Raw genomic sequence first — 113,363 nt, forward strand, 5'->3', positions numbered from 1 at the left:
ATCCAGCGGTTGACCATCGAGTACGACGGCTGGTGGAGCAGCAGCGGCGTGCCCTCGGCGGCGAGGAGTTCGGCCGCGCGGCGGGTGTCGGCGGGGCTGTACGAGGAGATGCCGACGTACAGCGCCTTGCCCGCCCGTACGGCGCTCGCGAGCGCGGCCGTCGTCTCCTCCAGGGGCGTGGTGGGGTCGAAGCGGTGGGAGTAGAAGACGTCGACGTGGTCGAGGCCCATCCGGGTCAGGGACTGGTCCAGCGACGACAGCAGGTGCTTGCGGGAGCCGCCGCCGCGGCCGTACGGGCCGGGCCACATCTCGTTGCCCGCCTTGGTGGAGATCACCAGTTCGTCGCGGTACGGGCGGAGGTCGTCGGCGAGGAGGCGGCCGAAGGTCTTCTCGGCCGAGCCGTAGGGCGGGCCGTAGTTGTTGGCGAGGTCGAAGTGGGTGATGCCGTGGTCGAACGCGGCGCGCACGATCTCCCGCTGCGTGTCGTACCGGCCGCCGTCACCGAAGTTCTGCCACAGCCCGAGCGAGAGCACCGGCAGGTCGAGGCCGGACCGGCCGGAGCGCCGGTACGGGATCGTGTCGTAGCGGCCGGGGGCGGGCGCGTAGGCCATGCGGTGCTCCTGTCGGGGGTGGGGGTGGGCGTGTGGGGGCTGCCGACCGCCGATCATAGGGAACGGCGGCCGACCCCCGCCCCGCCGTCTCAGGGGGCGCGGAAGCGCAGCACCGCGCCCCGCTCGTCGTGCGCGACGACGGTCACCTCCAGCTCGTCCCCGAAGCCGACCTCGCCGCCCCCGCCGCCGAGTTGCATCACGCTGCCGCCCGCCTGGAAGGTGACGAGGTCGTCCCCGACGGCGACGGCCACGGTCAGCCCGTTCGCCGTGACGTCGGCGGTGGAGGTCACGAGGATCTCGCACGCGCCGTCCGCGCACGCGGCGGTGTCCACGCCGTCGGCCGCCCGCGGCGGCGACCCCTCCGGCGCCTCCGGCCGCTCCGGCTTCCCCCGCCCCGGCCGCTCCGGTACGGGCCCCTCCGGTACGGCGTCCGCCGCCCGCCGGTCCGCCGCGCGCACCGCCTCCGCGCCGTCCCCCGTACGCCCCGCGCGGTCCCCGTCGCCGTACGGCCCGCCGCCGCAGCCGCCGAGTGCCAGGACCAGCCCGGCGGCCACCACGGCGGCACCGGCCGCCACTCCCCCGCCCCTGACGGCGCTCCCCCTGCTGAACATGTCCACGACCCCTCTCCGCACGGCGGTCCGGTCCGGCGGCCGTCGCGTCCGCGGCGGCCTCGGAGCCAGTCCAGCGGCGCGCGCGTTGTTCGGGCACCCGGTCCCCGGCGGCGAACAACCGCCGGTGGCCCGGGACATGCCCGTACGCGCACGGCGGGCGGCCCCGGCACCCGTCCGAGGGGTGCCGGGGCCGCCCGGGTCGTACGGTGGCGCGCGTCCGGTACGTGTCCCGGCGCGCGTCCTGGTACGCGTCCTGGTGCGTGCCGCCGGTCAGCCGAGGGGGCGGCAGTAGAGCGCGTCCGGCGTACGGGCGGACCCGACGCGGCCCGTGTACGCGACACCGGCGACGTACTCGTCGTCCGCGCACTGCCCCTTGAGGTGGCCGCTCGCGAACTCCCCGCCCTTCGGGGAGTCGCCGCGGTCGTCGCCACGGTCGAACCAGACCGTACGGCCGCCTCCGCCGCCGAGCTTCCCGGGCGCGGCCTTCGCGCACAGCGCGGACGAGACGGCGGCGCCGCGGACGCTGAAGCCGTTCAGGAACGAGCCGTCGGGGCACTGGAGTTTGGTGTAACCGGAGGCCCAGTCGTTGCCGTCCGTGACGTACCGCTCGTCCTTGACGGTCTCGTGCGCGCCGCCGCCGTCCCACAGGGCTCCGGCGGTCACGTCGGAGCACAGGCCGCGGTTGCCGGTGTGGCTGAGGCCGACGATCCGCTGGTCGTCGGGGCAGGCGGCCTTGCGGGCGCCGGAGTCCCAGTCCCCGGCGTCGCGCATGCGGCGCGAGGCGACGAAGTCGGCGTGGTCGGGGCTGAGCACGGACCACTCGGTGGCCGGGTCGACGTGGCCCGTACGGCCGTCCGCGCCCACCAGCCGGTTCCACGCGCCGGAGCGCCAGTCGTCGCCGTCGTTGACGCCGATACGCTTGCCCGCCGCGTCCCAGTGGAGCAGGGCCCAGCCGTTGCCGGTGCCGTTCTCGTGCCAGCCGACGAGCGGCCAGTAAGCGAAGTCGGCGTCCGTGCGCACCAGTTGGTCCACGAAGTTCTCGAACCAGGCGCGCGGCTTCTCCTTCGTCTCCTCCCGGCCGCCGACGCCGAACTCGCTGATCCAGACGGGTGCGGTGAAGTGCTTGTCCTGCTCCCCGGAGACGAAGAACGCCTGCCGGTTCGTCACGTCGATCAGCTCGCTGGGCGACAGGTCCTGGTAGCGGGGGTCGGTCGTCTCGCCGGTGCCGGTGGCGCCACTGTGGTTCGGGCCGGTGTAGCCGTAGAAGTGCGCCGAGTAGACGAGCTTGCCGGAGTCGACGAGCGTGTGCGAGAGGTTGCGCGCGGGCTCCAGGGTGGGGCGGCCGTGCGGGAAGCCGTCCACGGGGATGCCCGTCCAGTTGATGCCCTCGACCACGATGAGCAGGTCCGGGTTGGCCTCGGTCAGGATGCGGTCGCCGACGCGCTGGGATGCGGTGAACCAGTCGTGGTTGTCGCCCAGGCCCCAGTTGGGGTCGTCCAGGATGTTGCGGCGGACCTCGTTGTAGAGGTCGGCGCCGACGACACGCTTGTTGTCCTGGTAGCGGCGGGCCATGAACAGCCAGTCGTCCTCCCACTGCCCGACGGACTGGCTGGCGTTCCAGCGCTCGTTGCCGTCGACCCCGCAGCACCAACGGGTCGTGTTGGTGTGGTTGTTGAGGATGACCGCGAGTCCGGCGTCGGTGAGGGCGCGGACGACCGCGTCGTACACCTCCAGCGGGGTCCTGCCGCGCAGCCCGGTGTTGGCGGCGACGGCGTCGTCCGCGACGGGGGCGGTGTCGCGGATCATCTCGTTGGAGAAGGGCAGCCGGACGCTGTTGATCCCGATCTCCTGGAAGCCCGCGATGATCTCGCTCATGGGCGCGCGGTCGAGGCCGATCGGGACGCGGCCCGCGTTCTCGCCCGCGTGGTGGTTGGCGTCGTCCGCCTTGTCGCCGTCGCCGTTCCAGGTGCCGCTGGCACCGTGCCAGTTGCCCGACTTCAGCTTGAACCGGTCGCCGTTCGCGTCGACGATCCACCGGCCGCGGGTGCTCAGCGGCGCCGCCCAGTCCGCGGCGGCGGCAGCGGGCTTCGTCTCGTCGGCCGCGCCGTCCCCGGGGGACGCGGCGGCCGTGCCGGGCGCGAGGCCCGCCACGAGCGCCAGCAGGAGGAGGACTGCGGTCAGCGCCGGTCTGCTGCTCACCGGTCTGCTCAGGGGTCCGCGCACGGTCACCGTCCGGTCGTCGTCGCGAGCGGTCGTCGCGAGGAGGTTGTGGTCATGACGACGTCATCGTCCTGCATGGCCGTGCCCGTGGTCCAGACCTGTGGACAACCGCACGGTGAACCCCGCGCGGCGATCCGGCACCGCCCGTACGGTCCCCCGCCCCGCTTGCCGTCCCGCTCCCCGCAACGGCCCGCGCCACGAGAGGAGTTCGCGTGCCCCGGGCTCAACCGCCGGGCGTGGCCGGGGTGTCGGGGCGGGCGTCGTACGCGGCGCGGGCGTCGTCGATGTGCCCGACGTGCGCGATGCTCCACTCCAGCAGGGGCGCGGTGGCCTCGCGGAGGGTGCGGCCCATCGGCGTCAGCTCGTAACTCACGTGCGGCGGCATGACGTTGCGTACGGTCCGGGTGAGGATGCCGTCGCGTTCCAGGCCGCGCAGGGTGACGGTGAGCATGCGCTGGCTGATCCCGTCGACGGCGCGCTTCAGTTCGGTGAAGCGGCGCGGGCCCTCGCTGAGGTGCCGCACCACCAGCAGCGACCACTTGTCACCGACGATGCCGAGCACGGCGCGGGTCCGGCACGGGTCCTCGCCCGCCGCCTCCCCCGGGCCGCCACGTGTCGCGCCCATGGTTACCTCCAGAGAACCGGGGCACCCAAATGTGCCTTATTGCCCGGGTGGCGCGGGGTGCGCCACGATGACTGTGGTTCTCGAAGAGTACCGAGGCACCGAGGGGAACCGCCAGCGCACGCCCGCGCCCCCGTGCCTCCCCCTCCCGTGGAAAGACCCGCCCATGTCCACCTTCCTGCTCGTCCACGGCGCCTGGCACAGCGGCCGGTGCTGGGAGCGGCTGGTGCCGCTGCTGGAGTCCGCCGGACACCGCGTGTACGCGCCGACGCTCACCGGCTACGGCGACACCGCGCACCTGCTGGGCCCCGACATCGGCCTGGAGACGCACGTCGCGGACGTCGTACGGCTCATCCGTGACGAGGAGCTGACCGACGTCGTACTGGTCGGCCACAGCTACGCGGGGCTCGTCGTCTCCTCCGTCGTCAACGACGTGCCCGACCGGATCGCCCGCCTCGTCTACCTCGACGCGATGGTCCCCGAGCACGGCGAGACCGCCCTCGACGTACAGCCCGTCACCCGGCACCTCGTCGACCTCGCCGCCGCCTCCGACACCCCGTGGCGCGTGCCGCCGCTACCCGAACTGCCGCCGCCCCTGGGCCTGTTCGGGGTCACCGACGCGGCGGACCGGGCGTGGCTGCGCACCCTGCTCTCCGACCAGCCGGTGCGCTGCCTCCAGGAGCCCGTACGGCTGGACGACCCCGCCGCGCGACGGGTCCCCCGTACGCACGTCCACTGCGTCGGCGCGGCGCCGGAGGGGATCGAGCGGCGGCCCGTGCCGCCCGTGCAGCCGAACGGTTCCCCCGCGCGGATACGGGAGTTGCCCACCGGGCACGACTGCATGGTCACCATGCCGAAGGAGCTGGCGGACCTGCTGCTGGCCGAACTGCCGCCGGAGGACTGACCGTTCGGCGGTCGCCGTCAGTGGCGGCGCCGGTTCAGCGGCGCCCGTTCGGCAGCGCCCGTTCAGCGGCGGCCGTTCAGCGGCGCCCGCCGAACTCCCACGCGTGCACCTCCACGGCGTCGTACCGGTCCCGGGTCAGCACGGCGCGCGCCGCCTCCGGGTCCGGGGCCCGCAGCAGCGCCGCCGTACCCAGCCAGGCGGTGCCGTCGTCGGACAACAGCGGCCCGTAGGCGATGAGTTCGTCACGGGCGGCCGGGGGCGCGAGGTCCGCGGGCTCGCCCGCGCCGAGACCGAGCACCAGGTGGCGGGGGCCGCCCTCCGGGCCGCCGGGGAAGTCCCACATCGTGCGGCCGAGCGTGTTGCGCCAGCGTCGCAGCAGCACGTCGCGGTAGACACCGGCCTGGTGGTTGGGCTCGTCGAAGGCGAACGCGCGGGCGGCGGCCACGTCGGGCAGGTCCACGACGTGCAGGCTCCCCGTGAGCGCGCCGTCGTGGGTGAAGGTGGGGCCGCGGGCGATCATCCCCGCCGCGTACCGGTCCATGTACGACCAGTGCGCCTCCAGCAGTTCCTCCCGCAGCGGGAGGGAGCCGGGCCGGTCGCGGTGGTGGCAGAGGAACTCCATGCCCCGAGCATCCCCCCGTACCGGCGGCCCCGGCCACCGGTTTCACCGCCCGCCCACGCCCGCCCCCGTCCCCTCCCCCGTCCCCACCCGGTGGTCAGCACGCGCCGGGACGCGCGTACAGCGTGACGCGGGCGCCGCGCGCCTCCGTCGTACCGCACTCCGTGAAGTGCGCGCGCAGCGTCGCGCGCTTCGCCAGCCCGCTCGCGCTCTCGTCGGGCGGCTGCCCCGCCGGGTCGCGCAGCACGACGACGCGGCGCTCGGCGAGGAGGGCCCGCCGTACGCGTTCCGGCGGGAGTTCGGTGCCGTAGAGCGTGTCGGAGGAGCGGGGCGTGGCGGCGAGGGCCAGGTCGCGCAGCCCGCCGTACGCGGGCTCGCCGGGCAGCCGCCAGGCGCGGCGCCGGTCGGGCAGGAAGAGGAGCCCGTCGCCCGGCGCGGACCGGGCGGCAACGGCGTCCGCGATCGCGCTGACGTCGTCGAGGCGGCTCTCCGGGGCGCGTACGTGCTGCCCCGCCGGGACGGCCACGGTCGCCACCGCCGCGCACGCCAGCGCGAGCGCGCCCGCGCGCACCGCGCCACGGCGGTGCCAGGCCGCCTGGAGGGCGCAGCCCAGCAGGAGGGCGAGGGCGGCGGAGGAGTGGAGGACGTAGCGCTCCAGGTAGAGCGGCTTGACCAGGGACACGACGAGCAGCAGCGCCTTCGGTACGGCCAGCAGCGGCAGCGCCACCACCGCCGTCTCACGCCCGGCCAGCGCCGCGCAGGCGCAGCCGACGGCGAGCGTCGCGGCGAAGCCCGCGTACACGGCCACCCCCGGCGCCCCGATCCAGCCCACCAGGTCCGCCTGCGCCATGCTGACCAGCACCAGCGGCGCCAGCCCCGCCGTCACGGCACCCGCCGCGACGGCCCAGCCGCGCAGCGCGGTACGGGAGGCGCGTGCCGCGAGCAGCGTCACGCCGTGTGCCACCACGGCCAGCACCGCGAACTCGTGCAGCAGGCACCCCGTCAGCGCCAGCGCCCCGTACGCCGCCCACGGCCCGGCCCGCTCCTCGCGCACGGCCCGTACGAACAGCACCGTCGCCCACACGACGGCGGCGCTCACCAGCGCGTACGAGCGGCCCTCCTGCGCGTACTGCTGTACGTGCGGCAGCAGCGGGTACGCCAGCCCGGCGGCCAACCCGGCGCCCCGGCCCGCCAGTTGGCGGCCGAGGACGGCGACCCCGGCCGCCGCGACGGCCGCGCCGAGCACCGACGGAAGCCGCAGCTGCGTCAGTCCGGCGCCGCACACCTCGAACACCCCGTGCACCAGCAGGTAGTACAGCGCGAACACCGAGTCGTGGTGCTCCACCGTCCGCAGCAGCCCGGACAGCCCGCGGTCGGCCATCTCGTACGTGACGGCCTCGTCGCGCCACAGCGTGCCCTGCCGCCGCACGCCCCACAGCCCGACGGCCAGCGCCACGGCGGCGGGGGCCAGGACCAGGACGGCGGTACGCGGGCGGGCCGGTGCGGGCGCGGCGGCGCCGCCCGTACGGGCACGTGGCACGGACGGGGGCAGCGGTGGCCGCGTCCGGGTGGACGGCTCCGGCGGCGTGTTCGGCCGGGTCTGCGTGGAGATGGCCATGACGGCTTCCTCGATCCGGGGTGTGTCGGCCCGAGGAACGGGCCGCATACGGGCAGCCGCCGTCCGGGGCCGGGGATCGCCGGGGTAGGGAGCCGCCGGGCGGACGGGGTGCTGCGGGACGTGGGACGCGGAGGTGGGTCCCGCGCCGGAGGGACGTACGGCGTACGGTCCGCGGTCTCGCGGGGGCCGCGGGCTGCGGGTCTACGGGCTGCGGGGTCTACGGGTCTGCTGGCTGAGGGGTCTACGGGTCTGCTGGCTGCTGTCGCCGGGCCGCGGCGGCGGTGCGGGTACGGGCCCGGTTCGGGCGCCCGCTCAGGTCGAGGGCGTCACCAGCCGGGTCTCGTACGCGTACACCGCGGCCTGGGTGCGGTCACGCAGTCCGAGCTTCTCCAGGACGCGGCCGACGTGCGTCTTGATCGTCGACTCCGCGACGACGAGCCGGTCCGCGATCTCCCGGTTGGACAGGCCGCGGGCGATCAGCGCGAGCACCTCGGTCTCGCGCCCGGTCAGTTCACCGATCCGGGCGCGCGGCGGCAGCGCCCGCTCCCCGTCGGCGCTCCCGGCCGCGCCCGGGGCGGGGGCGGCGTCCGGTCCGGGTGGCACCGTACGGGCGAAGGTGCCGATGAGGCGCTTGGTGACGGTCGGCGCGAGCAGCGCCTCACCGGCGGCGACGATCCGTACGCCGTCGGCCAGTTGCCGGGCGGAGGCGTCCTTGAGGAGGAAGCCGGAGGCACCGGCGCGCAGCGCGCGGTAGACGTACTCGTCCTGGTCGAAGGTGGTCAGGACCAGGACCTTCGCGCGGGCGTGGGAGGCCGCGAGGCGGCGGGTGGCCTCCAGCCCGTCGAGGCCCGGCATCCGGATGTCCATGAGGACCACGTCCGGGTCGAGGGCGGCGACCTGCTCGACGGCCTCGCGCCCGTCGGCGGCCTCGCCCGCGATCTCGATGTCCGGCTGCGCGCCGAGGAGCACGGAGAAGCCCTCACGGACCATGGCCTGGTCGTCGACGAGCAGAATCCGGATGGTCACGCCGTCTCCTCCGCCCCGGTGTCCGGTCGGGCCGCCGCCGGCTCGCGGCCGGTGCCCGGGTGCCCGTCCGCGACCCGCGCGGGCGCGGGCAGCCAGACGTCGACCGCGTAGCCGCCGTCGTCCGCCGGGCCGACCGCCAGTTCGCCGTCCAGCATCGCCACGCGTTCGCGCATGCCGGTGATGCCGTGCCCGTTGCCGATGCCGACGGGGGCGTGCCCGGCGGTGCGGGCGCCGGGGCCGTCCACGGGCCCGTTGACGATACGTACCGCCAGGCCGCCCGGCACGTAGGCGAGTTCGACGCGCGTGTCGGCGCCGGGGGCGTGGCGCAGCGCGTTGCTCAGCGCCTCCTGCACGATGCGGTACGCCGACAGCTCGACGCCCTGCGGCAGTTCGCGCGGCGCGCCGACCCGTACCAGCTCCACGGGCTGCCCGGCGTGCCGCACGTTGTCCAGCAGCGCGCCGAGGTCGTCGAGGGTGGGCTGCGGCGCCTCGGGCGCGCCGCCGTCCTCGTCGTCGGGCACGCGGATCACGCCGAGCACGCGGCGCAGTTCGGTGAGGGCGGCCACGGCGTTCTCGCGGATGGTGACGAAGGACGCGGCCAGTTCGGGCGGGGTGTGCGCGACCCGGTACGGGGCGGCCTCCGCCTGGATCGCGATGACCGACATGTGGTGCGCGACGACGTCGTGCAGCTCGCGGGCGATGGTCGTGCGCTCCTCCAGCTCGGTGCGCCGCGACTGCTCGGCGAGGGTCTCCGTACGGCTGGCGGCGGCGCTGCCACGGGCGTCCAGATACGCCCGCAGCAGCAGCACGCAGGTGAGGACGATCGCGGAACGGGCGGAGAACTCGGCGACGTTCTCCGTCATGTACAGCTCGCGGTGGGCGTTCAGCAGGATCAGGTTGCCCATGCCCAGGGTGGCCAGCCACATCACGACCGCGACGACGGGCCGGGTGCGGAGCGTCACCAGCGCCATCACGGTCAGGTGCGAGAAGAAGAGGGGCCCGGCGAACGGCCAGCCGTCGGCCCGGTCGTCGAGCACCGCCGCCGCCGGGATCACCGCGAGCGAGAGCCACCAGGCGGCCATCGGCCGGAACAGCACCAGCACCAGCGAGCCCGTGAGCGCCACGCCCAGGAAGATGCCCGCCTGCGAGGCGCCGTCGTTGCCTCCCTGCTCGACGCCGTAGACGGACCAGCTCTGCCAGAACACCAGCGCGGCGACCAGGCCGAACAGCCCGTGCGGCAGCCAGCGCAGCGCCTGCCTGCCCCGGTCCGACACGTGCGCCGGGAGGTAGTCGCGCGGCAGGGGCGGCAGTGGGGGGAGGGGCCGGGACCGCAGCGCGTCGGTGATCATCTCCCGGCGCAGGGCGGCCAGTTCCCCGGCGGTCTTCCGTACGGTGTCGTTCACCCTGGAAACGCTAGAGCCGCGGGCCCCCGGGACGCGTCCGCCTACGTACGGACATCGCCTCCTCCCCCTCAGGTACTACGGCGCCCGCCCGTACGGCACCCAGGGACTACCGCGCGGGTACGGCGAAGGCCCCGGCTCCCTCCCCGGAGGGAGGAGCCGGGGCCTTCGGGGCGCGCGTCAGGCCGCGTGGGCGCCCGGCGGGCGGTCCGCCGCCGTGCGGTGGATCGGCGTGGCCGACCCGGTCAGCGGCACGCCGGTGCCGCCGTGCCGCAGCGCGACGATCTCCGCCGTGATGGAGAGCGCCGTCTCCTCCGGCGTACGGGCGCCGAGGTCCAGGCCGATCGGCGAACGCAGCCGCGCCCGTTCCCCGTCGGTCAGTCCGGCGTCCCGCAGCCGCAGGTCCCGGTCCTCGTGCGTACGGCGCGAACCGAGCGCCCCGACGTACGCGACGGGGAGCCGGAGCGCCACCTCCAGCAGCGGTACGTCGAACTTCGCGTCGTGCGTGAGCACGCACAGCACCGTACGGGCGTCGGTCTCCGTGCCCCGCAGGTAGCGGTGCGGCCAGTCGACGACCACCTCGTCCGCCTCGGGGAAGCGGACGCGGGTGGCGAAGACGGGCCGGGCGTCGCAGACCGTGACCCGGTAGCCGAGGAACTTGCCCGCCCGCACCAGCGCCGAGGCGAAGTCGATCGCCCCGAAGACGATCATGCGGGGCGGCGGCAGCCGCGTCTCCACCAGCAGCGTCACCGGCGACTCGCAGCGCGCGACGCCCGCCGAGACGGTCACGTCGCCGGTACGGCCCGCGTCCAGCAGGGCGCGGGCGTCGGCCGCCGCCGCCTCGTCCAGCTCCGCCGTCAGGCCGAGGCCGCCCTCGTACGTGCCGTCGGGCCGTACGAGGAGCGCCCGGCCCAGCAGCCCGTCCGGCCCGGCCGTGACCCGGGCGAGGGCGGCGGCCTCGCCGCGCGCGGCGGCGGACAGCGCGGCCTCGATCACCGGCCGGTCCGGCGCGGCGGACCGCACCGGGGTGACCAGCACGTCGATGACCCCGCCGCAGGTGAGGCCGACGGCGAAGGCGTCCTCGTCGCTGTAGCCGAAGCGTTCGCGGACGGGGGTGCCGTCGCGGAGCGCCTGCTCGCACAGTTCGTAGACGGCGCCCTCGACGCAGCCCCCGGAGACCGAACCGATGGCCGTGCCCGCGCTGTCGACGGCGAGCGCCGCACCGGGGTCGCGCGGGCCGCTGCCGTCGACGGAGACGACGGTGGCGACGGCGAAGTCCCGGCCCTCGCGGGCCCACCGGTCCAGTTCACCGGCGATGTCAAGCATCGGCGGCCCCGTACCCCTCGCTGCCCGTGCCCGCCGCCAGCACCCGGTCCGGGCGGATCGGCAGGTGGCGGTGGCGTACGCCGGTGGCGTGCCAGACGGCGTTGGCGATGGCCGCCGCCGCGCCCACGATGCCGATCTCCCCGACGCCCTTGATGCCGATCGGGTCCTCCGGGTCGTGGTCCTCGACCCAGTGGGCCTCGACCACGGGCACGTCGGCGTTGGCGCTGAAGTGGTAGCCGGCGAAGTCCGCGCCGACCTGCGCGCCGGACGCCCGGTCCCGTACGGCCTCCTCGTGCAGCGCCATCGACAGGCCCCAGATCATGCCGCCGACGAGCTGGCTGCGCGCGGTCAGCGGGTTGACGATGCGGCCCGCGGCGAAGACGCCGAGCATCCGCCGTACGCGCACCTCGCCGGTCGCCGTGTCGACGGCCACCTCCGCGAACTGGGCGCCGAACGAGTGCCGTTCCTTCTCCGCCAGCGAGCCGAGCGCCTCGGTGGTGTCGGAGCGCGCGGTGACGCCCTCCGCCGGGATGTCCCCGCCCTCGGCCAGCACGTCCCGCAGGTCGCCCGCGGCCCGCGACACGGCCCACGCCCAGGAGCGGGTGCCCATGGAGCCGCCCGCGAACATCGCGGGCCCCAGGTCGCTGTCCGCGATGTGCACGCGGCACAGGCCCGGGTCGACGCCGAGGGTCTCGGCGGCGACGAGCACCATGGCCGTACGGGCGCCGGTGCCGATGTCGGTGGCGTTGATCCGCACCGTGTACGTGCCGTCGGCCTCGGCGGTCACCGACGCCGTGGACGGGCCCGCGCCCGCGTGGAACGTGGCGGCGGCCGTACCGGTGCCGAGCAGCCAGCGGCCGTCGCGGCGCACGCCGGGGCGCGGGTCGCGGTCGGCCCAGCCGAAGCGGCGGGCGCCGTCCTCGAAGCAGGCGGTGAGGTTCCGCCCGGCGAACGGCAGGCCCGAGACGGGGCCCGCGTCGGGCTCGTTGCGGGCGCGCAGCGCGATCGGGTCGATGCCGCCGCGCACGGCCAGTTCGTCCATCGCCGACTCCAGCGCGAACGCCCCTGGTGCCTCGCCCGGCGCCCGCATGAACGTCGGCGTCGGCACGTCCAGCCGCAGCAGCCGGTGGGACGTGTGGTGCGCGGGCGCGTCGTACAGCACGCGGCTCGTCGACGCGCACGGCTCCAGGAACTCCGCCACCCGCGACGTCTGCGCCTTCGCCTGGTGGTCGAGCGCCCGCAGCCGGCCCTCGGCGTCGGCGCCGAGGCGTACGCGCTGGGACGTGGGGCTGCGGTAGCCGACCATGGTGAACATCTGGCGGCGCGTCAGCGAGACCCGTACGGGGCGGCCGGTGGCGGAGGCGCCCATGATGGCGGCGATCTGGTTGGGCTTCACCATCTTGGAGCCGAAGCCGCCGCCGACGTGCTCGGCACGGACCCGTACGGACGCGGGCTCGACCTGGAACAGGTTCGCCAGCTCGCCCGCGACGAACATCGTGCTCTGGTTGGAGTCGATGACGTCCAGCCGCCCGCCGTCCCAGCGCGCCGTCGTGGCGTGCGGCTCCATCGGGCTGTGGTGCTCCTCCGGCGTGGTGTACACCTCGTCCACCACGACGTCGGACGCGGCGAGTTCGGCGTCCAGGTCGCCCTTGGCGGTGTCGGCCGGGCCGAGCATGTTGGGCGGCGGGGTGTAGAAGTCCGGGCTGTCGGCGGAGAACACCACGTCGTGCGGCTCCTCCTCGTACCGCACCACCAGTGCCTCCGCGGCCTCCCGCGCCTGCTCGGAGGTGTCCGCGACGACCAGCGCCACGGGCCAGCCGACGTGCGGCACGGTGTCCTGCTGGAACAGGCCGAGGATCGGGTCCGGGGTGCCCATGATGCTCTGGTAGTCGGTGTTGATCGCGGGCGCGTTGCCGTGGTGGATGACGGCGACCACGCCGGGCATGGCCCGTACGGCGTCCGACTCGATCGCGGTAATCCGGCCGCGGGCGATGGTGGAGCCCACGAGCCAGCCGTGGGCGACGTTCTCGAACGGCACCTCCGCGGCGTAGCGCGCGGCGCCGGTGACCTTCTCCGGGCCCTCGACGCGGGTCAGCGGGGAACGGGTGCCGCCGGGCACCGCGGTGAGCGGGCGCGGCGGGGCGGACGTACCGGCGGCGGTGGCGGCCGTGGTGGTGGTCGCGGTGGCCGTCCCGGCGGTCTCGGTGGTGGCGGTTTCGGTGGTCGGCGCGGTCATCGGGCGGCCTCCTCGGCGAGTTCGGTGAGCACCGCGACGACGAGGTTGCGTACGAGCGGCAGCTTGTACGCGTTGTCCGCCAGCGGTGCGGCGGCGGCCAGTTCGGCGTCCGCCGCCTCGGCGAACGCCTCCGCCGTGGCCGGGCCGCCGGTCAGCGCGCCCTCGGCCGTACGCGCCCGCCACGGGCGGGACGCCACGGCCCCGAACGCGAGCCGTACGTCGTGCACGACCCCGTCCCGTACGTCGAGCGCCGCCGCGACCGACCCCACGGCGAACGCGAACGACGCGCGCTCGCGCACCTTGCGGTAGCGGGACAGGGCCGCCACCGGCGCGGCGGGCAGCCGTACCCCGGTGATCAGCGCGCCGGGCGGCAGCGCCGTCTCGCGGTGCGGGGTGTCGCCCACGGGCAGGTAGAAGTCGTCCAGGGCGAGTTCGCCGGGCCCGTCCACCGTCTCGTACGTGACGACGGCGTCGAACGCGGCCAACGCCACCGCCATGTCGGACGGGTTGGTGGCCACGCAGTGCGAAGAGGCGCCGAGGATCGCGTGGTTGTGGTGCTCGCCCTCGATCGCGGGGCAACCGGAGCCGGGCGAGCGCTTGTTGCACGGCTGGCTGACGTCCGCGAAGTAGCCGCAGCGGGTGCGCTGGAGCAGGTTCCCGCCGACGGTCGCCATGTTGCGCAACTGGCCGGACGCGCCCGCCAGCACGGCCTGTGCCAGCGCCGGGTACTGCCGCCGCACGTCGAGGTGCGCGGCCAGGTCGCTGTTGGTGACGGTCGCGCCGAAGCGCAGGCCGCCGTCCACCGACTCGATGGTGTCGAGCGGCAGTTCACGTACGTCGACGAGGTGCGCGGGGCGCTCCACGCCGGTCTTCATCAGGTCGACCAGGTTGGTGCCGCCGCCGAGGAAACGCGCCTCGGGGTCGGCGTTCAGCAGCGCGACCGCGCCGGGTACGTCGGCGGCGCGCTCGTATCCGAACTCCCTCATGCCGCGGCCTCCTTGCCGTTCGCCTCGACGGGCTGTCCCTCGGCGTCCACGCCCGCGGCCCGCGCGACGGCGTCGACGATGGACACGTACGCGGCACAGCGGCACAGGTTGCCGCTCATCCGCTCCCGGATCTCGTCCGGGGTGAGCGGTGGCGGCCCCGCCTCGGGCCGTACGTCCGCGGTGGCGGCGCTGGGCCAGCCCGCCGCGTGCTCCTGGATCACGCCGAGCGCGGAGCAGACCTGCCCCGGCGTGCAGTAACCGCACTGGAAACCGTCGAGGTCGACGAACGCCTGCTGAACGGCGTTCAGTTCGCCGTCCTCGGCGACGCCCTCCACCGTGGTGACGGAACGCCCCTCGGCGGCGACGGCGAGCTGGAGGCAGGACACCGTACGGCGTCCGTCGACCAGCACCGTGCAGGCGCCGCACTGACCCTGGTCGCAGCCCTTCTTGGAGCCGGTGAGGTCGACGCGCTCGCGCAGGGCGTCGAGAAGTGTGGTGCGGTGGTCGACGGGCAACGTGTAGTCCTGGCCGTTGATGTGCAGCGTGATCACGCTGGACGTCGTTCGGGCCATGTTCAGCCTTCTTTCACCAAGGTGGCGAGCGCCGCTGTCGGACGATCCGGTCCGACCGGACCTGTCCGGGTGCCGGTGCCGTCCCGCGTGCGGCGGTGGTCCGCGGTGGCCGGCTCGACGGCGGCACACGGACGGCGCGCAGGGGAATCCACTAGGGTGGACCGCAACTGGACACCTGTCCGGTCCCCGCCGAATCTAACGGACAGTTGTCCGCTTAGCAAGGGCGACCCGTGGGTAACGGGCCTGCGGGGCGGGCGCGTACGCGTGGCGGCGTGACGCGGCGACGTGGGTACGTCGTGGCACGGCCCGGGGTCCGGACCCCGGGCCGGGGTCGACGCCGGGACGAGCACCGGCACGAGCACCGGCACCGGGCGGGAGCGAGCCGAGAGCGAGGAGGGCACATGGCGGGCGAGCAGGGCCAGCGGGACGAGCAGAACGCACCCGTGCGCCGCTCCGACGCCCGGCGCAACCGCGAACGCATCCTCGAAGTGGCCCTGGAGGAGCTGACCCGCGACGCCGAGGCGCCGCTCAGCACCATCGCGCGCAAGGCGGGCGTCGGACAGGCCACCTTCTACCGCAACTTCCCCAACCGCGACGCCCTCGTCCTGGAGATCTACCGCAACGGCATCCAGCAACTTGCCGAAGCCGCACCGGAGTTGCTCGCCACCCTGCCCCCGCACCGGGCGCTGCGGGAGTGGATGGACGGCCTCGCGCGCTTCGCCATGGCCAAGGCGGGTCTCGGTGAGGCGTTGCGCAAGGCCACCTGCCGTCCGGGCGGGCCCGCCAAACCGGCGCACGACCCGGTGGTCGAAGCCCTCGACCTGATGCTCCGCGCCAACCAGGACGCGGGCACCATCCGCCCGGAGCTGACCTCCGACGACCTCATGCTGGCGATCGCCGGGCTCTGGCAGATCGACCCCACGGGCGACTGGCAGCCCCGTACGACCCGCCTGCTCGACCTGGTCATGGACGGCCTCCGCACCCGCCCCACGGACGGGGCCCACTAGCCACCGCCTCGGTCACCGCCTCGGTCACCGGCGCGGCCACCGGCGTGGCCACCGGCGCGGCCACCGGCGTGGAGCGGTGTGCGCCGGGTTGCACCTTCCGTAGCGGCATGTGGTCGGCTGGACCACGCCCCGATCCCGCGAGGAAGGCCCCGCCCATGTCCACGTCCTTCAGGCCGCCCCGCCAGGTCAAGATCGGTGACGCGGCGGCCTTCGCGGGCAGCACGCCACGGGCGATCCGCCACTACCACGCGATCGGCCTGCTCCCCGAGCCCGAGCGGGGCGGCGACGGCCGCCGCCGCTACGGGTACGAGGACATGATCCGCCTCCTGTGGCTGCGCAGGATGGCCGACGCCGGGATCGCCCTGGACGACATCCGCGCCGCCTTCACCACGGACACCGGCACGGACACGGACGCGGCCGGTACGGACGGCGGGGAGCCGATGGCGGGCGTCCTGGAACGGCTGGAGGAGAACCTCGCCGAGCAGGAGGCGGAACTGGGGCGCCAGCGCGCCGCCGTACGGCGGATGCGCGCCGAGGGCAGCCGGATGGGCCTGCTCTCCGACTTCGTCACCGACCGTCTCACGGGCCTGCCCGAAGGCTCCCTGCGCCAGACGGACCTGGACACCCTGCTGGTCACGGAGCGGATCTTCGGCCCGCTCGGCGCGGCCGTCCAGGCCAGCCGCTTCATCGCGCTGGCCGGGCACCCCGCTCTGCGCGAGCGGTCCGACCGCGTCGACGAGGCCGAGGAGGCGCTCGACGACAGCGTCGCCGTCGACGATCCGCGGGTGGCCCGAGTGGCCGCCGAGCGGCACGCCTTCGAGAGCGCCCTGCAAGCCGTCATCGTGGAGTCCGGCCTGGACGACGAGGACGAGGCCCTCTTCGACGCCTGGGACACCCTGCACCCCGTTGCCGCCGAGGACGGCGATGACGACGAGGCCGGCTCCGGCTCCTGTCGGCGGGAGCCGGGCTCCATGAGCGTGCTCGAAGCGGTCGGCAAGATGCCGTACGACGTCTCCGCGGCCCGATGGCGCTGCGTGGAACTGTCCCTGGAGCTGTCCACCCGGGACTCCCCCACCACCTGAGGAACCCACCAGGCCGCCGGGACCCCCGTACGCGGACCCGGCTGCGTACGATCGCGCGCATGGCGCTGCGACCGGTGCAGGTGAACTTCAAGGCCCTCGATCCTCCCGCCCTCGGCCGGTTCTGGGCCGCGGCGCTCGGCTGGGACGTGGTGCGGGAGACGCGCGGCGGGACGACGTACGTGGCACCCGGCGGCGACTTCGTCTGGCCGCACCCGCTGGTCCTCGGCCTCGATCTCGTCCCCGTGACGGACGCGAAGCCGGACGCGAAGAACCGCCTCCACCTCGACCTCGCCACCGTCTCCCCCGCCCACCAGGCCGAGTTGACCGCCCGCCTGCTGGCCCTCGGCGCGACCCACGCCGACGTGGGCCAGGGCGGCGGGGCCCGGGGCGGCGGCGTGCCGTGGACGGTCCTCGCGGACCCGGAGGGCAACGAACTCTGCGTACTGGAACCCCGCGAGACGTACCGCGACACCGGGCCGGTCGCCGCCGTCGTCGTCGACTGCGCCGACCCCCGCGCCACGGCCCGGTTCTGGGGCGCGGCCGTCGACTGGCCCGTACGCGAGGTGACCGACGACCTGGCCGTCCTGCGCGCGGCCGGGGGCGGCGGCCCGTACCTGGAGTTCCTCCGTACGCCCGGCCCGCGCACCGCCCCGGACCGCGTGCACCTCGACCTGCTGCCGTACCCCGGGGACGACCCGGCCGCCGAGGTGGCGCGGCTGCGCGCGCTCGGCGCCACCGACCTCGACGTGGGCCAGGGCGACGTCCCGTGGACGTGCCTCAGCGCCCCGGACGGCCAGTCGTTCTGCGTCCTGGGCCCCCCGCACTGACCCGCCCGGTGAGCCGACTCGTTGTCTGTATGACCATGCCGCCCCCGGTCATGGCCTGAGGGCATCCGTACGGACTGGGAGAGTTGGTCACCGTGGTTCAGTTCCTACATCGCTCCTGACGGACGTGTCCGCGGTCAGCGGCGGGTCGGCGTTCAGCAGCGAGCAGGAAGCGGCCCTGTCCCGTGGCGACGTGGACGTCGTCGTCCACTCCCTCAAGGACCTTCCCACGGACACCCCGGGCGGACTCACGCTGCTTCCGCCACCGGGCCGCGAGGACGTGCGCGACGCGTTGTGCGGCTCGACCCTCGCGGGGCCGCGGAAGGGCGCGAGGGTCGGAACGGGTGCGCCCCGGCGCGTCGCGCAACTGCTCGCGGTACGCCCCGACTTGGACATCGTTCCGATCCGGGGCAATGTGCCACCGCGCCTCAGGAAGATCGAGACGGAAGGGCTGGACGCGGTCGTCCTCGCCGCTTCGGGGCTTCGCCGGCTCGGTCTGGACGACGCGATCGACGAGCTGCTGCCGCTCGACCGGTTCCCGCCGAGCCCCGGTCAGGGCGCGTTGGGGATCCAGGTCCGGACGGACGCGTCCTCGGCCCCGTTGCGCGACATCCTGTCCACGGTCGGTGACCTCGCCGTCGACGCCGAGACCAGGGCCGAACGCGCGCTCCTCGCCGAACTGCACGGCGGGTGCAGCGTGCCCGTCGGCGCGTACGGCAGGACCCTCCCGGACGGACGACTCACCCTGTTCGGTCAGGTCAGTTCGCTGGACGGCACCGAGCAGTTCTCGGGAACCCTGACCGGCCCGGCAGTAGAGCCGGAGAAGCTCGGCGCGGCCCTGGCCGCGTCGCTCGTCGACCAGGGTGCGCTCACGATCCTGGACGCCGTACGGGCGGTTCTCGCGGTCAGCTGAGCTGTCGGGCGATGTCGAGAGCCGCGTAGGTGACGCTGCCGCTCGCCCCCGCCCGCTTGAGCATCGTGAACAGCTCGACCAGGAGGCGTACGTCCCGCCGTCCGGTCTCCGGCTCCACCCGGGTCAGGGACGTGTACTCACCGGACACCGGGAACGGGAACATCGGCGCGCGGGTCACTCCACGGAGAGCGGCGAGCACGTCCGCCGTGAACTGCGCGGGCTCCACAGGAGCATGTCCGCGCCGTCCGCCTCCATGCGTAAGGCGGTGTCCACGAACTGGTCGGCGCGACCCGGGTTGATCTGGAACTCCCGGTCGGCCCCTCCCCGGGGAGTCGCCCCCATCGTGCGGCGGAACCCGTCGTACAGGCTCGACCAGAAGATGACGTGCGGCATGACGGACACTCCCTCGTGACCCGTCTCGTCCAGTGCCTGCCGCGCGCCCCCGGTCGTACCGAGCATCTCCGAACTGATGGTGCGTGAACGGTGGCGCAAGACGGGCACGTCGGAGCGCCTGCACCGCGCGCTGATGGATGCTCGCGACGACCACCTGGCAGCGTTGCTCGTGGACGTGACGCACCCGAAGGTCCAGGCCGTGTACGAGTCCTGGGGTTACCGGAAGATCGGGAGGACCAGCCGTTCCCCGACTCGCCGGTGTTCGCCGTCATGCTCCTGGACCTGCCGCTGTCGTAGCGCCGCACGCCAGAGACTCCCTCGCACGCGACCCGCGCGGCTTGCCTCTGACACCGGTGTGAGGTTCTAGCGTGCCAGGTGTCGGCGTGGCGCCGACACACAGGCGAGAGGCGGAACGTCATGCGCGCAGTCCGGTATCACGAGTACGGCGGTGTGGAGACCCTCGTGGTCGAGCAGGCGCCGGAGCCGGTCCCCGGGCCCGGGGAGGTACGGGTACGGGTGGCGGTGGCCGGGGTCAACCCCGTTGACTGGAAGGTGCGTTCCGGCGCGGTGCGCGAGATGTTGCCCGTCGAGCTGCCCGCGATTCCGGGGCGGGACGCGGTCGGTACGGTCGACGGCGTCGGGGACGGCGTACGGGGAGTGGGCGTCGGAGACCGCGTCTTCGGGTTGGGCGGCGTCACGGGCGCGACGGCGGAGTTCGCCGTGTTCTCCGCCTGGGCGCCCGCGCCCGACGCCTGGACCGACGAGGAGGCCGGTGGCGCCGCGCTCGCGGCCGTGACGGCGATGGGCGGGCTGGCGGCGCTCGGCGCGCTGGACGGCCGCACCCTGCTGGTCGAGGGCGCCGCCGGTGGCGTGGGCAGCGCGGCGGTCGAGATCGCGGTGGCCCGGGGCGCCACCGTGATCGGTACGGCGAGTGAGCGCAACCACGACTTCCTCGCGTCGCTCGGCGCCGTCCCCACCACGTACGGCACCGGGCTGGCGGAACGGGTCGCCGCCCTCGCCCCGGGCGGCGTCGACCTCGTGCTGGACACCGCCGCCTCCGGCTCCCTCCCCGACCTCGTCGCGCTCGCGGGCGGTCCGGCCCGCGTGGTGACGGTGGCCGACCACGCCAACGCGCCGGGCCTCGGCGTCACCGTGGCCAACGCGGAGAACGACCCGGCGCTCCTCGCCGAAGCGGCGGAACTCGGCCGCGAGGGCCGCTACACCCCGCGCGTCGAACGGGCCTACGCCCTGGAGCGGACGGCGGAGGCCCACGCGTACGGCGAGCGCGGCCACGTACGCGGGAAGGTCGTCATCCGCCTCTGACCGACCGCCCGGAACGGTGCGGGTCCGGTCCGGTCCGGTCCGGGGCTCAGCGTCGGACGGGGGTCGCTCCGCCCGGTGGGGTGAGGCGGGGCCACGGTCGGCCCGTACGGTCGACGACGGCGGCCCGCAGCAGCTCCAGCAGCCGGTGGCCCGGATACGTGGCGAACGTGGGGTACTTGTGCCGGTGGTGGTAGGACCAGTAGCTCACCGCGCGACATTCGGTCAGCGCGAGGAACTCCGGGTTGCGTGCGAGGAACTCGCCGTAGACCGCCCGCTGTTCGGGCCAGCGGGAGCGCGGGCCGGTGAGGCCGTGCTCGACGGCCACGAGGATGTTCAGCACGTACTCGCCCACCGGCCGCACCACGTACGGCACGACCCACGGCTCGTCGGAACGGACGATCCGCTCCAGGTGGCGTTGGCGTACGAACCCGTCGCTGTGCCGTGAGCACAGGCAGTGCAGCACCGTCTGCCGCGTCGCCGTCAACGCGCGTACGGCGTCGGCCGGTGGTTCGTCGAAGTGGAGGCGGTACGGGACGGCGAGGGGTTCCCCCGCCACGTCCACCGGGAAGGGCCACGACGGCTCGTACCGCAGCTCCGGCAGGACCGCGAGGACCGCGCGCACGTCACCGGCGAGCCGCCGGGGGAACGCCCGTACCAGCGGGTGGGGGCTGGGCGCTTCCGGTCCGGTCCTTCGCATGGCCGAAGCGTAGAGGGCAGCTTGGGTGGGGCTACGGGAGGGGGAGCCAGCCGTGGCCCAGGCGCCAGTGGTGGCCCTCGCGGAGGTGCGCGGTGAGCACGCGTTGGAGGGTGGACGTCCGCGGGAGGGTGTCGAGGACCGCGAGGCCGTCGGCGGTCGCGCGGGGCGGCGTACGGAAGACGAACTCCAGCACGTCGTCGTCGCACACCGGCCGGTCGCCGTGGAGGTGGAAGCGGCGCTGGAACGCGAGGATGTTCGCGTCCCCGCGGAGGCGCGCGGCGAGTTGCTCGTCGAGGAGCCAGGAGTGGCACGTCGCGTACGCGTACGGCTCGCCGGGGAAGTGCCGGGCGTGGAAGGGGCGGGCGGCGCGGAACGACGCGTCGCACAGGTCCGGGGAGAGCGGCCCGTCGCCGGGGATGTGCACGGCCAGCACCGGCGCCCCGTCCGCCGGGCCGCCCGTCGCGGCGGTGTCGCCGTGGGTCGCGGCCCGGTGCGCCGTCCGCTCGAACTGGAGCCGTCCCAGCCGGTGCAGCGTCCCCCGGAAGTGGCGGACGAGCCACGTCTGCCGGTCGAGTCCGCCGGTGCCGTACGCCGCCCGGTACGAGGTGAGCTTCGCGCCGAGGTCCGCGAAGGTCGCGCGCAGGACGTCGTCCGGTACGCCGCGCCGCGCCGCCTCCCGGAGGGCGTACGGGAGGGCCAGCAGGTAGAGGTGGACGTAGAAGTAGCGGCCGTACGCGCCCAGTTCGGGTGGCGCGTCCGGCCAGTCGGCGGCGGTCGGCGGGGACGCGTCGGCGTCCGCGTCCGCGAACAGGGTGCGGTGGCAGCGGAGCAGTGCCTGCCAGCGCCGGGGCGTACGGGCCGGGTCGGGGAACGTGGCGAGGACGGCGGCCCGGTCGACGTCCGGTACGGCGAGCAGGCGCGTCCGGTCGGCCAGTTCGGCGGCGGTCGGCGGGGACGGCGGGGGCGGGCCGCCGTGCGGTACGTCCTCCGCCGCCCGCGCGCCGAGCGCCGCGAGCCAGTCGCTGCGCTCCACCGTGGCGGGGTCGGTCTCGGGCACCAACTCGCCTCCAGGAACGAGGGATTCGCCCGTCGCCCGTTCGCCCGTGGCCCGCCCGCCCGTCACCGGTTCGCCGCCCGCAGCAGCGCGTGCCGGAGGCCGTCGAAGCGGGCCACGCTGTCGTCCAGGCCGCCCGGCCGTGCCCGCAGCAGCCAGCAGGCGCGCTGCTCCGCGAGCAGCGGTTCCAGCTCCCGCAGCAGCCTCCGGGCGGTCGCCGGGTCGATGTCGTCCGCCTCGCCGCGGACGGCGGCGCGCGCCCGCAGCAGCTCGACGGCGAACTCCGACAGGCCCACGGCGTGGGTGAGTTCGCGCCGCAGCACCTCGCCGTCGCCCGCCGCCGGGTCGGCGGCGGCGAGGTCGCGGCGGCAGCGGGCGAGGGTGGCGGCGGCACGGTCGAGGGCGGCCGGTTCCGGGTGGGCGGGCAGCGGCAGCGCCGGGTCGGGGCGCAGGGCGCGGGCGAGTGGGGAGCCGTTGAGGAGCGGTACGCCGAGGTCGTGGGCGATCCGGCCGAGGCGGTCGAGGACGGCGCCGGTGAGACCCGTACCGTCCAGCAGGACAAGGGAGTTGAGGACGTCCGCGAGGTCGAGTCCCCGGTTGGTGTCCAGGCACCAGCTGACCGCGCCGCCGAAGACGGCGGGCCCGAAGGCGATCGACGGCGGCTCCCACATGCCGTGGTCGCCCCAGGCGGTGAGGAGGTAGCCCTCGGAGCCCGCCTCGCGGCCGGTCTCGGCGGCGTCGACCATGTTCGCGAGGGCGTTGTCGAGGCGGCCGACGAGCGAGTTCCAGTTGCCCGCGCCGGGCGCCACCCAGAACGGCACGCCCGCCTCGCGCAGCAGCCGGGCCCGGCCGCGGAAGCCGTCGCGCAACTGCTCGACGTCGGCGCCCAGTTGCCGCCACGCGCGCAGCTCACCGCCATCGGCGGCGAGGACGTCGGCGGCGGCGTACGGCGCGTCGTACTGCCAGACGACGGGCACCGCGCCCGGCGGCACCCGGTCCATCAGCTCGGGGTGGTCGGCGAACACGTCGGCCCAGAACTCCACGGTCCAACCGTCCGCGAGCCACGGGCGCATGACCTCGGTGACGTACTCCCAGTAGACCGGTCCGGCGCCGAGCCGCGCCACGCGTTCCCGGGACCGTCCCGTACCCAGCTCGAACGGTTCGTCGGCGCCGATGTTGACGCGGCGGGCGCGCAGCTGCCCGGCGACCTCCGCGACGAGGGAGGTGGCGAACCCGGCGTTCTCCGGGGTGGGTTCGAGGGTGCTGGGCGGACGCCGCACGCCGCCGCGGTCGAAGCCGTCGGGGTTCTCGGCGCGGTGGGCGTACGCGTCGTGCGCGAGGAAGCGCTCCATGTGCCCGAACGTGTTCTGGTTGGCGACGAGTTCGATGCCGTGCGCGGCGCAGCGCGCGTCCAGCCAGCGCAGGTCGTCGGCGGTGAGCGGGGAGGCGTCGCGCCAGACGGTCTGGTGGTCGCGGAAGGCGTAGGCGTGCTCGCCGTACAGCTCCAGCTGGTTGAAGCGGGCGAGGGCGAGGACGCCGAGCCAGCGCTCCAGGGTGCGCCGGGTGGGGACGCGGTCGCGGCTGACGTCGAGGAGGAAGGCGCGTACGGCGAAGTCGGGGTGGTCGGTGATGTCGTAGCCGGTGTCCGGGAAGTCGGGGGCGGCGCGGAGCTGGTCGAGGGTCTGGAGGGCGTAGCGCAGTCCGGCGGCGTCGCGGTGGGTGACGGCGACACCGTCGGGGCCGGTGCGCAACCGGTAGCCCTGCGGCGGGAGTTGAGGATCGGCGGTGACGGTGACGGGCGCGTCGTACGGGGCGCCGCCGGGCGCGGTCGCCAGCGAGCGGGGGGCGGGGAAGGGGGTCACGGGCACGGCCTGCGGCTCCTGGGTCGGTACGGGCTCGGTGGCGGTACGGGCTCGGTGGCGGTACGGGCGGGGGCGAAGGCGTTCGCGGGTGCGGGCGGCCGTGCCGGGCGGACGGTGGCGTCCTCCCGGCACGGGCCCGTCACGGGCGGGTCGGGCCGTCCCGATCAGGGACAGCTGTCGCTCAGCTCGCAGATGTCCGCGGGGTCGGTGGACACCTTCACGTCGTCGTACCAGATGTAGCTGTCGTTCCGCGGCGCGAACTCGGTCGTGGCGCCGCCCGCGAAGCTGTCGAAGTACGCCTTGTCCACCTGGTCGTCGTTGCTGACGAAGCGCAGCCCGTCGACCTTCGCGGCGGACTCGCCGTTGTAGAACACCTCGATCTCGCCGTCCGGGTTGGCCTGCCCGTCGGTGACGGTGTTGACCTTGACGCGCTGGACGACGTTCACCCACTCGCCCTTCGGCCAGCGGATGACCTCGCCGCCGCGCTCCATCGCGACGTAGTCGCCGTACGTGTCCTGCTTGTCCATGTGGTAGTAGTACAGCGCCGCTTCGCCGTCCGCGCGGCGCCAGATGAAGCGGGAGCTGAAGCCGTTCGTGCCGTCGCAGGTCTGGCCGCCGGAGCAGGAGGCGCCGCCCGCGAGGCCGATGCCGACCTTGCCCGCGTACTGCGTGGTGCCCCAGCTGAAGTCCTCGGCGAACCTGATCCACATGGACACGTAGTACTCGCGGGAGCCGTCCAGCTCGAACGGGGCCTGCGCGCCGGAGTCCTCGGGCCCGATCTTCCCCTCGGGGTAGAGCACGCGCAGGGACTTGTCCCCGCCGTGCGCCGGGGTGGAGTCGTCGATCCGCGTCCGCTCGTCCATACCGAGCGACCAGGGCGCGGTCCAGCCGTCCTCGGTCCACTCGGGGAGGGTGTACGGGGCGCCGGCGGCCGGGCGTTCGAAGGTGTTGTCCTGGTACGACGCGGCCTGGCGGGAGGCCGCCGGATCGGCGCCGTCGGCCGGGGAGCCGGAGGCGAGCTGCGGGTACACGGCGACGGGCGCGAGCAGCGCGGCGGCGGCCGCGGCGCTGAGCAGTACGGTCCTGGACTTCACGGTGATACCTCGTTTCGTAAGGGGTGGGGGTGGGTGTCCGGTGAGTCTGGGGTGGGTGGTGCGTACGGAGGTGGCGGTACGTACGGGACGGGTGGCGCGTACGGGAGCGGTGTCCAGGGCGGCCCGGTGACCCGGCGGCGTCAGGTCAGCCAGCGCGGCAGTCCGCGCGCCACGAACGCGTCCTCCTCCCGCAGCCACGCGTAGCCGGTGTGCACACGCGCGATCTCCCCGCGCTGCCCCGGCGAGAGGTCCTCGTCCGGGTCCAGGCACCAGGTCCCGGCGAGCAGTCCCTGCCGCCGCAGCACCTCGTGCACCCCGGCGACGCACCCGGCGAAGCCGCCGCGCACGTCGTACACCGCCGCGTTCGCGTCGGTGTCGCCCGCGCGCCGGGCGAGCGCCCGGTCCCGGGCGGCCGTGTCGCCCGCGCGCGCGGCGTGCGCGTCCGCGAGGAGGCGTACGGCGGAACGGGTCCACACCGCCCAGTGGCCGAGCAGCCCGCCCACGAAGTGGCGGACGACGGGGCGGCCCGTGGCGTCGCGGACGTGGTACGGGGTGAGGAGGTCGTCGACGATGGCGTCGTCGTTGCCGGTGTAGAGGGCGACGTCGGCGCCGCGGTCGGACTCGGCGACGCCCTGGACGGCTTCGAGGGTGCGGTAGCGGTCGAAGGGGGCGATCTTCGCCGCGACCGTCGACTCCTGGTCCGCGAGCCGCCGCCAGAACGCGCGCGGCAGGTACCGGCCGCCGACCGCCTCCTGGAGGTAGAAGCCGACGACGGGCAGCACCTCGCCCACGGCGGCGGTGCGGTCGAGGAGCCCGTCGAGGTCCGTGTCCGGCAGGCCGCCCGGCGAGACGAGCATGGCGTCGTAGCCGAGGTCCCGCGCGCACTCCGCCTCCGCGACGGCCTGCCGTACGGGACCGGCGGCGCCCGCGATCCGTACGAACGGGCGGTCGCGGGTGCCCGCCGCGTCCAACTCCTCGGCGGCCAGCTCCAGTACGGGCCGGAACAGGCCGTGCTCCCGGATGGCGAACTGGGTGGTGTGGACGCCGACGGCCACGCCGCCCGCGCCCGCGTCCACGTGGTAGCGGGTGAGGGCGCGCTGACGGCGTTCGTCGAGGCGGCGCCCGGCGTCGAGGGCGAGCGGGTGCGCGGGGACGACCGTGCCGTTCCGGAGCAGGGCGGCGGTCGCGGGGTCGAGGCGCGCGGCGGACATCAGAAGCGCCCGTCACGGCGCTCGAACCGGGTGGGCTTGTCCCAGACCTCGCCGCCGTCGCGCAGCCAGCGCGCCTGGAGTTCGAGGAGCTGACCGAGCGTCACGTCCGGGTAGCCGAACAGCGCGTGGCAGCGCGACGCGTCACTGAGGAGGCTGGTCTCCGGGTCGGTGCCGGTGAACCGGGCCTCCACGTCGAGGAGTTCCGCCAGGCGGCGGGCGAGCGTACGGATGCCCGCGGCCTCGGGGCCGGTGAGGTTCAGGGTGAACGGCGTTCCCGGGGCGGCGTGTCGGACGCTGCGGAGCACGACCTCGTTGGCGTAGCGCTGCCAGACGACGTTCACGGCTCCGGCGCCCGCGTCCACCGGCTCGCCCGCGCGCAGCGTACGGGCGAGGTCCGCGAGGACGCCGTAGCGGGGCTCGCAGGCGTAGTTGAGGCGGATCAGCGCCACCGGGGTGCCGCGGGTGCGGGCGGCGTGCCGGAAGACCTGTTCGCGGCCGTGGCAGGTGACGGCGTAGTCGCCGTGCGGGCGGGGCGCGTCGGTCTCGGTGCTGCCGCCGGTGACGGGCGCGGTCATGCCGTAGACGTTGCCGGTGGAGAGGGCGACCGTACGGGCGGCGGGGTAGCGCGCGGCGACGTACGCGGGCAGCACGGTGTTGGTCATCCAGGCGTGCTCGGGGGCGTCGGACGTGCCGAACTTCGCGCCGACGAGGTGGACGACGACGGCCGCGTCCGGGAGGGCGGCGACCGCGGCGGGGTCCGCGAGGTCGGCCCGCTGGGTGCGGACGCCGCGGGCTTCGAGGCGGGCCCGCCCGGCCTCGTCGGACCAGCGGGAGACGGCGAGCACGGCGGTGTCCGTACGGCCCGCCGCGTCCAGGGCGCGGCGGGCCATGGCGGCGATGCCCGCGCCGGTCTTCCCCCCGGCGCCCAGGAGCACGACGTCGCCGGGCCAGTGGGCGGCGTCGGCGACCAACTCCGTTCCGGGGCGGGAGAGTTCGTCCTCCAGGTCCGGCACGGTGGACGGGAGCTGCTGCATGGGTGACCTCGCGAATTCAGAATTCATTCCCTTTTACGGAATGAATTCATGGGGTCGAGTGCGACGGTGATTCAGCAGGAGCCAGAAAAGCATTGGGAAAGCCTTGACGCAAGGGATTGAATCCTGCAATCTCCTCGGCATGAAATCGGCAGAGCAGCGAAATTCATTCCTTCGCGGCCCCAAATACCTGCACATCGCGGAGCGTCTGCGGCAGGAGATCTCGGACGGGATCTGGGCCGCCGGGGCGCGACTGCCCGTCGAGCGCGACCTCGCGGACACGCTCGCGGTCAGCGTGAACACGCTGCGCCGCGCCGTCGGCGAACTCGTCGCGGACGGCCTCGTCGAACGCCGCCAGGGCGCGGGCACGTTCGTGCTCCCCCCGCCGCCGCCGGATTCCCCAACGGCCCACGGACAGCGGCTGATCGGCGTTCTGGTGCCCTCGACGACCTACTACTATCCGCGCGTCGTCGACGGAATCCGACGTGTGCTGCGCGCGGCGGGCGCGGGCGTCGTCCTGGCGTCGTCCGAGTACGACACGGCCGCCGAGGAACGCGAACTCCGCGCCCTTCTCGACTCCGGCGTCGAGGGCCTGCTGCTCACGCCGAACCTGCACCTGCTCGACGACCCGCAGGCGTACGTGGACCGGCTGCGCGAACTCCCCGTACCCCACGTGCTGGTGGAGCGCCGCCCGACCGCGCCCGCGCCCGACGACGCCACGCCGTACGTCGTCACCGACCACGCGGGCGGCGTCTGCCGCGCCGTACGGCACCTGCGGACGCTGGGGCACCGGCGCTTCGGCCACCTCGGTCAACTCCGTTCCGGCACCTCGGAGATCGTCACCTGCGGCTTCCACGACGCCGCCGAGCTGCTCGGCGTCGAGGTGCCGGAGGAGGCCGTGGCCCGGCACGAGCGGTGGACGGCGGAGGACCTGGCGGAGTACGCGCGGCGGTGCGCCGCGACGGGTGTGACGGCCGTCTTCTGCCACGGCGACCGGGACGCCGCCGCGTTCGCCGTGCAGGCGCGGCGCCACGGGTTGGGCGTGCCGGGGGACGTGGCGGTGGTGGCGTACGACGACGAGGTCGCGGACGTCGGGGACGTGCCGCTGACGGCGATGTCGCCGCCGAAGGCCGAAGTGGGCGCGCGGGCGGCGGAGTTGCTGCTGCGGCGGCTGGACGAGGGGCCGGACGCGCCCGTCGAGCAGGTGCGGTTGCAGCCCCGGCTGGTGGTGCGCGCCTCCTGCGGCGCGGCCCGGGAGGGGGAGGCGGGACGGCCCTCGGCCCGGGGTGGGCCGCGCGGCGCGCGCACCGCCGGGGGCCGGCGGGTGGTCCCGGCATGAGGGCGCCCGGCAGCGGCCCCGGCAGCCGGACACCCGGCGGGGCGGGGCTCCGCGCGCGCCCGCCCCCGTACGGCCCACCGCCACGCCGACGCCGTACTCACCCAGCCCAACGACCCACCACACACGGAGACTTCATGCGCTTCCGCATCGGCGTACTCGGCGCGGGCGCCGTGGCCGCCGACCACGTACGGGCCGCCGCCGACGCCCCCGACTACGAGATCGCCGCCGTCTGCGACGTCGACCGCGCCGCCGCCGAGGCCCTCGCCGGGCCGGGCGTGCCCGTGCACACCGACCACCGCGAACTGCTCGCCGACGGCGGCCTCGACGCCGTCGTCATCACCGTGCCGCACGCGCTGCACGCGCCGATGGCCGTCGCCGCCGCGCACGCCGGGCTGCACGTGCTGGTGGAGAAGCCGATGGCGACGAGCGTGGCCGACTGCACCCGGATGATCGAGGCGAGCCGCGCGAGCGGCACGCTGCTGGCCGTCGCCCACGTCCTCCACTTCGACCCGGTCGCGCTGGCCGCGCGGCGGCTCGTGGCCTCCGGCGCGTACGGCGAACCGCTGCTCCTCACCCACCGCCGGTCGGCGCACTACGAGCCGGGGTCCCGGCCGCCGTGGTTCTTCGACCGCGCGGTGGCGGGCGGCGGCATCGTGCTGAACGTCGGTACGCACGGCCTCGACCGCATCCAGTGGCTCGGCGGGTCGGCCGTACGGCGCGTCAGCGGCCTCGTCCGCGGCCGCCCCGGCATGGAGGTGGAGACCGACGCGCTGGCCCTGGTCGAACTGGAGAACGGCGTCGGCGCGGGCATCGCCCTCACCAGCCGCGGCACGCCGTTCTTCGACGAGACGGAGGTGGTGCTGGACGCGGCGACGCTGCGCGTGTCCCGTACGGGCGGGCTGACGCTGCTCCGGGACGGGGAGTCGACACGGCTGATGGCCGTCGAACCGGCGCACCAACACGACGCGTTCCGGGCCCAGTTGGACGGTTTCGTCGCCGCCGCCCGGGGTGGCGCCCCGTACGGGGACGGCGCGTACGTGGACGGCGCGTACGGGCGGTCCGTGGTCGCCGCCGCGCTGGCGCTGTACGCGTCGGCGGACGGCGGCGAACGCGTCGAGGTCGCCGCCGACCCGGCGGTGACCCCGTGACGGGCGGGGCGGCGCGATGGGCGGGGGCGGTGACGTGACGGCCCGAGGGCCGCTGGCGCGGCGCGCGTTCAGCACCCTCGGCTGCCCGGAGGCGGGCGTCGGGGACGTCGTCCGCCTGGCGCTGGCGGGCGGCTTCGGCGGTGTCGAACTGCGGTGTGCGCCAGGCCAGTTGGTCACCCCGGAGACGGGCCCGGCGGAGGCGGCGGCACTCGCGGACCGGTTCGCGGGCGCCGGACTGGAGGTCGTCTGCCTCGCCTCGTACGTGCGGGTGGCCGACGAGGGGCCCGGCGTCGGCGCGGACCTGGAGCGCCACCTGCGGCTCGCCGCCCGGCTCCGCGCCCCCTACGTACGGGTCTTCGGCGGCGACGCCGACCACCCCCGTGGGCGGCGCGACCGGGCCGTGCGCCGACTCGCCGCCGCCGCGCCCGCCGCGGAGGCGGCCGGGGTGGGGCTCGCGCTGGAGACCCACGACGCGTTCCTGACCGGCGCCGCCGTCGCCGACGTGCTCGAAGCCGTCGGTTCACCGGCCGTCGGCGCCGTCTGGGACGCGGTCAACCCGTGGCGGGCGGGCGAACGACCCGCCGACACCGCCGAGTCGCTGCGCCCGTGGCTGCGGCACACGCAGTTCAAGGACGTCGCCTCACCCACCGACCTGCGCCCGGTGCTCCCCGGCCGGGGCGTGCTCCCGCTCGGCGAGGTCACCGCCGAGCTGCGGCGGCTTGGCTACGGGGGCTGGGTCAGCCTCGAATGGGAGCGCGCCTGGTACCCCGACGCGGCGCCGCTCGGTGACGCGCTCACCGCCTTCACGGACACGCTCGACCTCCTGGACCCGCCCGGCGCGACCGATACGCGAGGCGCGCCGCCCCGCGCGTGACCCCCGGCCCGCTCCCACCCGTACGCCCCGAACCCGCGCCCACCCCCGTACCGACGCATGCCCGTACACCACCCGATATGTCACCACACGCGCTCGACAACACGCCCCCGAACAGAGGGAGTTCCGTCATGAACACCACCCGTGCGCCCAGCAGGCGCGGCGTCCTCGCCGCGGGCCTGTGGACCGCGCTGGCCACCGGCACCGCCGGTGCGACCAGCGCGTGCGGCAGCGCGTCCGCCGCCCGCCGCGACCCGGACGGGCCGCTGACGTTCTGGTCCGCGCTGCGCGGCACCGACGCCCTGGTCGCCGCCTGGAACGCCGAACACCCCGACGACCCGGTCGAGTTCGACATGATGACCTCCGGACTGGCGGGCGGGAACGCCAAGTTGTCCAACGCCGCCCGCGCGGGCAACGCCCCCGACATCGTCTCCGTCGTGGACGCGGACCTGCCCGGCTTCGCCATCGACGGCGTCTGCGCCGACGTCACGGACCTCGTCACGCCCCGCCTGCGCGACCAGTTGGGCCCGGAGGCGTGGACGAACGCCACGTTGGACGGCCGGGTGTACGGCATACCGCTGGACCTCGGCCCGATGATGTTCGCGCACCGGGCCGACGTCCTGCGCGAGCACCGGATCGACGTGCCGGAGACCTGGGACGACTTCCGCGAGGCGGGCCGTCGGCTGAAGCGCCGGTCGGGCATCGACCTGGCGACGTTCCACCCCAACGCGTACAACGTCCTCGCCTGCCACGCGATGCAGGCGGGCGGCCGGTGGTTCGCCATCGAGGACGACTCCTGGGTGGTCGACTTCCTCGACGCGCCCACCCGGCGGGTCGCCGCGTACTGGCAGGGCCTGATCGACGAGGACCTGCTGCTGGTGGCGCCCGGCAGCAGCCAGGAGTGGCTGTCGGCACTCGCCCGGGGACGCGTCGCGGGCCATCTCGTGGGGCCCTGGGGCCTGGCGGCGCTCGCCGCGTCCGTGCCGGGCGGCGCCGGGAAGTGGCGCGTCGCACCCGTACCGCAGTGGGGCGGCGGGCGGCCCGTCGTCGGCACCGACGGGGTGTCGCTGCACGTGATCACCGAGGGCAGCAACCGGAAGGAGCGCGCCATGCGCTTCCTGGAGTGGCTGTCCACGACGCCGGAGGCGATCACCGCCCGGCTGTCCGGCGGCAGGTCGAGCCTGTTCCCGGCGGCGCGCGGCCTGGTCGAGCCCGCGTCCCGGCAGTTCGACCCGGCGTACTACGGCGGCCAGGACCTGTACGGGCTGGTCACCGAGCAGGCCCGGCTGCTGCGTACGGGCTGGGTCTGGGGCCCGCGCATGCAGGCCACCGCGACCTCGCTGCACCAGGGGCTGGCGCGGCTGCCGTACGGCACGACCGTCGCGGGGGCGCTGGAGGCGGCCGAGGCGGAGACGCTGCCGGACATGCGGAGCCTGGGCCTGTCGGTGAGGCGGTCATGAGGCCGGTCACGCGGGCCGCGCGCACCGCCCCCGCCACCGGACCCGCGCACACCGCCACCGGGCCCGCCGGAACCGCCCCGCCCCCGCGGCGGTCGCAGCGGCTGGCGACGGGCGTGCTGCTCGGCCCGTTCGTGCTGCTGCTCCTCACGGTGTTCGTCGTGCCGACGCTCTACGCCGTCTACCTCAGCTTCTTCTCCACCACCCACTCCGGCCTCGGCTTCGGCAACGCCGAGACCGTCTTCGCGGGCGCGCGCAACTACGCGGCCGTACTGTCCGACCCGAGCTTCACGCGCGGCGTCGGCGTCACCCTCCTCTACGCCCTCGTCTTCCTCCCCGCCGTCGTCGCGGGCGCGCTCGCCCTGGCGCTCCTCTTCGACTCGGGGCTGGTGCGGGCCCGCCGCCTCAGCCAGACCGTGCTGTTCGTGCCGCACGCCGTGCCCGGCATCATCGGGACCGTCATCTGGCTGTACCTCTACACACCCGGCATCTCCCCCGTCGTCGGCTTCCTCGACGACGTGGACGTACGGGTCGACTTCTTCGCGCTGCACATGCTCGTGCCGTCGCTCGTCAACATCGCGCTGTGGAGCGGCCTCGGCTACACCACGGTGATCTTCTTCGCCGCGCTGCGCGCCATCCCCCACGAACTCGTCGAGGCCGCCGCGATCGACGGCGCGGGACCCGTACGGACCGCGCTGACCATCAAGGTGCCGCTGATCCGCGCGACCCTCGCCACCGTCGTGATCTTCACGACGATCGGCGCGCTCCAGCTGTTCACCGAGCCGATGCTGCTGAGCAAGGCCACCCCGCTGATCGGCCCGCGCTTCACGCCCAACATGTACATCTTCGACGCCGCCTTCACCCGCAACAACTACGGTCTGGCGGCCGCCGCCTCCGTGCTGCTGCTGGCCGTCTGCTGCCTCCTGTCCTTCGCCGTCACGCGCGGCACCACCCGACGGAAGAAGGTGCGGCCGTGAGCGCCACCACCGGGACCCGCCGCCGCGCGGGCGTCCGCGCACCGGGCCGCGGCACCGCGCACGTCGTGGTCGGGGTCGGGGTGCTCTACGCCCTGCTCCCCCTCCTCTGGCTGCTGCTCGCCTCGACGGTGGACGCGGAGGCGCTGTTCGCCTCCCGCTTCCTCGACCTGTCGGACTTCGCGCTGCTCGACAACGTCCGCGCGCTGCTGCGGGAGGGCGACGGCGTCTATCTGAAGTGGTACGCGAACAGCCTGCTGTACGCGGTCGGCGGGGCCGCCGTCGGGGCGCTGCTCAGCACGGCGGCGGGGTACGTCTTCGACAAGTTCGAGTTCACCGGGAAGGGGCCGCTGTTCGCGCTGGTGCTGGTGTCGGTGATGGTCCCGGCGACGGTGCTGGCGCTGCCGATGTACCTGCTCGCGTCGGAACTCGGCCTGGTGAACACCGTCTGGTCGGTGCTGATCCCGGTGCTGTTCAACCCGTTCGGGGTCTACCTGGGGCGGATGTTCTCCGCCTCGTACGTGCCCGACGAGGTGCTGGAGGCGGCGCGCGTGGACGGCGCGGGCGAGCTGCGCAGCTTCTTCTCCGTGGGGCTGCGGATGCTGGCGCCGGGCTTCGTGACGGTCTTCCTCTTCCAACTCACCACCATCTGGAACAACTTCTTCCTGCCGCTGGTGATGCTCTCCGACGAGGACCTGTACCCGCTGAGCCTCGGCCTCTACAGCTGGAACGCCACCGCCAGCATCAACCCCGACTACTACCCGCTGATGGTCGTCGGGTCGCTGCTCGCGCTGCTGCCGCTGGTGGTCGCGTTCCTGCTGCTCCAACGCTACTGGCGGTCGGGGTTGACGGCGGGCAGCGTCAAATAGCCGCCGTACGGCCGGAGTCGGCGCCGTACGTACGGGCCCGCGTACGTCTTCCACGCACGCGGGCCCGTACGGTCCCTGCCCGTCCCGACCGCCCCGGTCAGCGCGCCGCGTCCGCCGCGCCCACCGACCACGAGTCGTGCGTGTTGACCTGCTCCACCGTCGCGTGCGCCAGCTCCTTGTAGCGGTGGGTGATCGCCTCCGCGCGGCCCTCCGGCAGCGGCCCGCCGTGCTCGGCGGCGCGCGCGATGATCTCCTCGGGGCCCAGCTCCCGGTTGCCGAGGACGACCGCGTTGACCTGGGGCCGCCGTATCGCGTCGTAGCGGCGCAGGGCGGCCTCCGGGCCGTCCTCGCGGGCCAGGCACCAGGCCAGCACGCGCGCGTCGATGATCGACTGCGAGCCGCCGTTCATGCCCATGGGGAACATCGGGTGCGCGGCGTCACCGAGCAGCGTGACCCGGCCGAGGCTCCAGTACGGCAGCGGGTCGCGGTCGAGCATCGGGTACTCGAAGATCGCGGACGAGTCCGCGAACAGCCGCTCCAGGTCGATCCACGGCAGGCTCCAGTCCGCCAGCCCGGCGCGCGCCTCGTCGGGCGTGATCCGCCGGTTGGTGCGGTCCAGCGCCGTACCGGAGTCGTCGTGCCGCACCTCCAGCACCCAGTTCATCAGGGCGTCGCCGCCCTCGGCCGCCGGGTCCTCGATGGGGTACGCGACGAACTTGTCGCCCGGGGTGCCGCCCGCGACGACGATCGTACGGCCGTCGAGGAGATGCGGGTTCGGCGCGACGCCGCGCCACATGTGGACGCCGTTCCAGTTGGAGGGGCCCTCGTCGGGGAAGAGGTGCGCGCGGACCGCCGAGTCGATGCCGTCGGAGCCGATGAGCAGGTCGCCGTCCTCGTGCACGGGCTCGCCGGTCGTACGGTCCAGGAAGTGCGCCCGTACGCCGTCCGCCGTCTGCTCGAAGCTCTGGAACAGGCGGCCGGTGCTCACCGCGTCCGGGCCGAGGCGCTCGCGCACGGCCGCCAGCAGCAGCATGTGCAGGTGCCCGCGGTGCACGGAGAACTGCGGCCAGTGGTAGCCCGCGTCGAGCCCGAGGGGCTCGTCCCACACCGGGGCGCCCGCCCGGTCGTAGTAGCTCAGCCGGTGCGGGGGCAGCCCGACGGCGGCCAGCTCGTCGGCGAGGCCCAGCTCGGAGAGCTCCCGTACGGCGTGCGGCAGGAGGTTGATCCCCACGCCCACGGCCTCGATGCTCCGCGCCGCCTCGCTCACCCGCGGCTCGAACCCGGCGGCGTGCAGGCTCAGGGCGCAGGTCAGCCCGGCTATGCCGCCGCCCACGATGGTGACTCTCATCGTCTCTGTCTCTGCCTTTCGTCGGCGCCACGACGCGGCCCCCGGCTCGGCACACGCCCGACGGCGCCTGCCGGGGCCCCGGTTCGGCGTGCTTCCACGTCCCGTGGCACGCCCGGCGTGGGTCGCCGGGTCAGCCGGTCGGGGCGTGACGAGTGCTCAGTACGGCCCGCCGCGCCGGAGGTTCGTGGCGACACCGAACGGCGGTGCGAGTCGGACAGGTTGCGGTGCAGGGTACTGCGTCCGGGTCCGGGCGGGATGGGGAACTGACGTCGGGGCCGTGCCGTGTGCGTGAAGTTCCGCTTCGTACGCGCCCGTTCGCGCCCGTACGGGGTGGGGGCGGAACGCGGGGGCGGGCCGCCGCCGACGGCCGGTGTCACGTTTCGGCGGGCCGCTCCGTCATGTCGGCGCAAGCACCCGACCAGCACGGAGGAATCCCCATGGACGCCCGTTTGGACATGTTCGGCAGCCCGGCCGCGAGCAAGGTCTGGAAGCACGTCGTCGCGGCGAACAACGCGCTGCGGGACTCGCCGCTGCCGCACACCACGCAGGAGCTGGTGAAGATCCGCGCCAGCCAGATCAACGGCTGCGGCTTCTGCCTCGACATGCACGTCAAGGACGCGCTGCACGCCGGGGAGACGCCGGAGCGCCTGCACATGGTCGCCGCCTGGCGCGAGGCCACCTGCTTCACCGAGGCCGAACGCGCCGCCCTGGAGGTCGCGGAGCAGGGCACCCGGATCGCCGACGGCGCGGGCGGCGTCACGGACGAGGCGTGGGCGGCCGCTGCCGCGCACCACGACGAGGAGCAACTGGCCGCGCTCGTCGCGGTGATCGCCGTCATCAACACCTTCAACCGGGGCAACGTCATGCTCCGGCAGCCCGCCGGGGACTACCAGCCGGGGCAGCGCTTCTGACGGCCCGCCCGGCGCGTACGTTCACCCGCGTCCGCGCCGGGCCCACCCCGGCGTCCACACGTCGTCGTCCGCCGACCGGCCCGGGTACGCGGCGGCGAGGTGGGCGCGGAGCGCGGCGAGGGCCGGGTGGGCGTTGTCCGCGCGCCACAGCAGCGAGTGCGGGTAGACCGGCGTCGGGCCGTGCAGCGGGACGCGCCGCAGGTCGTGCCCGGCGGGCCAGACCAGCGGGGTGCGCTCGCTGACGACGGTGGCGAGCGTCGCGGAGGCGGCGATGGTGTCGAGCAGCGGCTCGATGCCGAAGTCCGGGCCGATCGCGTCGACGGTGCAGCCGAACGTGGCGGCGAACTCGTCGTAGTACGCCGCCCATTCGGTCCCCGGAGCGTTGCCCGGCATCCAGATGCGGCGCCCGGCGAGCCGCGCGGGCGCGACCGACGCGGCGCGCGCGAACTCGTGCGACGGCCCCGTGAACAGCTGGAGTTGCTCGTCCAGGACCGGCATCGTGCAGATCTCCGGGGGGAGTTGCCGGCCGGGCATCGTCACGGCGCGGAACGTCGCGTCGATCGTGCCGGACCGTACGGCGTCGACGGCGGTGTCCGAGTCGAAGAGGGTCACCACGTCGAGCGGCACGTCCGGGTGCGCGGCGTGGAAGCCGCGCAGCAGGCCCGCCACCGAGAGGCGGCGGCCGATCACGTCGACGCGCAGCGGGCGGCTGCCCGGCCGTACGGAGGCCGCCGCCCGCTCCTCCGCCGCCAGCAGCGCGCGGGCGTGGGGCAGGAACGCCTGCCCGTCGATGGTGAGTTCGGCGCCGCGCGCCGTACGGCTGAACAGCCGCACGGCCAGCTCCCGTTCGAGCAGCGCGACCCGTTTGGAGACGGCCTGCGGGGTGATCGCCAAGATGGCGGCGGCTTCCTGGAACTGTCCCGCGTCGGCGGCGGCGACGAAGGTGCGTACGGCGGTGAGGTCCACGCCCGCCATCCTAGGGAGACAACGGATCGTTGCCTCTCCTGGTCGAAATCACTGTGTGATCCCGGTACGGGTCGCTGGAACCGAGGTCTCCGGTCAACCACCCGATGCGTGGCCGTCACCGAGCGGCGCCACCCCTCCCCGCCGCCCGTACGGCCCGGGTGGACGCGACGACGCTCGCGTCGGACGCCAAGGGCGCGTTCGGCGCGGAGCGCTGGGCGGGGAGCGGGAGTCGAGGCGTACGGCGCGGGCCTCGGCGGGGTGGCGTACGGGCCTCAGTGGTCCCAGGTGATCGTGCCGTGCTCGTCCATCACCGGGTGCGTCCGCGACGGCTCGGAGACGTCCGTGTCCGACGGGCGCGGCCCCTCGGGACCGTCCGGGCCGAGCCGCACCAGGCTCTGCGTGCGGACGATGCGGAAGCAGCGGCCCCGTACCCGCAGCGTGTCCTCCTGGTGGGCGGACCGGTAGCGCGCGGCGGCCCGCGCGTAGTCCGCGGTCTCGGCGGGGTCGTAGTGGTGGATACGCGGCCAGAACTCCTCCATCGCCGTCGCCAGGCTCCGCCGCGCGTCGTGCGGCGTGGGCTGCGGCCCCACCAGCGGCTCCCAGCTGTCCGGCTTCTCCTCCACCGCCGTGAACGTCGCGGGCAGCAGCGTCACGCCCGGGTGCGTCGCCAACGCGCGGGCGGAGTCCCGGCGTACGTCGCGGGGGTAGCGCTCGGCGGTGTAGCACAGCCGGGCCAGCGCCTTGCGCTCCAGCAGCTCCATGCCCGCCGCGGGCTGCCGGGGGTCGATGACGTGGCCGGTGACGCGGGACGGCGTACGCCGCCTCCGTGGCGCCCAGTCGGGCACGGCCGGTTCGGGGTCGGTGGGGCGCGGCGGCTCCATGCCGCCGGGGCCGAGGCGGGCGAACTCGTCGCCGCGCAGCACCCGGTAGCGCACCCCGCCCGCCGTCACCTCGTCGACCGGTTCGGTCTCCAACCGGGCCACGGCGTCGAGGAGTTCGCGGCGCGTGCCGGGCGAGTCGGCGTCGTCCTTCGCCTTGAACCAGAGGTGCGAGTTGAGGCCGTCCCGCGCGTCCTGCGGATAGCCGTCGGACATGGTGCACAGCAGCCGCCAGCCCGAACTCCCCGCCGCCTGCTGGGCGTAGCCGAAGACGGGCCCGCGCAGCACCACGTACGGGTAGCGGTGGCGCCGGTCCCACGCGTCGGCGTCCCTGACCCGCGCGACGGGGTCGTCCTCCTGCCCGGTGTGCGGGTTCGGCGGTCCCGGTGGCACTTCGTGGTCAGGCATACACGCATTGTCCGCACGGGAACGGCGCCGTGTCAGGTGGTTGCGCCGGATCGTGCGCCGCGCGGCCGTTTTCGGCCGGTCCCCGCCCCGGCTCCGTACGGCCCGGGTGGCACGCGGGCGCGCGGGACGTGCGCCGACGGCACGCGTACGGGCGCCCGGGGTGCGGAAAGGCGCGTACCGGCGCGGCGCAGCGGGCACACCCCGCGTACGACGCGAAGCGGGAGGAGCCCGAAGTGTCCCTCTACATCTGCTCGTTGATCTACGACGAGGACAGCAACGGACGGCAGCGGATACCCGACGACGACGCGTACCACGTGGTGCGCTTCCCGTACGGCACGCACGAGTCGTCCGACGTCCACAACATGCACCCGTTCACCCAGCCGGACGGGAAGACCAGCAGCTACCCGGACGCCCGCTCCGGGCTGATCTGGCCCGCGGCCGAGGGGTGGGGCGTCCTGGACGCGATGGTGCAGTGGGAGGCCGGGCCGTACACGGAGCTGCGGGACCAGTTCGTGCGGGACCCGCTGTCGCTGACGGAGTCCCCGCTGGACACGACCGCCACGGACCACCGGCGGCCGTCGCCGGGGATGCAGTGCTTCACCAAGCAGCACTCGCTGTTCGTGCACCCCTCGACCCCGCTCGCGCTGCGCGTGGCCCACAACGCGGGCCGGTCGCTGCGCCTGGTGCACGCCCAGTTCAAACTGGCCGTCCACACGGACGTGCACCAGGGGTGACGCCACGGGCGGCACGGACGGCACGGACGGCACGGGGGGCCGGGGGCCCGGGTGACCGGCCCGCCGGGCCGCCGCCGCCGCGTCCGCCGGGTGGGCGTCAGCCGTCCAGGTCGACCGCCAGCGGCTTGCCCCAACCGTCCGCGAAGAACGTCTCGGCCAGCGGCCGCCGGGCGCGTGCCGCCGTCTCGCGGTCCCGCAGGTCGTCCGGCAGCAGGTCGGCCTCGGCCAGTACGCCCACGGCGGTGACGGAGAGCGGCCGGGCGCCCGCCGGGACGCCCAGGCCGGTCCGCAGCGCCTCCGCGTCGAAGCCGCCCATCTGGTGCGCGTGCAGCCCCAACGCGTGCGCCTGCACGGAGAGTTGGGCGACGGCGAGGCCGGTGTCGTAGGCGGAGCCGTGGTGCGGCTCGCCGCCGTCCGGGAGTTCGGCGGCGACGGCCGCGATCAGCGCCGAACTGGTGCCCGCCCAGAGCTGGTTACCGGGTACGAGCGCCTCGAAGATCCGCTTGTACGTGGTGTCGCCACGGCGGCCGACGAGGAAGCGCCACGGCTGCGTGTTCCGGGCGGACGGCGCCCAACGGGCCGCCTCCAGCAGCGCGACGAGCTGCTCGTCACCCAGCTCGTGGGCGGCGTCGAACGAACGCGGGCTCCAGCGCTCGGCGAGCAGCGGGTGGACGGCCACGGACGTGTCGGCGGTACGAGGGGACATCAGGTGCCTCTTTCGGGTGCGGGTGTTCACGGTGGGGGTGCGCGCGGCGCGGGTGGCCGCGCACCGGAGTGCCGGGAGTCCGGGCCCGGGACCGGAGCCGGGCCGCGGGTGGCCGCGCGGCGACGATGACGGCGGCGGGCGCCCGCCGGGACGGCGGGCGGGGCGGGACGGCGGACGGCGTCCGGGGCGCGGTGTCAGCTTCCGGCGGGACAGGCCGTGGTGGTCACACGCACGTAGTCGACGTGGCGGCGGATCACGAGCACGGTCATACCGCCAGCAAAGCACAGCCGCCACGCGCCCGGCCAACGGCCCCGGCCCGTACCGGCAGCCACGGGGACGGCGCGCGCCCGGCCCGCGCACGGCACGTGCCCGGCGCACCCGGACGCCCCATGTGTCCTGTTTCACGCGGTTCTCCGTTGCGGGCACGGGTCCTCGCGTTGCGTGCGCTTTGCGGTCTCGTCATCGCCGTGTGCAGCCCTTGAGCGACGCTGCGGAGTCGGCAAGCATCCTCGTACCGGCACCGGAGCGCACCGCGAGGCGCCCCCGGGCCGGGGGCCCGGCCGACCACCGGGCCCGCCACCGTACGGCCGACGCGACCGGTCGACGGCACCACCCCACCCCCGAGGAGCCTTGCCATGTCCGCACCCAGGAGATCCCGTACCCGTCTGCTCGCCGCCGCGATAACCGGCGCCGTCACGCTCACCGCCGGGCTGACCGTCTCGGCCGCCCCCGCCGGAGCCGCGCCCGCCGAGGGCACGGTGCTCGGCGCGCACGCCGCCGGAGCGGTCGACGGCTCGTACGTGGTGCTGCTGCACGACACGTTCGCCAAGCCCGAGAAGCGGGACCTCGCCGCCGAGTACGGCGGCGCGCTGAACCGCGACTTCGCCTCCATCGACGGCTTCTCCACCAGGGGCCTCAGCGCGGCCGAGGCCCGGCGGCTGGCCGCCGACCCGGCCGTGGACAAGGTCGTGCAGAGCAGGACGTTCACCGTGACGGAGACCCAGACCGACCCGCCGTCGTGGGGTCTCGACCGCGTCGACCAGCCGGATCTGCCGCTGGACGGCTCGTTCACGTACCCGGACGGCGCGGGCGAGGGCGTCACCGCGTACGTCATCGACACCGGTGTCCGCATCAGCCACGAGGACTTCGGCGGTCGCGCCTCGTACGGCTTCGACGCCGTGGACGGCGACGAGGAGGCCGACGACGGGCACGGCCACGGCACGCACGTGGCGGGCACGCTGGCGGGCGCGGCGCACGGCGTGGCGAAGAAGGCGGAGGTCGTCGGCGTCCGCGTGCTGAACGACCAGGGCTCCGGCACCACCGAGCAGGTCGTGGCGGGCATCGACTGGGTGACCGAGCACCACGACGGCCCGTCCGTCGCAAACCTCAGCCTCGGCGGCGGCGCGGACGAGGCGATCGACACGGCCGTACGGGAGGCCGTCGCGTCGGGTGTCACCGTGGCCGTGGCGGCGGGCAACTCCAGCGCGGACGCGAGCGGTTACTCCCCGGCCCGGGTCGAGGAGGCGCTGACCGTGGCGGCGAGCGACGACGCCGACGCGCAGGCGTACTTCTCCAACTACGGCTCCGTCGTGGACCTCTACGCGCCGGGCGTGGACATCGTCTCCGCCTCGAACGCCGCCGACGACGCGACGACCACGTACTCCGGCACCTCCCAGGCCACCCCGCACGTCGCGGGCGCCGCGGCCGTCTACCTCACCGCGCACCCCGACGCCGCACCGGCGGACGTGGCGACCGCGCTGGGTGACGCGGCGGCGGCCGACCGGATCGGCGACCCGGGCGAGGGCACCCCGAACAAGCTGCTCCAGATCACCGAGTGAGCGGCGCGGGTCCGCTCCCCGCACCGGGGCGGACCCGCACCCCACCGGGCCGGTCGTGGCGTACGCCGCGGCCGGTCCGCGCGCGTGACCACGGCCGCCGCCCGCGTGCCGGAAAGCCCCGACGCCCGTATGGCGACACACTCCGTCCCACATCACGAGACACCGTTGTGTCGAACAGCCGCCTCGTACAAGCTTCTGGGCATGCCGCACACCCGCCTCCCCCAGCACACCGCCTTCCGGCTGGTGCTGCTCGGCGTGGACGCGCACGCGGTGTCCGACATCCACTGTCGCTGACCGCCGGGTTCCCCGGGGCGTTCCGCCCGGACCCGGACTCCGACCCAGGCACTTCCGCGTGCCGTCGGTGCGGTCCCGCACGTTCAGCCACGTTCAGCGCTCTTCGCGGCTGCCTTCCGACGGCACTTCCCGCTGTGAAAGGCGTCCCTCTCCCATGCGCGTACTCCCGCGTGACCGCAGACCCGCCCTCCCGCGCGCCGCCGCCACGGCGTCCGTCACCCTCGCCCTGCTCGGCGGCGCCGTCGCCTGCGCCGGTCCGCAGGACGACGGTTCGGGCGGCGGCGACGGCAAGCCCGCCGAGGGCGGCACCCTGACCGTCCTCAACTCCGACGCGCAGTCGGACTTCGACCCCGCCCGGCTCTACACCTCCGGCGGCGGCAACGTCCCCTCGCTCGTCTTCCGCACCCTCACCACCCGCAACCGCGCCGACGGCGCGAAGGGCACCGAGGTCGTGCCCGACCTGGCCACCGGCCTGGGCAAGCCCAGCGAGGGCGCGAAGGTGTGGACGTACGAGCTCAAGCCCGGCCTGAAGTACGAGGACGGCTCCCCGATCACCTCCGCCGACGTGAAGTACGGCGTGGAGCGCAGCTTCGCGGCCGAACTGTCCGGCGGCCCGCCGTACCTGCGGGACTGGCTCATCGGCGGCGACCGCTACGAGGGCCCGTTCGGCAAGGGGAAGAAGGAGCTGGACTCCATCGAGACCCCCGACGACCGCACGATCGTCTTCCGGCTGAAGAAGGGCGTGGGCGACTTCCCGTACGTGGCGACGCAGACGCAGTTCGCGCCCGTACCGAAGGCGAAGGACACCGGCACCGACTACGAGAAGCACCCGCTGTCGTCCGGCCCGTACCGCGTCGTGAAGAACACCAACGACGGCGAACGCCTCCAACTCGCCCGCAACAAGCACTGGTCGGCGAAGACCGACAGCGAGCGCAAGGCGTACCCGGACACCGTGGACGTACGTTCCGGGCTGGACCCGGCGGTCATCAACCAGCGCCTGTCGACGAGTTCGTCCGCCGACGCGAAGGCCGTCACCACCGACACCAACCTCGGCCCGGCCGAACTCGCGCGCGTCGGCAGCGACAAGGAGCTGAAGGAGCGCGTCGGCGTCGGCCACTTCGGCTACACCAACTACCTCGCGTTCAACCCCGACGTGAAGCCGTTCGACGACCCGGCCGTGCGCAAGGCCGTCGCGTACGCGATCGACCGCGCCAGCGTCGTCAACGCGGTCGGCGGCTCGTCGCTCGCGGAACCCGCGACGACGTTCCTGCCGAACCAGAAGGCGTTCGGGTACACCCCGTACGACCACTTCCCGGCGGGCCGCGGCGGCGACCCGGACAAGGCCAGGGAGGTGCTGGCGAAGGCGGGCCACCGGAACGGGATCACGCTGACGCTCACCCACTCCACCGAGGACGGCGAGACCGGGCCGAAGATCGCGGCGGCCGTGCAGCAGTCCCTGAAGAAGGCGGGCATCCGGGTCCGGCTGGAGGGGCTGGAGAACAACGCGTACGACGAGAAGCGCTGGGACGCGGAGGACGCCCCCGGCCTCTACCTCTCGCGCTGGGGCGCGGACTGGCCCGCCGGGTACCCGTTCCTGGCACCGATCTTCGACGGACGCCAGATAGTCGCGAACGGCGCCAACTTCAACCACGCCAAGCTCGACGACCCGGCCGTGAACAAGGAGTTCGACGACGTCCAGCAGCTCACCGACCTGGACGCGGCCGCGAAGCGGTGGGGCGCGCTGGACAGCCGGATCGGTGAACAGGCCCTGTCCGTACCGCTGTTCCACCCCGTGTACCAGCGGCTCGTCGGCAAGGACGTGAAGAACGTCGTCATCAGCGACTGGACCGGAGTCCTGGACGTGTCGCAGGTGGCGGTCAGGTAATGGCGGTACGGCAGGAGACAGCGGTGCGGGACTCGGTGACCCCGCTCGGGGCCACCGGCCCGGCGCCCGGGCCCGGGGGCGTGTGGCGGCGGCTGCGTACGCGGCCCGCCGCCCTCGCCTCCGGCGGGGTGCTGGCCGTGCTCGTGGCGGCGGCCCTCGCCGCGCCGCTGCTCACGGCGCTGGCCGGGCAGGACCCGTACGCGTACCACGGCGACCTCGTCGACTCGGCGCGCGGCGGCGCCCCGCACGGCGCGTTCGGCGGCGCGAGCGGCGCGCACTGGCTCGGCGTCGAACCGGGCACGGGGCGCGACCTGTTCGCGCTGCTGCTGCACGGCGCCCGGGTGTCGCTGCTCGTGGCCGCCGGGGCGACGCTGCTCCAGGTCGTCGTCGGGCTGGCCGTCGGCCTCACCGCGGCCCTCGGCGGCCGGTGGGCGGACCGGCTCCTCAGCCGCGTCACCGACGTGATGGTGGCGCTGCCGATGCTGGTGCTGGCCATCGCGCTGACCACCGTCGTACCCGGCGACTTCCCCCGCCCGCTGCTGCTGGTCCTGGTGATGGGTCTGCTCGGCTGGGGCGGCGTGTCCCGCGTCGTACGGGCCCGGACGATGGCCCTGCGCGGCCTCGACTTCGTCGCCGCCGCCCGCCTCGGCGGCTCCGGACGGCTACGGGTCGCCCGCCGCGAACTGCTGCCGTCGCTGGCGGCGCCGGTCCTCACGTACGCCGCGATCCTGCTGCCGTCGAACATCGTGCTGGAGGCGTCCCTGTCCTTCCTCGGCATCGGCGTGAAACCGCCGACGCCGTCCTGGGGTCAGCTGCTGTCGACGGCCACGACCTGGTACCGGGCCGATCCCGCGTACGTGCTGCTGCCGTCCGGGCTGCTCTTCGTGACCGTGCTGGCGTTCACGGTGCTCGGTGACGCCGTACGCGCCGCGCTCGACCCGCGCGAGGCGAGCCGCCTGCGGGTGGGGACGCGCGGGGAGCGCGCTGAACGGCCCCTGGAAGGCGGGGAGTCGGTGCACGTCGGCACACGACTCGCCGGGAGCGGCGCGAAGTCGGCGGACACCGGCACGCGACTCCCCCGTACCGGTGCGGAGTCGCCGGTGCCGCACGAGGAGAAGGCCCCGTGAACGCTCTGTTGTCCGGCGCGCGCTTCACCGCGAAGCGCCTGGTCGGCGCCGCGCTGGTGCTGCTGGTGCTGTCCGTCGCCCTCTACTCCCTCTTCTACCTCCTCCCCGGCGACCCCGCCCGGCTCGCCTGCGGCGAGCGCTGCGACCCGTCGCAGGTCGCGCAGGTACGCGAACGGCTGGGCCTGGACGAGCCGGTGCACGCGCAGTACGCGCACTTCCTCCAGGGCCTGTTCACCGGGCGGGACTACTCGGCGGGCACCTCCGTACGGCACTGCGCCGCGCCCTGCCTCGGCCTGTCCCACCAGAACGACCAGCCGGTCAGCACCCTCATCGTCGAGGGCTTCCCGGCGACGCTGTCGCTGGCGGTCGGCGCGATGACGCTGTGCCTGCTGCTCGGCGTCGGCACCGGGCTGCTGTCCGCGCTGCGCCGCGGCGGGATCACCGAGCGCGTACTGACCGTGCTGACCCTCGCCGGCACCGGCACCCCGGTGTTCCTGCTCGGGCTGCTCCTGCTGATGGTGGTGTGCGCGTACCTCCGCTGGCTGCCCTTCCCGTCGTACGTGCCGCTGGCCGAGGACCCCGAGCAGTGGGCCTGGAACATGCTGCTGCCCTGGCTGACCCTCGGCCTCTTCGAGAGCGCCAAGTACGCCCGCCTCACCCGCGCTTCGACCCTGGAGGTGCTGGCCGAGGACCACATCCGCACGTTCCGCGCGTACGGCGTCGGGGAACGCGCCGTCGTCGCCCGGCACGCGCTGCGCGGCGCGCTGCCCCCGGTGATCGCCCTCGGCGCGCTGGACCTCGGCACGATGCTGGGCGGGGCGATGATCACCGAGTCGCTGTTCGGGCTGCCCGGTCTGGGGCGGCTGCTCATCGGGAGCGTCCGCGACGTGGACCTGCCGGTGGTGGTCGGTGTCGTGCTGGTCATCGGCACGGCCGTCGTCGTCGCCAACGCCGTCGCGGACGTCCTGCACGCGCTCGCCGACCGAAGGGTGCTCCCCTCATGACACCGCGGACCGCACCGGGCACCGACGCACCGGGCACCGACGCGCCGGACACCGACGCCGAGCCGGGCGCCGTACCCGAGGCGGGCGCCGTACCGCCCGCGTCCGGCGCGCTCGTCCAAGTCGACGGACTGACCGTGGACTTCCCCGTCGGCGGCGGCACCGTACGGGCCGTGGACGGCCTCTCGTTCCGGCTGGAGGCGGGCGGCGCGCTCGGCATCGTCGGGGAGTCCGGCTCGGGCAAGAGCACCGTCGCGCAGGCCCTGTTGGGGCTGCACCGGGGCACGGGCGCCCGGCTCGGCGGCACCGTACGGGTCGACGGTACGGACGTGGGGGCCGCGTCCGTACGGGAGTTGCGCGCCCTGCGCGGCGCGACCGCCGCCATGGTGTTCCAGGACCCGCTGTCCTCCCTCGACCCGTACCTGGCCGTCGGCGCGCAGATCGCGGAGGTGCAGCGCGCGCACGACCCCCGGCTGTCGCGGCGCGCGGCGCGGCGACGCGCCGTGGCCGTGCTGGACCGGGTCGGCGTCCCCGACGCGGCACGGCGCGCGCGGTCCCGGCCGCACGAGTTCAGCGGCGGGCAGCGGCAGCGGGTGCTCATCGCGATGGCGCTGGCCTGCGCGCCGCGCGTGATCGTCGCGGACGAGCCGACGACGGCGCTGGACGTGACGGTGCAGGCGCAGATCCTCGACCTGCTGCACGAGGTGCGCACGGAGACCGGTACGGGCCTGCTGCTCGTCTCGCACGACCTCGGCGTCGTCGCGGGCAGCGTGGACGACATGCTGGTGATGCGGCACGGGCGCGTGGTCGAACGCGGCCCCGTCGCCCGCGTGTTGGGCGCTCCCGCCGAGCCGTACACCCGCGAGCTGCTCGCCGCCGTCCCCCGCGTGGAGACCCCGCGGAGGCGACCGCCGGACCTTCGGAAGCGGGCCGGTGCCGGAACGGGCGGGACGCGGGCGGACGGCCCGCTGCTCGAAGCCGTGGGCGTACGGCGGGAGTTCGGGCGCGGCCGGGACCGTACGGTCGCCGTGGACGACGTCTCGCTGACCGTCGCGGCGGGCGAAACGTTGGGCGTCGTGGGCGAGTCGGGCAGCGGGAAGACCACCCTCGGCCGGATGCTCGTACGCCTCCTCGCCCCGACCCGGGGCACTGTCCGCTACGACGGGCGCGCGCTCACCGGCGTACGCGGCGACGTGCAGATGGTCTTCCAGGACCCGGTCTCGTCCCTCAACCCGCGCCGCAGCGTGGGCGAGTCCGTCGCCGACCCGCTGCGCGCCGCAGGAACCCTCACGGACGCGGAAGTCACCCGGCGCGTACGGGAGTTGCTGGAGCGCGTCGGCCTCGACCCGGACGCGTACCACCGCTACCCGCACGAGTTCAGCGGCGGCCAGCGGCAGCGCGTGGGCATCGCCCGCGCCCTCGCGCCCGAGCCGCGACTGATCGTCTGCGACGAGCCGGTGTCCGCGCTGGACGTCACCACGCAGGCCCAGATCCTGGAGCTGTTGGCGCGGCTCCAGGGGGAGTTGGGGCTGGCACTGGTGCTGATCGCGCACGATCTGGCGGTCGTGCGGCAGGTCAGCGACCGGGTCGCGGTGATGCGCCGGGGCGTGGTCGTGGAGGAGGGGCCGGTGGACACGGTGTACGACGCGCCGCGCGACCCGTACACCCGCGCGCTGCTCGCCGCCGTCCCCGTGCTCGACCCCGTCGAGGCGGCGGCGCGACGCGCGGCCCGCCGGGGCGCGACGGCCGAACACGCCCCCGGCTGAGAGGAGTTGGAGGAAGGACCGGCCGCCTCAGTCGAGCAGGATGGCGCGCAGGTTCGGCGTCAGGTGCCGGACCAGCTCCTGCTCGGACATGGTGGCCAGCGGTCCGCTGCGGAGCACGTACCGCGCGAACGTCACGCCGATCAGGTACGCGCCCGACGAGCTGACGCGCCGGTCGACGTCCGGCCCCGGGATCACCTGCCGGTACATCTCCAGGGCCTCGTCCTGCATCGCGGCGAACAGCCGCTTGGCGGCCTCCTCCTCCGAGGCCGCCGCGCGGATCAGCGCGACGAAGGGGTCGCCGCTCCCGCTCTCGGACATGCGCCGGACGTACGACTGCGCCACGCGCTTCGGCAGCGACCCGAGGTCGCCCGCCACCTCGGCCATCAGGTTCCGCGAGCCGGGGACGGCCGCCACGAACAGCTGCTCCTTCGACCCGAAGTGCCGGATCACCAGGCCGTGCGTCACACCCGCGCGGCGGGCGACCTCCCGGATCGTCGTCTTCGCGAAGCCCCGTTCCGCGAAGGCGGCGCGGGCGGCCTCCAGGATCGCGAACCTCCGTACCTCCGGCTCCCGCGTCCGCTTCCCGACCGGTCGGGCCGACCCGTTCCCGTCCTCGGCGTGCCCCGGCTTCGACTGCGCTGCGTCCATGCCGCCAGTGTACGGATGGTCACCGAAACCGCTTCCGGAACCCCCCGCACCCGTACGTCCGGCTGGAACCCTCCGCGCACCCCGGAACGCTTTCGGATCACTCGAAACCCTTGCCCCGTGGGTCACTTGGCCGCCGAAGCCTTAGTGACCAACTGGACACGAAGGGAGCGGGGTCGTACGGTAATAAGTATCCAAGTGGTCACCAAGAGGGGCGGCGGCGCACCGCCGTCCCCCCGTGGAAAGGACTCCCCATGGCACCCGAACCCCTCACCCCGGCCGACACCACCGTGGTCCTCGTCGACTACGCCGTGGGCTTCGCGAACCTCCTCGGCTCCCACGACCTGGCGCAGCACGTCAACAACGTCGTGGGTCTCGCCAAGACCGCGAAGTGGTACGGCAGCGGCCTGGTCGTCACCAACGGCGAGTCGACCAAGCCGTCCGGCCCGCTCTACCCCGAACTCCTCGACGTCCTCGGAGACCACCCGGTCATCGAGCGGGCGGTCGACTTCGACTCCTTCCGCGACGAGCGGTTCGCCGCGGCGGTCCGCGCCGAGGGCCGGGAGAACCTGGTGATCGGCGGCATCGCCACGGACGGCTGCGTCCTCCAGACCGCGCTCGGCGGAATGCGCGCCGGATACCGCGTCCACGTCGTCGTCGACGCCTCCGCCAGCCTCTCCACCGAGGCGCACGACGCGGCCGTCCAGCGCCTGACACTGGCCGGGGCCGTCCCGGTCACCTGGTTCTCGCTGGCCGCCGAGTTCCAGCTCGACCCGCGGTTCCACGACGCTCCCCACCGACTGCGGCTGATGCGGGAGAACGTTCCCGCCATGGCCATGAGCGCCAGGTCGTTCGGCAACGCGCACGACCTGGGCAGGAAGGCCGGGCAGGCCGCCTGACGCGCCGCACACCCCGGAGCGACGGGACCCCGGGGGAACGGGCCTCCGAAAGCACGGACCCCCGGGAGAACGGGGTCAGCCCGCGAGGTCCAACCACTCCCCCACGGCGAGTTCGCGGGCGCGCCGCCCCGCGTGCGTACGGAACTCCCCCGCCGGGTCGGCGACCTCCACGTAGCCCGGGATCTTCTCCCGCTGCTGCGGCTCGTAGTGGATCGGCACGGCGTACCGCGCGTCGAGTATCTCCGCCGCCGCTGCCGCCTGCGCCGGGTCCATCGCGGCGGGCAGCGGGCTCGGCGGCTGGAGGTGCGGGGCGTCCACCACGGCGCCGTTCGCGGGCAGGAACACCGCGTCGAACGGGCTGAAGCGGCGGGCCACGAGCCACCAGTAGCCGTGGAACATCGTGTCGCCGCCGTGGAAGACGCGCAGCCCCTCGGCCTCCACGACCCAGTTCAGCTGCGGGTCGCCGAGCCCGTCCACGGAGGGGACGGCGGTGACGCGGAACGGGCCGAGGTCGCGGGTCGCCCAGGTGTCCACCGTCTCGGCGGCCAGCCGGTGCCGGGTCAGCTCGCCCTCGGCCAGCAACGTCGTCTGGTTGTCCACGTCGTCGCCGTGACCGCGCGCGGGCCGCAGCACCGGCGCCCCCGACGCCAGCACGTCCGCGAGCGCGCCCGCGTCGGTGTGGTCCCGGTGCAGGTGCGTGACGAGCGCGGCCGTCGCCGTACCGCTCGGCTCCACCACCCAGTCGCCCGGCTTCCACGCCGTGAACAGCGGCGACAGGTCCCGCACGTAGTCGACCACCAGCCGCTCACCGCCCGCCACGACCTCCAGCCCGGCCCAACCCAACCGTCGTACCCGCATGTCGTACTCCCTCATTCCGTTCCGCCTCGTCCCGGCCCCGCCGCCACGCGTCCTGGTGGCGGCGACGGGGACCGACTGCGGCGAAATTAGCGTACGACCGTTCGTTAAGCAATAGCGTACGTCCGTACGCTATCCTCGCCCCATGTCACCACGACGCTCAGCGGCCGAAGCACAGGCCACCCGGGGGCGCATCCTCGACCGCGCCGCCGAGATCGCCTCCGAGGAGGGGCTCGACGGCATCACCATCGGCCGACTCGCGGAGGAACTGGAGATGAGCAAGTCCGGGGTGCACAAGCACTTCGGCACCAAGGAGACGTTGCAGATCTCCACGCTGGACAAGGCGTTCGTCGACTTCTGGCACCGCGTCGTCGAACCCGCCCTCGCCGAACCCCCGGGCCTGCGGCGGTTGCGCGCCGTCAGCGACCGCTCCGTCGACTACCTGGAGACGCCGCTCCTGCCCGGCGGCTGCCTGATGACGGCGGCACTCAGCGAGTACGACAGCCGCCCCGGCCGCGTACGCGACGCGGTCGCGGAAGTGTGGTCACGCTGGCGGGGCCAGCTCCGCGCGGACCTCACGGCAGCCGTCGACAACGGCGAACTGCCCGACGAATTCGACGTCGACCAGGCTCTGTTCGAGATCCTCGCCGCCGGACTCGCCCTCAACGCGGCCATGCAACTCCAGCACGACCACACGGCCGCCCCCCGCGCCCGCCGCGCCATCACCCGCGCCCTGACCCAGCCCTGAGGGGGCGGACACCCCCGTGTGGGTGGCCACCGATCCCGGCTTGGACGGAGTGACCGGACGGTTCTTCGTGGCACGCGAGGCGGTCTCCACCCCGAGCCACACACTGTCGCCCGAACGCTGCGAGGCCCTCTGGGAGCGCAGCGCGAAGCTGGTCGGCATGGAGCCCTGATCGACCGCGCCGGTGCGGGAGGCCCCACCGGCCGCCGGCCGACCGGGACCTCCCGTACGGCGTGCGCCGACGGCGGCGCGTCACCGGGTCGTCGTGGGTTGATCGGCGCGGGTGGGCCGCGCACGATGTGGTCATGCGGATACTCATGCCCCTGCCCGACCACGACTTCGACGTCACCGAGGTGGCCGTCCCGTGGAAGATGCTGACCGAGGCGGGCCACGAGGTGGTCGTGGCGACGGAGCGGCGCGGGACCGTTCCCGCCGCCGATCCGAAGCTGCTGGACGGGGTCCTGTTCGGGAAGCTGGGGGCGGAGCCGGAGCCCCGGGAGTTCTACCGGCGGCTGGTGGCCGACCCGGGTTTCCGTGGGGCGGTGGCCTGGGCGGACGTGGTGCCGGAGGAGTACGACGGGCTGCTGCTGGCCGGTGGGCACGCGCCGCGGATGCGGCAGTACTTGGGGTCGGAGGTGCTCCAGCGGAAGGCGGCGGCGTTCTGGCGGTTGGCACGGCCCGTCGCGGCCATCTGCCACGGCCCGCTGGTGCTGGCCCGCGCGCAGGACCCGGAGACCGGCCGCAGCCTGCTGCACGGGCGCCGCACGACGTGCCTGCCGCGGTATCTGGAGCGCTCCGCCCACCTGTTGACCGCGTGGCGCCTCGGCCGTTACTACCGTACGTACCCCGTGTACGTGGAGGACGAGATCACCGCCGCCCTCGCCTCGCCCGCCGACTTCCGGCGCGGCCCGCGCACCGTGTCGCGGCGGGGCACCGCCACCGACCACAGTCCGGCGTACGTGGTCGAGGACGGCACCTACCTCTCCGCCCGCTGGCCCGGCGACGCGTACCTGTTCGCCGAACGCTTCCTGGCCCTGCTGGAACGCGCCCCGCGCGCCTGACCCGCAGCGCCTGACCCCGCGCGCCCCCGACACGCGCCCCCGACGGTCACCCCCGCGTCAGGGCCTGGGCCGGGGGCGTGCGCAGGGCGCGGCGCGTGGGCAGCGCCGTCGTGGCGTACGCGATGCCCGCCACCGTCACCGCGACCGCGGGCAGCAGCCACACCGGGCCCGACGGCAGCGGCCGGTCGAGGAAGCCGACGCCGAGGAGGGCGAGGGGTACGGCGGACAGCAGCAGGCCGGTGCTGAGCGCGTAGCCGCAGACGAGCGCGGCCTCCCGCCGCATCATGGCCCTGACCTGCGCCGGGGTGGCGCCGATCAGTTGGAGCGTGGCGAACTCGTGGCGGCGCGCGGCCGTCGTGGCGACGAGCTTGTTGGCGATGCCGAGGAGGAGGTAGCCGAGGAGGACGGCCAGTACGGCGACGTTGATCCACAGCTCGGGCGGGGTGCCGCCGGACGCGTTCCAGCCGTCGTCCAGGGCCAGTTCGGGCCGCTCGTCGGCGAACGCGGCGAGCGCCGTACGGGCGGCGTCCGAACCGTCGGTGCGGACCAGCAGCTCCTGGTCGAGGCCGGTCGTGGTGTGGCCCGCCGCCAGGTCACGGGAGAGGGCGACGGGTCCGAGGCCGAGGCCGCGGGCGTACGTGGCGACCAGCCGGGCCCGTACGCGCGCGCCGTCCCCCAGCCGTACGGACACCTCGTCGCCGACGGACGCCTTCAACTGCCCGGCCGTCTCCCGGTCCAGGGCGACGGTCGCCCCCGACAGGTCGGCCAGGTCCCCCGACCGCACGTCGGGGTCCAGCACCTCGGGTGCCCCCGGCGTCAGGACGAGGGCCGAGCCGCTGCCGGTCTCCTCGCTGCCCGCGAAGTCGTACGTCCACAGTGCGGTCGTGGAGCTGACGGGTTCGGCGGCCCGTACGCCGGGGGTGTCCCGTACGGCGTCCGCGAGGTCGTCCGGCAGGCCGCCGAGGGCGGGGGCGGTGACGGTGAACTGCGCGCGCCCGGCGGCCTCGACGTCCGCGTCGGAGGCGGCGAGGACGGTGGTCTGCGTGAAGGCGTAGGTGAGGGTGAACACCACGGCCATGGCGAGGGTGGTGACGGCGCCCGCGACGCGCAGCGCGTAGCCGTGGCTGTTCGCGACCGCCAGCCACGCGGGGGCGGAGACGCGCGACGGCAGGCGGCGGGCCAGCGCCCCGGTCAGGCCGCGGACCAGTTCCGGGCCCGCCAGCGCGAGGCCGATCACGGCGACGATGCCGGACATGGCGGTGGACGCGGCGCCGATCTCCGTACGCGCCAGGAGCGGCGCGGCGGACAGCACGGTCGCGGCGACGATCAGCAGGAAGCCCGCGAAGGCGCGGCCCCTGGAGGGCGTACGGGGTTCGCTGCGGGACTCGGCGACGGCCTCCGTGGCGGGCATCCTCGACGTACGCCACGACGAGGCCCAGGCCGCCGCCCACACGACGGCGGACAGCAGCAGCGCGGCGGCGAGGGCGGGCAGCGGGCCGTGGGTGAGCGGCAGCGCGTCGGGCAACATGCCGACGTGGACGAGGAGTTGACGGAAGCGGCCCGCCAGCGGGTAGCCGAGGAGGATGCCGGGCACCAGCGTGACGGCGGTGACGAGCGCGGCCTGCGCGGCGGCGAGACGGCGGACCTGCCGGGGTACGGCGCCCACCGCGCGCATCAGGGCGAGGTCGCGGCGCTGGGCGGCGACCGACAGGGCGAGCGCGCCCGCGACGATGAAGCCGACGACCAGCACGGTGACGCCCGCGAGTGAACTCGCCAGCAAGGGAAGGACGTTGCGGGCGGCCAGCGCGTCGGGGGACTCCACGTCGCCGCGGCCGGGGCCGGTCGACACGGTGTAGCCGTCACCGCGGACGAGTCGGCGGGCCTGTTTGGCGACGGAGTCGCGGGCGTCCGGCTCGGTACGGAGCGCCACCAGGTCGACGGCGTCCGCGCGGTCGGCCGCGCGGTCGGCCTCGTCCGCGCGGTCGGCGGCGGCGCGCGCCCCGGCCGGGGCCTTGTCGCCCAACGCCCCCTCGCCGCCCGCGAGTCGGCGGGCCACCGGGTCCGCGAACCACACGCCGCCGCCGTCGGCCGTGACGACGCCCGACACCCGGTACGTGCCGCGCTGCCCGGCCGCGACCACCGTCAGCCGGTCCCCGGGGCGTACGCCCGCCGCCTCCGCCGTGGCCCCGTCCACGGCGACCTCGCCGGGCCCGGAGGGCGCCGCGCCCGCGAGCCGCGCACCGGTCGCGCCGGTCGCCGCGTCGGACGAGCCCGTACCGGCACCCGAACCCGTACCCGCGCCGTCCAGCAGGCCGGTCGACGACCAGCCGTGCCCGGCGCCCTCCGGGTCGGCGGCGGTCACGGGGCGGCCACGCGCGTCGAGCACGGCGGCGGGGAAGCTCACGTCCCCGACGGCCGTCTCGACGCCGGGCAGCCGCGCCAGCCGTTCGGCCAACCCGCCCGGCACGCGCGCCCGTTCGGGCAGCGCGAGCGGCGGTTCGCCGGTGTTCGGGCGGTACGACTGCGGGGCCGAGACGACCACGTCGGCGCGCGCCAGCCGGTCCACCGGCGCGTGCGACGACAGCCCGGACTCGGCGAGCACGCCGACGGAGGTGAGGACTGCGGCGCCGCCGAGCGTCGCGCAGGCGACGGCGACGAGCGCGGCGATCCGGTGCCGAGCCGTACGCAGGGCCAGATACAGCATCGTCCTACTCCGTTTCCAGCGTGGTGATGCGGTGCGCCAGCTCCGCCGCCGTCGGCGCGTCCACTGTGTCGACGACCCGCCCGTCGGCCATGACCAGCGCCCGGTCGGCGCGCGCGGCGGCGGCCGGGTCGTGGGTGACCATGACCACCGTCTGGCCGAGGTTCGCGACCAGGTCCCCGAGGAGGCCCAGCACCTCGCGCGCCGTACGCAGGTCCAGCGCGCCCGTCGGCTCGTCCGCGAAGACGACCGCCGGGCGGGACACCAACGCGCGGGCGATGGCGGCCCGTTGCTGCTGGCCGCCGGACAGCTCGGCCGGGCGGTGCGCCAACCGGCCGTCTAGGCCGACGCGTTCGACGAGCATGCGCAGCCACGCGCGGTCCGGCGCCTTCCCGGCCAGCCGCAGCGGCAGCGTGATGTTGTCCGCGACACTCAGCGACGGCACGAGGTTGTACGACTGGAACACGAACCCCACGCGGTCCCGCCGGAGTTCGGTGCGGCGCGTCTCGTCGAGGCCGCTGATCTCCGTACCGTCGATCCGCACGCCGCCCGACGTCGGCGCGTCCAGCCCGGCCGCGCAGTGCATCAGGGTGCTCTTGCCGGACCCGGAGGGCCCCATCACGGCGAGGAACGTGCCGGGGCGCACCGCGAGGGACACCTCGTGCAGGGCGGTCACGCCGCCCGCGTACGTCTTGGTGACGCGGTCCAGGGCCACGGCGGGCGTCTCCCGCGCCGCGTACGGGTCGGGCGCGGCGTACGGTCCTGCGGGCGCGGTCCTCATCGCCGCCGCCCGCGGTAGTGGTGGACGACGAGCGCGGTCGCGCAGGCCAGCGTGAGCAGCCCGAAGCCGATCCCGGCGGCGACGCTGGCGCCCGTACCGGAGAAGACGGCGTTCGCCGCCGCGCACACCACCAGCACCGTCCACAGCACGGGGCGCAGCCAGGCCCGCTCGGAAGGTACGGGTGCGGGGTCGGGGCCCGGGGCGGCGTGAACCGGCGCGGGCACACGGGGGTCGGGCACGTCGGTGAGGCGGTAGGGGTCCGGCACGGCGTCTCCTTCTCCGGGGCCGCCCGGCGGTGTGCCCACCGGCGGTTCCGGGGGGCCGTCCTGCGGCGGCTTTCGACGGTGGAAACGCTAGGAGCGGGACCCCTGCCCGTACGATCCCGTGGGCCGGTCAGCGGAGGTACAGCAGGCTGTACTCCTTCGCCCGCGGCCTGACACGCGGCGCGCGGGTGCCCTATCGTCACCGTTCCCGGCAGGGCACCTCCGCCCCCGGCGGAGCGGGAACGGGAGTGGCGATGCGTACCGATGCCGGGACGGGGGCGGACGCGGGTTCCGACCCGGGTGCCGACGCGCGGTCGGGGCCCGGCGCCGGGGCGCCGCGCCCGTCCGGTGGCCTGCGGCACGCCCTCGGCCGGGACGTACGGACCCGGGGCCGCATGTGCCTCGACGCGCTCGAACACCTCGTCGGCGGCCTCGGCACCGCCATCCTCGCGCTCGTCGGGCTGCTCTGGGTGGCCGCCGTGGCGCTGACCTGCCTGGTCGGCGTCGGCCTGCTGCTGGTGCCCCTCACCGCGCGCGGGGTGCACGCCGTGGCCGACCGCGAACGCGCCCGGCTGTCCCGCTGGGGCCCGGACGTCATCGGCCCGGCCCGGCCGCCGTCCGGCACCCGCGCCGTGCTCACCGACCCGGCCGTACGCCGCCAGGTGGGCTGGCTGGCCGCGCACTCCACGCTCGGCCTCGCCATCGGGCTGGTCGGTGTGACGTTGCCGTTCTCGGCCGTGCGGGACGTGACGTTCCCGCTGTACTGGCGGCTGATCCCGTCCGGCGACGCCGGCTACGCGCCGGAGTTCTGGGCCGTGCACGACTGGTGGGGCGTGCTGTCCGTGGTCCTCACCGGCCTCGGCTGGATCGCCGTGTTCGTCGGCTTCGGGCCGGGACTGGCCCGGTTGCAGGCGTGGCCCGGACGGCGGCTGCTGGCCGCGTCCCACGACACCGACCTGACGCTGCGCGTCGCGGAACTCACCGCGACCCGCGCCGCCGCCCTCGACGCGCACGCCGTCGAACTGCGCCGCATCGAACGCTCCCTGCACGACGGTACGCAGAACCGCCTCGTCGCCGTCTCCGTCCTCCTCGGCGCCGCCCGCCGCGCCGTCGCCCGCGACCCGGCCGCCGCCGACGCCGTGCTGGAACGCGCGCAGGACGCCGCCGAACAGGCCCTCGCCGAACTCCGTACCGTCGTCCGCGGCATACTGCCGCCCGTGCTCGCCGACCGCGGCCTGGCCGGTGCCCTCACCGGGCTCGCCGCCAACTGCGGGGTGCCGTGCCGCGCCGAGGTCGACGTGCCGGGGCGGTGCGCCGCGTCCGTCGAGGCCACCACGTACTTCGTCGTGGCCGAGGCGCTCACCAACGTGTCCCGGCACAGCGGCGCCCGGCAGGCAGCCGTGACCGTACGCAGGGAGGGCGGACGCCTCCTGCTGCGTGTCGAGGACGACGGGCACGGCGGTGCCGACGACACGCGCGGCTCCGGCCTCTCGGGGGTCCGGCGCCGCGTCGAGGCGCACGACGGGCGCCTCACCCTGACCAGCCCACCCGGTGGGCCGACGACACTCCAGGTGGAGCTGCCATGCGGATCGTGATCGCGGAGGACGACCTCCTGCTGCGGGAGGGCGTCGCGCTGCTGCTGCGCGCGGAGGGCCTGGACGTGGTGGCCACCACGGACGGCCCGGATACCTTCCTCGCGGCGGTGGACGAGCACCGTCCGGACGTCGCCATCGTGGACGTACGGATGCCGCCGACGCACACGGACGAGGGCATCGTCGCCGCCGTCGAGGCGCGGCGGCGGCTGCCGGGGCTGTCGGTGCTGGTGCTGTCGGCCTACGTGGAGCAGGCGTTCGCCACCGACCTGCTGTCCGAGGGCGCGAAGCGGCTCGGCTACCTGCTGAAGGAACGCGTGGGCCGCGTCGAGCAGTTCCTCGACGCGCTGCACCGCGTGGCCGACGGCGGTACGGCCATCGACCCGGAGGTCGTCGCGCAGCTCCTCACCCGCACCCGCGCGGACTCGGCGCTGGAACGGCTGAGCCCGCGCGAGCGGGAGGTGCTGGCGCTGATGGCCGAGGGCCTGGGCAACTCGACCATCGCGGAACGCCTCGTCGTCACCGACGGCGCCGTGCACAAGCACATCCGCCGGATCTTCGCCAAGCTCGACCTGTCCCCGACGGATCGCGTGGACCGCCGCGTCACCGCCGTGCTCCGCTACCTGGACGACACGCGCCGCGACTGAACTCCCGTACGGGGACGGGGGTTTCGGCCCGGCGCGCGCGTACGGGGGCGGCGGCGGTCCGCGCACGCCGGTGCCGTACGCCGCGGCCCGTACGCCCCGATCCGTACGTCCGGCTACCCGCGTTCCGGGTCGTGCGCGTCGAGGAACGCCTCCAGGCCCGCGAGGTCGTCGGAGTTGAGGAAGTCCACGTCCGCCGCGACGAGTTCGGCCCACAGCGCGTCGCGTGCCGCGCCCGCCGTGTCGGGCGTGGCCCAGAAGCGCACCGTCTGGCCGCGCCCGTGGGCCGTCGCGACGATGTCGCGCAGCTTCGCGCGCTCGGCCTCGGGGAAGGCGCCGGAACCGTTCCAGCCGAAGTGCTGCGTCCAGTTGTCGCTGATCAGCGCGATGAGCGAGGCGGGCGCGGCGGAGCCCAGGTCCGTGAGGCGCCCGTCGTAGAACGCCCGGCGCTCCGTCTGCTCCCCCATCGGCCCGCGCGCCGCGCGGTCGCCGGAGACGACGACGGTCACCGGGCCGCGTACCACCTCGCCGTCCCGGTACGTGGTGAACAGCTGCGGATAGGCGGCCAGTCGGCGGTCCAGCTCCAGGTACGTGGACGCGCCCTCCGTCTTCAGGTCGACGAGCAGCTGGAGGGAGGTGTCGTGACCCGCGTACACGGAACCGCCGTTGGCCTCGACGCGGGCCGCGAGGGGGTCGAGGTAGAGGGCTTCGAGGGTGCTGTCCGGGTCGCCCGAGTCGTGGCCGACCAGGAGTTGCCCGCCGACGAGGTGGATGTCCGCCTCGACGCTGCCGAAGCGGTGGTCGAGCGCGTCGAGCAGCGGGCGGGCGTGCTCGTAGTCGTTGTGCGCGTGGGCCCGTACGAGCGGGCGCGGGCCCTGTCGCGCACCGTCCGCCGCCCATGCCTGCGCGGGCAGGGCGACGGTGCCCGCGAAGGCGGCACCGAGGGCGGTGAGGGCTCTGCGGCGGGTGAGGAGGGGGGTCATGTCGTGCCTCCAGGAGTGTGGGGTGCCGGACGCGCCTCAGTGAGTATGCGCACCGTGGGGCGGAAAGACTCCTGTGGGGCGGTGAGTTGGCCGTCAGGCGGCCGTATGTTCACTTCACCGGCCCCCGGCCCCGGCCCCCGACCCCCGACATCCGGCATCCGCACGCCGAACGGGACCCCGCGCGTACGCCCCCACCCGTACGCCCGCCTCCGTAAGCCCCCCGTACGTCAGCCGAGCCGCGCCTGCGACATCGGGCGGGACGCGACGGCGTCGAGCGCCGCGCCCTGCTCGTCGTCGAGGACGAGCGTGCCCGCGGCGAGGTTCGCCTCCAGGTGCGCGACGCGCGAAGTGCCGGGAATCAGCAGCACGTTGGGGGCGCGGCGCAGCAGCCAGGCGAGGCCGACCTGTTCGGGGGTGCTGCCGAGCGACGCGGCGACGGCGCGTACGGCGGGCTCCTCGGTGACCTTCGGCAGGCCGGGGAAGCCGCTGCCGAGCGGGAAGAACGGCACCCACGCGACGCCCTCGGCCGCGCACAGCTCCAGCATGTCCTCGTTGTCGCGGGACACCATGCTGTACGCGTTCTGCACGCAGACGATCCCCGCGGGCAGCGCCCGCCGCAGCACCTCCATGGTCACCGCGCTGAGCCCGATCGCGCCGATCTTCCCCTCGTCGCGCAGCTCTGTCAGTACCGCCAACTGGTCCTCGACGTCCACCACTTGGTCCCCCTCGGCCGTGAGGCCGGGGCCGAGGTCGAGCCGCCGGAGGTTCACGATCGCGAGCCGGTCCGTACCGAGCGCGGCCAGATTGGCCTCGACGTCCGCGCGCAGCTGCTCGGGGCGCTGCGCCGGGCGCAGCGGCAGCGGGCCGTCCGGGTCGGGGGTGGCGCCGACCTTGGTCACGACGAGCACGCCGTCGTCGGGGCGTACGGCCTCGCGGATGAGGTCGTTGGTGAAGCCGTCGCCGTAGAACTGCGCGGTGTCGAGGTGGTCGACGCCCAGTTCCAGCGCGCGGCGCAGGACGGCGAGGGCGGCGGGGCGGTCGGCGTGCAGGCGTTCCAGCTGCATGACGCCGTAGCCGATGCGGGAGACGGTGCGTCCGGCGAACGCCCCGGCGCCACCGGGGCGCGCGGCGCCGGGTGCGGGGGTGTCCCGTGCTTCGGGTGTGGCCTGCGCGTCGGGGGTGCCGTGCGGGCTCGTGGGGCCGTGCGGGGTGCCGTTCTCGGGCATGGCGGAATCCCTCTCCGGGATGCGACGATAGGAGAAGCGGAGGTGTCTCCGCTAAGTCGACCGTAGCACTAACGGAGGTCCCTCCGCTTTGACTCGTCCCGAACGGGAGCCGCCGCGCGCCGCCCCCCGTACCGACCCGGTGGACCCGCCCGCGTCCGCGCCCGCACCCGCGTCCGGCGACACGCCCGCCGACCGGCCGCTGCGCGCTCACGCGCGGCGCAACCGGGAGAAGCTGCTCGCCGTCGCCCGCGCCCGGTTCGCGGAGTCCGGCGACGGCGTGCCGCTGGAGAACATCGCGCGCGAGGCGGGCGTCGGCATCGGCACGCTCTACCGCCACTTCCCCCAGCGCGAGGCGCTCGTCGAGGCCGTCTACGCCGCCGAGTTGGACGACCTCACGTCCAGCGCGCCCGGCCTCCTCGACCGGTGCGAGCCGGAGGAGGCGCTCCGCGCCTGGATGGACCGGTACGCGCTGTTCGCCGCCGCCAAGCGCGGCATGGCCGACACCATCCGCTCCGTCATCGCCTCGGGCCGCCTCCCGACCCCGGCCACGCGCGAACGCATCAACGCCGCCATCGCCACGATCCTCGCCGCCGGGGCCCGTACGGGCGGACTGCGCTCGGACGTCGAAGCCGACGACGTGACGGCGATGCTGCTCGGGGTGTTCCTGTCGACGGAGGCCACCAACTCCCCCGAGCGCACGGGCCCGTTGCTCGACCTGCTCGTCGACGCCCTGCGCCCCCGGACGTAGCCCCGCGCACCTGCCCGCCCCGCCCCCGGTCTGCCTTCGCCGCCGCCGCGACGGCCCGCCGTACGCTGAACGCCCGGCCGGGAGCGCCCCGTTCCGCCGCCGTACGAGGAGAGACACGAGCCATGATCTTCATCACCGCCAAGTTCCGCGTCCTGCCCGAACACGCGGACGCCTGGCCCGAGATCACCCGCGACTTCACGCGGGCGACGCGCGCGGAGGCCGGGTGCCTGTGGTTCGACTGGTCCCGCAGCGTCGAGGACCCGAACGAGTACGTGCTCGTCGAGGCGTTCCGCGACGACGCGGCCGAGGCGCACGTCACCTCGGCCCACTTCACCGAGGCGAAGCGCACCCTCCCCGCGTACCTCGCGGAGACCCCGCGCGTCGTCAACGCGTCGGTGCCGCAGGACGATTGGTCCCCGCTCGGCGAACTCGCCGTCGAGGACTGACCCGCCGACCGACCCCGGGACCGTCACCCGGCCGACGACGTACGGTCCCCCGCGCGCACCCGCCCGCGCCGCGCGCCCTGCCGGTGACGGGCGGGCGGGGCGGCGGCAGGATGGCGCCATGACGGACGACGACAGCACGGGCGGCGCCACGGCCGACGACTACGCCGACGTCTTCGGCGGCGACGACGACTTCCTGGAGAGCCACTGCGTCACCTACGTGGAGGGGCTGACCCCGGACGCGCTCCTGCGCGAACTCGGCGCGGAACCCGTACGTACCGGTCAACCCGTCGTCGGCATACGGCAGTTGCGGGAACTGACGACGCGGACCTGGACCCCGGAGCGGGACCCGAACCTCGTGGGCGCGGCAGGGCTCGGCGGGTGGACGGTGATGGTCGAGTACAACGGACTCGCGGGTACGGAACCGGGCCTCGTCGCGTCCCTGTCCCGTGGCCGCACCGTGGTCTCCCACGCCGCGAACGTCGCCGCGCCCGAACCCTTCCACTGGGCGCGCGACGGCGAGATCCGTACGACGCTGGGCGAGGGCCCGTTCGACCGCGGGGGTACGCGTCCCGACGCGCTGCTGGAGATCATGCGGCAGGTCGGCTACGGGCCGCTGCGGGCCCCGGACGAGGAGGAGTACGCGAGCTTCGCACTCGCCGCGTTCGCCCTGGCCGCCCGGCTGACCGGCGTGCGCCTCCACCGCGAGTGGCTCCGCACGACCCCGTTCACCTGCGGCATCGTGCCCCTGCCCGCCCCCGCGTGACGGACGGGGGACGACGCGGCACAGCGGCGCCGCGCGGGGGCGGCGACGCCGACTCCCCGCCCCCGTACGTCAGTCGGGGCGGCCGGTGTCGATGACGCAGAAGCGGTTGCCGTCCGGGTCGGCGAGGACGACGAAGTCGGCGTCGGCGGGGTAGTCGGCCCAGTCGACGCGCCGGGCGCCCAGGGCGAGCAGGCGCGTGACCTCGGCGGCCTGGGCGGCGGCGTCGCCCGCGTACAGGTCGAGGTGCACGCGGGGCCGCTCCTGTACGGGGGTGCCGCTGAGGCCGAGGGACAGCTGTACGCCCGTGCCCGTCGCCGGGACGAGCACCACCCAGTCGTCGTCCGGCGCCTCGCGGGGCACGTACCCGAGTGCCTCCGTCCAGAACGCCGTGGCCCGTGGCACGTCCGACACTCCCAGCACGACCGATCCGATGCGCAGCATGCGCCGATTCTCACCCGACGCGGACGGAGCGGCACCCGCGGCCGGGTCGGGTGGCGGTGGCGGTGGTCAGCGTCCCGTGCTTCCCGTACGTCGCGGTGAGTGGTGGCGGGCGAGGTGTCGGCGCAGCAGGTCACGGCCGTAGTCGCCGCCGTTGGGAGTGCGCACGATGGTGTGGACGTGGAACGGTTGGGGCTCGTCGTTGTCGAGGAAGACGCCTTGCTGGCAGTCGTACTCGATCAGGACGACGGGGCTGTGGACGCGGTAGTAGAAGGCGTCGTCGTCGCCGCTCCCGCCGATCCAGGCGACGTGCGTGTCGTCGAGGTGCCGCTCGACGCCTTCCATGAAGGCGGCGGCGGGGCCGTCGGGGAGTCGCCGGGCGTAGGTGTGCACCAGGTGGAGCAGCGACTCCCGTTGCCCGCCGGAGAGTTCACCGGCCGGCAGCCCCGCGTAGGGGATGACGCGGTTGTCCTGGGCGGCACCACCGAGGTGCCTGCCGTTGACCGGGTCGGCGAGTTCGGCGGGCAGGTCCCGCACCCGCATCGAGGTGTGGAGCACGGCCCGACGTTCCTGGTGGGGGCGCAGGCCGCGCCGCAGGTCGAGCCCGGCCGCCCGCTGGTCGTCGAACAGGCTCAGGCCCTGGTGGGTCCCGCGGTCGGCCTCGGTGGGCTCGGCGCCGATGAAGGTCGGGGTGAGGACGAGCTGCCGACCGACGATGAAGCAGTGCACGTCGAGGTGGTGGCCCCACAGCTGCCAGCCCCACGGCTCCGTCGCCGAGGGCGTACCGAACACCGCGAAGTGGTAACGGTATTCGGTGAGGGTGTCGCGGTACCGGTCGATCAACTCGCCGAGCGCGGCGTTGAGTTTCATCGCCGTCCGGGCCTCGGAGAATCCCGTGGCGGACAGGGAGGCCTCGACGACCGCGAGCGCACGCTCGCGGTGGGCGGGTTCGAGGTCGTCCAGGCACAGGCCGTGCGGGTCCCAGGTCGGAAAGGCGTTGATCCACATGCGCCATTCGTCCGCGTCGACGGCGAACAGGACGTTCTCGCGCCGCGCGGGGGTGAGGTGGTCGAGGAAGGCGATCGCCGCCCTGGTCGCGGGCTCGGGGTTCCAGTCCGTGTCCTGGAGGGCGAACAGATCGGGTACGACGTGCCCGTCCGTGGTGATGCCGACCAGCGGTTCCCTCGCCTTCTCCAGCACGGGCGGGAACAACTCCCGCGCCACCGCCCGGAGATGCGGCGGAAAGCCGTCGAGGTCCACCCGCGCGTCGTGGATCGGCAGCCCGGTGACGGGTCCGAATCCCCGGTACCGCGTCTTCTCGTGTGCGTCGTCGTCCATATCGGAGCATGCCTTTCTCCCGCTCGGGCACCGCGCGGTCGGACCGCAGCGGCGGGGCGGGGTTCTGTGGTGAGGGGTGCGGGGTGCCGGGGGGCGTCACCCGGCGTCGAACCGGGCGGTGTCCAGGCGTACGGGGCCGCCGCCGGTCGGTGTACGGGGGCCGCGGCCGGAGACCGCGCGACGGGTCGAGGCGCGTCGAGGCGTGTCGAGGCGCGTGCGTTCCGGCAGGGGTACGGGTGCGGGGGCGGGCGGTTCCACCGGCCCCCGGAGGGCTCGTGCGCGCGGGGCGGTCCGTGCTCCCCGTCACCCGCCGCACGCGCGGGACGGGAAGCGCGACCCCGCTGGAACGGTGGTGTCAGTGGCCGAGGTTGACCTGTTCCCTGCGGTGCTCGCCCTTCTCCATCAGGTCGACGAACCCGAGGGCGTAGTCGGCGGCGGAGATCCTGCCCCCGTCGTCCGGCCGCACCGCGACCTCGTCCCCGAGCCGGTAGCAGCCGAGGCGTTCGGCGGGCATCCGGGCGCCGAACCGGAGTGCCGGGCTCACGAAGACCCAGTCGAGTGTTGGGGGCGTGGCCGGGAGGTCCTCGATGACGACCGCCGCCCCGGCACGGATCTCGTCGTGCAGCTCCGCGGGGATGCCACCGAGGTCGGTGACGAAGCGGTCCGCGCCGGGCGCGGGACGCAGCGACGAGTAGCCGCCGACGACGTACAGGGGTATGCCCGCGGCATCGGCCAGCCGCGCGAGGGTGCGGTAGACGTCGCGGAAGGTGCCGGCCGTCGAGCCGCGCGGGGCGATCGCGCCCACGACCACGTCCGCGTCCGCCAGGAGCGCCGACAGGGCCGCCTCGTCGGTGGCGTCGACCTGGGCGTGGGTCACGTTCGGAACGGGGGCGTCGGGCAGCGAGCGGCTCACCGCGGTGACCTGGTGACCGCGCGCGGCGGCTTCCGCGACGATGGCCGAACCGGCATAGCCGGTACCGCCGATGACGACAACGCGAGACACGGGAGTGCCCTTCTACGGGAGGGATGGCGTCGGGCGACGACCTGCGATTACCGTACGAGTGCAGCTCTCCGGCGGAAAGAAGGCACTTTGTGGTAACCAACCCGGCCGACCCGGTGCTCCGTGGCAGCCCCTACCGCGCGGACTGTCCGACCCGCCACATCCTGGACCGCATCGGCGACCGGTGGACGGTGCTCATCGTGGGCGCCCTCTGGGACGGCACCGCCCGTTTCTCGGAGTTGCGCCGGCGCGTCGAAGGCGTCTCGCAGAAGATGCTCACCCAGACCCTCCGCGCCCTGGAACGGGACGGGCTCGTGCGACGCACCGTCCACCCCGAGGTCCCGGTGCGCGTCGAGTACGCGCTCACCGAGGCGGGCCGCACCCTGCACGAGCCGCTGCGCGCGTTGCAGCAGTGGGCGATCGCCCACGTCGGCGAGGTGGCGGCCTCCCAGGAGGCGTACGACCGCGCGAACCGTCCCGCGCCAGGCCCCACGGAGCGCGGCGCGTAACGCCCGCACACCCGCCGCTCCCCCGGCGGTCGCGGGCCCGTGCGCCCCGCGCGGCCCGAGGCGTACGAGCCCGGGGCGTACGGGCGCGCACCTCGCCGCGTACGGTCGGACGCGGAACAGCGGCAGCCCCGACACCGGCCCCGACACCACCCTGGAGAGCGCAGGTGCAGCACCTTCCGTACGGCGGGACCCCCGCCGCGACCCCGTCCGGGCCCGGCTCCGGGTCGCCGCCCGTCGAGACCGGGCCGGACGCGCTGCTGGCGCGGGCGCGGGCCCTGCGGGACCGGCCGGGCCGCGCCTTCCTCGGTCTCGCCGGGGCGCCCGCCTCCGGGAAGAGCACGCTCGCCGCGCTGCTCGCCGCCGAACTAGGGCCGCGTGCCTGCCTGTTGCCGATGGACGGCTTCCATCTGGCCGACTCCGTGCTCGTCGCGCTCGGCCGCCGGGACCGCAAGGGGGCACCCGACACGTTCGACGCCGCCGGGTTCGCCGCGCTGCTGGACCGGCTGCGGAACGGCGACGGGGCGGCGGGCGAGACGGTGTACGCGCCGCGCTTCCACCGGGACGTCGAGGACTCCGTCGCGGGCGAGATCGTCATCGGCCCGGAGGTGGAGCTGGTCGTCGCCGAGGGCAACTACCTGCTGCTGCCCGAAGGGCCCTGGGCACGCGTACGGCCGCTGCTGGACGAGAGCTGGTACGTGGAGCCGGACGAGGAGCTGCGGCTGCGGCGACTCGTGGCCCGGCACGTGGAGTTCGGCAAGTCGCCGGAGGACGCGCACGCCTGGGCGCACGGCAGCGACCAGGCGAACGCGGCGGTGATCGCCGCCACGCGCGCCCGCGCCGACCTGGTGGTACGGCTGGCGCCGGGGCCCGGCTGACCGGACGGACCGGCGGGCGCACCGGGCACCCGCACCCGTACCCGTACCGGCGACGGGCGCGCGTCAGTCCAGGTCGAGGACGGCTTTGCCGTGCAGGCGGCGTTCCAGCAGGGCCGTGACCGCCTCGTCCGCGCGCCGCCAGCCGCCGCGCCAGGTGATCTGCGGGTCGAGGGTGCCGTCGGTGACGCGTTCCGCGAGCCAGGCGAGGTCGGGCGCGAGGTCCGGGCAGCCGGGCAGGTAGAAGGTGGTGAGGGAGCGGCCGTGCCGCGTCTCGTCACCGAACAGCGCGGCGATCGGCAGGGTCACGGGCTCCTCGGTGGCGTGGCCGACGGCGACCAGCGTGCCCTGTCCTCGCAACGCGCCGAAGGCGGCGACGAGTTGAGGCCCGCCGACCAGGTCCAGCACGCCGTCCAGGGAACCGTCGGCCACCGCCTCCGGTGACGCGACCACCTCGTGCGCGCCGAGGGCGCGCAGGCCGTCGCCGTGCCGCTCCGGGTCGCCGGTCGAGGCGAGGACGTGCGCGCCGCCGAGCCGGGCGAGCTGCACCGCGTACCGGCCGACGCCGCCCGTCGCACCCGTGACCAGCACGCGGGCGCCGAGCAGCGGCCCCGTACGGCGGAGGGCGCGCAGGGCGCTGAGGCCCGCGACGGGCAGGGTGCTGAGCGCGCCGGGGTCGGCCCCGGCGGGGGCGACGCCGATCACGTCGGTGTCGACGGCGCGCAGTTCGGCCCAGGCGCCGCCCGCCGCGAAGGTGGCGACGGGCGTACCGGCGGGCGGGCCGGAGCCGTCGGCGGCGGCGCGTTCGACGACGCCCGCCGCGTCCCAGCCGGGGACGGTGCCGTCGGGTGCCTCCGCGAGGAGGTGTTTGACCTCGCCGAAGTTGAGGGAGACGGCGGCCACCCGGACGAGCGCCTGGTGCGGGGCGGGTACGGGCGGGGCGGTCTCACCGAGGCGGAGTCCGGTGGGGGTGGCGTGGTCGACGAGCAGGGCGCGCATGGGAGTTGCCTTTCGACGCGTACGGCACGGGTGCGGGAACGGGCGCGCCCGGTGTCGGTGGCACGACCACCCTCCCCCCATTTATGCCACTGAGTGGCACAAGCCTGCAAGTGGCGTTTGCCTCCGCGCTACACTCGACCCGTGACACCCGCCTCCCGTACCCCCGCCGCGCCCCCCGCGCCGCCGCTCCGCGAGCGCAAGAAGCAGCGGACGCGGCAGACGCTGATCGACACCGCTCTGACGCTGTTCACGCGGCGCGGCTTCGGCAGCGTCACACTGGACGAGCTGTGCGCCGAGGTGGAGGTGTCGAAGCGCACCTTCTTCCGGTACTTCACCAGCAAGGAGGACGTGGCGCTGGCCCCGCTGCACGACGTGTGGCGGGCGTACCAGGGGGAGTTGGCGGCGCGCCTCGACGCGCTGCGCGCGACCGGCGACGCGGCGGACGCCGTACGGACGACCGGCTCGGACGGGCCGCAGACGCTGCTGCACCTGATGCGGGACGCGCTGCTGGCCGCGCTGGACCGCACCGCCGCCGACACGGACTGGACGCGGCGGGCCCTGCTCAGCCACCGGCTGGCGGAGCGGACCCCGTCGATGGTCGCGCACGGGCTGCACTTCTGCGAGCGCACCACGGGCGACGTACTGGAGCTGCTGCACGGCGCCCTCGTGCTCGACGGGCCCGACGACCCGCGCCCCCGTTTCGCCGGGGAGATGCTGCTGTCCGCGCACCGCCACGCGCTCGCCACCTGGTCCGCGCGGGCGGGCGCCGACCCGGAACCGGCCCCGGCGGACGTACCGGACGAGGCCCAACTCGCCGCGCTCGTACGGGAGTCCGTCGCCGCCCTCGCGGACGGCCTGGCGCTCACGGCGACGCCGCGACGTACCGGCTGAGCGGTACGCCGCGGCGCGCGTGCCCGGCGGCACGGGGCTGCCCGGTGTTACGGGGCGCCCGTGATCTGGAACTGCGAGCCCGGCTCGACGACCACGTCGCCCTTCGCGGAGTCGGTGATCGTCACGTCCGTGAGCGTCGCGCTGCCGCGCGCGCCGCCGTGGGCGAGGATGCCCGCGCCGTTGTTGGAGCTGTCGATGGTGACGCCGCTGATCGACGCGTCCGGTACGGCGCCGCCGCCCGACTTGAACTGGATGCCGTCGTACGTCGAGTCGTGGATCTCGGTGTCCTTCACCGTGACGCCGGGGATGTCCTGGCCCGCCGCGAAGAGCGTGATCGCGCCGAACTCCTGCGCCTCGCCCCAGAAGGCGCCGCCGCAGCGGTACAGCGCGTTGCCCGACAGCACCGTCTCGCCGGAGAACGGCAGCGGGTCGTGGTCCGTCGCCAGCATGATGCCGGGGTAGTTCATGGTGTCGGAGATCAGGTTGTCCTCGGCCTTGTTGCCGTAACCGCCGTAGATCGCGATGCCGTTGGCGCGCCAGGGCAGCTGGACCGTGTTGCCGCTGAACGTGTTGTCGTGGCCGACGTCCACGGCCGGGTCCTTCACGTAGCGGTTGGCCCAGACGGCGAGCGCGTCGTCCCCGGTGGTGCGGAACGAGGAGTCGGTGACGCGCGAGTTACGGGTGCCGTTGGTGAAGTTGATGCCGTCGGCGTACGTGTTGCGCACCCGCATGCCGGTGAACTCCAGGCCGTCGCCCGGCCCCCACAGCTCGGGGATGTTGCTGTGGTCGCGGCCGACCCACACGCCGACGTTGGCGTGCTCGATCCACACGCGGGAGATCTTCGTGTTCTCGCCGAAGCGCCCGTTCAGGCCGACGCCGCCCTCGGCGCCGCCGTCACCGCCGCGGATGGTGCCGGAGCCGAAGATGGCCAGGTCGGAGATCTGCGTGTCGCCGTCGATGTCGAAGCCGAAGTTGCCCTCGTGCGGGTGGTTGATGCCGCCCGCCTCGTGCGGCGGGGTCAGCGAGTAGAGCTGCGAGTGCCACATGCCCGCGCCCCGTACGGTGACGTCGCGGATGCCCACCTGGTTGAACTCGCCGCGGTCCTGCGGGTCGTCGGTGAGGATCTTCTGCTCCTGGCGCCACTGGCCCGGCGGTATCCAGACGCAGTCGATGGCGCCGTTCTGGTCGTCGGTGACGGCCTGTTGGAGCGCCTCGGTGTCGTCCTCGCCGTCGTCCGGCACCGCGCCGTACTCGGTGATCGAGGTGCACTCGGCGGGCTTCTCCGCGGGCGGCGCCACCTGCTCCAGGTCGACGAGGTCGACGATCTGGTACGCGGCGTCGTCGTCGGCGTCGCGCTGGAGCCGGAACGTGCTGCCCGCCGGGTAGCTCTCCGCCAGCAGCGCGTGGGACTCGTCGAACAGCCGCCGCGCGTCGCCGCCCGGGGTGTTCGTCAGCCCCTCGGGGTCGTCGCTGCTGCCGTACAACCAGCTGTGCTTGGACGACAGGTCGATCTTCTGCACGAACTCGTCGTTCACGTACAGGCTGAGGGTGGTGTCCGCTCCCCCGCCGCCCGGAGCGTCGGGGACGGAGTTGCGGACGACGATCGAGTTGGCGGCCGCGGTGGAGGTGAACTCCACGAACTGGCCGGTGCCGTCGAGCCGTACGGACCGCCGCCCGGACGACTCCGTCGCGAAGTTGGTGTGCCCGAAGGTGCGCTTGGCGTCGGTCTCCAGCAGGGTGCCGTCGAACTCGGCGGCCTCCGCCTCCAGTTCGACGTACGGGAGGTCCGCACCGGCCCGCGCGGCGGGGGCGGCGCTCGCGGCGCTCGCGTGGGCGGCGGGCTCGGCCGCGGCGGAGAGCGGTACGAGGGTGGCGGCGACGAGACCGGCGAGGGATGCGCCGGTGAGCAGTCGTCGTCTGGGATGCGTCCGTTTCATGGGTGTCCTCGCCTCATGCCGGTGGTGGGGGTGGGGTGGTGGAACCGGTCACGGCAGGGAGGTGCAGAGAGGGACAAACATGACACCTGCCGCGTCGTTGCAAGGTGAAGGCTGAGATTTGAGCTGCTGAGTCAATCTCTTGCGGACTGGCAGTCAGAGTTTTCAAGCAGGTTCCGGCTTTGTCAACAGCCCGCGCACGCCGCCCCGCTGGCGCACGGGCACGGCGAAGGACCTCCCGGTACCGGGAGGTCGGCCGGGAGGGGTCGGGTCAGCCGCGGGGCGCGTACATGATGACGGCCATCCCCACGAGGCAGACCAGCGCGCCCACGACGTCGAAGCGGTCGGGCCGGTAGCCGTCCGCGACCATGCCCCAGGCGAGCGAACCGGCCACGAACACCCCGCCGTACGCCGCCAGGATGCGCCCGAAGTTCTCGTCGGACTGGAAGGTCGCCACCACCCCGTACAGGCCGAGCGCGAGCACGCCCGCGCCCACCCAGGCCCAGCCCCGGTGCTCGCGGAGGCCCTGCCACACGAGCCAGGCGCCCCCGATCTCGAGGAGCGCGGCGACGGCGAACAGGGCGACGGAACGGGCGACGAGCACGGTACGGACTCCTCCGCGAGCAGGGGTGGGGGCGGGGCGGGCGCCGGTCAGACGGGCGGGCCGAACACCTCCGCGAGCAGGGCGGTCCCCTCCGGCGGCGCCTGTACGCGCAGGCGCAGGCGGGGGCCGTCGAGGCGCGGGACGAAGTCGAGGAAGGGGCAGCGGCGTTGCTCGGTGGCGGCCGACTCCGCGACGGCACCGGCCCGTTCGGCGCTCTCGTAGGAGCGCGGCGTGATGGCCGGGACGCCGGGGCGCGCGGCGAGCTGGGAGATCCGCATCGTGCTCACGCCACCGACCGTAGACCTTCCACCCGACCCGGAGGTCAGGGCCCGTGTCGGACGGGGCGCGGCGTGGAACCCGGTGCGGCACGTCAGGCGCGCGGAGGGTCCGCGGGCGCGGGCGACGGACGGAGGCACCATGCCGCGGAGGGCGACGACCGGTCGGGTACGGCAGCGGAACGGGAACGCCGGGGAGTGCGCGTGAGCGGCACGGACACGGGCCCGCGGGGCACGGGCACGGTCCGCGCCCGGCACCTCAGCACGGCCGACACCCTCGGCGTCGCGCTGCGCGTGCTCGCGCCCGCCGTGGCGGAGGGGCCGGTGCTGCGTCGGCCGCGCGCGATGGCACTGGCCGAACGGTTCGCGTGGGACCGCCGCGCGGTCGACCTGCTCGCGCGGCTGCGCGACCGGTACGACGCGGGCGTGCTGGCCTGCTCGCTCGGCGGGCGGCGCGTGGCGCTGGTCCTCGACCCCGAGGAGGCGCGGCGCGTGCTGGAGGGGACGCCGGTGCCGTTCAGCCCGGCGACCGCGGAGAAACGGGGCGCGCTGCGGCGGTTCCAGCCGCACGGCTCGCTGGTCACGGAGCCCGGCGAGCTGCGTACGGTGCGGCGGCGGGTGAACGAGGCGGCGCTCCAGCCGGGCGCGGAGTTCCACCGGGCGGCGGCCCGTATCCAGTCGGCGGTGCACGAGGAGCTGTCCGGCCTGGCGCGGGAGGCGTCAGCCGGGCGCTTCGGGCGGGTCCCCGCCACCGGCCACGACGGGGACGGTGGGGACGGCGGGAACGGGCACGACGGGCATGACGGTGGCGGATCGCTGGACTGGGCCTCCTTCGAGGCGGCGTGGTGGCGGGCCGTACGGCGGACCGTCTTCGGCGACACCGCCCGCGACGACACCGAGCTGATCACGCTGCTCGCCCGGCTGCGCGGCGCCGGGAACTGGGCGGGGTTCGCGCCGCAGCACCGCGCCGTACGGGCCCGCTTCCTCGCGCGGCTGCGGGAGCGGGCCGCGCACGCCGACCCCGAGAGCCTGGCGGGCTCGCTGCCCCGGCAGTCGCCGGACGCGTACGGACCGGACGCGTACGGACCGGACGCGGTGGACGCGTACGGACCGGACGCGGTGGACCCGTACGGGCAGGTCGCGCACTGGCTGTTCGCGTTCGACGCCGCGGGCATGGCCGTGTTCCGGACGCTGGCGGTGCTGGGTACGCACCCGGACCACCGCGAGCGCGCGCTCCACGAGGCGGACCGTACGGGCGCCGGGGACGCGCCGGGGCCGGGCGCGGGCGATCCGCCGTGGGAACTGGGCTTCCTCCGGACGTGCGTCCTCGACACCGTACGGCTGTGGCCCACGACACCGCTGCTGCTGCGCGAGACGACGCACGCCGCGCCCTGCGGCGACGCGGTGCTGCCGCCGGGCACGCTGGTGCTGCTCCACACGCCGTACCTGCACCGGGGCGAGCGGGCCGCGCCGTACGGCGACCGGTTCGCGCCCGAGCTGTGGCGGGACGGCGGTACGCAGGCGCCGTGGCCGGGCCTCGTCCCGTTCAGCGCCGGTCCCGGCCGCTGTCCGGGGCGGGACGTGGTGCTGCTGGCGTCCGCGACCTCCCTCGCCGGGCTGCTGGCGCGGCACGACGCGGCCCCGGCGCCCGGCACGCTGCCGGGGCCGGAAGATCCGCTGCCCGCGACGCTGGACCACTTCGCGCTGCGGTTCGCCGTACGGCCGCGCTGAGCGACCGTACGGCGGCGGGCCCCGCCGTCAGGCCGGTGGCGGCGGCCCGTCCGTGCCGCAGCGCGCGCGTACCCAGTCGTGGAACTCCCCGATGTGGTGCTCGCTGGGCACGAGGACGCCGCCGTGCCGGTAGGCGCGGGACCCCATCACCTGCTGGCAGCGCTCGCACGCGTCGAAGTCCTGCTCGTTCACGCGGTGGAACAGCTCCACGGAACGGGTCAGGTCCCGGCCGTCCGCCACGACCTGCGGGAGGTAGAGCCAGTCGCACTCCACGCGCGTACGGTCCGGGGCCGTCGGATACATGCGGTGCACGATGACGTGGTCGGGCACGAGGTTGAGGAACACCTGCGGCCGTACGGTGATCGCGTAGTAGCGGCGGTCCTGGTCCGCGCCCACGCCGGGGAGGGTGTCCAGGCCGTCGCCGCCGTCCACGGTGAAGCCGCTGACCTCGTCACCGAACGCGGCGCCGTGCCCCACGTAGTACTGCGCGGCGAAGCCGTCGGCGAACTCCGGCAGCACCTCGGTGAGTTCGGGGTGGATGGTGGCGCAGTGGTAGCACTCCATGAAGTTCTCGATGATGAGCTTCCAGTTGGCCCGCACGTCGTACGTGACGCGGCGGCCCAGCTCCAGCGACTCCACGTCCCAGCGGTCCACGGCGTCCGCGTCCCCGAGGCGTGCGGTGACCGCGCCGATCACGTCGTCCTCGAAGGACGGTGGTTCGTCCGCGAGGCACACCCAGACGTAGCCGAGCCATTCGCGCACGTGCACCTTCACGAGGCCGTACTCGGTACGGTCGATGTCCGGCATGCTCGTCAGGTTGGGGGCGGCGATCAGCTTGCCGTCCAGGTCGTAGGTCCAGGCGTGGTACGGGCACTGGAAGTTGCGCCGCACCTCGCCCTCCGGCTCGGTGCAGAGTTTGGCGCCGCGGTGGCGGCAGATGTTGAGGAAGGCGCGTACGGCGCCGCCGCGCGAACGCGAGACGAGCACGCTCTCCCGGCCCACGGGCACCGTACGGAAGGCGCCGGGCCGCGCGAGGTCGGCTGAGCGCACGGCGCAGAACCACATCTGCTCGAAGAGGTGCCGCTGTTCGCGCGCGAAGACGTCGGGGTCGGTGTAGTGGTGGCCGGGCAGCGTCGGGATGAGGCTGTCCGGCAGGGCGCGCGCGCCGGGCTCGCCGGACGGGCCGGGGGCGCCGCCGGAGGAGCCGTTGATGCCGGTGGTCGTGGTCATGTCGCACCTCGTGTGTCGTCAAGGCGGGGAGCGGTACGGGTGGTGCGGTCGGGGTGGCCGGTGCGTCGCGGGTCAGCGGCGGGCGCGTCAGCGGCGGATGCGTTCCATGGCCGGGTCGAACAGCGGCTCCGCCGCCACCGTGGCCGGGACCTTCTCCCCGAAGTACTCGATGATCACGGGCGTCCCGGGCACCGCTGCCGCCGCGGGCAGCCAGGCGTACGCGACGGTCGTGCCCACGGTGTAGCCGTACGCGGCGCTCGTCACGTACCCGGCGGGCACCCCGTCGACGTGCACCGGCTCGTGGCCGAGGACCGTGCGCGACGGGTCGTCGACGGTGAGGCAGGCCAGGCGGCGGCGCGCGGTGGCCTCGCTGCGGCCCTCCAGCGCGTCGCGGCCGACGAAGCCGCCGTCCTTCTCCATCCGTACGGCGAAGCCGACGCCCGCCTCGAACGGGTCGTGCTCGGCGGTCATGTCGTGGCCCCAGGAGCGGTAGCCCTTCTCCAGCCGCAGGCTGTTGAAGGCGCTGCGGCCGGCCGCGACCACACCGTGCTCCTGACCCGCCTCCCACAGCGTGTCCCACAGCTTCAGGCCCAGGTCGGCGGTGGTGTACAGCTCCCAGCCCAGCTCACCGACGTAGCTGAGGCGCATCGCGGTGACCGGCACGTTGCCGATCGCCGTCCGGCGGCAGCGGAAGTAGCCGAACGCCTTGTGCCCGAAGTCGTCGCGGGTCAGCGGCTGCACGAGGGCGCGCGCCAGCGGGCCCCAGACACCGACGCAGCAGGTGCCCGCGGTGGTGTCGCGGACCTGCACGGTGCCGTCCTCGGGGAGGCGGCGGCGCAGCCAGTCCAGGTCGAGGTTGCCGTTCGCGCCGATCTGGAAGCGGTCGCGGGACAGCCGCGCCACGGTCAGGTCGCTGCGGACGCCGCCGGTCTCGTCGAGCAGCAGCGTGTACGTGACGGCGCCGGGCTTCTTCGCCAGGTTGTTGGAGGTCAGGTGCTGGAGGAACGCGAGCGCGCCGGGGCCGGTGACCTCGATCCGCTTCAGCGCCGTCATGTCGTACAGCGCCACGCGCTCCCGGGTGGCCCGCGCCTCGGCGGCCGCGATCGGCGACCAGTAGCGGGCGGACCAGGCGTCGCGCTCCGGGATGTCGACGCCCGCCATCAGCGGGGAGTCGAGGAGGGCGGCGTTCGCCTCGTACCAGTGCGGGCGCTCCCAGCCGGACGCCTCCAGGAAGTACGCGCCCAGCTCCCGCTGCCGTACGTGGAACGGGCTGACCCGCAGCGGGCGGGGGCTCTCCATCGGCTGGAGCGGGTGGAGGATGTCGTACACCTCCGCGAAGTTCTGGCAGCCGCGCTCCATGACGTAGTCGGGGGTCAGCTGCACGTCCTCGAAGCGGTTCAGGTCGCAGCCGTGCACGTCGGTGGTGGGGCGGCCGTCGACCAGCCACTCGGCGGTGGCGCGGGCGACACCCGCCGAGTGCGTCACCCAGACCGCCTCGGCCAGCCAGAAACCGGCGAGTTCGGGGTGCTCGCCCATCAGCGGCATGCCGTCGGGGGTGAAGGAGAACAGCCCGTTCATGCCCTCGGTCACCTCGGTGCCCGCCAGGTCGGGCAGCAGCCGTACGCTCTCCCGCCACGCGGGGGCGAAGTCGTCGGCGGTGAACGGCAGCATGGACGGCATCTCGGGGGCCTCGCCGGGGGCGAGGACGTCGTCGAGGGAGACGGGCATCGGGCGGTGGCCGTAGTAGCCGATGCCGATGCGGTCGCCGTGCTCGCGGTAGTACAGGTCGTGGTCCTGGTGCCGCAGGATGGGCAGCCGGGCCTCGCTCAACGCGTCGTTGGCGCCGCGCAGCACGTCCAACGGGCCGGTCTTGGCGTACTGGTGGGCGAGCGGTACGAGCGGCACGGTCAGGCCGACCATGCGGCCGATCCTCGGGCCCCAGAACCCGGCGGCGGAGACGACGATGTCGGCGGGGAACCGCGAGTCGCCGGTGACGACGGCGGTGACGCGGCCGTGCTCCTGCTCGATGCCCGTCACCTCCTGGTGCGGTACGAACCGCGCGCCGCGCCCCATCGCCCGGCGCGCCTGGGCCTCCCCGGCGCGTACGGCCTTGGCCAGGCCGTCGTCGGGCACGTGCAGGCCGCCGTACACCAGCTCCGGGTCGAGCAGCGGGTGGAGCGCGGCGCACTCGTCGGGGGCGAGGAGCCTGCCCTCGGTGCCCCACGAGGTGGCCCAGCCGTGCTTCCGCTTCAGGTCGGCCCAGCGCTCCGGGGAACCGGCCACCTCCAGCGAGCCGAGCTGCCGCAGGCACCAGGCGCCGTCCAGGTCGAGGGAGGCGAACTTGCGGAGGGTGTACTGCGCGAACTCGGTCATCGTCTTGGACGCGTTCGTCTGGAAGACCAGTCCGGGCGCGTGCGAGCTGGAACCGCCGGTCGCGAACAGCGGGCCCTGGTCGAGCACGGTGACGTCGGTGAGTCCGCGTTCGGTGATCTCGTCGGCGAGACCGCAGCCGACGATGCCGGCTCCGATGATGACGATGCGGGGCTGTGCCGCCATGGTCGACCCTCCTGTTTCGGTATGTGCCGTCAACTGCGGTATGCGCAACGCCTGGTGGACATGCGGGGGCCCGCTGCCCGTACGGGGCGGGGCGGGCGGGCCCCGGGGTGTGGGTAGGCGGGTGGTCTCGGTGGTCTCGGTGGGGTCAGCGGGGTCCGGCGAGCAGGTCGTCGATGGACTTCGCCTCGGCGCCGATCAGCGTGCTGTCGCCGTGCCCGGTGAGGACGGCCGTACGGTCCGGGAGCGTGAGCAGCCGGTCGCGGATGGAGGTGACGAGGGTGTCGAAGTCGCTGTACGAGCGGCCCGTCGCGCCCGGCCCTCCGTTGAAGAGGGTGTCGCCGGTGAAGACGGTGCCCAGCTCCGGCACGTAGAAGCAGACGGCGCCGGGGGCGTGCCCGGGGGTGTGGATCACCGTCAACCGGACGCCCGCGACGGTGATTTCGTCGCCGTGGGCGAGGTGGCGGCCGGGCGGGTGCGTGGGGTGCGTCAGCTTCCACAGCACCTCGTCCGCCGGGTGCAGGTGGACGGGCGCGCCGGTGGCGGCGGCGAGCGCGGGTGCGGCGTTGATGTGGTCGTTGTGGGCGTGGGTGCAGAGGATGGCGCGGAGGGTGCGGTCTCCGATGGCGGCCAGGACGGCCTCCGCGTCGTGGGCGGCGTCGATGACGACGACCTCACGGTCGTCACCCACGAGCCACACGTTGTTCTCCACCTCCCACGACCCGCCGTCCAACTCGAACACCCCGGACGTCGTCAGGTGCTCGATCCGGGCCGAACCCCCGGCCTGGTGTGGGCTGTTCACAGGACCACCACCGAACGCAGGACCTCGCCCGCCGCCATCCGCTCGAACGCCTTCTCCAACTCCTGGGCACCCAACGGAATCGTCTCCGACACGAACGCGTCCAGATCCAGACGCCCCTGCCGGTACAGGTCGACCAGCATCGGGAAATCACGCGAGGGCAGACAGTCCCCGTACCACGACGACTTCAACGACCCACCCCGCCCGAACACCTCCAACAAAGGCAACTCCAGCCGCATCTCCGGTGTCGGCACCCCCACCAACACCACCGTCCCCGCCAGATCACGGGCGTAGAACGCCTGCTCATACGTTTCCGGACGGCCCACCGCCTCGATCACCACATCCGCACCGTGGCCACCGGTCAACTCCCGCACCGCCTCCACCACGTCCCGCTCCCGCCCGTTCACGGTGTGCGTCGCCCCCATGGCCTGGGCCGTGGCCAGCTTCCCCGCGTCGATGTCCACCGCGATGACCCGCGACGCCCCCGCGAGCCGCGCACCCGCGATCGCCGCGTCACCGACCCCACCACAACCGATCACCGCCACCGAGTCGCCCCGGCCCACGTTCCCGGTGTTGACCGCGGCACCGATCCCCGCCATCACCCCGCACCCCAACAACCCCGCGGCCGCCGCCGGGACCCGGTCCACCTTCGTGCACTGCCCCGCCGCGACCAGGGTCTTCTCCGCGAACGCCCCGATCCCCAACGCCGGGGACAACGCCGTACCGTCCTCCAACGTCATCGGCTGGGCGGCGTTGTGGGTGTCGAAGCAGTACCACGGACGACCCCGCCGACACGCACGACAACTCCCACACACCGCACGCCAGTTCAGGATCACGAAATCCCCGGGCACCACCTCGGTGACACCCTCACCCACCGACTCCACCACCCCCGCCGCCTCATGCCCCAACAGGAACGGGAACTCGTCGTTGATACCCCCCTCCCGATAATGCAGATCCGTGTGACACACCCCACACGCCTCGACCTTCACCACCGCCTCACCCGGCCCCGGATCAGGCACCACCACCCACTCCAAACGAACCCCCTCACCACGACCAGGAGCCACCACACCGCGAACAGACTGAGCCATGTCCCGCTCTACCTTCCGTCGTTCGTGCATTGCCCGTCCCCGACGGCGTACTCGGCCATCGAGTCCAGGAGCCAGTCGGTGACGTAGTCCGCGAAGGACGCGCGGACGAAGAGGAGGAAGCCGTCCGGCTCCGGGTCCGCCACCAGAAGCACCCGCGCGCCGCGCGCCAGCAGCGTCTGCGCGCACGCGTCCGCGCCGAACGCGCGCGGGTGCAGGTCGATCGCGCAGACCTTGCGCAGCACGTCGCGCGCGCGGGCGCCGCCGAGCCGCAGCGCGGTGCTGTGCGCGGACACGTCGGTGTACGCCACCCGCGCGCCGCCCGCGTCCCCCTCGGCGGCGCCCGTACGCACCGCCTCCGCCGCCGCCCGCAGCGCGTCCTCCGTCGCGGCGTGCGCGTCGGGCGGGGCGACGACGAGCCACTCGTCGGGGCCGAGCCAGAGGGCCGTACGGTCGTCGCCGCGCCGCACGGTGTTGGGCGTGCCCGGCAGGCCGGGCGTCAGCGGGAAGCCGTCCGGCGCCGACCGCCCGCCGCCCGGCCGGTACCGCACGTTGAACTGCGTGAGGAACGGCACCTCCCGCAACTCCACGCCGTACGGTCCGGGCCGCCCGGCCCGCGCCAGCTCCTCCGCCCGGTGCAGGAGCGGGGAGCTGCGGGCGTCGGTGGAGGCGGTGGGTACGGGCGCCGCCGGGGCGGACGCGCCGGGGAGTGTCGTGACCGTGTCAGCCATCCCTGCGGCTCCCTTCCTTGTCGTAGAAGACCGGTTCGGTGACCTCGGCGGCCACGAGCCGGTCGCCGAGCGGCACGTGCACGGTGCCGCCGATCCGGTCCTGCCCGCCGCGTACCAGCGCGAGCGCGAAGGTGCGGCCGAGTGCGGCACTGCGGTAGCTGGAGGTGACGTGCCCGAGCGACGGCACCGGCTTCGGGCCCGCCGGGTCGGTGCCGGGCGCCGTGACGTGCCCGCCCTCGGGAAGCAGCTCGGCGGTGTCGCGGGGCAGCAGCCCGACGAGGTGCTTGCGGTCCGTACGGGCGGTGTCGGCCCGCGCGTACGAGCGCCTGCCGATGAAGTCCTTCCGCTTGGACACCACCCAGTCCATGCCGAGGTCCTGCGGGGTGACGGTGCCGTCGGTGTCCTGGCCGACGATCACGTACCCCTTCTCGGCGCGCAGCACGTGCATCGTCTCCGTGCCGTACGGCGTGATGCCCTCGTCCGCGCCCGCCGCCATGACGGCCTCCCACAGGGCGAGGCCGTGCCAGGCGGGGACGTAGACCTCGAAGGCGAGTTCGCCGGAGAAGCTGATCCTCGCGACGCGGGCCGGGAGCCCCGCCACCTCGGCGTCCCGCCACGCCATGAACGGGAAGTCGTCGTTGTCCAGGGCGAGTTCGGGCGCCAGCCGGGACATGACCGTACGGGAGCGGGGGCCGACCACGGCCACGCCGGACCACTGCTCGGTGACGGACGTGCAGAACACCCGCAGTTCGGGCCACTCCGTCTGGAGCCACTCCTCCAGCCAGTCCAGGACGCCCGCCGCGTTGCCGGTGGTGGTGCTCAGCTGGAAGCGGTCCTCGGCCAGGCGCATGGTCACGCCGTCGTCGAAGACCATGCCGTCGGCCGTGCACATCAGGCCGTAACGGCTGGAGCCGACACGGAGCTTGGCGAACGCGTTGGTGTAGACGCGGTTCAGGAACTCGCCCGCGTCCGGACCCTGGATGTCGATCTTCCCGAGGGTGGACACGTCCATCGCCGCGACGCCCGCACGGGCCGCGCGGCACTCGCGGTCCACGGCGGCGGCCATGTCCTCGCCGGGCAGCGGGTAGTAGCGGGGCCGCTTCCACTGGCCGACGTCCTCGAACACGGCGCCGCGCGCGACGTGCCAGCCGTGCATCGGCGTCGTACGCACCGGCTCGTGCAGCCGCCCGCGCGCGCGGCCCGCGAGCAGCGCGAAGGGGACGGAGGTGTACGGCGGCCGGTGCGTCGTCGTGCCCAGCTCCGCCAGCGGCACGCCCAGCACGCCCGCGGTGGCCGCGGCGGCGGTGACGCCGGAGGTGCGGCCCTGGTCGTGGGCGGTGCCGATGGTGGTGTAGCGCTTCACGTGCTCGACGGAGCGCATGCCGCCGCCGACAGCCCGTTCGATGTCGGCGAGGGTCGCGTCCCGTTGCAGGTCCACGTAGTGCGCGGCCGGGTCGCCGAGGTCCGTACGCGTGGGCAGCGGCCACAGCGGCGGCTCCGGCTCCGGCTCCCACGCGCCGGGCGGGCGGGGCGACTGGCCCGCGGTCAGGCCCAGTTCGGCGGCGGCGTCGGCACCGGCGGCGGCGCCGTCCGCGAGGCAGTCGCGGAGGCGTACGAGACCGCGCGCGGCCCCGACGACGCGGCGCGGCGGGCCACCGGGGGTCCCACCGGCGGTGGGGTCCTCGGGGACGTGGCAGCACAGCCGCTCGTCGTAGCGCGTACGGCCACCGGCCTGGGTGTGCAGCTGCACGGCCGGGTTCCAGCCGCCGCTGACCAGCAGCAGGTCGCAGTCGACGGCCTCGGGGTCACCCGCCGTGCCGCCCGTGCCCGCCGTACCGCCCGCTTCGCGCGGCGCCAGCAGCGCCGCCGTGACGGCGCCGTCCGGGCCGCCGCGGCTGCCGACGACGACCTGTCCGGCCACCACCTCGATGCCCCGGTCCGCGCAGAGCGCCGCCCAGTACGCGGGCACGCGGTCGCGGGCCTCCGCGACACGGGCGATCTCCAGCCCGGCGTCGGCGAGTTCGAGGGCGGCGGGGTACGCGCTGTCGTTGTTCACGGCGAGCACGGCGCGGCTGCCGGGCAGCGTCCCGTACCGGTTGGCGTACGTACGGGCCGCGCCCGCCAGCATCACGCCCGGCCGGTCGTTGTCCGCGAACAGCAGCGGCCGTTCGTGCGCACCCGTGGCGAACACGACGCGGCGCGCGCGGATCTGCCACAGGCGGCCACCGCCGCCGGAGGCGGGCGGCTGCCGTTCGGCGGCGACCACGTAGTTGTGGTCGTAGCAGCCGAGGGCGGTGGTGCGGGTGAGGACGGTGGTCTCGGCGCGGGCGGCGAGTTCGGCGGCGGTGCGCCGTACCCACTCCCCCGCGGGCCGGTCGGCGACGCGCTCGCGGGTGCCGAGGAGGCTGCCGCCCAGCTCCGGCTGGTCGTCGAGGAGCACGACGCGGGCCCCCGTGGCCGCCGCCGCGCGCGCGGCGGTGAGCCCGGCCGGACCGGCGCCGACGACGAGCACGTCGCAGTGCGCGTGCGTGGCGTCGTGCCGCCCGTGGTCACCCGGGTCGTCGGGGTCCAGCCGCCCCTTGCCGCGCAGGGACACGGCGCACAGCCCGTCGTACAGCTCGACCGCCGTGGCCTGCGCCATCGGCTCGGCCGGGTGCCCCGGCCCGTCGGGGCCGGGCGCGCGGGGGCTCAGCCCGACCAGGGCGTTGGGCTCGTCGACGCCCGCCGCGTACACGCCGCGCGGGCGGCCGTGGGCGAGGCTGGCCGCGACGACGCGGACGCCGTTGGCGAGGAGGGCGGAGGCGAGGGTGTCGCCCGCGTAGCCGGTGTACGGGGTGCCGTCGAAGGTGAACGTGAGCGGGCGGGCGCGGTCGACGCGACCGGCGTCTGGGGTGCGGCGGGCGTTCACGGGGCGACCACCGTTCCGGCGGGGGCAGGCGCGGCGGGGGCGGGGGTCGCGGGCGCGGGGCGTACCTCGTGCGTGACGGTGTGCCGGACGACGTCGAACCAGCGGCGGCAGCCCGCCGCGTGGCTCCACCGCTCGGTGAACCAGCCCTTCGGGTTGTCCCGCAGGAAGAGGTAGGCGCCCCACTCCTCGTCGCTGAGCGCGTCGGGGTCCGCCGGGTGGGCGAGGTGCGCCTGACCGCCGTAGTGGAACTCCACTTCGTCCCGGTCACCGCACCACGGGCAGGGAATCAGCTGCATGGTGTCTCCAGTGCTCGTCCGTGTGCAGTGCAGTGCTGTTCGGTGCAGTACGGAGCGGTTCGGTACGGAGCCGCGCCGGTACGGGGTACGGGTGCGGGGGTACGGAGCGTCAGTGCGCCACGGCCGCCGCGCCGTGCTCGTCGATGAGCGCGCCGGTGGTGAAGCGCTCCAGCGTGTACGCCTCGTTGAGCGGGTGCGGCCGGTCGTGCGCGATGGTGTGCGCGTACACCCAGCCCGCGCCGGGGGTGGCCTTGAAACCGCCCGTCCCCCAGCCGCAGTTGAGGTACAGCCCGTCCACCGGGGTCAGCCCGACGATCGGTGACGCGTCGGGCGACACGTCCACGACGCCGCCCCAGGTGCGCAGCACCCGCGCCCGCGCGAACAGCGGGAACAGTTCCAGCGCCGCCGCCATCTGCTGCTGGATGACGTGGAAACCACCGCGCTGGCCGTACGAGTTGTACTGGTCGACGCCCGCGCCCATCACCAGTTCGCCCTTGTGCGCCTGGCTGACGTAGACGTGGACGGCGTTGGACATGACGACGCACGGGTGCACCGGTTCGAGCAGTTCGGAGACGAGCGCCTGCAACGGGTGGCTCTGGATGGGCAGTCGGAACCCGGCCATCTCCGCGAGCAGCGTCGAGTGCCCGGCGGCGGCGAGCGCGACGCGGCCCGCCGCGATCGGCCCGCGGTCGGTCTCGACGCCGGTGACCCGGCCACCGCTGACGGTGATGCCGGTGACCTCGCAGTTCTGGATCAGGTCGACGCCGAGCGCGTCCGCGGCGCGGGCGTACGCCCAGGCCACGTGGTCGTGCTTGGCGATGCCCGCCCGGCGCTGGAGGGTGGCGCCGAGCACCGGGTAGCGCGCCTCCTGCGAGACGTTGACGATCGGGCAGAACTCCCGGACCTCGTCCGGGGTCAGCCACTCGGCGTCGACGCCCTGGAGCCGGTTGGCCTCGACGCGCCGGACGCTGTCCCGTACGTCCTGGAGGCCGTGCGCGAGGTTGAGCACGCCGCGCTGGCTGAACAGGATGTCGTAGTCCAGCTCGGCGGGCAGGTCCTCCCACAGGTCGAGGGCGTGGTCGTAGAGGGCGGCGCTCTCGTCCCACAGGTAGTTCGACCGGATGATCGCGGTGTTGCGGGCCATGTTGCCGCCCGCGAGCCAACCCCGTTCGAGGACGGCGACGTTGGTGATCCCGTGGTTCTTCGCGAGGTAGTAGGCGGTGGCCAGACCGTGCCCGCCGGCGCCCACGATCACCACGTCGTACGTGGGTCGCGGGTCGGGGTTGCGCCAGAGGGAGTCCGGGTGTTCGGAGGGGGCCGCGTATGCCATGGACGGGCCTTTCTGTCAGCGCGAGGGACAGGTCCAGGCAGGGAGTGGGGTGCAGGAGGAGCGGGTCACGGGTGGCGAACCGAAACTGCCGATGTTTCTTATTACGCAACACAGTTCTTCATGTGAAACGACTGCGAGCACGAGTATGGAGGAGGGTCACGGTTCGGCGTCAACCCCTCACCGGCAAAATCCGGCGCGGCCACGGGCGCGTCGGCGCACCGTGCCCGCGTACGCGCTCCCGGGCCCCGGAATCGGCACCGCGTGCCGCTCCCCCGGCACCCCGCAACCGCCTTGGCGCACGGGCGCGTTGGCACACGTACGCCCCCGTCTGGAGGGTTCCGGACGGGGGCGCGCGAGGGGCGTACGGTGCGGCGGGGCGTACGGGCACGGGCGGGCGTACGGGCGCGGGGCCCGTACGGGACCGGGTCAGGCCCGGCGCTGGATGCGCGCGCTGACCTCGGCCGCGGCCTGCCCCACCACGCGCGCCAACTCGGCGAACCGGTCCGCCGACAGCCGGTACGTGGGCCCCGAGATGCTCAGCGCGGCGACGACCTCGCCCTCCGCGCCGTAGACCGGGCAGGCGATGGCGTTCAGGCCCAGCTCCAGCTCCTCCCGGGTGTTGCTCCAGCCGCGACGCCGGACGAGTTCCAGGTCGGCGCGGAGCGCGGCGGCGTCGCAGATGGTGTGCTCCGTGAACCGCTCCAGCCTGCCCGCCAGCAGCTCACGGCCCCGCTCGGGCGGCGCGAAGGCCAGCAGCACCTTGCCGCTGGAGGTGGCGTGCAACGCGGTGCGCTGGCCGACCCAGTTGTACGCGCTGACCGACCGGAGGGCGCGGATCTGACCGACGTTGATCGCCTCGCTCCGGTCCAGGACGGCGATGTTCACGCCCTCGCCGGACTCCTCGGCGAGCCGCTGGCACACCTCCCGGCTCTCCCGGGTGATCTCCAACTGGGCGCTGGCGGCACCGGCGAGCCGCACGATCCCGTACGCCAGCTGGTACTTGCCGCGGTCCGCCGTCTGCTCCACCAGGTCCCGCTGCTCCAACGCCGCGACCAGCCGGAACGCCGTGGACTTGTGCACCCCCAGGTCCTCCGCGATCTCGGTGACCCCGGCCTCGCCGTGCCGCGCCAGGATGTCCAGCACGGTGACGGCCCGGTCGACCGACTGGACGAGCGAACCCCCGCCTCTGCCGCCGGAGCTTCCGGCGCTCTGCGTCTCGTTGGCCATGGGGGAACGCTATCCCGCGCCTCCCCGGCCCGAAGTGACGCTTGACACCGGCTCCCACGGGCCCGCATGGTTTGTTGCGCATAGCCAATCTGGTTGCGTCATCTGAAACACACACGAGTGGCGACTCGTCCAACGCCGTGTTCCCGCAACGTCATCACATCCCCTTTTCGTCCGCGGAGGCCGCATGCCCCCGCCCGCGTACGGAGGAACTGTCATGGAACACAGTGAAACCCTCACCCTCGAAGACACCGTCCTCGTCGCCTGCCGTATCGAGGACCTGCCCCCCGGTGAATCCGTACGCGTCGAGGCGGGCGAAGGCACCGACGCCGTCGCCGTGTTCAACGCCGACGGCGAGCTGTACGCGATCGACGACACCTGCACGCACCAGGACGCCTCGCTGGCCGACGGCTGGCTGGAGGACTGCAAGGTGGAGTGCCCCCTGCACGCCGCCTGCTTCGACCTGCGCACCGGCATGCCCAGCGGCCCGCCCGCGAAGCGGCCCGTGCGCACGCACCGCGTGACCGTCGAGGACGGCGTCGTGCGCGTGCACGTCGCCGCGCCCGTCGGGGCGTACTGATGCGTTCCGTCGCGGTCGTCGGCGCCTCGCTGGCGGGTCTCGCGGCGGCGCGCGCACTCCGCGCGCAGGGCTACGACGGCCGGATCACGCTGATCGGTGACGAGCCGCGGGCACCGTACGACCGGCCGCCGCTGTCCAAGGACTTCCTGCTGGGCCGCACGTCCGCCGAGGAGCTGGCGCTCGGCACCGAGGACGACGAACCCCTCGACCTGGACTGGCGGCTCGGCACCGCGGCCACCGGCCTCGACCCGCGCGGACGCCGGATCACCCTGGCCGACGGGGGCGAGGTGCGCGCCGACGGCGTGGTGCTGGCGACCGGCGCGCGGGCGAGACCGCTGCCGGGCGCCGGTGGCGCGGGTACGGGGCCCGCCTCGGACACGGCCTCCGGCGCGGGCGGGACGGCGGGCGTGCACACGCTGCGCACCCTGGACGACGCGCTGGCGCTGCGCGAAGCGCTGGGCGCGGGCGGCCCGTTGGTGGTCGTCGGCGCGGGCTTCATCGGCGCCGAGGTGGCCTCGACGGCGCTGGCGTGCGGCGTCGACGTGACCGTCGTCGAGGCGCTGCCGGTGCCGCTCGCCGGGCCGCTCGGCCCGGAGATGGGCGCCGTCTGCGCCGGGCTGCACACCGACCACGGCGTACCGCTGCTGTGCGGTACGCCCGTACGCCGCCTGCTGGGCGACGCGCGGGTCGAGGGCGTCGAACTGGCCGACGGCACCGTGCTGCCCGCCGCCGCCGTACTCGTCGGCATCGGCTCGCTGCCCAACACCGAGTGGCTCGCGGGCTCCGGTCTGGACGCGACCGCCGACCTGCGGGGCGGCGTACCCACCGACGGGCGCGGCGCCACCGCGCTCCCGGGGGTCGTCGCGGTCGGCGATTGCGCCGCCGCTTACCAGCCGGACACCGGCGGACACGTGCGCACCGAGCACTGGACCGACGCGCTGCGGCAGCCGGAGACCGCCGTACGCGCGCTCCTCGCCGGAGCGGACGCACAGGACGCGCAGGACGCGCCCGGCGCACGCGGTCCGCTGCCGTACTTCTGGTCCGAACAGTACGGCGTACGCCTCCAGTTCGCGGGCACCCGGCGGGACGGCGACACCGTACGCGTCGAGGCGGGCGACCCGGAGGACCGCAGCTTCCTCGCGGTCTACGAACGGGACGGCAGTCCCACGGCGGTCCTCGGCATGGACCAGCCCAAGCAGTTCACCCGGTGGCGCCGCCAACTCGCGGCGCGGTGGGCGGCGGTGGCCACATGACCGGCGCGCGCGGGCGCGCGGCCGAGGGCGCGCGGGCCGGTCCTCACGCGTACCGGCGCGAGGGCGCGCGGGCCGGGGGCGTCACTCCGGCAGGTAGCCGAGCAGCCAGGAGATCTGCCCGGCCGCGTCGATCACCGACTTCGCCACGTCCGGCAGCCGCTCCTCGGTGAGGCGGTACGAGGGGCCGGACGCGCTCACCGCGAAGACGACGGTGCCGTCGGCGGCGCGTACGGGCGCGGCGGCGGCGTTCAGCCCCACCTCCAGCTCCTCCGACGCCAGCGCGTAGCCCTGCCCGGCGATCTCCGTCAGCTCCCGCTGGAGGGTCGCCGGGTCGGTGACCGTCCCGTCGGTGTGCTCCTCCAACCCGGCCGCGAACAGGTCGGAACGCTCCCGTTCGGGCGTGAAGGCCAGCAGCACCTTGCCGCTCGCCGTCGCGTGCAGCGGGGTGCTCCGGCCCATCCAGTTCTGCGTGATGACGGCGGCGAGCCCGCGCGCCTGCGCGATGTTCACCGCCATGCCGTCCTCCGAGACCGCGATGTTCACGGTCTCGCCCACCTCCTCGGCCAGCGCCTCGCAGACCGGGTTCGCGAGCGTGATCATGTCCGGCTGGAAGCGCTTGGCGCCGCCGAGCCGGATCAGCTCGAAACCGAGGCAGTACTTCCCGCGCAGCTCCCGCTGCTCCACCAGCCCCCGCGCGGCGAGGGCGTTCACCAGACGGAACGCGGTCGACTTGTGCACGTCCAGCGCCGCGGCGATCTCGGTGACGCCCGCGGTGCGTCTCCCGGCCAGGAATTCGAGCACGTCGACCGCCCGGTCGACCGCCTGCACGGTGACAGGGTGGGACGGAGCGCGGGACCTGTTGCTCATGCACCGACTATACGGGGGCCCTCTCCGCACGCCCTCGGGTCGCGCGGGCGCACGCGTCCGCGCGCGTGGGTCGGCGTCCGTACGCGGGCGGGCGTCCGTACCGACGTCCGTACGCGGGCGCGGGGCGGCCGAGGTCGGCAGGTAACTTGGCGGGCGTGACGTACAGCGAACGACCGCGGCTCGTCGCGGACCGCTACCTGCTGCGGGACCAACTCGGCAGCGGCGGCATGGGGACCGTGTGGCGCGCGGAGGACGAGGTGCTGGGGCGCACCGTCGCCGTGAAGGAGGTGCGCCTGCGCGCCGGCGGCGAGGGGCCCCGCGTACAGGCCGAACGGGCCCAACGGGAGGCCCGCGCCGTCGCCCGCCTCTCCCACCCCGGCGTGGTCCACGTCCACGACCTCGTCACGGAGGACGAGCGGCTGTGGCTGGTCATGGAGCTGATCGACGGGCCGTCGCTGGCCGAACACCTCGCCGTCCAGGGGCCGATGACGCCCCCGGCGGTCGCCGCCGCGGGCCTCCAGCTGCTCTCCGCGCTGGACGCGGTGCACGCCACGGGCACCCTGCACCGGGACGTCAAACCGGCCAACGTGCTGCTGCGGCGCGACGGCCGCGTGGTGCTCTGCGACTTCGGCATCGCGGCGCTGGTGGGGACCGATCCGCTGACCACGTACGGCGGTGTGGTCGGGTCCCTCGACTACATCGCGCCGGAACGGCTCGGCGGGCGGCCCGCCGGGACCGCCGGTGACCTGTTCTCGCTGGGTGGCACCCTGTGCACGCTGCTGACCGGCCGGTCGCCGTTCGCGCGGCCCGAGGTCGCCGCCGTACTGCACGCGGTGGCGTACGAGGAGCCGGAACTCCCCGCGTCCGTCGGCCCGTTGCGCGAGGTGCTCGAAGCGCTGCTGCGGAAGGACCCGGACGCGCGGCCGACCGCCGCCGAGGCCGCCGCGCTGCTGCGCCCGGTGGCGGGCGCGGCGGCGGACGGGCCCGCCGGGCCGGTCGGGGCCGCCGGGTCGGCGGGGGCGGACGGGGTGACGGCGGCGCTCCCCCCGCTGCCGCCCACCGCGCGCTTCGACGCGGCCGCGAACGCCCCGGGCACCGACGCACCGGGCGCGGCGGCGGACACGGGTACGGGTACGGGGGCGGGGGCGGCGGGTACGGGCGGACGCAGCGGTCGCCGCCGCCCGCTGCTGCTGTCCGCCCTGGCGCTGCTCCTCGTGGGCGGGCTCACCGCCGGGTTCCTGACGCACCGCGCCGACGACGACGGCGACACCCGGAACGACCCGGCCGACGCGGCGGAAGGCGACACGGCGGCCGCCGACTCCTCGACCCGCGTGGACGCGGCGATGCCCACGCCCGACGACCCGAACCTCCGGGCGCCGGGCACGTACTGGCTGTTCACCGGCGACCACTACCAGCGCGTCCGTACGGCCGCCGCCGACCGCCCCGTACGCGAACGGCTCACGCGGCCCGCCCCGCTCGACGGCTGGAGCGCGACCCTCGGCAGGTTCCCCGGCTTCCGGGACGGGGTCGACGCCGTGCTGCGCGTCCCCGGGCACCGGGACGAGTTCTGGGTGTTCGCGGGCGACCGCTACCTGCGGATGCGGGTCGCCGCCGACGGGTACGCGGACACGCTCGTCGCCGGTCCCCGCCCGGCGGCCGACTGGGACACGGCGTTCGCGGGGCTCGCGTCCACGGGCGTCGACGCGGTCATGCCGGTGCCGGACGCCCCCGACCAGGTGTGGGTCTTCTCCGGCGACCGGTACGTCCGTACGGAACTGGCGGGCGACCGCCCCGGCGGGCGGGCCCTCACCGGGGCGTCCGGGCTCGACGGCTGGCCGCGCACGCTGGGCCGGGTGCCGGGCTTCCGCCAGGGGATCGACGAGGTCGTGCCGGTGCCGGGCACACCGGACCGCTTCTGGGTCTTCGCCGGGCACCGCTGCATGAAGATCCGCGTCTCCGGCGCCGACCACGTCGACACGGTGGTCCAGGGCCCGCGCCCGCTCGGCGACTGACGACGACCCGACGCGTCCGCGCGCCGGTCACGGCGCACCGGTCACCGGCGGCGTACGTCGTGACCCCGGCCGAGCAGGAAACCGGAGAGCACGAGGTCCGCCAGGAACAGCAGGACGCCGAGGACGAACAGCCAGAACAGGCCGTTCACCACCCAGCCGACGACCGCCAGCACGATCGCCACGACGAGCAGCAGCAGTACGGCGTTCATCGCGCCTCCACTCCGGCCCGGTCGCGGGGCCCGCGACCCGGGCACGTTCAGCGGGTTCAGCGGCGGGCGAGGCGGCGTTCACCGCCGACGCCGGGCCGGTAGGCAAGGTCGTAGTGGGAGAAGAGGGCCGGTTCCTCGGCCGCCGCCAGCTCCCCGTCGACGGCGATGCCCGGGGCGTCCTTCACCCGCTTCCTCGCGTAGTGGACGGTGAGCCGGTCCGGCCCCACCGTCGCCTCGTCCAGGGGGACGAACACCAGCCGCCGCCTGGTCGGCAGGCCGACCGTGACGGCGGCGAACGCGGGCCGGTCGGTGGACGTGTCCACGTAGACCGACTCCAGCGCCCCGATCCTGCTGCCCTCCGGGTCGACCACGTCGTGGCCCTGCCACTCCCGGATGTCCTCCGCCTCGAACACGCGCCTCACCTTCCCCACGGGCCACCGTGCACCCGGGTGCGGGCCGCCCCGTTCCGGTGCGCCGGATGCCACGGCGGGTCCCCCGTCCCGTACGGGCTACTCGGAATCCGACCGGGGACGGCGGGGCGGGGCGGGGAACCCCGACTTTCGTCGGTACCGCCACGGTGGAGGCGGGCGGTACGGTCCGCGGGTGATCCGAGTGCTGCTGGCCGACGACGAAGAGATGATCCGCGCCGGGGTGCGGGCGATCCTGTCCACCGACCCGGGCATCGAGGTGCTCGCGGCGGAGGCGTCCGACGGCCGGGAGGCCGTGGAGCTGGCGCGGCGGGAACGGCCGGACGTGGCGCTGCTGGACGTACGGATGCCGCGCATGGACGGTCTGGACGCCGCCGCCGAGATCCGGCGGACGGTGCCGGGGACCGCGACGGTGATGCTGACGACGTTCTCCGAGGACGAGTACATCGCGCGGGCGCTGCGCGACGGCGCCAGCGGCTTCCTGCTCAAGGCGGGCGCGCCGCGCGAACTCCTCGCGGGGGTACGGGCGGTGGCGGACGGCGCCGCCTGCCTGTCGCCGCGCGTGGCCCGGCGCGTGATCAGCGAGCTGAGTTCCGGCAACGCGGGCGTACGGATGTCGCGGGGCGCGCTCGCGCGCGAGCGGATCGCGGAGCTGACGAACCGGGAGCGCGAGGTGCTGTCCCTCGTCGGCGCCGGGCTGTCGAACGCGGAGATCGCGGCCCGTCTGCACCTGGTGGAGGGGACCGTGAAGGCGTACGTGAGCACGGTCCTGGCCCGGCTCGGCCTGAAGAACCGGGTGCAGGCCGCGATCCTCGCCCATGAGGGCGGCATCGTGGACACCGCCGCCTGGTGACGTCCCGGCGCTCCCGCGGCGGTACGGGCGCCGCGCGTCAGGAGCCGGTCCGCACCGCGTCCTTGGCGACGAGCCTGCCGCCGCCGAAGCACAGCCGGTAGACGCGTACGGGGTCGGGACCGTCGTCCATCCGGTAGTAGCGGCACCGCGACCCGGGCGGGCCGGGCGCGACGTGCGGGCCCGGCTGCTCGTCGGTCTGCATGGTCGGCAGCAGCCCGAAGACGTCCCGCTCGTCCTGGCCGACGCGCATCCGGTCGTAGTCGGCGGCGGGCAGCACGGAACGGTTCGACTGGACGAACGCGAACACGGTCATCGCGACGGCCAACGCCGAGGTCAGCGCCAGCGGCACCAGGAACACCTGCCGCAGCCGCCGTCGTTCCTTCCGTTCGGCCGACTCCCTGCGCAGCGACGACTCGGACGGCGCGGACGCGGGCGTCACGACCTCCGTAGGTACGGTCCCGGACGCCACGTGCGCGTGCTCGTGCGGGAGTCGGACGCGCACCTCGTACCCGCTCCCGGCCGGGCTGTCCGGCAGCGCCACCGGCCCGTCGCGCATGACGCCGCCCGACAGCCGTACCCGTTCCCGCAGCCCGATCAGGCCGTTGCCGCCCGACGTGCCCCGGGGCGGCGGATCACCGGCGGGCCGCTCGCTGACGACGGACACCTCCGTGGCGTCCGGGGACTGGCGCAGCTCGACGGTGACGGCGCCGCCCGGCGCGTGCTTGGCGGCGTTCGTCAGGGACTCCTGGACGACGCGGTGCAGCGCGCGTTCCGCGAGCGGCGGCAGCGGCACCGGCTGGCCCTCGCGCCGCAGTTCCACCGGGAGGCCGGACGCGGCGGCGCGGTCCACGAGGTCCGCGATGTCCACCCCGGCCAGCCGCTCGTCCGGCTGGCCGCCGCCGCCCGCGGCGTCCCCGTCCCGCAGCACGCCGATGATGTCGTGCAGCGTCTCGGTCGCCGTGACGGCCGCGGCGCGCAGCCCCTCCGCGGCTTCGCGGTGGCGCGGGTCGAGGTCGGGGGCGACCTCCAACGCTCCGGCGCGCAGGGCGAGGAGGGAGAGTTCGTGGCCGAGGGTGTCGTGCATGTCGCCCGCGATGCGGGAGCGTTCCCGCAGCCGTACGCGGTCGGCGGCGAGTTGCTGCTCGCGCTCCATGCGTTCGGCCAACTCCCAGCCGGTGGCGACGAGTTCGGCGTGCTGCCGGACGTAGCGGCCGACGAGCCAGGGCAGCGCCACGTTGAACACGAGGGTGAGGACGAGCGTAAACCACGACCACAGCTGCTCGTCCGCCCGCCAGGTGACGAGCAGTCCGAGGGCCGCGACCATCCCGAACGAGACGAGCGCGGGCGGCGCCTGCCGCATCCGTCTGCCGACCAGGTAGCCCGTCGCGAGCAGCGGCAGCACGGCGGCGCCGCTGAACAGTTCCGGGGACGCGACGAACGCGAGGCCCACCGCCAGGTACAGCGACAGCAGCGGCGCCGTACGGCACACCAGCACCGCGAGCGCCAGCACCGGCACCGTCAGGTACGGCAGGACGGGCGCCGGGCCCTCCTGCGGCGGCCCGGCGACGTACTCGACGACCCCCGGAGCGCACAGCACCAGCCACAGCAGGGCGTCCGCGGCCCGCTCCCGGCGGCTGCCGCGCGCCAGCGCCGTACGCGCGGCCAGCGCCGTACGGACCACCGGCCCCGTACGGACCGGCGCGGTGCGGGCGGCCCCCGACCGCGCCGGTCCCCCGGTCATCGCGCCGTCGGCGCGGCCACGGCGCCGGGCGCGCCGGCGGCGTCGGCCGCGGCGCGGCGCCGGAGCACCGCCCACGCGATCTCCAGCAGCAGCCCGGCCCCGGCGGCGAAGGCCACGGCGGCCCAGGGCGCGCGCACCCCGACCAGTTCGAGCTGGAAGAACTCCTGGAGGAACGGCGTCACCAGCACCACGGCGAAGGACGCCGCCATGGTGAGGACGAGCCCGATCCGCCACCAGGTGTACGGCCGCGCGATGATCGCCAGCGCCCACAGCGCCACGAGGAACAGCGTCAGGGTGGCCGCCGAGGTCTCCGCCTCCAGGTTGTCGTCGTACGTGGCGCGCGCGAAGAGGTACGAGCCGAAGGTGGCCGCCGCCGCGAGGGCGCCGCCGGGGACGGCGAAGCGCAGCACCCGTTGCACGAAGCCGGTACGGGCCCGTTCCGCGTTGGGCGCGAGCGCCAGGAAGAACGCGGGGATGCCGATGCTGAGCGAGCCGATGAGGGTGAGGTGGCGGGGCAGGAAGGGGTAGGGCACCTGGGCCACCACGACCATGACGGCGAGCAGCACCGAGTACATGGTCTTGGTGAGGAAGAGGTTGGCGACGCGTTCGATGTTGCCGATGACGCGGCGGCCCTCCGCGACGACCGAGGGCAGCACGGCGAAGTTGTTGTTCAGCAGCACCAGCTGGGCCACGGAACGGGTCGCGGGGCTGCCGGAGCCCATGGCGACGCCGATGTCGGCGTCCTTGAGCGCCAGCACGTCGTTCACGCCGTCGCCGGTCATCGCCACGGTGTGGCCGCGCGACTGGAGCGCCCGCACCAGCGCGCGCTTCTGCTGCGGCCCGACACGGCCGAAGACGGAGGTGCGCTCCGCGAGGTCCGCCAGCTCCTCCGGGTCGTCGGGGAGCGTACGGGCGTCCACGGGGTGGTCGGCGCCGGGGAAGTCCAGACCGCGGGCGACGGCGCCGACGGACAGCGCGTTGTCGCCGGAGATCACCTTGGCGGCGACGCCCTGCTCCGCGAAGTACCGCAGCGTGGCGGGCGCCTCCTCGCGGATGCGCTGCTCGATGACGACGAGCGCGGCGGGCGTGACGCCGTCCGCCGCGGCGAGCGGCCGGTCGAACGCCTCGCGGAGGGTGCCCGAGGCGCGCGCCAGCAGCAGTACGCGGAGACCGAGGGCGCCCCGCTCGTCGACCTGCTCCAGCACGGGGTGGCCCGCGGGCAGCAGCGCGTCGGGCGCGCCCAGCAGCCAGGTCGCGGTGGCGCCGGGGCCGTCGCCGCCGGGACCGTCGCCGGGCGCCCGGAGGGTGGCGCCGCTCCAGCGGCGTGCCGAGGAGAACGGGGTGCTGTCGGTCACGGTCCAGCCGTCCGGCGCGGCGTACGCGTCGATGATCGCCTGCATGCTCGGGTTGGGCCGCTCGTCGGCGGCGCCGAGCACGCCGAGCACCGCCTCGGCGGGCGCGTCCGGGTCGAGGGCGCGCACCTCGGAGACGTCCATGGCGGTCTCGGTGAGCGTGCCGGTCTTGTCCAGGCAGACGACGTCCACCCGTGCCAGCCCCTCGATCGCGGGCAACTCCTGTACGAGGCAGCGCTTCTTGCCCAGCCGGACGACGCCGACGGCGAAGGCCACGGAGGTGAGCAGCACCAGCCCCTCGGGCACCATCGGGACCAGACCGGCCACCATCCGGCGGACGGCCTCGGCCATGTCGTCCTTGCCGACGGTGAGTTGGCTGATGATGAGCGCGACACCGGCCGGGACGATGGCGTACGTCACGTACTTGAGGATCTTGTCGATCCCGCCCCGCAGTTCGGAGCTGGTGAGGGTGAACTTGCTGGCCTCCTCGGCCAGTTGAGCGGCGTACGCGTCCCGGCCGACGCGCGTGGCGGCGAACGCGCCGGTGCCCGCCACCACGAAGCTGCCCGACATGACCTGGTCCCCGGGCCGCTTGACGACCGGGTCGGCCTCGCCGGTCAGCAGCGACTCGTCGACCTCCAGGTCGGCGGTCTCCACCAGCGTGCCGTCCACGGCGATCTTGTCGCCGGGCCCCAGCTCCACGATGTCGTCGAGGACGAGTTGCTCGGCGCCGACGGGCTCGGACACCCCGTCGCGGCGTACGGTCGGCCGGCTCTCGCCGACGATGGCCAGCTGGTCCAGGGTGCGCTTGGCGCGGATCTCCTGGATCACGCCGATCAGGGTGTTGGCGAGGATGACGCCGCCGAACAGCGCGTCCTGCACGGGTCCCACCGACAGGATGATGACGAACAGCACGCCCACGATGGCGTTGATCCGGGTGAAGAGGTTGCCGCGGACGATCTCCCCGATGCTCCTGCTGGAGCGCACCGGCACGTCGTTCACCCGGCCCGCGGCGACCCGTTCCGCGACCTCGGCCGCGGTGAGGCCGCGCGCCGCCCGTACGGGGTCCGGGGGCACGGGGCCCGGGGGCGCCCCGTCCGGCGGCGCCTCTCCCGTACGGTCCGGGTCCGTACGGTCCGGCGCCGCGGCGGGCTCCCCGCCCACCGTGTCCACGTGTTCAGCCACTCCCGGTCCCGTCCCTCTCTGTGGTGCTCCACGGCGACCGCTGGTCACGGCGGTCGCCGTACGCCGGACGCCGTCCGCGTACCGGCCTTCCCGACCCTAGACAGCGCGCCGACCGCCCACCAGCCACCAAAGGCCCTGCCGGACCCCGACTTTCGTCGGGTGCCGTCCCTTCGCCCCTCCCCTGCCGGTGTGAGGCTTCTCTCCGCAAGAGTCCTCGGGGTCCCCCCTGTCGCTTTCGCCCACCTACGGAGCGACCTGCGACGACGCACTGTTTCCATGGTCAAGTAGCGGAATTGGATCTCGGATGCCGGATTTTGTCGCTCCCGACCCCCTGTGCTTACCGTCGAATCGCTCGCCACACGGGGGGCACCCGTGACCGTCACGCCGAATCCTGCCGACGGTCGCAGGGGGGAATCCGACGCGTCAGCGCCGTAGGCAGGAGCGGGGGAACCAGGTAGGCCGCCGCACCTCTCCAGGGTGCGGCTAGGGGCGAAACCGTACGAGTCCGCAACCGCGGTCCCGTACGGCCGGGCACTCATCCGGTCCGAGCCCGACAGCTCACCTCGTAGGCGTCGGTGAGGAAGTCAGTCATGCTTTTTTCAGGTAAGGGCCGCTCCGGCAAGACCGCTCGCATCGTCACCCTCGCGGGTGTCGCCGGTGCCGCCGTCACCCTCCCGCTGATCACGGCGACCGGCGCGCAGGCCGCCTCCGTGGACACCTGGGACAAGGTCGCCCAGTGCGAGTCCGGCGGCAACTGGCAGATCAACACGGGCAACGGCTACTACGGCGGCCTCCAGTTCTCGCAGTCCAGCTGGGCCGCGGCGGGCGGCACGCAGTACGCGTCCCGCGCCGACCTCGCCAGCAAGGAGCAGCAGATCGCCACGGCGGAGAAGCTCCTCGCCCTCCAGGGCCCGGGTGCCTGGGCCTGCGCCGGTGCGGGCGGCCTCACCTCCGGCGGCCCGTCCGCCGACGTGAACCCGGGCGGCGACGGCGGCCAGCAGCGCGCCGACCGCGGCACCGAGCGGCAGGCCCAGCCCGCCGAGCAGCCGCAGCCGAAGCAGGAGGCGCAGCCGGAGCAGCAGGCCCAGCCCCAGCCGAAGGCGCAGCCGAAGCAGTCCGGCGGCGACTACACGGTGCGCTCCGGTGACACGCTCGGCAGCATCGCCGACGCGCACGGCAGCACCTGGCAGCAGGTGTTCAACGCCAACAAGAAGGTCATCGGCGGCAACGCGGACCTGATCTTCCCGGGCCAGCAGCTCAGCCTCTGACCCGACCCCCGGCACGCTCCGGGCCTTCCCGGCCCGGAGCGTCCCCGGTCCCGCGGCCCGCGCCTCTCCCCCGTGGCGCGGGCCGCGTCACGCCCGGATGCCGCGCGGGCGCCCGCGGGCCCGTACGGGATCAGCGCGGCAGGCCGCCCCTGTGCGGCGGGCGGTCGTACGTGCTGTCCCCGTGCGGGTCGTCCCCGTACGGGCCGTCGCCACCCTCCGGCGCACCCAGCGCGTCCGCCCGCCGGATGGTCGCCGCGAGTTCCGCGACGGCGGAGTCGCCGGAGTCGGCGGCCGCGTCCCGCGCGTACCCGGCGAGCCGCCGCAGCGGGGGCGCGCCCGGCAGGTCGCCCGCGCCGCCGCGCAGCGCCTCGGCGAAGTACGCGGCGGCGGCGGCCGTACGCAGCCGTGGCGAGGCGGACTCCCACAGCGCGCCGTCCAGCGCGTCCGTACCGATGCGCCGCGTCTCCTCACGCGGCGCGCGCGAGTCCGGGTCCAGCCAGCGCACGGCGGCGGTCGCCACGTCGCCCTCGGCGCCCTCCCTCAGCCGCACCGCGTACAGCGCGGTGACCGTGTGCCCGGGGCCGATCTCGCCGCCGTCCACGCGGTCGTCGCGGAAGTCCTCGTCCGCGACCCGCCTGTCGTCGTAGCCGACGAGCCGCTGTTCGACGACCGTGTCCGGGTCGAACGTGACCTGCGCCTTGGCGTCGCGCGCGCGGAGGCCGATGTTGCGGGGCAGCTCCTCCACGAAGACCCGGCGCGCCTCCGTACGACTGGACACGTACGTGGTGTGCCCGTCGCCCCGGTTGGTGAGCCGCTCCATCAGGGCGTCGCCGTAGTCGCTGCCGACACCGACGCCGAAGAGGGTGATGCCGTGGTCGGCGCGGTGCGCGGCGACCTGGTCGAGGATGGCGTCCGGCGCGGTGCCGCCGGTGTTGGCGAGGGCGTCGGAGAGGAGCACCACGCGGTTGGTGGCGGCCTTCCGCAGGCCCTCGACGGCCTCGGCGTAGCCGGTGCGCATGCCCGCCGCGAGGTTGGTGCTGTCCTCCGTGCGCAGCCCGTCGAGGGCGTCCCGGACCGTGCCGCGCCCGCCGTCGTCGCCGAGGCGCGTCATGGGCAGCACGGTGCGCGCCTCGTCGCTGAAGGCCACCAGGGCCACGGAGTCCGTGTCCCGCAGCTGCCCCACCGCCGTCCGCAGCGACGCCCGCACCAGGTCGAGACGGCCCGGCTCGGCCATCGAGCCGGAGACGTCGACGACGAACGTGAGGGCGGCGGGCGCGCGCCGCTCGGCGGCGTCGTCGCGCTCCGCGCGGGTGGTGAGCCCGATCCGCAGCAGGGACCAGTCGCCGTCCCCGTCACCCCGTTCCGCGTGCCCGTCCGCGGTCGGGCCCGTACGGGCGCCGTCGGCCGACACCGCGAAACCGTCGCCCTCGGGCTGCTCGTAGCCCGGCCGGAAGCTGTTGACGAACTCCTCGGCCCGTACGGTGTCCGGCCGCGGCAGTCCCCCTTCCGCCACGGTCCGCTTCGCGTAGCCGTACGACGCGGTGTCGACGTCCAGCGCGAACGTCGACCGCAGGTCGGCGGCGGGCGGGGCGTCGCCCTCCGCCTCGTCGCCGGTGTCCCGCCGGGCGCCGTCCGGCGCGCGGGACGTGCCGCCGGGCGGCGGCGCGCCCTGCCCGCCGTCCGAACGGTCCGTCGCCGCCTCCCTGTTGCCGCTCCCGCCGCCGCCCCCGTCGTCCGTACCGCCGCCGGTGCATCCGGCGAGCAGTACGCCGCCCGCCGCCAGCGCCACCGCGAAACGTCTCCCCCTGTGCCCCATCCCGGGCCCCCCTTCCGGCCTTTCGGCCGCACACGCGTCGAGTACGGGGATGGGACGTACGGCGGGTGGCGGCGGACACGGGGAAGGCGTCACGGAAACGTTGCGATACGGCAACAGGGGCTCATAGCGGGTCACTTGGTGCGAACGCTCCACCGCGCACCACCGATCGCTCCCGCCCCACGGCGCGTGCGGCACGACACCCGGCGCTCCGGCGCACGGGAGCGGGTCCCCTCGCGAACCAGGCAATCAACGCGCGCACGCCCCCGGCGTACGCGCGCCTCCCGCGACCGCTCGCGGGCCGCGCCCCGCCCGGCGGTGAACCGCCGGACGCGAGGACACGGCGGCCTCCCGGGCGTTCGCGCCGATGCCCCCACCCCCGTCGAGGGCATCGGCGCCCACGTCGCCCAACAGCGTGAACAGCTGGTGGGACGACGCTCTCACCGGCTCGGAGCCGGACGCCGCACCGGTCGGCACGGGGACGGCGGACACGGTGGGCCGTACGCCGCCCGGCTCCGTTCCGGGTGCGATGTGCGGACATCGTGGCACGGGACGTACGGGTGCCGCATTGCCAGGGTCCGGCAGTCTTTAACTCTCTTTTATCTCCGGGGGGTTCCGCAGAGTGATCGTTTCACCGGAAAGCCCACGACAACGCCCTGTACGACCGGCCGAACACCCGCGCGCGCGGAGGCGGAAAAAACAGCGGAGGGACGGCACGGACGGTGCGGACGGAGTCCGCCTCCGGCAGGTGAGTGACCACTGCCGGAGGCGGACGAGGGGAGCACGGGCGTCGGCCCGCGTCAGCCCACCGCGTTCGGGGACAACTGCTGCTTCTTGGCGGGGAAGAAGTCGTCACAGGTCTTCACCGTGCCGGTGGCCTTGGACCAGTTGCCGGTCACCCACTTCTCCTCGCCGCGCATCTTGTACCAGGTGGCGGTGGTCCCGACCTTCTGGGCGTCGACCTTGCAGTCGATCCCGAACTGGCTCTTGTCCTTCAGCGCGCCCTTGATCGTCGAGTCCGTGCTCGGGTACTGACGGACGTTCAGGTCCTTGCCGCTGATGGTGTCCACCGTCCCGTACGGCTTGGCCGGCGCGGCCGCCTGCGCCGATCCGGCCGCGAGGCCGAGGGAGGCGCCCCCCGCGGCGACGCCGAGGGCGAGGGTCACGGCGGCGTAGCGGGTCCGGCGGGTGCGTGCGGTCTGGGTGCTCATCGCGCTCAACTCCTTCGTCGATCCCGGCTCGACCGTCCGGGGTGCGGATCTACACCACGAAGGACGTAGGTATTTGAGGCTTTGGTTCCACTATGTCCGTTTTTTCTTGGGCGCTTCACCCACCACCGCACCCGCTCCGCGTCAGAGCGCGCTCGCCGGCCACCCCAGGAGCCGTGCCCCCATCGCCGCCGTCTCCAGCGTGTAACGGTGCAGCGCGTCGCCGGGGTCGTACCCGGTGAGCAGCCGGATGCGTTCCAGCCGGTACGACAGCGTCCGCACGCTCACGCCCAGCCGCCGGGCCGCCTCCGCGTTGACGTACCCCGCCGCCGCGCACTCCGACAACGTGTCCAGCAGCGGCGCCGCACCCCCGCGCGCGGCGGTCAGCGGCTCCAGGACGGTGCGCACGAGGTCGGCCATCGCCGCCCGGTCGCGCATCAGGACGGGGAACACCAGCAGTTCGGCGGCGTACAGCCGGGTCGCCTCCAGCCCGAGCCGGTCCGCGAGGTCCAGCGCGCCCAGGGCCTCGTCGTAGCTGCGTACGACACCGCCCGCGCCGCTGTGCGCCCGCCCGACCGCGACCCGTTCGGCGTCCGGGTAGCCGGGGCCGGGGCGTTCCACGAGCGACGCGAAGACCTCCAGCACGCGGCTCTCGCTGCTCGCCGCGATGCACACCAGACGGCCCTCCTTGGTGGAGATCAGCACGTCCACCTCACCGAAGCGGCCGAGGAGTTCGCGCTGGACGAGGCCGACGACCGGATGCACGTCGTCGTACTTCTCCGGCCCCGCGGCCACGGCCACCGCGTGCGCGTCGGCGAGCTGGAGGCCGAAGCGCTGCGCGCGTTCGGCGAGGCGGCCGAGGTCGCTGCGGCCGTACAGCAGGTCGTCGATGAACTCCCGCCGCTCGCCCTCCTCCTGCCGCATCGCCACCCGCTGCGCGCGCTCGTGGCCGTCACCGAGGGCGGACACGGCGGCGTCGAGCGCGGCGAGCAGGGCGTCACCGGTACGGGCGCGCTCCCCCGCGTCCGCGGTACGCGCGATGCCCGGCAGGGTGCCCCACAGCCGACGGGTCTCGCGCACGTACAGCCCGAACAGCTCCCGCAGCCCGTGCCCGCTCGCGGCGGACCGCTCACCGAGGGCGCGCAGGGCGTCGAGTTCGTCGCGGCGCGGCAGGCGCCCGGTCTCCGACACCTCCGTCAGCAACCGCGCGTAGTCCCCGAGGAAGTCGCTGGGAATCCCGCCCTGCCCCGCCGTACCTGCCCGTGCCGTCATCCGTCCCCCGGAGTGCCCCCGCCGTCCCCGCGCCGGACGGCTCTGAACGCGTGGCTCAGGGTAAGCGAGCGGGCCGGGCCGGGTCATCCGGAACGGAGCACGCCACCGGTGGCGGATCAGCCCGTGGCAGGTACGGTGTGACGACCACAGGAAGATCCATAGGGGCGCCGGGAAGTCTGGTCGGCAACGACACCGTCCTGCCCGCACACCCGACAGGAGTGCCCTGTGCCGTCCGATCCCGGTCCCCGTACGCCCCTGCCCGATTCCCGTACGCCCCTCTTCGGGCTCCCCTCCCCCGCCGAACGCCGCCGCCTCGCCGACGCCCTGCGCACCGAGACCGTGGGCGGGATCGTCCTGCTCGCCGCCGCCGTCGTGGCGCTCCTCCTGGCGAACACGCCGCTGAGCGACGCGTACGAGTCGGTGAGCGACTTCCACTTCGGCGTCCCCGCCCTCGGCCTCGACCTGTCGGTGGCGCACTGGGCGTCGGACGGCGCGCTGACGGTGTTCTTCTTCGTCGCGGGCATCGAGCTGAAGCGCGAACTGCTCACCGGCGAACTCCGCAGGCCCGCCGCCGCCGCCCTGCCGGTGGTCGCCGCGTTCTGCGGGATGGCGGTGCCCGCCCTCGTGTACGTGGCGGTCAACGTCGTCGGCGGCGGCGACCTGGACGGCTGGGCGGTGCCGATGGCCACGGACATCGCGTTCGCGCTCGGCGTGCTCGCGGTGATCGGCACGAACCTGCCGTCGGGCATCCGCGCGTTCCTGCTGACGCTCGCCATCGTGGACGACCTGGGCGCGATCGTCGTCATCGCCGTCTTCTACACCTCCGGCCTCGACTGGCTCGCGCTCGGCGGCGCGCTCGCGGGCCTCGCGCTGTTCTGGGTACTGCACCACCGGACGCCGGTACGCGGCTGGTACGTGTACGTGCCGCTGGGGCTGGTCATCTGGGCGCTGATGTACAACAGCGGCGTGCACGCCACCATCGCGGGCGTCGCCATGGGCATGCTGCTGCGGGTGCGCCTGCGGAAGGGCGCGGACGGGGCGCCCGACGAGGAGGTGTCACCGGCCGAGCACATCGAGCACCTCGTCCGGCCGCTGTCCGCCGGGTTCGTGGTCCCCCTGTTCGCCCTGTTCGCGGCCGGGGTCGGGGTGTCCGGCTCGGCGCTGGCCGAGACCGTACGGCAGCCGGAGGGACTGGGCGTCGTCCTCGGGCTGTTCGCCGGGAAGATCCTGGGCGTCTTCGGCGGTACGTACCTCGCGGCGCGCTTCACCAGGGCGCGGCTCAACCCGGACCTGTCCTGGCCGGACGTGGCCGGGGTGTCGATGCTGGCGGGCATCGGCTTCACGGTGTCGCTGCTCGTCTCCGAGCTGGCCTTCACGGACGCGGAGACCATGGAACGGGTGAAAGCGGCGGTGCTCGTGGGGTCCCTGCTGTCCGCGCTGTGCGCCGGTGTGCTGCTGCGCATGCGGGACAAGAAGTACCGGAAGCTGTGGGAGGACGAGACCCGGGACGAGGACCTGGACGGGATCGCCGACATCGACCAGGACGAGGACCCCGTGACGCGCCCCGCCGAGGCCCGCCGCCGCGCGGAGGCGCGGGAGCGGGAGCGCGCCGCGCGCGCGGAGGGCGAGGCGGAGTCGGGTCCGGACGGCACACGCCCCGGCGGTGGGTGATCCGGGCGCGGGGACCGTACGCGGCGCTCGCCGCCCGCGGGCCCCGCGTCAGCCCCGCCCGGCGTCGTCGGCGCCGCCGTCCGTCGCGGCCCCCGCCCCGGTGCCCGGGTGCTCCTTGGCGGCGCCCGGCCCGACCGGGCGCCGCGGCCCGACCCCGTCGTCCGGGATGCCGACGAGTTCCTCGACGTCGAACATCCGGGCGATCGGCACGTCGGTGCTGCTGTGCGCGACGATCGAGAACGCGATGGTCACCGCGATCAGGGTGAAGGCCTCCGCCCCCTGCGGGATGCCCGCCTGGAGCACGAGCAGTCCGTACACCACCGACGCGAACCCCTTGGGCCCGAACCAGCCGGCGGTGAACTTCTCCCGGCGGTCGAACTCCGTGCCCACGAGGGAGAGGATCAGCGAGGTGGGACGGATCAGGACGATCGTCAGGACCGCGACGACGTAACCGCCGAGCGAGAGGTCGCCGAACAGTTCGGGGGTCAGCAGCGCGCCGAACACCAGGAGCGCCGCGAACTTGGCGAGTTCGGCGAGTGAGTCCCCGAGCGGCCCGAACGCGGAACCCGCCTCGGGCGAGACCGCCGCGAGCACCGCACCCGCGCTGAACGCCGCCAGGTACGGGTTGGCGTGCGTGAGGTGGCACAGCGCGTACAGGGACACACCGATGGCGAGCGGCAGCAGCGGCTGGAGTCTGGGCTCCGCCCCCAGCAGCCGGAACCGCGTCAGCAGACTGACCGCCAGCGGCAGCAGCACTCCGAAGGCGAGGCCGAGGACCAGCTCGGTGGCGATGGTGCCGAACGACGCGTCCTCGGCGTGGGCCGTGGGTCCGGCCGCGGCGATGAGGACGAGCACGAAGGGCAGCGCGAGGCCGTCGTTCACGCCGCTCTCGATGTTGAGCAGCTGGCGGAGCCGTCCCGGGACCTCCTCACGGCCGACGATGGCGGAGGCGAACACCGGGTCGGTGGGGGAAAGCACCGCACCGACCAGGAAGGACGTCGTCCAGTCCAGCCCGGCCAGGAAGTGCGCGAGAACCGCGATCCCGAGGAAGGCGAGCGGCATGCCCAGGGCGAGTGCGCGGGCGGGGTTCCTCCAGCGCCTCCGCAGCTCCGGGAAGGACACGTGCGTGCCGTCCGTGAACAACACCGCGAACAGGGCGAGGTCCGCGGTGAGCCGCACCAGGTCGCTCTCTGGAGTGACGTGGACGAGGCCCAGGAAACCGTCGCTGACGAGCGCGCCGCCCGCGAGGAACAGCAGGGACGTCGAGAGGACCGACCTCGCCGCGAGCCCCGACAGCAGCACGGCGACCAGCAGCGCCACCCCGAACACCATGACCAGCACCACGGTTCTGCCGCCCCCACACCAAGTGATCGTGAAATCCCTCCGATCACCCTAGCGTCCGCTTCCGGTCGGCCCGAGGGTGAGCCGCAGGAAGCGCGGCCGGTACAGCTCCACGTCCCGGTGGATCGCGCCCGGGTCGCTCACCACGTTCACGTCGTAGCCGAGCAGCAGCCCGCCGTCCCCGCCGAACTCGGCGTGCCCCTGCGGGTTGTACGCCGACGCGCCCGCCTCCGCCGCGCCGGGCGGCAGCGGGGGCTCGCCGACCGTGTCCGGGCCGTGCCAGGGGCCGTGCGGCGCGCACGACCAGAACGACACCACGTTCCGCGACGGCTTCCCGTCCGGGCCGCCCGCGTCCACGGTGAGCAGCAGCCAGGTGCCGCCACGGCGCACGACGGTGTACGTGTTGGTGGCGCTGCCCGCGCGCTCGCCGTCCCCGGCGCCGTCCCGCCCGCCGTCCCCGGGTACGCCGCCGGTGCCGCTCCCCGGCACCCCGCCCGTGCCGCCGTCGAAGTCGAGCGGCGCCGCGTCGGCCGCGTCCGGCACCCAGCGGGAGCCGTTCCAGTAGCGCCAGGCGGAGCCGTCCGCGAGCGCCCCGTGCGGGACCCGGGCGACGTACGCGCGGGACGGGCCGCCGTCGCGCACGCCGCGCTCGTCGGCGCCGTACGCGTACGTCCACCCCCCGTGCCGTACGGCCGAGGTGCCGTAGAGGACGCGCCGTTCCGGCGCGGTGTCCGCAGCGGGCCGGTGCACCGGTGCGACACCCTCCAGCCGCAGGTCGGGCAGCGACAGGGTCGCCACCTCGGTGGCCAGCGGCACCCCGAACACCCACGGCGCCGTACCCGACCCCCGCTGCCACAGCAGCACCCGTACGACGCGCTCCGACGACCCCGGCGCACGCGGCTCCACCACCGCCTGCACCGGCCAGCGCCACAGTTCGCCGCCGTTGCCGCCGGTCGTCCCGGGGAACAGCGCGGACGGGCGTCCGTCGGCGGCGGGCGGCCCGGTCAGGGTGCGGGTGAGGCGTCCGCCGGGCGACATCACCAGCGCCGAGTTCCGCACCCAGGAGGGGTGCGGCACGCGCTGCCCGCCGGGGTGGACGCGGTCCAGGAAGGTGTCGGCGGACAGCCAGAGGGTGCGTCCGTCGGGCAGCCGTACGGAACGGGTGCCGTCGCCGCCGGTCCAGTCGTCCGTACGGGAGTCGTCGTCGCCGTAGCGGGCGAACTCGCGCGTCATGGTGTCGTCCGGGCGCCAGCCAGTGGCCCGGAGGCCGCCGCAGGACGGCGTGCCGCCGTCGTCGTGCCCGGGGTCCGTGAGGAACCAGGCGAGCAGCGCGAGCGCCAGCAGCCCCGCGGCCCCCGCGCCGACCACCGTTCCCGACCGCCGCCGCACCATCAGGCCGGAGCATACGTGGCCGCCGTCGTGGGGCCACCGTGCGGGAGGACGATCGGCCTCCGCCCGCGTACTTTCCGCGTCCGCGCGCGCGGACGCGGAAAGTACGCGGAGGGAGGGCGTTCGGAGTCCGTACGGCGGATGTCGTCTGGACCGGCGGATGCGTGGTACCCAGCGCGCTACGGCGTACGGAGCGCCGCACGCACCCACTGGGAGGCGACGATGGACGCCCGGATCACCCTGCGCGTCGACGGCGAGGAACGGTCACCGACCGTCGACACCCGCACCACCCTGCTCGACGCGCTGCGCGACCGGCTCGGCGTGATGTCCCCGAAGAAGGGCTGCGACCACGGGCAGTGCGGCGCCTGCACGGTGCTGGTGGGCGGCAGGCGGGTGCTGGGCTGCCTCGCGCTCGCCGTGGCGCACGACGGCGCGGAGGTGGTCACCGCACGCGGCCTCGGCGCGCTCCCCGACGGCGGCGACGGCAACAGCGGCGGCGGCCTGAACGGGAACAGCCGGAACGGGGACGGCGACGGCGAGCGGCAGGGCCCCTCGGACGACGGACTCCACCCCGTGCAGCGCGCGTTCCTCGACCACGACGGCCTCCAGTGCGGCTACTGCACCCCCGGCCAGGTGTGCTCCGCCGTCGGGATGCTCGCGGAGGCGGCGGCGGGCCATCCCAGTCACGTCACGGACGACCTGACCCGTACGGGCCCCGCCGTCCTCGACGACACCGAGATCCGCGAGCGGATGAGCGGCAACCTCTGCCGCTGCGGCGCGTACGTCAACATCCTCGCCGCCGTACGGGAGCAGGCCGCCGTACGCGAACAGGCCGCGCCCGCGCGGGGGGAGGCGATCCCGTGATCCCCTTCGACTACGTGCGCCCCGCCGACCCCGCCGACGCGGTCGCCGCCGTCGGCGGGCGCCCCGGCGCCGCCTTCCTCGCCGGGGGCACCAACCTCGTCGACCATCTGAAGCTCGGCGTGACCGGCCCCGACCTGCTGGTCGACGTGTCCGGGCTGCCGCTCGACCGGATCGAGGAGACCCCCACGGGCGCGCTGCGGATCGGTGCCACCGTCCGCAACAGCGACCTGGCGGCGCACCCCCTCGTACGGCACCGGTACCCGGCGCTGTCCCGCGCGCTCCTCGCGGGCGCCTCCGGGCAGCTGCGGAACATGGCGACCACCGGCGGCAACCTCTTCCAGCGCACCCGCTGCCCGTACTTCCAGGACACGAGCACCCCCTGCAACAAGCGCGTGCCGGGCTCCGGTTGCTCCGCCCTCGGCGGCCACACGCGCGACGCCGCGATCCTCGGCGCCTCCGCGCACTGCGTCGCCACGCACCCCTCCGACATGGCGGTGGCGCTCCTCGCGCTCGACGCCTCCGTCGTGCTGCTCGGCCCGGACGGCGAACGGACCCTGCCGCTCGCCGCGCTGCACCGGCTGCCCGGCGACACCCCGCACCGCGACACCGTCGTGGAGCACGGCGAGCTGGTCACCGCCGTGGAGCTGCCCGACCGGGCGTCCGCGCGGCACTCGACGTACCGCAAGGTGCGGGACCGCAGGTCGTACGCGTTCGCGCTGGTGTCCGTGGCCGCCGCCCTCGACGTGGCGGACGGCACCGTACGGGACGTGCGGATCGCGCTGGGCGGGGTCGCGCACAAGCCGTGGCGCGCGGAGCGGGCCGAGGCCGCGCTGCGCGGAACGGCCCCGACGGAGGCCGGTTTCGCGCGCGCGGCGGACGCGGAGCTGGCGGCGGCGCGGCCGTTGGAGGGCAACGCGTTCAAGGTGCCGCTGGCCCGCCGCACCCTGGTCGCCGTCCTGCGCGACCTCGCCGGGGCCGCGGACGGCGGCACCCGCCACGACGGACGGGAGGGCGGCCGATGACCGGCACGACGACGGACCGCGCGGTCGGCACGCCGCTGCCGCGGCTCGACGGGCACGCCAAGGTGACGGGCACAGCGCCGTACGCGTACGAGCAGCGCCCGGACGACGCGCACCCGCTCCACGCGCACCCCGTGCTCGCCACCGTCGCGCGCGGGCGCGTACGGGCCGTGCGCACGGACGACGCCGCGGCGGCCGAGGGCGTCGTCGCGGTGCTCACGCACCGGAACGCGGGCCCGCTCCCGGACCTGGACGGGGCGCGGGACGGCGAGCTGGCGGTGCTCCAGTCCGACGCGGTGGCGTTCCGTGGGCAGTGCGTGGCCGTGGTGGTCGCCGGGACGCCGGAGACCGCGCGGCACGCGGCGTCGCTCGTACGGGTGGAGTACGACGAGGAGCCGCACGACACGGAACTGCGGGCGGACAGCCCGTCGTTGTACGCGCCGGAGCAGGTCAACCCGACGTTCGCCACGGACACCGACGAGGGCGACGTGGACGCGGCGCTGGCGGCGGCAGCGGTGACGGTCGACCGCACGTACCGCACGCCGATGGAGCACAACGCGCCCATGGAGCCGCACACGGCGGTCGCCGTGTGGGAGCCACGCACGGACGGGGCGGACGCGGAAGGAACGGACGCGGAAGGGGCGAAGGGGACCGAGGGCGTACGCCTCACGCTGTACGCCTCCACGCAGGGCGCCCACACCGTGCGCACCACCCTCGCGCCCCTCTTCGGGCTCCGCCCGGAGCAGGTGCGCGTCGTCGCGCCGCACGTGGGCGGCGGTTTCGGCTCCAAGGGCATGCCCCACGCGCACGACGTGCTCGCCGTCCTGTGCGCCCGCGCCGTGCCGGGACGTGCCGTCAAGCTGGCGCTGACGCGGCAGCAGACGTTCCCGCTCGCCGGACACCGCACCCCCACCATCCAGCGGCTGCGGCTCGGCGCGGACGCCGACGGGCGGCTGACCGCGATCGCGCACGAGGTGGTGGAACACACCTCGACCGTCAAGGAGTTCGCGGAGCAGACGGCGGTCGGCACCCGGCTGATGTACGCGGCGCCCCACCGCCGTACGCGCCACCGGCTGGCCGCCCTCGACGTGCCCGTGCCGTCCTGGATGCGGGCGCCCGGCGAGGCCCCCGGGCTGTTCGCCCTGGAGGCCGCCATGGACGAACTCGCCGCCGCCGTCGGCCTCGACCCCGTCGAGCTGCGGCTGCGGAACGACCCGCCCGTCGACCCGGAGTCCGGGAAGCCCTGGTCGGGCCGCCACCTGGCGGAGTGCCTGCGGGAGGGCGCCCGCCGGTTCGGCCGGCCGGGCGGCGGCGCCGCGCCCGGGTCGCGGGTCGAGGACGGCGAGTGGGTGGGCACGGGCGTCGCGGCGTCCACGTACCCGTACTACGCGTTCCCCGGCTCGGAGGCCCTCGTGCGGTACGACGGCGGGGGCCGCTGGACCGTCCGGATCGGCGCCGCCGACCTGGGCACCGGCAGCCGTACGGCCCTCACGCAGATCGCCGCCGACGCGCTGCGGCAGCCGGTGGACGCGGTGACGGTGGAGCTGGGTGACACGGAGCTGCCGTCGGCGACCGTGGCGGGCGGCTCGTCGGGCACCGCGTCGTGGGGTTCGGCGGTGGTGGCCGCCGCCGACGCGTTCCGGGCGGAGCACGGCCACGATCCGGCGCCCGGCACGCGGGCGTCGGCGGGGACGCCGGAGGACCCGGACGCCGAGCGGTACGCGCGGCACTCCTTCGGCGCGCAGTTCGCGGAGGTGCGGGTGGACGTGGACACCGGGGAGGTACGGGTGCCGCGGATGCTCGGGGTGTTCTCCGTGGGACGCGTCGTCAACCCGCGTACGGCGCGCTCCCAGTTCGTCGGCGGGATGACGATGGGGCTGTCCATGGCGCTGCACGAGGAGGGCGTCCTGGACCACCGCACGGGCCACACCGTCAACCACGACCTGACGGGCTACCACGTCGCCGCGCACGCCGACGTCTGCGACGTCGAGGCCGTGTGGCTGGACGAGGTGGACCCGCACGTCAACGCGATGGGCGCGCGCGGCATCGGGGAGATCGGCATCGTCGGGGCGGCGGCGGCCGTGGTGAACGCCGTCCACGACGCCACCGGAATCCGCGTACGGGAGCTGCCGGTGACGCCGGACAAGCTGCTGGGCTGACGGCGGGCGGCGCGCACGGGTGGGACGTACGGGCGGGGCGCACGGGCTGCGCCGGACGCCCGTACGTCCCGGAATCCGTCTCAGCGCCCCGCGCGGGGGGCGACCGCCGAACCGAACTCCTCCAGCGCGTCCGTGAGGAGTTCCGCCACCCGCAGCGCGACCGGGTCCGCCGTGCCGCACTCCGTGCGCCAGGCGTCCAGCGCCGACCGTACGGGTGTCCAGTCCAGCGGCTCCCCGTCCCGTACGGCACGGGAGTTGGGCTCCATCGCGGTGGCCAGGGCGAGCGCGTACGCCGCGCCGCCGCGCCCCGCGTCCACGCGCGCGGTGCCCTTCGCCGGGGTCCGGGGGTCGGGGTCCGTCGCCGCAGTGCCGGTCGGGCCGCTCGCGTGCTCCGGCAGATGCGCCTCCAGCAGCATCAGGACGCGCCCCATGGTGACCAGGGACAGCTGCGCGTCGCGGGCGGCGCGACGGTCGAGCCCGCGGTGCCGTACGGGCTCGGCGCCCGCGCGTTCCGCCGTACGCCCCCACTCCCGGCGGGCGGCGCGCGCGTCGAGCAGCGCGTCGCGCACCTCGCGGGCCGTACGGGCGCCGGGCCGCTCGGCGGCGTCGAGGACGGCGACCGCGTACCGGCCGTTGGCCGTCAGCCAGTCGGCGAGCCGGTCGCGCAGCCGCGGCGTCTCCCAGGCGGGGAAGAGGGCGTAGCCGAGCATCGCGAGCAGCCCGCCCGCCGCGGTCAGCAGCACCCGTTCCTGGAGGGTCTGGCCCCACTCGGACCCGGCGACGCCGAGCAGGAACACCACGTAACCGGCGGTGCAGGCGGACACCAGCGCGTAGTTGGTGGACAGCAGGAGGTACATCAGCCCGAGGGAGACGACCGCGAGCACCGCGCTCGGGTACGGCCCCGGGTCCGCCAGCGCCACCACCGCGCCCGCGAGCACCACGCCGCCGAGGGTGCCCGTGAAACGGGAGACGCCGCGTTCGAAGGTCTGCGAGAAGTCGGGCCGGAGCACCATCACGGCGGTGAGCGGAATCCAGTAGCCGTGCCCGTCGGGCAGCACCAGCTCGCCCACGAGCTGCCCGACGACGACCACCGCCGCCAGCCGCAGCGCGTGCCGCAGCACCGGCGAGGACCAGTGGAGTTCGCGACGGAGCGCGCGCGTGGCGACGGGCACCAGGCCGGGGACGGTGGGGCGGTGCAGATGGCGCGGCGACGGCGTACCGCGCGTCGCCCGGCGCCCGAACCGGCCGGGCAGCAACCGGCGGACGCCGCCCCGGCCCGTACCGGCCGCGCGGCCCGTACCGCCGGAACCCCCGTCGTCCGTCCCGTCCTCCGCCGCCGTCTCGTCGGGCGGCGCCTGGTACGGCCGCCGGTCCCCGGAGCGCCTCCGCGCGCGGGGAGCGCCGGAGCCGCCGTCCGCCGGGTCGTCGCCGGGCGGCTCGTCCGCGTGGATCCACACGGTGCGCGACCCGAACACCGGGAGGGTGCGCGTCACTTCGACGGGCTCCCGCGCGGCCTCCACCGCCTCGTCGGTCAGCGCGATCAGCCGCAGCGCCGACTTCCGCGCCGCGCCGCTGAGCACCGGCCCCGAGTCGGGCACCTGGAGGACGGTCAGCGCGGCCTCCGGGATGCGTACGGGCTCACCGCGCCGGATCGCGCGCGCCGACGCGTCGAGCACGGTCGCGGACGCGGCCAGCAGGGCGCGTACCCGCTCCCGTTCGGGCCCCTCAGCGGGCACGCCGCCGATGAACGGGTCGGCGAGCGAGCCGAGCAGCGGCCGGAAGCGTTCGGCCAGCGCGCGGTAGCCGCCGAGCTGGCGCGGGCGGCGGCGCGCCTCGCGCGGCGTGACCGCCGCCGCCGTGCGCGCCTCCATCAGCGCCTCCGGGTCGAACGGCGCGGTCGGGTCGTGCCGCAGGCGCCGCGCGTAGTCCGCGACGGCCGCCAGCGCGTCCGCGAGCGCGTCCCGGCGCGCACCCCACGGCCGTACGGGGAACAGCACGATCAACGCCGCCTGCACCAGCCCGCCGACCGCGATCAGCGCGGCGTGCGTCAGCGCGCCCCGCACCGTGTCGGGCAGGGTGACCGCGACGAGCATCACCGCCACGGTCAGCGCGGCAACCGCCCCCGACGTCGGCCCGACGGCCCAGGCCAGGCCCGCGCCGAACGTCCACACCGCGAGCAGCACGAGGAACGCGACGTCCCACGGCACGCACAGGTACGCGAGGAACGTCGAGACGGCGAGCCCGCCCGCGGCGGCCAGCGCCCGCACCGGCCGGGGCCGCCAGCTGTGCAGGAACGTGGCGATGCCCGACGCGAACGCCCCGAACGCCGACGACACGGCGAGCGTCGGCGACCCCAGCCACAGCGCCAGCCCCACCACGAGGGCGACCCCGCACGCCCCGCGTACGGCGATGAGCGGGGTGAGCGCGGTGCGCTCCACCCGCATCCCCGCGCGCGCGGTCTCGCGCAGCGCACGGCCCCAGCTCATGCCGCCCCTCCGGACGTGTCGGCGGCGGCACGCCCACGGGCGGCGCGGGAACGGGCCGCGCCCGCGCCGCCCCCGTGCGTACCGCGCGCGCGGGTGCGGTCAGTCGTGGCGCGGGAAGCCCAGGTTGATGCCCCCGCTGTCCGCCGGGTCCGGCCAGCGCGTGGTGATGACCTTGCCGCGGGTGTAGAAGGCGATCCCGTCGTTGCCGTAGATGTGCAGGTCACCGAAGAGGGAGTCCTTCCACCCACCGAACGAGTGGTGCCCGATGGGCACCGGGATCGGCACGTTGACGCCGACCATGCCCGCCTCCACCTCCAGCTGGAAGCGGCGGGCGGCGCCGCCGTCCCGCGTGAAGATGGCGGTCCCGTTGCCCCACGGGGAGCTGTTGATGAGCGCGATCGCCTCGTCGTACGTCTCCGCGCGCACGACGCACAGCACCGGCCCGAAGATCTCCTCCCGGTACGCGTCGGAGTCGGTGCGCACCCGGTCCAGCAGGGAGACGCCGAGGAAGAAGCCGTTCTCGTGGCCCGCGACCGACAGCCCGGTGCCGTCGACGACGACCTCCGCGCCCTGGGCCGCCGCGCCGCGCACGTACGACGCGACCTTGTCGCGGTGCTCCCCGGTGATGAGCGGCCCCATCTCGGACGACGGGTCGGTGCCCGGCCCGATCCGCAGCCGCTCCGCGCGCGCGGCGATGCGCGCGACGAGGTCGTCCGCGACGGAGTCGATGGCGACGACCACGGAGACCGCCATGCAGCGCTCACCGGCGGACCCGTACGCGGCGTTGATCGCGTTGTCCGCCGCGTGGTCCAGGTCGGCGTCCGGCAGGACCAGCATGTGGTTCTTCGCGCCGCCGAGCGCCTGCACGCGCTTCCCGTGCCGGACGGCGGTCTCCTGGATGTGCCGGGCGATCGGGGTGGAGCCGACGAACGACACGGCGGCCACGTCCGGGTGCTCCAGCAGCCGTTCGACGGCCGTACGGTCGCCGTTGACGACGTTCAGCACGCCTTCGGGGACGCCCGCCTCGGCGGCCAGTTCCGCGAGCCGGTACGCGGCGGAGGGGTCCTTCTCGCTCGGCTTCAGCACGAAGGTGTTGCCGCAGGCGAGCGCCAGCGGGAACATCCACATCGGCACCATCGCGGGGAAGTTGAACGGGGTGATGCCCGCGACCACCCCGAGCGGCTGCCGGATCGACGCGACGTCCACCCGCGTGGACACCTCCGTCGACAGCTCGCCCTTGAGCTTCTCGGTGATGCCGCAGGCGAGTTCTACGATCTCCATGCCGCGCGCGACCTCACCGAGCGCGTCGGAGTGCACCTTGCCGTGCTCGGCGGTGATGAGCGCGGCGATCTCGTCGCGGCGCGCGTCGAGCAGTTGCCGGTACGCGTACAGCACCGACGTACGCCGGGACAGCGAGGCGGTGCCCCACTCCCGGTACGCCTCCTTCGCGGCGGCCACCGCCCGGTCGACCTCCCCGACGGAGGCGAGCGCGACACGGGTGGTCTGCTCGCCCGTCGCCGGGTCGTACACGG

At 74.7% G+C, this 113,363-nt stretch carries 98 protein-coding genes, 2 pseudogenes and 1 riboswitch (2 of these 101 running past the window's edge); of the genes and pseudogenes, 42 read left to right on the top strand and 58 right to left on the bottom strand.

Annotated features, from left to right (window positions below; translation table 11 throughout):
* The 4 genes from mgrA to D7M15_RS08130 all read right to left on the bottom strand — a co-directional run.
* Positions 1–611, bottom strand: partial view of an L-glyceraldehyde 3-phosphate reductase gene (mgrA, locus tag D7M15_RS08115; protein ID WP_121516868.1) — the 5' portion only. Its footprint begins 424 nt before the window's first position; the window shows 611 of its 1,035 coding nt (coding positions 1–611); its start codon is at positions 609–611; the stop codon falls past the left edge of the window.
* 89 nt (positions 612–700) lie between these two features.
* Positions 701–1,222: a hypothetical protein gene (locus tag D7M15_RS08120; protein WP_127201719.1), complete on the bottom strand. Its 522-nt coding sequence runs from the start codon at positions 1,220–1,222 to the stop codon at positions 701–703.
* 270 nt (positions 1,223–1,492) lie between these two features.
* The gene (locus D7M15_RS08125) at positions 1,493–3,421 is read right to left on the bottom strand and encodes a cellulase family glycosylhydrolase (RefSeq protein ID WP_240649185.1); all 1,929 of its coding nucleotides are present in this window, start codon (positions 3,419–3,421) and stop codon (positions 1,493–1,495) included.
* Between the two features lie 244 nt (positions 3,422–3,665).
* Positions 3,666–4,067 (bottom strand): helix-turn-helix domain-containing protein, encoded by a 402-nt coding sequence (locus D7M15_RS08130; protein ID WP_121516870.1) that lies wholly within the window; start codon positions 4,065–4,067, stop codon positions 3,666–3,668.
* 163 nt (positions 4,068–4,230) lie between these two features.
* Between D7M15_RS08130 and D7M15_RS08135 the strand changes: the two genes are divergently transcribed.
* Positions 4,231–4,968 carry an alpha/beta fold hydrolase gene (locus tag D7M15_RS08135; protein ID WP_121516871.1) on the top strand — a complete coding sequence of 246 codons (738 nt, stop codon included), beginning with the start codon at positions 4,231–4,233 and terminating at the stop codon, positions 4,966–4,968.
* Between the two features lie 76 nt (positions 4,969–5,044).
* On the opposite strand, the gene D7M15_RS08140 is transcribed toward D7M15_RS08135, so the two are convergent.
* From D7M15_RS08140 to D7M15_RS08175, 8 genes are all read right to left on the bottom strand, one after another.
* Positions 5,045–5,590, bottom strand: coding sequence for a YciI family protein (locus tag D7M15_RS08140; protein ID WP_121516872.1), 546 nt, complete (start codon positions 5,588–5,590; stop codon positions 5,045–5,047).
* A gap of 94 nt (positions 5,591–5,684) precedes the next feature.
* On the bottom strand, positions 5,685–7,205 hold the full coding sequence (locus D7M15_RS08145) for a glycosyltransferase family 39 protein (RefSeq protein WP_121516873.1): 1,521 nt from the start codon (positions 7,203–7,205) through the stop codon (positions 5,685–5,687).
* A gap of 312 nt (positions 7,206–7,517) precedes the next feature.
* Positions 7,518–8,231 (bottom strand): response regulator transcription factor, encoded by a 714-nt coding sequence (locus D7M15_RS08150; RefSeq protein ID WP_121516874.1) that lies wholly within the window; start codon positions 8,229–8,231, stop codon positions 7,518–7,520.
* Positions 8,228–9,634, bottom strand: coding sequence for a histidine kinase (locus D7M15_RS08155; protein ID WP_121516875.1), 1,407 nt, complete (start codon positions 9,632–9,634; stop codon positions 8,228–8,230). Before D7M15_RS08155 ends, D7M15_RS08150 begins: the two co-directional genes overlap by 4 nt.
* 177 nt (positions 9,635–9,811) lie before the next feature.
* The gene (locus tag D7M15_RS08160) at positions 9,812–10,957 is read right to left on the bottom strand and encodes an XdhC/CoxI family protein (protein ID WP_121516876.1); all 1,146 of its coding nucleotides are present in this window, start codon (positions 10,955–10,957) and stop codon (positions 9,812–9,814) included.
* Positions 10,950–13,193 carry a xanthine dehydrogenase family protein molybdopterin-binding subunit gene (locus D7M15_RS08165; RefSeq protein ID WP_121516877.1) on the bottom strand — a complete coding sequence of 748 codons (2,244 nt, stop codon included), beginning with the start codon at positions 13,191–13,193 and terminating at the stop codon, positions 10,950–10,952. The genes D7M15_RS08160 and D7M15_RS08165 overlap by 8 nt, the downstream gene beginning before the upstream one ends.
* Entirely contained in the window at positions 13,190–14,179 is a 990-nt protein-coding gene (locus tag D7M15_RS08170) for a xanthine dehydrogenase family protein subunit M (RefSeq protein ID WP_121516878.1), read from the bottom strand. The genes D7M15_RS08165 and D7M15_RS08170 overlap by 4 nt, the downstream gene beginning before the upstream one ends.
* On the bottom strand, positions 14,176–14,751 hold the full coding sequence (locus tag D7M15_RS08175; RefSeq protein ID WP_121516879.1) for a 2Fe-2S iron-sulfur cluster-binding protein: 576 nt from the start codon (positions 14,749–14,751) through the stop codon (positions 14,176–14,178). Before D7M15_RS08175 ends, D7M15_RS08170 begins: the two co-directional genes overlap by 4 nt.
* 401 nt (positions 14,752–15,152) lie before the next feature.
* On the opposite strand from D7M15_RS08175, the gene D7M15_RS08180 reads away from it, so the two are divergent.
* The 4 genes from D7M15_RS08180 to hemC all read left to right on the top strand — a co-directional run bounded on the left by D7M15_RS08180 (position 15,153) and on the right by hemC (position 18,577).
* Entirely contained in the window at positions 15,153–15,758 is a 606-nt protein-coding gene (locus D7M15_RS08180; protein WP_121516880.1) for a TetR/AcrR family transcriptional regulator, read from the top strand.
* 155 nt (positions 15,759–15,913) lie between these two features.
* Positions 15,914–16,840 carry a MerR family transcriptional regulator gene (locus tag D7M15_RS08185; RefSeq protein ID WP_121516881.1) on the top strand — a complete coding sequence of 309 codons (927 nt, stop codon included), beginning with the start codon at positions 15,914–15,916 and terminating at the stop codon, positions 16,838–16,840.
* A 59-nt stretch (positions 16,841–16,899) separates the two neighbouring features.
* On the top strand, positions 16,900–17,667 hold the full coding sequence (locus D7M15_RS08190) for a VOC family protein (protein ID WP_121516882.1): 768 nt from the start codon (positions 16,900–16,902) through the stop codon (positions 17,665–17,667).
* Positions 17,668–17,791: 124 nt separating this feature from the next.
* Positions 17,792–18,577 carry a hydroxymethylbilane synthase gene (hemC, locus tag D7M15_RS08195; protein ID WP_240649186.1) on the top strand — a complete coding sequence of 262 codons (786 nt, stop codon included), beginning with the start codon at positions 17,792–17,794 and terminating at the stop codon, positions 18,575–18,577.
* Here hemC and D7M15_RS08200 read toward each other — a convergent pair.
* Entirely contained in the window at positions 18,570–18,803 is a 234-nt protein-coding gene (locus tag D7M15_RS08200) for a delta-aminolevulinic acid dehydratase (protein ID WP_121516884.1), read from the bottom strand. The genes hemC and D7M15_RS08200 overlap by 8 nt on opposite strands.
* Positions 18,752–19,036, bottom strand: coding sequence for a hypothetical protein (locus D7M15_RS08205; protein ID WP_121516885.1), 285 nt, complete (start codon positions 19,034–19,036; stop codon positions 18,752–18,754). The genes D7M15_RS08200 and D7M15_RS08205 overlap by 52 nt, the downstream gene beginning before the upstream one ends.
* Here D7M15_RS08205 and D7M15_RS28940 point away from each other — a divergent pair.
* Together D7M15_RS28940 and D7M15_RS08215 are read left to right on the top strand one after the other, a co-directional pair.
* Positions 19,032–19,267: pseudogene (locus D7M15_RS28940) on the top strand (GNAT family N-acetyltransferase); the annotation flags it as partial. The gene D7M15_RS08205 and the pseudogene D7M15_RS28940 overlap by 5 nt on opposite strands.
* 120 nt (positions 19,268–19,387) lie before the next feature.
* Positions 19,388–20,293 (top strand): zinc-binding dehydrogenase, encoded by a 906-nt coding sequence (locus D7M15_RS08215; RefSeq protein ID WP_121516886.1) that lies wholly within the window; start codon positions 19,388–19,390, stop codon positions 20,291–20,293.
* 46 nt (positions 20,294–20,339) lie between these two features.
* Here the strand turns inward: D7M15_RS08215 and D7M15_RS08220 are convergent, their stop codons facing one another.
* The 6 genes from D7M15_RS08220 to D7M15_RS08245 all read right to left on the bottom strand — a co-directional run bounded on the left by D7M15_RS08220 (position 20,340) and on the right by D7M15_RS08245 (position 27,245).
* The gene (locus D7M15_RS08220; protein ID WP_121516887.1) at positions 20,340–20,990 is read right to left on the bottom strand and encodes a hypothetical protein; all 651 of its coding nucleotides are present in this window, start codon (positions 20,988–20,990) and stop codon (positions 20,340–20,342) included.
* Between the two features lie 31 nt (positions 20,991–21,021).
* Positions 21,022–22,047 carry an acyltransferase domain-containing protein gene (locus D7M15_RS08225; protein ID WP_121516888.1) on the bottom strand — a complete coding sequence of 342 codons (1,026 nt, stop codon included), beginning with the start codon at positions 22,045–22,047 and terminating at the stop codon, positions 21,022–21,024.
* 62 nt (positions 22,048–22,109) lie between these two features.
* Positions 22,110–23,912 (bottom strand): glycoside hydrolase family 20 zincin-like fold domain-containing protein, encoded by a 1,803-nt coding sequence (locus D7M15_RS08230; RefSeq protein ID WP_121520433.1) that lies wholly within the window; start codon positions 23,910–23,912, stop codon positions 22,110–22,112.
* Between the two features lie 158 nt (positions 23,913–24,070).
* A complete protein-coding gene (locus D7M15_RS08235; protein ID WP_121516889.1) occupies positions 24,071–25,000 on the bottom strand; it encodes a polysaccharide lyase in 930 nt (309 codons plus the stop codon).
* 140 nt (positions 25,001–25,140) lie between these two features.
* Positions 25,141–26,211: a dihydrodipicolinate synthase family protein gene (locus D7M15_RS08240; RefSeq protein ID WP_121516890.1), complete on the bottom strand. Its 1,071-nt coding sequence runs from the start codon at positions 26,209–26,211 to the stop codon at positions 25,141–25,143.
* Positions 26,211–27,245 (bottom strand): NAD-dependent epimerase/dehydratase family protein, encoded by a 1,035-nt coding sequence (locus tag D7M15_RS08245; RefSeq protein WP_121516891.1) that lies wholly within the window; start codon positions 27,243–27,245, stop codon positions 26,211–26,213. The genes D7M15_RS08240 and D7M15_RS08245 overlap by 1 nt, the downstream gene beginning before the upstream one ends.
* Before the next feature lie 139 nt (positions 27,246–27,384).
* Between D7M15_RS08245 and D7M15_RS08250 the strand changes: the two genes are divergently transcribed.
* The 6 genes from D7M15_RS08250 to D7M15_RS08275 all read left to right on the top strand — a co-directional run bounded on the left by D7M15_RS08250 (position 27,385) and on the right by D7M15_RS08275 (position 33,900).
* Positions 27,385–28,581, top strand: coding sequence for a GntR family transcriptional regulator (locus tag D7M15_RS08250; RefSeq protein ID WP_121516892.1), 1,197 nt, complete (start codon positions 27,385–27,387; stop codon positions 28,579–28,581).
* Between the two features lie 134 nt (positions 28,582–28,715).
* Entirely contained in the window at positions 28,716–29,729 is a 1,014-nt protein-coding gene (locus D7M15_RS08255; protein ID WP_121516893.1) for a Gfo/Idh/MocA family oxidoreductase, read from the top strand.
* A gap of 34 nt (positions 29,730–29,763) precedes the next feature.
* Positions 29,764–30,603 carry a sugar phosphate isomerase/epimerase family protein gene (locus D7M15_RS08260; protein WP_240649188.1) on the top strand — a complete coding sequence of 280 codons (840 nt, stop codon included), beginning with the start codon at positions 29,764–29,766 and terminating at the stop codon, positions 30,601–30,603.
* 128 nt (positions 30,604–30,731) lie between these two features.
* Entirely contained in the window at positions 30,732–32,060 is a 1,329-nt protein-coding gene (locus D7M15_RS08265) for an extracellular solute-binding protein (RefSeq protein WP_121516895.1), read from the top strand.
* Positions 32,057–33,034, top strand: coding sequence for a sugar ABC transporter permease (locus D7M15_RS08270; RefSeq protein WP_121516896.1), 978 nt, complete (start codon positions 32,057–32,059; stop codon positions 33,032–33,034). Before D7M15_RS08265 ends, D7M15_RS08270 begins: the two co-directional genes overlap by 4 nt.
* Complete coding sequence (locus D7M15_RS08275; protein ID WP_121516897.1) at positions 33,031–33,900, top strand: carbohydrate ABC transporter permease; 870 nt, start codon at positions 33,031–33,033, stop codon at positions 33,898–33,900. The genes D7M15_RS08270 and D7M15_RS08275 overlap by 4 nt, the downstream gene beginning before the upstream one ends.
* 97 nt (positions 33,901–33,997) lie before the next feature.
* Here D7M15_RS08275 and D7M15_RS08280 read toward each other — a convergent pair whose 3' ends face one another.
* Positions 33,998–35,248 carry a flavin-dependent oxidoreductase gene (locus D7M15_RS08280; protein ID WP_121516898.1) on the bottom strand — a complete coding sequence of 417 codons (1,251 nt, stop codon included), beginning with the start codon at positions 35,246–35,248 and terminating at the stop codon, positions 33,998–34,000.
* Positions 35,249–35,685: 437 nt separating this feature from the next.
* Between D7M15_RS08280 and D7M15_RS08285 the strand changes: the two genes are divergently transcribed.
* The gene (locus D7M15_RS08285; protein WP_121516899.1) at positions 35,686–36,159 is read left to right on the top strand and encodes a carboxymuconolactone decarboxylase family protein; all 474 of its coding nucleotides are present in this window, start codon (positions 35,686–35,688) and stop codon (positions 36,157–36,159) included.
* A gap of 21 nt (positions 36,160–36,180) precedes the next feature.
* On the opposite strand, the gene D7M15_RS08290 is transcribed toward D7M15_RS08285, so the two are convergent.
* Complete coding sequence (locus tag D7M15_RS08290; RefSeq protein ID WP_165906216.1) at positions 36,181–37,125, bottom strand: LysR family transcriptional regulator; 945 nt, start codon at positions 37,123–37,125, stop codon at positions 36,181–36,183.
* Between the two features lie 272 nt (positions 37,126–37,397).
* The gene (locus D7M15_RS08295) at positions 37,398–38,411 is read right to left on the bottom strand and encodes a DUF5954 family protein (RefSeq protein WP_121516901.1); all 1,014 of its coding nucleotides are present in this window, start codon (positions 38,409–38,411) and stop codon (positions 37,398–37,400) included.
* 233 nt (positions 38,412–38,644) lie between these two features.
* On the opposite strand from D7M15_RS08295, the gene D7M15_RS08300 reads away from it, so the two are divergent.
* On the top strand, positions 38,645–39,145 hold the full coding sequence (locus tag D7M15_RS08300) for a hypothetical protein (RefSeq protein ID WP_121520435.1): 501 nt from the start codon (positions 38,645–38,647) through the stop codon (positions 39,143–39,145).
* 97 nt (positions 39,146–39,242) lie between these two features.
* Here the strand turns inward: D7M15_RS08300 and D7M15_RS08305 are convergent, their stop codons facing one another.
* The gene (locus D7M15_RS08305) at positions 39,243–39,851 is read right to left on the bottom strand and encodes a nitroreductase family protein (protein WP_121516902.1); all 609 of its coding nucleotides are present in this window, start codon (positions 39,849–39,851) and stop codon (positions 39,243–39,245) included.
* 635 nt (positions 39,852–40,486) lie between these two features.
* On the opposite strand from D7M15_RS08305, the gene D7M15_RS08310 reads away from it, so the two are divergent.
* The 5 genes from D7M15_RS08310 (at position 40,487) to D7M15_RS08330 (ending at position 47,762) form a co-directional block, all read left to right on the top strand.
* Positions 40,487–41,689 (top strand): S8 family peptidase, encoded by a 1,203-nt coding sequence (locus D7M15_RS08310; RefSeq protein WP_121516903.1) that lies wholly within the window; start codon positions 40,487–40,489, stop codon positions 41,687–41,689.
* 448 nt (positions 41,690–42,137) lie between these two features.
* On the top strand, positions 42,138–43,868 hold the full coding sequence (locus D7M15_RS08315; RefSeq protein ID WP_165906217.1) for an ABC transporter substrate-binding protein: 1,731 nt from the start codon (positions 42,138–42,140) through the stop codon (positions 43,866–43,868).
* Positions 43,868–44,995 carry an ABC transporter permease gene (locus D7M15_RS08320; RefSeq protein ID WP_121516904.1) on the top strand — a complete coding sequence of 376 codons (1,128 nt, stop codon included), beginning with the start codon at positions 43,868–43,870 and terminating at the stop codon, positions 44,993–44,995. The genes D7M15_RS08315 and D7M15_RS08320 overlap by 1 nt, the downstream gene beginning before the upstream one ends.
* A 5-nt stretch (positions 44,996–45,000) precedes the next feature.
* Entirely contained in the window at positions 45,001–45,999 is a 999-nt protein-coding gene (locus D7M15_RS08325; RefSeq protein WP_240649600.1) for an ABC transporter permease, read from the top strand.
* A complete protein-coding gene (locus tag D7M15_RS08330) occupies positions 45,996–47,762 on the top strand; it encodes an ABC transporter ATP-binding protein (protein WP_121516905.1) in 1,767 nt (588 codons plus the stop codon). The genes D7M15_RS08325 and D7M15_RS08330 overlap by 4 nt, the downstream gene beginning before the upstream one ends.
* 27 nt (positions 47,763–47,789) lie before the next feature.
* Here the strand turns inward: D7M15_RS08330 and D7M15_RS08335 are convergent, their stop codons facing one another.
* Positions 47,790–48,410 carry a TetR family transcriptional regulator gene (locus D7M15_RS08335; RefSeq protein ID WP_121516906.1) on the bottom strand — a complete coding sequence of 207 codons (621 nt, stop codon included), beginning with the start codon at positions 48,408–48,410 and terminating at the stop codon, positions 47,790–47,792.
* Positions 48,411–48,661: 251 nt separating this feature from the next.
* On the opposite strand from D7M15_RS08335, the gene D7M15_RS08340 reads away from it, so the two are divergent.
* A complete protein-coding gene (locus D7M15_RS08340; protein ID WP_121516907.1) occupies positions 48,662–49,306 on the top strand; it encodes an isochorismatase family protein in 645 nt (214 codons plus the stop codon).
* Between the two features lie 75 nt (positions 49,307–49,381).
* Here D7M15_RS08340 and D7M15_RS08345 read toward each other — a convergent pair whose 3' ends face one another.
* Positions 49,382–50,164 carry an MBL fold metallo-hydrolase gene (locus D7M15_RS08345; protein ID WP_121520441.1) on the bottom strand — a complete coding sequence of 261 codons (783 nt, stop codon included), beginning with the start codon at positions 50,162–50,164 and terminating at the stop codon, positions 49,382–49,384.
* Between the two features lie 142 nt (positions 50,165–50,306).
* Here D7M15_RS08345 and D7M15_RS08350 point away from each other — a divergent pair, with 142 nt between their 5' ends.
* The 3 genes from D7M15_RS08350 to D7M15_RS08355 all read left to right on the top strand — a co-directional run bounded on the left by D7M15_RS08350 (position 50,307) and on the right by D7M15_RS08355 (position 51,967).
* Positions 50,307–50,909 (top strand): TetR/AcrR family transcriptional regulator, encoded by a 603-nt coding sequence (locus D7M15_RS08350; RefSeq protein WP_121516908.1) that lies wholly within the window; start codon positions 50,307–50,309, stop codon positions 50,907–50,909.
* Positions 50,910–50,949: 40 nt separating this feature from the next.
* Positions 50,950–51,078 carry a hypothetical protein gene (locus D7M15_RS29370; RefSeq protein WP_276314441.1) on the top strand — a complete coding sequence of 43 codons (129 nt, stop codon included), beginning with the start codon at positions 50,950–50,952 and terminating at the stop codon, positions 51,076–51,078.
* A gap of 133 nt (positions 51,079–51,211) precedes the next feature.
* Positions 51,212–51,967: a type 1 glutamine amidotransferase domain-containing protein gene (locus tag D7M15_RS08355; protein ID WP_121516909.1), complete on the top strand. Its 756-nt coding sequence runs from the start codon at positions 51,212–51,214 to the stop codon at positions 51,965–51,967.
* Between the two features lie 46 nt (positions 51,968–52,013).
* Here the strand turns inward: D7M15_RS08355 and D7M15_RS08360 are convergent, their stop codons facing one another.
* From D7M15_RS08360 to D7M15_RS28715, 3 genes are read right to left on the bottom strand one after another with little or no spacing between them, the layout of a single operon-like run.
* On the bottom strand, positions 52,014–54,671 hold the full coding sequence (locus D7M15_RS08360) for an ABC transporter permease (protein WP_121516910.1): 2,658 nt from the start codon (positions 54,669–54,671) through the stop codon (positions 52,014–52,016).
* Positions 54,672–54,675: 4 nt separating this feature from the next.
* Positions 54,676–55,449, bottom strand: coding sequence for an ABC transporter ATP-binding protein (locus D7M15_RS08365; RefSeq protein WP_121516911.1), 774 nt, complete (start codon positions 55,447–55,449; stop codon positions 54,676–54,678).
* Positions 55,446–55,715: a hypothetical protein gene (locus D7M15_RS28715; RefSeq protein ID WP_206337525.1), complete on the bottom strand. Its 270-nt coding sequence runs from the start codon at positions 55,713–55,715 to the stop codon at positions 55,446–55,448. Before D7M15_RS28715 ends, D7M15_RS08365 begins: the two co-directional genes overlap by 4 nt.
* Positions 55,716–56,107: 392 nt before the next feature.
* Between D7M15_RS28715 and D7M15_RS08375 the strand changes: the two genes are divergently transcribed.
* Both D7M15_RS08375 and D7M15_RS08380 read left to right on the top strand, forming a co-directional pair.
* A complete protein-coding gene (locus D7M15_RS08375) occupies positions 56,108–57,307 on the top strand; it encodes a sensor histidine kinase (protein WP_240649601.1) in 1,200 nt (399 codons plus the stop codon).
* Positions 57,295–57,951, top strand: a complete 657-nt coding sequence (locus tag D7M15_RS08380; protein WP_121516913.1) for a response regulator transcription factor — start codon at positions 57,295–57,297, stop codon at positions 57,949–57,951. Before D7M15_RS08375 ends, D7M15_RS08380 begins: the two co-directional genes overlap by 13 nt.
* 113 nt (positions 57,952–58,064) lie before the next feature.
* Here the strand turns inward: D7M15_RS08380 and D7M15_RS08385 are convergent, their stop codons facing one another.
* Together D7M15_RS08385 and D7M15_RS08390 are read right to left on the bottom strand one after the other, a co-directional pair.
* Entirely contained in the window at positions 58,065–58,931 is an 867-nt protein-coding gene (locus D7M15_RS08385; protein WP_121516914.1) for a phosphatidylinositol-specific phospholipase C/glycerophosphodiester phosphodiesterase family protein, read from the bottom strand.
* 227 nt (positions 58,932–59,158) lie between these two features.
* Positions 59,159–60,157 carry an aldo/keto reductase gene (locus D7M15_RS08390; RefSeq protein WP_121516915.1) on the bottom strand — a complete coding sequence of 333 codons (999 nt, stop codon included), beginning with the start codon at positions 60,155–60,157 and terminating at the stop codon, positions 59,159–59,161.
* A gap of 199 nt (positions 60,158–60,356) precedes the next feature.
* Between D7M15_RS08390 and D7M15_RS08395 the strand changes: the two genes are divergently transcribed.
* The 3 genes from D7M15_RS08395 (at position 60,357) to D7M15_RS08405 (ending at position 62,114) form a co-directional block, all read left to right on the top strand.
* The gene (locus D7M15_RS08395) at positions 60,357–60,905 is read left to right on the top strand and encodes a TetR/AcrR family transcriptional regulator (RefSeq protein WP_240649603.1); all 549 of its coding nucleotides are present in this window, start codon (positions 60,357–60,359) and stop codon (positions 60,903–60,905) included.
* 122 nt (positions 60,906–61,027) lie between these two features.
* Entirely contained in the window at positions 61,028–61,351 is a 324-nt protein-coding gene (locus D7M15_RS08400) for a putative quinol monooxygenase (RefSeq protein WP_121516917.1), read from the top strand.
* Positions 61,352–61,469: 118 nt separating this feature from the next.
* Entirely contained in the window at positions 61,470–62,114 is a 645-nt protein-coding gene (locus D7M15_RS08405) for a DUF6461 domain-containing protein (protein WP_121516918.1), read from the top strand.
* A gap of 69 nt (positions 62,115–62,183) precedes the next feature.
* On the opposite strand, the gene D7M15_RS08410 is transcribed toward D7M15_RS08405, so the two are convergent.
* The 3 genes from D7M15_RS08410 to D7M15_RS08420 all read right to left on the bottom strand — a co-directional run bounded on the left by D7M15_RS08410 (position 62,184) and on the right by D7M15_RS08420 (position 64,893).
* Complete coding sequence (locus tag D7M15_RS08410; protein ID WP_121516919.1) at positions 62,184–62,555, bottom strand: VOC family protein; 372 nt, start codon at positions 62,553–62,555, stop codon at positions 62,184–62,186.
* 66 nt (positions 62,556–62,621) lie between these two features.
* Positions 62,622–63,890: a DUF3500 domain-containing protein gene (locus D7M15_RS08415; protein WP_121516920.1), complete on the bottom strand. Its 1,269-nt coding sequence runs from the start codon at positions 63,888–63,890 to the stop codon at positions 62,622–62,624.
* 355 nt (positions 63,891–64,245) lie between these two features.
* Positions 64,246–64,893 (bottom strand): NAD(P)H-binding protein, encoded by a 648-nt coding sequence (locus D7M15_RS08420; protein WP_121516921.1) that lies wholly within the window; start codon positions 64,891–64,893, stop codon positions 64,246–64,248.
* Between the two features lie 89 nt (positions 64,894–64,982).
* Here D7M15_RS08420 and D7M15_RS08425 point away from each other — a divergent pair, with 89 nt between their 5' ends.
* Both D7M15_RS08425 and D7M15_RS08430 read left to right on the top strand, forming a co-directional pair.
* Positions 64,983–65,399 carry a helix-turn-helix domain-containing protein gene (locus D7M15_RS08425; RefSeq protein WP_240649189.1) on the top strand — a complete coding sequence of 139 codons (417 nt, stop codon included), beginning with the start codon at positions 64,983–64,985 and terminating at the stop codon, positions 65,397–65,399.
* A gap of 254 nt (positions 65,400–65,653) precedes the next feature.
* Positions 65,654–66,274 carry a nucleoside/nucleotide kinase family protein gene (locus D7M15_RS08430; protein WP_206337464.1) on the top strand — a complete coding sequence of 207 codons (621 nt, stop codon included), beginning with the start codon at positions 65,654–65,656 and terminating at the stop codon, positions 66,272–66,274.
* 63 nt (positions 66,275–66,337) lie between these two features.
* Here the strand turns inward: D7M15_RS08430 and D7M15_RS08435 are convergent, their stop codons facing one another.
* Positions 66,338–67,270, bottom strand: a complete 933-nt coding sequence (locus tag D7M15_RS08435; RefSeq protein WP_121516924.1) for a zinc-binding dehydrogenase — start codon at positions 67,268–67,270, stop codon at positions 66,338–66,340.
* Positions 67,271–67,411: 141 nt separating this feature from the next.
* Between D7M15_RS08435 and D7M15_RS08440 the strand changes: the two genes are divergently transcribed.
* Entirely contained in the window at positions 67,412–68,161 is a 750-nt protein-coding gene (locus tag D7M15_RS08440; protein WP_121516925.1) for a TetR family transcriptional regulator, read from the top strand.
* A gap of 47 nt (positions 68,162–68,208) precedes the next feature.
* Here D7M15_RS08440 and D7M15_RS08445 read toward each other — a convergent pair whose 3' ends face one another.
* From D7M15_RS08445 to D7M15_RS08455, 3 genes are all read right to left on the bottom strand, one after another.
* Positions 68,209–70,098, bottom strand: coding sequence for a glycosyl hydrolase family 28-related protein (locus D7M15_RS08445; protein ID WP_121516926.1), 1,890 nt, complete (start codon positions 70,096–70,098; stop codon positions 68,209–68,211).
* 268 nt (positions 70,099–70,366) lie between these two features.
* Complete coding sequence (locus tag D7M15_RS08450; protein WP_121516927.1) at positions 70,367–70,699, bottom strand: YnfA family protein; 333 nt, start codon at positions 70,697–70,699, stop codon at positions 70,367–70,369.
* Between the two features lie 47 nt (positions 70,700–70,746).
* A complete protein-coding gene (locus D7M15_RS08455; RefSeq protein WP_127201720.1) occupies positions 70,747–70,986 on the bottom strand; it encodes a hypothetical protein in 240 nt (79 codons plus the stop codon).
* A gap of 192 nt (positions 70,987–71,178) precedes the next feature.
* Between D7M15_RS08455 and D7M15_RS08460 the strand changes: the two genes are divergently transcribed.
* On the top strand, positions 71,179–72,705 hold the full coding sequence (locus D7M15_RS08460) for a cytochrome P450 (RefSeq protein ID WP_240649190.1): 1,527 nt from the start codon (positions 71,179–71,181) through the stop codon (positions 72,703–72,705).
* 27 nt (positions 72,706–72,732) lie between these two features.
* Here the strand turns inward: D7M15_RS08460 and D7M15_RS08465 are convergent, their stop codons facing one another.
* The 8 genes and pseudogenes from D7M15_RS08465 to D7M15_RS08505 form a co-directional block, all read right to left on the bottom strand.
* The gene (locus D7M15_RS08465) at positions 72,733–73,935 is read right to left on the bottom strand and encodes an aromatic ring-hydroxylating dioxygenase subunit alpha (protein ID WP_121516929.1); all 1,203 of its coding nucleotides are present in this window, start codon (positions 73,933–73,935) and stop codon (positions 72,733–72,735) included.
* 87 nt (positions 73,936–74,022) lie between these two features.
* Complete coding sequence (locus D7M15_RS08470; protein WP_121516930.1) at positions 74,023–76,491, bottom strand: FAD-dependent oxidoreductase; 2,469 nt, start codon at positions 76,489–76,491, stop codon at positions 74,023–74,025.
* Between the two features lie 145 nt (positions 76,492–76,636).
* On the bottom strand, positions 76,637–77,290 hold the full coding sequence (locus D7M15_RS08475; RefSeq protein WP_121516931.1) for an MBL fold metallo-hydrolase: 654 nt from the start codon (positions 77,288–77,290) through the stop codon (positions 76,637–76,639).
* A complete protein-coding gene (locus D7M15_RS08480) occupies positions 77,287–78,375 on the bottom strand; it encodes an S-(hydroxymethyl)mycothiol dehydrogenase (protein WP_121516932.1) in 1,089 nt (362 codons plus the stop codon). Before D7M15_RS08480 ends, D7M15_RS08475 begins: the two co-directional genes overlap by 4 nt.
* Positions 78,376–78,383: 8 nt before the next feature.
* Positions 78,384–79,103, bottom strand: a complete 720-nt coding sequence (locus D7M15_RS08485) for a sarcosine oxidase subunit gamma family protein (RefSeq protein WP_121516933.1) — start codon at positions 79,101–79,103, stop codon at positions 78,384–78,386.
* Positions 79,096–82,307, bottom strand: a pseudogene (locus tag D7M15_RS08490) (sarcosine oxidase subunit delta). Before D7M15_RS08490 ends, D7M15_RS08485 begins: the two are co-directional and overlap by 8 nt.
* Before the next feature lie 109 nt (positions 82,308–82,416).
* Complete coding sequence (locus tag D7M15_RS08500; RefSeq protein WP_121516936.1) at positions 82,417–83,637, bottom strand: sarcosine oxidase subunit beta family protein; 1,221 nt, start codon at positions 83,635–83,637, stop codon at positions 82,417–82,419.
* A 426-nt stretch (positions 83,638–84,063) separates the two neighbouring features.
* Positions 84,064–84,864: an IclR family transcriptional regulator gene (locus D7M15_RS08505; RefSeq protein WP_121516937.1), complete on the bottom strand. Its 801-nt coding sequence runs from the start codon at positions 84,862–84,864 to the stop codon at positions 84,064–84,066.
* A 214-nt stretch (positions 84,865–85,078) separates the two neighbouring features.
* Between D7M15_RS08505 and D7M15_RS08510 the strand changes: the two genes are divergently transcribed.
* The gene (locus D7M15_RS08510; RefSeq protein ID WP_121516938.1) at positions 85,079–85,441 is read left to right on the top strand and encodes a bifunctional 3-phenylpropionate/cinnamic acid dioxygenase ferredoxin subunit; all 363 of its coding nucleotides are present in this window, start codon (positions 85,079–85,081) and stop codon (positions 85,439–85,441) included.
* The gene (locus D7M15_RS08515; RefSeq protein ID WP_121516939.1) at positions 85,441–86,694 is read left to right on the top strand and encodes an FAD-dependent oxidoreductase; all 1,254 of its coding nucleotides are present in this window, start codon (positions 85,441–85,443) and stop codon (positions 86,692–86,694) included. Before D7M15_RS08510 ends, D7M15_RS08515 begins: the two co-directional genes overlap by 1 nt.
* Before the next feature lie 81 nt (positions 86,695–86,775).
* On the opposite strand, the gene D7M15_RS08520 is transcribed toward D7M15_RS08515, so the two are convergent.
* The gene (locus D7M15_RS08520; protein WP_121516940.1) at positions 86,776–87,522 is read right to left on the bottom strand and encodes an IclR family transcriptional regulator; all 747 of its coding nucleotides are present in this window, start codon (positions 87,520–87,522) and stop codon (positions 86,776–86,778) included.
* 194 nt (positions 87,523–87,716) lie between these two features.
* Between D7M15_RS08520 and D7M15_RS08525 the strand changes: the two genes are divergently transcribed.
* Positions 87,717–89,573 carry a protein kinase gene (locus D7M15_RS08525; protein WP_121516941.1) on the top strand — a complete coding sequence of 619 codons (1,857 nt, stop codon included), beginning with the start codon at positions 87,717–87,719 and terminating at the stop codon, positions 89,571–89,573.
* 41 nt (positions 89,574–89,614) lie between these two features.
* On the opposite strand, the gene D7M15_RS28405 is transcribed toward D7M15_RS08525, so the two are convergent.
* On the bottom strand, positions 89,615–89,782 hold the full coding sequence (locus D7M15_RS28405) for a hypothetical protein (RefSeq protein ID WP_165906218.1): 168 nt from the start codon (positions 89,780–89,782) through the stop codon (positions 89,615–89,617).
* A gap of 56 nt (positions 89,783–89,838) precedes the next feature.
* A complete protein-coding gene (locus D7M15_RS08530; RefSeq protein WP_121516942.1) occupies positions 89,839–90,195 on the bottom strand; it encodes a PRC-barrel domain-containing protein in 357 nt (118 codons plus the stop codon).
* 199 nt (positions 90,196–90,394) lie between these two features.
* Here D7M15_RS08530 and D7M15_RS08535 point away from each other — a divergent pair, with 199 nt between their 5' ends.
* Entirely contained in the window at positions 90,395–91,063 is a 669-nt protein-coding gene (locus D7M15_RS08535; RefSeq protein ID WP_276314483.1) for a response regulator transcription factor, read from the top strand.
* A gap of 37 nt (positions 91,064–91,100) precedes the next feature.
* Here the strand turns inward: D7M15_RS08535 and D7M15_RS08540 are convergent, their stop codons facing one another.
* Together D7M15_RS08540 and D7M15_RS08545 are read right to left on the bottom strand one after the other, a co-directional pair.
* Positions 91,101–92,804 carry a histidine kinase gene (locus tag D7M15_RS08540; protein WP_127201721.1) on the bottom strand — a complete coding sequence of 568 codons (1,704 nt, stop codon included), beginning with the start codon at positions 92,802–92,804 and terminating at the stop codon, positions 91,101–91,103.
* Positions 92,801–95,233, bottom strand: coding sequence for an HAD-IC family P-type ATPase (locus D7M15_RS08545; RefSeq protein ID WP_121520445.1), 2,433 nt, complete (start codon positions 95,231–95,233; stop codon positions 92,801–92,803). The genes D7M15_RS08540 and D7M15_RS08545 overlap by 4 nt, the downstream gene beginning before the upstream one ends.
* A 525-nt stretch (positions 95,234–95,758) precedes the next feature.
* Positions 95,759–95,928, top strand: a riboswitch (cyclic di-AMP (ydaO/yuaA leader).
* A 3-nt stretch (positions 95,929–95,931) separates the two neighbouring features.
* On the opposite strand from D7M15_RS08545, the gene D7M15_RS08550 reads away from it, so the two are divergent.
* Positions 95,932–96,609, top strand: coding sequence for a transglycosylase family protein (locus tag D7M15_RS08550; RefSeq protein WP_121516945.1), 678 nt, complete (start codon positions 95,932–95,934; stop codon positions 96,607–96,609).
* 130 nt (positions 96,610–96,739) lie between these two features.
* Here D7M15_RS08550 and D7M15_RS08555 read toward each other — a convergent pair whose 3' ends face one another.
* The 3 genes from D7M15_RS08555 to D7M15_RS08570 form a co-directional block, all read right to left on the bottom strand.
* Positions 96,740–98,425, bottom strand: coding sequence for a von Willebrand factor type A domain-containing protein (locus tag D7M15_RS08555; protein WP_121516946.1), 1,686 nt, complete (start codon positions 98,423–98,425; stop codon positions 96,740–96,742).
* A 797-nt stretch (positions 98,426–99,222) separates the two neighbouring features.
* A complete protein-coding gene (locus D7M15_RS08565) occupies positions 99,223–99,633 on the bottom strand; it encodes an SH3 domain-containing protein (protein ID WP_121516948.1) in 411 nt (136 codons plus the stop codon).
* 141 nt (positions 99,634–99,774) lie between these two features.
* Positions 99,775–100,902, bottom strand: a complete 1,128-nt coding sequence (locus tag D7M15_RS08570; protein ID WP_121516949.1) for a helix-turn-helix domain-containing protein — start codon at positions 100,900–100,902, stop codon at positions 99,775–99,777.
* 255 nt (positions 100,903–101,157) lie between these two features.
* On the opposite strand from D7M15_RS08570, the gene nhaA reads away from it, so the two are divergent.
* Positions 101,158–102,573, top strand: coding sequence for a Na+/H+ antiporter NhaA (gene nhaA, locus D7M15_RS08575; RefSeq protein WP_121520447.1), 1,416 nt, complete (start codon positions 101,158–101,160; stop codon positions 102,571–102,573).
* 48 nt (positions 102,574–102,621) lie between these two features.
* Here the strand turns inward: nhaA and D7M15_RS08580 are convergent, their stop codons facing one another.
* Positions 102,622–103,917: a cation:proton antiporter gene (locus D7M15_RS08580; protein WP_121516950.1), complete on the bottom strand. Its 1,296-nt coding sequence runs from the start codon at positions 103,915–103,917 to the stop codon at positions 102,622–102,624.
* 48 nt (positions 103,918–103,965) lie between these two features.
* Positions 103,966–105,306: a DUF4185 domain-containing protein gene (locus D7M15_RS08585; RefSeq protein ID WP_121516951.1), complete on the bottom strand. Its 1,341-nt coding sequence runs from the start codon at positions 105,304–105,306 to the stop codon at positions 103,966–103,968.
* Positions 105,307–105,525: 219 nt separating this feature from the next.
* Here D7M15_RS08585 and D7M15_RS08590 point away from each other — a divergent pair, with 219 nt between their 5' ends.
* The 3 genes from D7M15_RS08590 to D7M15_RS08600 are packed head-to-tail and all read left to right on the top strand — an operon-like array spanning position 105,526 to position 109,345.
* Positions 105,526–106,167: a 2Fe-2S iron-sulfur cluster-binding protein gene (locus D7M15_RS08590; protein WP_121516952.1), complete on the top strand. Its 642-nt coding sequence runs from the start codon at positions 105,526–105,528 to the stop codon at positions 106,165–106,167.
* Positions 106,164–107,189 (top strand): xanthine dehydrogenase family protein subunit M, encoded by a 1,026-nt coding sequence (locus D7M15_RS08595; RefSeq protein ID WP_121516953.1) that lies wholly within the window; start codon positions 106,164–106,166, stop codon positions 107,187–107,189. The genes D7M15_RS08590 and D7M15_RS08595 overlap by 4 nt, the downstream gene beginning before the upstream one ends.
* A complete protein-coding gene (locus tag D7M15_RS08600; RefSeq protein WP_121516954.1) occupies positions 107,186–109,345 on the top strand; it encodes a xanthine dehydrogenase family protein molybdopterin-binding subunit in 2,160 nt (719 codons plus the stop codon). Before D7M15_RS08595 ends, D7M15_RS08600 begins: the two co-directional genes overlap by 4 nt.
* Before the next feature lie 80 nt (positions 109,346–109,425).
* On the opposite strand, the gene D7M15_RS08605 is transcribed toward D7M15_RS08600, so the two are convergent.
* Positions 109,426–111,831, bottom strand: coding sequence for an FUSC family protein (locus tag D7M15_RS08605; RefSeq protein WP_121516955.1), 2,406 nt, complete (start codon positions 111,829–111,831; stop codon positions 109,426–109,428).
* A gap of 99 nt (positions 111,832–111,930) precedes the next feature.
* A protein-coding gene (locus tag D7M15_RS08610; RefSeq protein WP_121520449.1) for a CoA-acylating methylmalonate-semialdehyde dehydrogenase crosses the window boundary here: on the bottom strand, positions 111,931–113,363 show its 3' portion. 64 nt of this gene lie beyond the right edge of the window; the window shows 1,433 of its 1,497 coding nt (coding positions 65–1,497); its start codon lies off the right edge, out of view; the stop codon is at positions 111,931–111,933.

This window comes from Streptomyces sp. Z26 (genome assembly GCF_003665095.1).
Classification (GTDB): domain Bacteria; phylum Actinomycetota; class Actinomycetes; order Streptomycetales; family Streptomycetaceae; genus Streptomyces; species Streptomyces phytohabitans.

Coding starts and splice junctions, on each gene's coding strand:
- D7M15_RS08305 (WP_121516902.1), bottom strand. CDS start 39,851: ATGTCCCCTCGTACCGCCGACACGTCCGTGGCCGTCCACCCGCTGCTC.
- D7M15_RS08435 (WP_121516924.1), bottom strand. CDS start 67,270: ATGCGCGCCCTGCTCGTCGACCACGCCACCCCCACCGGACTCCGCCTC.
- D7M15_RS08185 (WP_121516881.1), top strand. CDS start 15,914: ATGTCCACGTCCTTCAGGCCGCCCCGCCAGGTCAAGATCGGTGACGCG.
- D7M15_RS08465 (WP_121516929.1), bottom strand. CDS start 73,935: ATGACCACGACCACCGGCATCAACGGCTCCTCCGGCGGCGCCCCCGGC.
- D7M15_RS08205 (WP_121516885.1), bottom strand. CDS start 19,036: ATGCTCGGTACGACCGGGGGCGCGCGGCAGGCACTGGACGAGACGGGT.
- D7M15_RS08565 (WP_121516948.1), bottom strand. CDS start 99,633: ATGAGCACCCAGACCGCACGCACCCGCCGGACCCGCTACGCCGCCGTG.
- D7M15_RS08190 (WP_121516882.1), top strand. CDS start 16,900: ATGGCGCTGCGACCGGTGCAGGTGAACTTCAAGGCCCTCGATCCTCCC.
- D7M15_RS08605 (WP_121516955.1), bottom strand. CDS start 111,831: ATGAGCTGGGGCCGTGCGCTGCGCGAGACCGCGCGCGCGGGGATGCGG.
- D7M15_RS08375 (WP_240649601.1), top strand. CDS start 56,108: ATGTGCCTCGACGCGCTCGAACACCTCGTCGGCGGCCTCGGCACCGCC.
- D7M15_RS08265 (WP_121516895.1), top strand. CDS start 30,732: ATGAACACCACCCGTGCGCCCAGCAGGCGCGGCGTCCTCGCCGCGGGC.
- D7M15_RS08480 (WP_121516932.1), bottom strand. CDS start 78,375: ATGGCTCAGTCTGTTCGCGGTGTGGTGGCTCCTGGTCGTGGTGAGGGG.
- D7M15_RS08540 (WP_127201721.1), bottom strand. CDS start 92,804: ATGACCGGGGGACCGGCGCGGTCGGGGGCCGCCCGCACCGCGCCGGTC.
- D7M15_RS08180 (WP_121516880.1), top strand. CDS start 15,153: ATGGCGGGCGAGCAGGGCCAGCGGGACGAGCAGAACGCACCCGTGCGC.
- D7M15_RS08485 (WP_121516933.1), bottom strand. CDS start 79,103: ATGGCTGACACGGTCACGACACTCCCCGGCGCGTCCGCCCCGGCGGCG.
- D7M15_RS08295 (WP_121516901.1), bottom strand. CDS start 38,411: ATGCCTGACCACGAAGTGCCACCGGGACCGCCGAACCCGCACACCGGG.
- D7M15_RS08320 (WP_121516904.1), top strand. CDS start 43,868: ATGGCGGTACGGCAGGAGACAGCGGTGCGGGACTCGGTGACCCCGCTC.
- D7M15_RS08280 (WP_121516898.1), bottom strand. CDS start 35,248: ATGAGAGTCACCATCGTGGGCGGCGGCATAGCCGGGCTGACCTGCGCC.
- D7M15_RS08400 (WP_121516917.1), top strand. CDS start 61,028: ATGATCTTCATCACCGCCAAGTTCCGCGTCCTGCCCGAACACGCGGAC.
- D7M15_RS08270 (WP_121516896.1), top strand. CDS start 32,057: ATGAGGCCGGTCACGCGGGCCGCGCGCACCGCCCCCGCCACCGGACCC.
- D7M15_RS08515 (WP_121516939.1), top strand. CDS start 85,441: ATGCGTTCCGTCGCGGTCGTCGGCGCCTCGCTGGCGGGTCTCGCGGCG.
- D7M15_RS08250 (WP_121516892.1), top strand. CDS start 27,385: ATGAAATCGGCAGAGCAGCGAAATTCATTCCTTCGCGGCCCCAAATAC.
- D7M15_RS08590 (WP_121516952.1), top strand. CDS start 105,526: ATGGACGCCCGGATCACCCTGCGCGTCGACGGCGAGGAACGGTCACCG.
- D7M15_RS08365 (WP_121516911.1), bottom strand. CDS start 55,449: ATGAGGACCGCGCCCGCAGGACCGTACGCCGCGCCCGACCCGTACGCG.
- D7M15_RS08215 (WP_121516886.1), top strand. CDS start 19,388: ATGCGCGCAGTCCGGTATCACGAGTACGGCGGTGTGGAGACCCTCGTG.
- D7M15_RS08315 (WP_165906217.1), top strand. CDS start 42,138: ATGCGCGTACTCCCGCGTGACCGCAGACCCGCCCTCCCGCGCGCCGCC.
- D7M15_RS08240 (WP_121516890.1), bottom strand. CDS start 26,211: ATGTCCGCCGCGCGCCTCGACCCCGCGACCGCCGCCCTGCTCCGGAAC.
- D7M15_RS08130 (WP_121516870.1), bottom strand. CDS start 4,067: ATGGGCGCGACACGTGGCGGCCCGGGGGAGGCGGCGGGCGAGGACCCG.
- D7M15_RS28405 (WP_165906218.1), bottom strand. CDS start 89,782: ATGAACGCCGTACTGCTGCTGCTCGTCGTGGCGATCGTGCTGGCGGTC.
- D7M15_RS08380 (WP_121516913.1), top strand. CDS start 57,295: ATGCGGATCGTGATCGCGGAGGACGACCTCCTGCTGCGGGAGGGCGTC.
- D7M15_RS08555 (WP_121516946.1), bottom strand. CDS start 98,425: ATGGGGCACAGGGGGAGACGTTTCGCGGTGGCGCTGGCGGCGGGCGGC.
- D7M15_RS08335 (WP_121516906.1), bottom strand. CDS start 48,410: ATGGACGCAGCGCAGTCGAAGCCGGGGCACGCCGAGGACGGGAACGGG.
- D7M15_RS08170 (WP_121516878.1), bottom strand. CDS start 14,179: ATGAGGGAGTTCGGATACGAGCGCGCCGCCGACGTACCCGGCGCGGTC.
- D7M15_RS08360 (WP_121516910.1), bottom strand. CDS start 54,671: ATGCTGTATCTGGCCCTGCGTACGGCTCGGCACCGGATCGCCGCGCTC.
- D7M15_RS08310 (WP_121516903.1), top strand. CDS start 40,487: ATGTCCGCACCCAGGAGATCCCGTACCCGTCTGCTCGCCGCCGCGATA.
- D7M15_RS08175 (WP_121516879.1), bottom strand. CDS start 14,751: ATGGCCCGAACGACGTCCAGCGTGATCACGCTGCACATCAACGGCCAG.
- D7M15_RS08410 (WP_121516919.1), bottom strand. CDS start 62,555: ATGCTGCGCATCGGATCGGTCGTGCTGGGAGTGTCGGACGTGCCACGG.
- D7M15_RS08330 (WP_121516905.1), top strand. CDS start 45,996: ATGACACCGCGGACCGCACCGGGCACCGACGCACCGGGCACCGACGCG.
- D7M15_RS08120 (WP_127201719.1), bottom strand. CDS start 1,222: ATGTTCAGCAGGGGGAGCGCCGTCAGGGGCGGGGGAGTGGCGGCCGGT.
- D7M15_RS08220 (WP_121516887.1), bottom strand. CDS start 20,990: ATGCGAAGGACCGGACCGGAAGCGCCCAGCCCCCACCCGCTGGTACGG.
- D7M15_RS08350 (WP_121516908.1), top strand. CDS start 50,307: ATGTCACCACGACGCTCAGCGGCCGAAGCACAGGCCACCCGGGGGCGC.
- D7M15_RS08505 (WP_121516937.1), bottom strand. CDS start 84,864: ATGGCCAACGAGACGCAGAGCGCCGGAAGCTCCGGCGGCAGAGGCGGG.
- D7M15_RS08355 (WP_121516909.1), top strand. CDS start 51,212: ATGCGGATACTCATGCCCCTGCCCGACCACGACTTCGACGTCACCGAG.
- D7M15_RS08165 (WP_121516877.1), bottom strand. CDS start 13,193: ATGACCGCGCCGACCACCGAAACCGCCACCACCGAGACCGCCGGGACG.
- D7M15_RS08550 (WP_121516945.1), top strand. CDS start 95,932: ATGCTTTTTTCAGGTAAGGGCCGCTCCGGCAAGACCGCTCGCATCGTC.
- D7M15_RS08445 (WP_121516926.1), bottom strand. CDS start 70,098: ATGAAACGGACGCATCCCAGACGACGACTGCTCACCGGCGCATCCCTC.
- D7M15_RS08135 (WP_121516871.1), top strand. CDS start 4,231: ATGTCCACCTTCCTGCTCGTCCACGGCGCCTGGCACAGCGGCCGGTGC.
- D7M15_RS08405 (WP_121516918.1), top strand. CDS start 61,470: ATGACGGACGACGACAGCACGGGCGGCGCCACGGCCGACGACTACGCC.
- D7M15_RS08140 (WP_121516872.1), bottom strand. CDS start 5,590: ATGGAGTTCCTCTGCCACCACCGCGACCGGCCCGGCTCCCTCCCGCTG.
- D7M15_RS08500 (WP_121516936.1), bottom strand. CDS start 83,637: ATGGCATACGCGGCCCCCTCCGAACACCCGGACTCCCTCTGGCGCAAC.
- D7M15_RS08415 (WP_121516920.1), bottom strand. CDS start 63,890: ATGGACGACGACGCACACGAGAAGACGCGGTACCGGGGATTCGGACCC.
- D7M15_RS08385 (WP_121516914.1), bottom strand. CDS start 58,931: ATGACCCCCCTCCTCACCCGCCGCAGAGCCCTCACCGCCCTCGGTGCC.
- D7M15_RS08160 (WP_121516876.1), bottom strand. CDS start 10,957: ATGCTTGACATCGCCGGTGAACTGGACCGGTGGGCCCGCGAGGGCCGG.
- D7M15_RS08470 (WP_121516930.1), bottom strand. CDS start 76,491: ATGGCGGCACAGCCCCGCATCGTCATCATCGGAGCCGGCATCGTCGGC.
- D7M15_RS08255 (WP_121516893.1), top strand. CDS start 28,716: ATGCGCTTCCGCATCGGCGTACTCGGCGCGGGCGCCGTGGCCGCCGAC.
- D7M15_RS08285 (WP_121516899.1), top strand. CDS start 35,686: ATGGACGCCCGTTTGGACATGTTCGGCAGCCCGGCCGCGAGCAAGGTC.
- D7M15_RS08585 (WP_121516951.1), bottom strand. CDS start 105,306: ATGGTGCGGCGGCGGTCGGGAACGGTGGTCGGCGCGGGGGCCGCGGGG.
- D7M15_RS08345 (WP_121520441.1), bottom strand. CDS start 50,164: ATGCGGGTACGACGGTTGGGTTGGGCCGGGCTGGAGGTCGTGGCGGGC.
- D7M15_RS08600 (WP_121516954.1), top strand. CDS start 107,186: ATGACCGGCACGACGACGGACCGCGCGGTCGGCACGCCGCTGCCGCGG.
- D7M15_RS08390 (WP_121516915.1), bottom strand. CDS start 60,157: ATGCCCGAGAACGGCACCCCGCACGGCCCCACGAGCCCGCACGGCACC.
- D7M15_RS08145 (WP_121516873.1), bottom strand. CDS start 7,205: ATGGCCATCTCCACGCAGACCCGGCCGAACACGCCGCCGGAGCCGTCC.
- D7M15_RS08245 (WP_121516891.1), bottom strand. CDS start 27,245: ATGCAGCAGCTCCCGTCCACCGTGCCGGACCTGGAGGACGAACTCTCC.
- D7M15_RS08510 (WP_121516938.1), top strand. CDS start 85,079: ATGGAACACAGTGAAACCCTCACCCTCGAAGACACCGTCCTCGTCGCC.
- D7M15_RS08570 (WP_121516949.1), bottom strand. CDS start 100,902: ATGACGGCACGGGCAGGTACGGCGGGGCAGGGCGGGATTCCCAGCGAC.
- D7M15_RS08340 (WP_121516907.1), top strand. CDS start 48,662: ATGGCACCCGAACCCCTCACCCCGGCCGACACCACCGTGGTCCTCGTC.